Origin of the sequence: Shewanella chilikensis (assembly GCF_002836945.1) — a bacterium.
In the GTDB taxonomy this organism is placed as follows: Bacteria; Pseudomonadota; Gammaproteobacteria; order Enterobacterales; family Shewanellaceae; genus Shewanella; species Shewanella chilikensis.
Genome location: NZ_NIJM01000010.1, coordinates 1 through 99,174, shown reverse-complemented (window position 1 = coordinate 99,174; position 99,174 = coordinate 1). Strand labels below are relative to the sequence as shown.

General features: G+C 50.3%; 117 protein-coding genes. 70 read left to right on the top strand and 47 right to left on the bottom strand.

Features of this window, described 5'->3' with window-relative positions; translation table 11 throughout:
• Positions 1-136: helix-turn-helix domain-containing protein (locus CX651_RS05805; RefSeq protein WP_157822673.1), on the bottom strand; the 136-nt coding region annotated here is incomplete at its 3' end.
• Between the two features lie 965 nt (positions 137-1,101).
• Here CX651_RS05805 and CX651_RS05800 point away from each other — a divergent pair.
• The 5 genes from CX651_RS05800 (at position 1,102) to CX651_RS05780 (ending at position 3,374) form a co-directional block, all read left to right on the top strand.
• Positions 1,102-1,518, top strand: coding sequence for a GNAT family N-acetyltransferase (locus CX651_RS05800; protein WP_101054563.1), 417 nt, complete (start codon positions 1,102-1,104; stop codon positions 1,516-1,518).
• Between the two features lie 127 nt (positions 1,519-1,645).
• The gene (locus CX651_RS05795; protein ID WP_052248236.1) at positions 1,646-2,314 is read left to right on the top strand and encodes a hypothetical protein; all 669 of its coding nucleotides are present in this window, start codon (positions 1,646-1,648) and stop codon (positions 2,312-2,314) included.
• Positions 2,315-2,402: 88 nt separating this feature from the next.
• Positions 2,403-2,753, top strand: coding sequence for a VOC family protein (locus CX651_RS05790; protein ID WP_101054560.1), 351 nt, complete (start codon positions 2,403-2,405; stop codon positions 2,751-2,753).
• A 33-nt stretch (positions 2,754-2,786) separates the two neighbouring features.
• Entirely contained in the window at positions 2,787-3,131 is a 345-nt protein-coding gene (locus CX651_RS05785; RefSeq protein ID WP_101054556.1) for a 5-carboxymethyl-2-hydroxymuconate Delta-isomerase, read from the top strand.
• A 9-nt stretch (positions 3,132-3,140) separates the two neighbouring features.
• The gene (locus CX651_RS05780; RefSeq protein ID WP_101054553.1) at positions 3,141-3,374 is read left to right on the top strand and encodes a DUF1289 domain-containing protein; all 234 of its coding nucleotides are present in this window, start codon (positions 3,141-3,143) and stop codon (positions 3,372-3,374) included.
• Between the two features lie 97 nt (positions 3,375-3,471).
• Here the strand turns inward: CX651_RS05780 and asnB are convergent, their stop codons facing one another.
• The 5 genes from asnB to purM form a co-directional block, all read right to left on the bottom strand.
• Complete coding sequence (asnB, locus tag CX651_RS05775; RefSeq protein WP_101054549.1) at positions 3,472-5,136, bottom strand: asparagine synthase B; 1,665 nt, start codon at positions 5,134-5,136, stop codon at positions 3,472-3,474.
• Between the two features lie 321 nt (positions 5,137-5,457).
• Entirely contained in the window at positions 5,458-7,104 is a 1,647-nt protein-coding gene (locus CX651_RS05770; RefSeq protein ID WP_101054546.1) for a M28 family metallopeptidase, read from the bottom strand.
• A gap of 131 nt (positions 7,105-7,235) precedes the next feature.
• Entirely contained in the window at positions 7,236-7,982 is a 747-nt protein-coding gene (locus CX651_RS05765) for an HAD-IIA family hydrolase (protein WP_101054542.1), read from the bottom strand.
• Positions 7,983-8,199: 217 nt separating this feature from the next.
• On the bottom strand, positions 8,200-8,844 hold the full coding sequence (gene purN / locus CX651_RS05760) for a phosphoribosylglycinamide formyltransferase (RefSeq protein WP_039035483.1): 645 nt from the start codon (positions 8,842-8,844) through the stop codon (positions 8,200-8,202).
• A complete protein-coding gene (gene purM, locus CX651_RS05755; RefSeq protein WP_044734661.1) occupies positions 8,844-9,881 on the bottom strand; it encodes a phosphoribosylformylglycinamidine cyclo-ligase in 1,038 nt (345 codons plus the stop codon). Before purM ends, purN begins: the two co-directional genes overlap by 1 nt.
• A gap of 260 nt (positions 9,882-10,141) precedes the next feature.
• Between purM and upp the strand changes: the two genes are divergently transcribed.
• On the top strand, positions 10,142-10,768 hold the full coding sequence (gene upp, locus CX651_RS05750; protein ID WP_101054539.1) for a uracil phosphoribosyltransferase: 627 nt from the start codon (positions 10,142-10,144) through the stop codon (positions 10,766-10,768).
• Positions 10,769-10,860: 92 nt separating this feature from the next.
• Here upp and CX651_RS05745 read toward each other — a convergent pair whose 3' ends face one another.
• From CX651_RS05745 to CX651_RS05730, 4 genes are all read right to left on the bottom strand, one after another.
• Positions 10,861-11,190: a multidrug/spermidine efflux SMR transporter subunit MdtI gene (locus tag CX651_RS05745; protein ID WP_039035480.1), complete on the bottom strand. Its 330-nt coding sequence runs from the start codon at positions 11,188-11,190 to the stop codon at positions 10,861-10,863.
• A gap of 11 nt (positions 11,191-11,201) precedes the next feature.
• Positions 11,202-11,591 (bottom strand): SMR family transporter, encoded by a 390-nt coding sequence (locus tag CX651_RS05740; RefSeq protein ID WP_025011949.1) that lies wholly within the window; start codon positions 11,589-11,591, stop codon positions 11,202-11,204.
• A gap of 200 nt (positions 11,592-11,791) precedes the next feature.
• Positions 11,792-12,721 (bottom strand): LysR family transcriptional regulator, encoded by a 930-nt coding sequence (locus tag CX651_RS05735; RefSeq protein WP_101054535.1) that lies wholly within the window; start codon positions 12,719-12,721, stop codon positions 11,792-11,794.
• Between the two features lie 313 nt (positions 12,722-13,034).
• The gene (locus CX651_RS05730) at positions 13,035-14,384 is read right to left on the bottom strand and encodes a dihydroorotase (RefSeq protein WP_101054532.1); all 1,350 of its coding nucleotides are present in this window, start codon (positions 14,382-14,384) and stop codon (positions 13,035-13,037) included.
• A 212-nt stretch (positions 14,385-14,596) separates the two neighbouring features.
• Between CX651_RS05730 and CX651_RS05725 the strand changes: the two genes are divergently transcribed.
• From CX651_RS05725 to CX651_RS05710, 4 genes are all read left to right on the top strand, one after another.
• Positions 14,597-15,481 carry a 6-carboxytetrahydropterin synthase gene (locus CX651_RS05725; protein WP_025889416.1) on the top strand — a complete coding sequence of 295 codons (885 nt, stop codon included), beginning with the start codon at positions 14,597-14,599 and terminating at the stop codon, positions 15,479-15,481.
• A gap of 202 nt (positions 15,482-15,683) precedes the next feature.
• Positions 15,684-16,526, top strand: a complete 843-nt coding sequence (locus CX651_RS05720) for a M23 family metallopeptidase (protein ID WP_101054584.1) — start codon at positions 15,684-15,686, stop codon at positions 16,524-16,526.
• Positions 16,527-16,678: 152 nt separating this feature from the next.
• Positions 16,679-17,677, top strand: coding sequence for an MASE1 domain-containing protein (locus CX651_RS05715; RefSeq protein WP_101054529.1), 999 nt, complete (start codon positions 16,679-16,681; stop codon positions 17,675-17,677).
• On the top strand, positions 17,625-18,077 hold the full coding sequence (locus CX651_RS05710; RefSeq protein WP_157822672.1) for a GGDEF domain-containing protein: 453 nt from the start codon (positions 17,625-17,627) through the stop codon (positions 18,075-18,077). The genes CX651_RS05715 and CX651_RS05710 overlap by 53 nt, the downstream gene beginning before the upstream one ends.
• 17 nt (positions 18,078-18,094) lie before the next feature.
• Here the strand turns inward: CX651_RS05710 and CX651_RS05705 are convergent, their stop codons facing one another.
• Both CX651_RS05705 and CX651_RS05700 read right to left on the bottom strand, forming a co-directional pair.
• Positions 18,095-18,661 carry a VOC family protein gene (locus CX651_RS05705; protein ID WP_101054523.1) on the bottom strand — a complete coding sequence of 189 codons (567 nt, stop codon included), beginning with the start codon at positions 18,659-18,661 and terminating at the stop codon, positions 18,095-18,097.
• Between the two features lie 14 nt (positions 18,662-18,675).
• Complete coding sequence (locus tag CX651_RS05700) at positions 18,676-19,179, bottom strand: L,D-transpeptidase family protein (RefSeq protein ID WP_039035474.1); 504 nt, start codon at positions 19,177-19,179, stop codon at positions 18,676-18,678.
• 242 nt (positions 19,180-19,421) lie between these two features.
• On the opposite strand from CX651_RS05700, the gene CX651_RS05695 reads away from it, so the two are divergent.
• From CX651_RS05695 to CX651_RS20245, 3 genes are all read left to right on the top strand, one after another.
• Positions 19,422-20,282, top strand: coding sequence for an ion transporter (locus tag CX651_RS05695; RefSeq protein ID WP_101054519.1), 861 nt, complete (start codon positions 19,422-19,424; stop codon positions 20,280-20,282).
• A 94-nt stretch (positions 20,283-20,376) separates the two neighbouring features.
• Positions 20,377-21,813 (top strand): MATE family efflux transporter, encoded by a 1,437-nt coding sequence (locus tag CX651_RS05690; protein ID WP_229839768.1) that lies wholly within the window; start codon positions 20,377-20,379, stop codon positions 21,811-21,813.
• Positions 21,813-21,944, top strand: coding sequence for a hypothetical protein (locus CX651_RS20245; RefSeq protein WP_268249211.1), 132 nt, complete (start codon positions 21,813-21,815; stop codon positions 21,942-21,944). Before CX651_RS05690 ends, CX651_RS20245 begins: the two co-directional genes overlap by 1 nt.
• 19 nt (positions 21,945-21,963) lie before the next feature.
• On the opposite strand, the gene CX651_RS05685 is transcribed toward CX651_RS20245, so the two are convergent.
• From CX651_RS05685 to CX651_RS05675, 3 genes are all read right to left on the bottom strand, one after another.
• Positions 21,964-22,191 (bottom strand): DUF2986 domain-containing protein, encoded by a 228-nt coding sequence (locus tag CX651_RS05685; protein ID WP_101054512.1) that lies wholly within the window; start codon positions 22,189-22,191, stop codon positions 21,964-21,966.
• Between the two features lie 125 nt (positions 22,192-22,316).
• Complete coding sequence (locus tag CX651_RS05680; protein ID WP_101054509.1) at positions 22,317-22,673, bottom strand: hypothetical protein; 357 nt, start codon at positions 22,671-22,673, stop codon at positions 22,317-22,319.
• 67 nt (positions 22,674-22,740) lie between these two features.
• Complete coding sequence (locus CX651_RS05675) at positions 22,741-23,175, bottom strand: hypothetical protein (protein WP_224866334.1); 435 nt, start codon at positions 23,173-23,175, stop codon at positions 22,741-22,743.
• A gap of 144 nt (positions 23,176-23,319) precedes the next feature.
• On the opposite strand from CX651_RS05675, the gene CX651_RS05670 reads away from it, so the two are divergent.
• Positions 23,320-24,012 carry an energy-coupling factor ABC transporter permease gene (locus CX651_RS05670; protein WP_101054503.1) on the top strand — a complete coding sequence of 231 codons (693 nt, stop codon included), beginning with the start codon at positions 23,320-23,322 and terminating at the stop codon, positions 24,010-24,012.
• 27 nt (positions 24,013-24,039) lie between these two features.
• On the opposite strand, the gene CX651_RS05665 is transcribed toward CX651_RS05670, so the two are convergent.
• The 4 genes from CX651_RS05665 to sbcB form a co-directional block, all read right to left on the bottom strand.
• Positions 24,040-24,570 carry an RDD family protein gene (locus CX651_RS05665; protein WP_101054499.1) on the bottom strand — a complete coding sequence of 177 codons (531 nt, stop codon included), beginning with the start codon at positions 24,568-24,570 and terminating at the stop codon, positions 24,040-24,042.
• 102 nt (positions 24,571-24,672) lie between these two features.
• Positions 24,673-25,029, bottom strand: a complete 357-nt coding sequence (locus tag CX651_RS05660) for a glutaredoxin family protein (RefSeq protein ID WP_101054496.1) — start codon at positions 25,027-25,029, stop codon at positions 24,673-24,675.
• Positions 25,030-25,284: 255 nt separating this feature from the next.
• Positions 25,285-26,181, bottom strand: coding sequence for a cytidine deaminase (gene cdd / locus CX651_RS05655; protein WP_045283753.1), 897 nt, complete (start codon positions 26,179-26,181; stop codon positions 25,285-25,287).
• An 89-nt stretch (positions 26,182-26,270) separates the two neighbouring features.
• On the bottom strand, positions 26,271-27,689 hold the full coding sequence (sbcB, locus tag CX651_RS05650; RefSeq protein ID WP_101054493.1) for an exodeoxyribonuclease I: 1,419 nt from the start codon (positions 27,687-27,689) through the stop codon (positions 26,271-26,273).
• Positions 27,690-27,867: 178 nt separating this feature from the next.
• Between sbcB and CX651_RS05645 the strand changes: the two genes are divergently transcribed.
• The 3 genes from CX651_RS05645 to CX651_RS05635 all read left to right on the top strand — a co-directional run bounded on the left by CX651_RS05645 (position 27,868) and on the right by CX651_RS05635 (position 30,427).
• Positions 27,868-29,040 (top strand): tyrosine-type recombinase/integrase, encoded by a 1,173-nt coding sequence (locus CX651_RS05645; protein WP_101054490.1) that lies wholly within the window; start codon positions 27,868-27,870, stop codon positions 29,038-29,040.
• 219 nt (positions 29,041-29,259) lie between these two features.
• Positions 29,260-30,039 (top strand): hypothetical protein, encoded by a 780-nt coding sequence (locus CX651_RS05640; protein WP_101054487.1) that lies wholly within the window; start codon positions 29,260-29,262, stop codon positions 30,037-30,039.
• Positions 30,023-30,427 carry a hypothetical protein gene (locus CX651_RS05635; RefSeq protein WP_101054484.1) on the top strand — a complete coding sequence of 135 codons (405 nt, stop codon included), beginning with the start codon at positions 30,023-30,025 and terminating at the stop codon, positions 30,425-30,427. The genes CX651_RS05640 and CX651_RS05635 overlap by 17 nt, the downstream gene beginning before the upstream one ends.
• Positions 30,428-30,542: 115 nt before the next feature.
• On the opposite strand, the gene CX651_RS05630 is transcribed toward CX651_RS05635, so the two are convergent.
• The 7 genes from CX651_RS05630 to CX651_RS05600 are packed head-to-tail and all read right to left on the bottom strand — an operon-like array spanning position 30,543 to position 33,312.
• Positions 30,543-30,764, bottom strand: coding sequence for a helix-turn-helix transcriptional regulator (locus CX651_RS05630; RefSeq protein ID WP_025009557.1), 222 nt, complete (start codon positions 30,762-30,764; stop codon positions 30,543-30,545).
• Positions 30,761-31,018: a helix-turn-helix domain-containing protein gene (locus CX651_RS05625; RefSeq protein WP_101054481.1), complete on the bottom strand. Its 258-nt coding sequence runs from the start codon at positions 31,016-31,018 to the stop codon at positions 30,761-30,763. The genes CX651_RS05630 and CX651_RS05625 overlap by 4 nt, the downstream gene beginning before the upstream one ends.
• Before the next feature lie 9 nt (positions 31,019-31,027).
• A complete protein-coding gene (locus CX651_RS05620; protein WP_101054477.1) occupies positions 31,028-31,675 on the bottom strand; it encodes an MT-A70 family methyltransferase in 648 nt (215 codons plus the stop codon).
• On the bottom strand, positions 31,672-31,968 hold the full coding sequence (locus CX651_RS05615) for a PapB/FocB family fimbrial expression transcriptional regulator (protein WP_157822671.1): 297 nt from the start codon (positions 31,966-31,968) through the stop codon (positions 31,672-31,674). Before CX651_RS05615 ends, CX651_RS05620 begins: the two co-directional genes overlap by 4 nt.
• Positions 31,965-32,609, bottom strand: a complete 645-nt coding sequence (locus CX651_RS05610) for an ASCH domain-containing protein (protein WP_101054471.1) — start codon at positions 32,607-32,609, stop codon at positions 31,965-31,967. The genes CX651_RS05615 and CX651_RS05610 overlap by 4 nt, the downstream gene beginning before the upstream one ends.
• Positions 32,606-33,112, bottom strand: coding sequence for a hypothetical protein (locus tag CX651_RS20305; RefSeq protein ID WP_308427925.1), 507 nt, complete (start codon positions 33,110-33,112; stop codon positions 32,606-32,608). The genes CX651_RS05610 and CX651_RS20305 overlap by 4 nt, the downstream gene beginning before the upstream one ends.
• Positions 33,109-33,312: a hypothetical protein gene (locus CX651_RS05600; protein WP_101054468.1), complete on the bottom strand. Its 204-nt coding sequence runs from the start codon at positions 33,310-33,312 to the stop codon at positions 33,109-33,111. Before CX651_RS05600 ends, CX651_RS20305 begins: the two co-directional genes overlap by 4 nt.
• A gap of 85 nt (positions 33,313-33,397) precedes the next feature.
• Between CX651_RS05600 and CX651_RS19825 the strand changes: the two genes are divergently transcribed.
• Entirely contained in the window at positions 33,398-33,742 is a 345-nt protein-coding gene (locus CX651_RS19825; protein ID WP_146225968.1) for a MerC domain-containing protein, read from the top strand.
• Positions 33,743-33,774: 32 nt separating this feature from the next.
• On the opposite strand, the gene CX651_RS05590 is transcribed toward CX651_RS19825, so the two are convergent.
• Complete coding sequence (locus CX651_RS05590; RefSeq protein ID WP_101054461.1) at positions 33,775-34,146, bottom strand: hypothetical protein; 372 nt, start codon at positions 34,144-34,146, stop codon at positions 33,775-33,777.
• 9 nt (positions 34,147-34,155) lie between these two features.
• Positions 34,156-34,482, bottom strand: a complete 327-nt coding sequence (locus tag CX651_RS05585; protein ID WP_025009563.1) for a hypothetical protein — start codon at positions 34,480-34,482, stop codon at positions 34,156-34,158.
• Between the two features lie 160 nt (positions 34,483-34,642).
• On the opposite strand from CX651_RS05585, the gene CX651_RS05580 reads away from it, so the two are divergent.
• Entirely contained in the window at positions 34,643-36,520 is a 1,878-nt protein-coding gene (locus CX651_RS05580; RefSeq protein WP_101054458.1) for a hypothetical protein, read from the top strand.
• 5 nt (positions 36,521-36,525) lie between these two features.
• Here CX651_RS05580 and CX651_RS05575 read toward each other — a convergent pair whose 3' ends face one another.
• Positions 36,526-37,218: a S24 family peptidase gene (locus CX651_RS05575; protein WP_101054455.1), complete on the bottom strand. Its 693-nt coding sequence runs from the start codon at positions 37,216-37,218 to the stop codon at positions 36,526-36,528.
• A 108-nt stretch (positions 37,219-37,326) separates the two neighbouring features.
• Here CX651_RS05575 and CX651_RS05570 point away from each other — a divergent pair, with 108 nt between their 5' ends.
• From CX651_RS05570 to CX651_RS05515, 13 genes are all read left to right on the top strand, one after another.
• Entirely contained in the window at positions 37,327-37,521 is a 195-nt protein-coding gene (locus CX651_RS05570) for a Cro/CI family transcriptional regulator (protein ID WP_101054452.1), read from the top strand.
• A 31-nt stretch (positions 37,522-37,552) separates the two neighbouring features.
• Positions 37,553-38,146 carry a hypothetical protein gene (locus CX651_RS05565; protein ID WP_101054449.1) on the top strand — a complete coding sequence of 198 codons (594 nt, stop codon included), beginning with the start codon at positions 37,553-37,555 and terminating at the stop codon, positions 38,144-38,146.
• A gap of 188 nt (positions 38,147-38,334) precedes the next feature.
• Positions 38,335-38,679 carry a hypothetical protein gene (locus tag CX651_RS05560; protein ID WP_101054447.1) on the top strand — a complete coding sequence of 115 codons (345 nt, stop codon included), beginning with the start codon at positions 38,335-38,337 and terminating at the stop codon, positions 38,677-38,679.
• Positions 38,676-38,903: a hypothetical protein gene (locus CX651_RS05555; protein WP_101054443.1), complete on the top strand. Its 228-nt coding sequence runs from the start codon at positions 38,676-38,678 to the stop codon at positions 38,901-38,903. The genes CX651_RS05560 and CX651_RS05555 overlap by 4 nt, the downstream gene beginning before the upstream one ends.
• Positions 38,900-39,028, top strand: coding sequence for a hypothetical protein (locus CX651_RS20240; protein ID WP_258181119.1), 129 nt, complete (start codon positions 38,900-38,902; stop codon positions 39,026-39,028). Before CX651_RS05555 ends, CX651_RS20240 begins: the two co-directional genes overlap by 4 nt.
• Positions 39,025-39,840, top strand: coding sequence for a helix-turn-helix domain-containing protein (locus CX651_RS05550; RefSeq protein WP_198552043.1), 816 nt, complete (start codon positions 39,025-39,027; stop codon positions 39,838-39,840). The genes CX651_RS20240 and CX651_RS05550 overlap by 4 nt, the downstream gene beginning before the upstream one ends.
• Positions 39,833-40,564 carry an ATP-binding protein gene (locus CX651_RS05545; protein ID WP_157822670.1) on the top strand — a complete coding sequence of 244 codons (732 nt, stop codon included), beginning with the start codon at positions 39,833-39,835 and terminating at the stop codon, positions 40,562-40,564. The genes CX651_RS05550 and CX651_RS05545 overlap by 8 nt, the downstream gene beginning before the upstream one ends.
• Positions 40,551-40,892 (top strand): hypothetical protein, encoded by a 342-nt coding sequence (locus tag CX651_RS05540; RefSeq protein ID WP_101054436.1) that lies wholly within the window; start codon positions 40,551-40,553, stop codon positions 40,890-40,892. Before CX651_RS05545 ends, CX651_RS05540 begins: the two co-directional genes overlap by 14 nt.
• On the top strand, positions 40,889-41,116 hold the full coding sequence (locus CX651_RS05535) for a hypothetical protein (RefSeq protein ID WP_101054433.1): 228 nt from the start codon (positions 40,889-40,891) through the stop codon (positions 41,114-41,116). Before CX651_RS05540 ends, CX651_RS05535 begins: the two co-directional genes overlap by 4 nt.
• Positions 41,116-42,366, top strand: a complete 1,251-nt coding sequence (locus CX651_RS05530; RefSeq protein WP_186296691.1) for a tyrosine-type recombinase/integrase — start codon at positions 41,116-41,118, stop codon at positions 42,364-42,366. Before CX651_RS05535 ends, CX651_RS05530 begins: the two co-directional genes overlap by 1 nt.
• Positions 42,367-42,393: 27 nt before the next feature.
• Positions 42,394-42,651 carry a helix-turn-helix domain-containing protein gene (locus CX651_RS05525; protein ID WP_308427924.1) on the top strand — a complete coding sequence of 86 codons (258 nt, stop codon included), beginning with the start codon at positions 42,394-42,396 and terminating at the stop codon, positions 42,649-42,651.
• Positions 42,641-43,006, top strand: a complete 366-nt coding sequence (locus CX651_RS05520; RefSeq protein ID WP_101054427.1) for a hypothetical protein — start codon at positions 42,641-42,643, stop codon at positions 43,004-43,006. Before CX651_RS05525 ends, CX651_RS05520 begins: the two co-directional genes overlap by 11 nt.
• 19 nt (positions 43,007-43,025) lie before the next feature.
• Positions 43,026-44,054 carry a ParA family protein gene (locus tag CX651_RS05515; protein ID WP_101054574.1) on the top strand — a complete coding sequence of 343 codons (1,029 nt, stop codon included), beginning with the start codon at positions 43,026-43,028 and terminating at the stop codon, positions 44,052-44,054.
• Positions 44,055-44,608: 554 nt separating this feature from the next.
• On the opposite strand, the gene CX651_RS05510 is transcribed toward CX651_RS05515, so the two are convergent.
• A complete protein-coding gene (locus CX651_RS05510) occupies positions 44,609-44,821 on the bottom strand; it encodes a DUF3892 domain-containing protein (protein ID WP_101054424.1) in 213 nt (70 codons plus the stop codon).
• A gap of 94 nt (positions 44,822-44,915) precedes the next feature.
• Here CX651_RS05510 and CX651_RS05505 point away from each other — a divergent pair, with 94 nt between their 5' ends.
• The 24 genes from CX651_RS05505 to CX651_RS05390 all read left to right on the top strand — a co-directional run bounded on the left by CX651_RS05505 (position 44,916) and on the right by CX651_RS05390 (position 67,730).
• Entirely contained in the window at positions 44,916-45,500 is a 585-nt protein-coding gene (locus CX651_RS05505; protein WP_101054421.1) for a lysozyme, read from the top strand.
• A gap of 188 nt (positions 45,501-45,688) precedes the next feature.
• Complete coding sequence (gene lysC / locus CX651_RS20420) at positions 45,689-46,027, top strand: Rz1-like lysis system protein LysC (protein ID WP_425272431.1); 339 nt, start codon at positions 45,689-45,691, stop codon at positions 46,025-46,027.
• Positions 46,008-46,262 carry an HP1 family phage holin gene (locus CX651_RS05495; protein ID WP_101054416.1) on the top strand — a complete coding sequence of 85 codons (255 nt, stop codon included), beginning with the start codon at positions 46,008-46,010 and terminating at the stop codon, positions 46,260-46,262. Before lysC ends, CX651_RS05495 begins: the two co-directional genes overlap by 20 nt.
• The gene (locus CX651_RS05490) at positions 46,262-46,795 is read left to right on the top strand and encodes a terminase small subunit (protein WP_101054413.1); all 534 of its coding nucleotides are present in this window, start codon (positions 46,262-46,264) and stop codon (positions 46,793-46,795) included. Before CX651_RS05495 ends, CX651_RS05490 begins: the two co-directional genes overlap by 1 nt.
• Positions 46,770-48,749 (top strand): phage terminase large subunit family protein, encoded by a 1,980-nt coding sequence (locus CX651_RS05485; RefSeq protein ID WP_101054409.1) that lies wholly within the window; start codon positions 46,770-46,772, stop codon positions 48,747-48,749. Before CX651_RS05490 ends, CX651_RS05485 begins: the two co-directional genes overlap by 26 nt.
• Positions 48,746-48,952, top strand: coding sequence for a hypothetical protein (locus CX651_RS05480; protein ID WP_025009588.1), 207 nt, complete (start codon positions 48,746-48,748; stop codon positions 48,950-48,952). The genes CX651_RS05485 and CX651_RS05480 overlap by 4 nt, the downstream gene beginning before the upstream one ends.
• Before the next feature lie 24 nt (positions 48,953-48,976).
• A complete protein-coding gene (locus CX651_RS05475; protein WP_101054406.1) occupies positions 48,977-50,548 on the top strand; it encodes a phage portal protein in 1,572 nt (523 codons plus the stop codon).
• Entirely contained in the window at positions 50,457-52,529 is a 2,073-nt protein-coding gene (locus tag CX651_RS05470; RefSeq protein ID WP_167398123.1) for a ClpP-like prohead protease/major capsid protein fusion protein, read from the top strand. The genes CX651_RS05475 and CX651_RS05470 overlap by 92 nt, the downstream gene beginning before the upstream one ends.
• 67 nt (positions 52,530-52,596) lie before the next feature.
• Positions 52,597-52,920: a DUF2190 family protein gene (locus CX651_RS05465; RefSeq protein WP_101054403.1), complete on the top strand. Its 324-nt coding sequence runs from the start codon at positions 52,597-52,599 to the stop codon at positions 52,918-52,920.
• Positions 52,913-53,287: a hypothetical protein gene (locus CX651_RS05460; RefSeq protein ID WP_101054400.1), complete on the top strand. Its 375-nt coding sequence runs from the start codon at positions 52,913-52,915 to the stop codon at positions 53,285-53,287. The genes CX651_RS05465 and CX651_RS05460 overlap by 8 nt, the downstream gene beginning before the upstream one ends.
• Positions 53,287-53,850, top strand: a complete 564-nt coding sequence (locus tag CX651_RS05455) for a hypothetical protein (RefSeq protein WP_101054397.1) — start codon at positions 53,287-53,289, stop codon at positions 53,848-53,850. The genes CX651_RS05460 and CX651_RS05455 overlap by 1 nt, the downstream gene beginning before the upstream one ends.
• Before the next feature lie 8 nt (positions 53,851-53,858).
• Entirely contained in the window at positions 53,859-54,284 is a 426-nt protein-coding gene (locus CX651_RS05450; protein WP_101054394.1) for a hypothetical protein, read from the top strand.
• Positions 54,281-55,000 carry a phage tail tube protein gene (locus CX651_RS05445; protein ID WP_025009593.1) on the top strand — a complete coding sequence of 240 codons (720 nt, stop codon included), beginning with the start codon at positions 54,281-54,283 and terminating at the stop codon, positions 54,998-55,000. Before CX651_RS05450 ends, CX651_RS05445 begins: the two co-directional genes overlap by 4 nt.
• A gap of 78 nt (positions 55,001-55,078) precedes the next feature.
• Entirely contained in the window at positions 55,079-58,489 is a 3,411-nt protein-coding gene (locus CX651_RS05440) for a tape measure protein (protein WP_101054391.1), read from the top strand.
• Complete coding sequence (locus tag CX651_RS05435) at positions 58,489-58,869, top strand: hypothetical protein (RefSeq protein ID WP_101054388.1); 381 nt, start codon at positions 58,489-58,491, stop codon at positions 58,867-58,869. The genes CX651_RS05440 and CX651_RS05435 overlap by 1 nt, the downstream gene beginning before the upstream one ends.
• Before the next feature lies 1 nt (position 58,870).
• Complete coding sequence (locus CX651_RS05430; RefSeq protein WP_101054385.1) at positions 58,871-61,327, top strand: hypothetical protein; 2,457 nt, start codon at positions 58,871-58,873, stop codon at positions 61,325-61,327.
• Positions 61,328-61,337: 10 nt separating this feature from the next.
• Positions 61,338-62,303: a hypothetical protein gene (locus CX651_RS05425; protein ID WP_146225966.1), complete on the top strand. Its 966-nt coding sequence runs from the start codon at positions 61,338-61,340 to the stop codon at positions 62,301-62,303.
• Positions 62,296-62,583 (top strand): hypothetical protein, encoded by a 288-nt coding sequence (locus tag CX651_RS05420; RefSeq protein ID WP_101054380.1) that lies wholly within the window; start codon positions 62,296-62,298, stop codon positions 62,581-62,583. The genes CX651_RS05425 and CX651_RS05420 overlap by 8 nt, the downstream gene beginning before the upstream one ends.
• A gap of 386 nt (positions 62,584-62,969) precedes the next feature.
• Positions 62,970-63,167 (top strand): hypothetical protein, encoded by a 198-nt coding sequence (locus tag CX651_RS19810; RefSeq protein ID WP_157822668.1) that lies wholly within the window; start codon positions 62,970-62,972, stop codon positions 63,165-63,167.
• Between the two features lie 118 nt (positions 63,168-63,285).
• Positions 63,286-64,446: a hypothetical protein gene (locus CX651_RS05415; protein ID WP_157822667.1), complete on the top strand. Its 1,161-nt coding sequence runs from the start codon at positions 63,286-63,288 to the stop codon at positions 64,444-64,446.
• 241 nt (positions 64,447-64,687) lie between these two features.
• Entirely contained in the window at positions 64,688-65,158 is a 471-nt protein-coding gene (locus tag CX651_RS05405) for a hypothetical protein (RefSeq protein ID WP_101054375.1), read from the top strand.
• A 461-nt stretch (positions 65,159-65,619) separates the two neighbouring features.
• Positions 65,620-66,420, top strand: coding sequence for a hypothetical protein (locus CX651_RS05400; protein WP_146225964.1), 801 nt, complete (start codon positions 65,620-65,622; stop codon positions 66,418-66,420).
• A gap of 42 nt (positions 66,421-66,462) precedes the next feature.
• Positions 66,463-67,266, top strand: coding sequence for a 23S rRNA (guanine(745)-N(1))-methyltransferase (gene rlmA / locus CX651_RS05395; protein ID WP_101054367.1), 804 nt, complete (start codon positions 66,463-66,465; stop codon positions 67,264-67,266).
• Between the two features lie 254 nt (positions 67,267-67,520).
• A complete protein-coding gene (locus CX651_RS05390; protein ID WP_025009607.1) occupies positions 67,521-67,730 on the top strand; it encodes a cold-shock protein in 210 nt (69 codons plus the stop codon).
• A 398-nt stretch (positions 67,731-68,128) separates the two neighbouring features.
• Here the strand turns inward: CX651_RS05390 and CX651_RS05385 are convergent, their stop codons facing one another.
• Positions 68,129-68,809 (bottom strand): hypothetical protein, encoded by a 681-nt coding sequence (locus tag CX651_RS05385; RefSeq protein WP_146225963.1) that lies wholly within the window; start codon positions 68,807-68,809, stop codon positions 68,129-68,131.
• 129 nt (positions 68,810-68,938) lie between these two features.
• Positions 68,939-69,541: a YybH family protein gene (locus tag CX651_RS05380; protein ID WP_101054361.1), complete on the bottom strand. Its 603-nt coding sequence runs from the start codon at positions 69,539-69,541 to the stop codon at positions 68,939-68,941.
• A gap of 115 nt (positions 69,542-69,656) precedes the next feature.
• Between CX651_RS05380 and smrA the strand changes: the two genes are divergently transcribed.
• From smrA to CX651_RS05365, 3 genes are all read left to right on the top strand, one after another.
• A complete protein-coding gene (smrA, locus tag CX651_RS05375; protein ID WP_101054358.1) occupies positions 69,657-70,247 on the top strand; it encodes a DNA endonuclease SmrA in 591 nt (196 codons plus the stop codon).
• Positions 70,248-70,358: 111 nt separating this feature from the next.
• Complete coding sequence (locus CX651_RS05370; protein ID WP_101054355.1) at positions 70,359-71,006, top strand: TetR/AcrR family transcriptional regulator; 648 nt, start codon at positions 70,359-70,361, stop codon at positions 71,004-71,006.
• A 10-nt stretch (positions 71,007-71,016) separates the two neighbouring features.
• Positions 71,017-73,293 (top strand): acyl-CoA dehydrogenase, encoded by a 2,277-nt coding sequence (locus tag CX651_RS05365; protein ID WP_101054352.1) that lies wholly within the window; start codon positions 71,017-71,019, stop codon positions 73,291-73,293.
• A 174-nt stretch (positions 73,294-73,467) separates the two neighbouring features.
• Here the strand turns inward: CX651_RS05365 and pyk are convergent, their stop codons facing one another.
• Positions 73,468-74,907 carry a pyruvate kinase gene (gene pyk / locus CX651_RS05360; RefSeq protein WP_101054350.1) on the bottom strand — a complete coding sequence of 480 codons (1,440 nt, stop codon included), beginning with the start codon at positions 74,905-74,907 and terminating at the stop codon, positions 73,468-73,470.
• A 186-nt stretch (positions 74,908-75,093) separates the two neighbouring features.
• Entirely contained in the window at positions 75,094-75,948 is an 855-nt protein-coding gene (locus CX651_RS05355) for a MurR/RpiR family transcriptional regulator (protein WP_028781506.1), read from the bottom strand.
• Positions 75,949-76,263: 315 nt separating this feature from the next.
• Here CX651_RS05355 and zwf point away from each other — a divergent pair, with 315 nt between their 5' ends.
• The 5 genes from zwf (at position 76,264) to CX651_RS05330 (ending at position 81,861) form a co-directional block, all read left to right on the top strand.
• A complete protein-coding gene (gene zwf, locus CX651_RS05350) occupies positions 76,264-77,736 on the top strand; it encodes a glucose-6-phosphate dehydrogenase (RefSeq protein WP_025010246.1) in 1,473 nt (490 codons plus the stop codon).
• A 9-nt stretch (positions 77,737-77,745) separates the two neighbouring features.
• Positions 77,746-78,450 carry a 6-phosphogluconolactonase gene (gene pgl / locus CX651_RS05345; RefSeq protein WP_101054347.1) on the top strand — a complete coding sequence of 235 codons (705 nt, stop codon included), beginning with the start codon at positions 77,746-77,748 and terminating at the stop codon, positions 78,448-78,450.
• A gap of 9 nt (positions 78,451-78,459) precedes the next feature.
• Positions 78,460-80,286 carry a phosphogluconate dehydratase gene (edd, locus tag CX651_RS05340; protein ID WP_101054344.1) on the top strand — a complete coding sequence of 609 codons (1,827 nt, stop codon included), beginning with the start codon at positions 78,460-78,462 and terminating at the stop codon, positions 80,284-80,286.
• Positions 80,287-80,305: 19 nt separating this feature from the next.
• Entirely contained in the window at positions 80,306-80,947 is a 642-nt protein-coding gene (locus CX651_RS05335; RefSeq protein ID WP_101054341.1) for a bifunctional 4-hydroxy-2-oxoglutarate aldolase/2-dehydro-3-deoxy-phosphogluconate aldolase, read from the top strand.
• A gap of 497 nt (positions 80,948-81,444) precedes the next feature.
• Positions 81,445-81,861, top strand: a complete 417-nt coding sequence (locus tag CX651_RS05330) for a hypothetical protein (RefSeq protein ID WP_224866330.1) — start codon at positions 81,445-81,447, stop codon at positions 81,859-81,861.
• 73 nt (positions 81,862-81,934) lie between these two features.
• Here CX651_RS05330 and CX651_RS05325 read toward each other — a convergent pair whose 3' ends face one another.
• The 9 genes from CX651_RS05325 to CX651_RS05285 form a co-directional block, all read right to left on the bottom strand.
• A complete protein-coding gene (locus CX651_RS05325; RefSeq protein WP_101054568.1) occupies positions 81,935-82,153 on the bottom strand; it encodes a DUF2897 family protein in 219 nt (72 codons plus the stop codon).
• A gap of 21 nt (positions 82,154-82,174) precedes the next feature.
• The gene (gene kdsB / locus CX651_RS05320) at positions 82,175-82,912 is read right to left on the bottom strand and encodes an 8-amino-3,8-dideoxy-manno-octulosonate cytidylyltransferase KdsB (RefSeq protein ID WP_039035453.1); all 738 of its coding nucleotides are present in this window, start codon (positions 82,910-82,912) and stop codon (positions 82,175-82,177) included.
• 68 nt (positions 82,913-82,980) lie between these two features.
• Positions 82,981-84,051 carry a 3-deoxy-alpha-D-manno-octulosonate 8-oxidase KdnB gene (gene kdnB / locus CX651_RS05315; RefSeq protein ID WP_101054334.1) on the bottom strand — a complete coding sequence of 357 codons (1,071 nt, stop codon included), beginning with the start codon at positions 84,049-84,051 and terminating at the stop codon, positions 82,981-82,983.
• Positions 84,052-84,071: 20 nt separating this feature from the next.
• On the bottom strand, positions 84,072-85,259 hold the full coding sequence (kdnA, locus tag CX651_RS05310; protein ID WP_025890027.1) for an 8-amino-3,8-dideoxy-alpha-D-manno-octulosonate transaminase KdnA: 1,188 nt from the start codon (positions 85,257-85,259) through the stop codon (positions 84,072-84,074).
• Positions 85,260-85,496: 237 nt separating this feature from the next.
• Positions 85,497-86,108 (bottom strand): carbonate dehydratase, encoded by a 612-nt coding sequence (gene can, locus CX651_RS05305; RefSeq protein ID WP_101054332.1) that lies wholly within the window; start codon positions 86,106-86,108, stop codon positions 85,497-85,499.
• Positions 86,109-86,209: 101 nt separating this feature from the next.
• Complete coding sequence (locus CX651_RS05300; RefSeq protein ID WP_101054329.1) at positions 86,210-87,043, bottom strand: alpha/beta fold hydrolase; 834 nt, start codon at positions 87,041-87,043, stop codon at positions 86,210-86,212.
• 127 nt (positions 87,044-87,170) lie between these two features.
• Positions 87,171-87,896 (bottom strand): M15 family metallopeptidase, encoded by a 726-nt coding sequence (locus CX651_RS05295; protein WP_101054327.1) that lies wholly within the window; start codon positions 87,894-87,896, stop codon positions 87,171-87,173.
• 3 nt (positions 87,897-87,899) lie between these two features.
• On the bottom strand, positions 87,900-89,033 hold the full coding sequence (dapE, locus tag CX651_RS05290) for a succinyl-diaminopimelate desuccinylase (RefSeq protein ID WP_101054324.1): 1,134 nt from the start codon (positions 89,031-89,033) through the stop codon (positions 87,900-87,902).
• On the bottom strand, positions 89,030-89,380 hold the full coding sequence (locus tag CX651_RS05285; RefSeq protein ID WP_101054321.1) for an ArsC family reductase: 351 nt from the start codon (positions 89,378-89,380) through the stop codon (positions 89,030-89,032). The genes dapE and CX651_RS05285 overlap by 4 nt, the downstream gene beginning before the upstream one ends.
• Positions 89,381-89,772: 392 nt before the next feature.
• On the opposite strand from CX651_RS05285, the gene CX651_RS19805 reads away from it, so the two are divergent.
• Genes CX651_RS19805 through CX651_RS05260 form a run of 6 tightly spaced genes read left to right on the top strand, consistent with a single transcriptional unit; the run spans position 89,773 to position 95,799 of the window.
• Positions 89,773-90,417, top strand: coding sequence for a hypothetical protein (locus CX651_RS19805; protein ID WP_146225962.1), 645 nt, complete (start codon positions 89,773-89,775; stop codon positions 90,415-90,417).
• Between the two features lie 60 nt (positions 90,418-90,477).
• Entirely contained in the window at positions 90,478-91,395 is a 918-nt protein-coding gene (locus CX651_RS05280) for a tripartite tricarboxylate transporter substrate binding protein (RefSeq protein ID WP_229839767.1), read from the top strand.
• Between the two features lie 13 nt (positions 91,396-91,408).
• Positions 91,409-91,882: a tripartite tricarboxylate transporter TctB family protein gene (locus CX651_RS05275; RefSeq protein ID WP_101054314.1), complete on the top strand. Its 474-nt coding sequence runs from the start codon at positions 91,409-91,411 to the stop codon at positions 91,880-91,882.
• Between the two features lie 3 nt (positions 91,883-91,885).
• Positions 91,886-93,403: a tripartite tricarboxylate transporter permease gene (locus CX651_RS05270; RefSeq protein WP_101054312.1), complete on the top strand. Its 1,518-nt coding sequence runs from the start codon at positions 91,886-91,888 to the stop codon at positions 93,401-93,403.
• Positions 93,404-93,413: 10 nt separating this feature from the next.
• A complete protein-coding gene (locus tag CX651_RS05265) occupies positions 93,414-95,099 on the top strand; it encodes an ATP-binding protein (RefSeq protein WP_101054565.1) in 1,686 nt (561 codons plus the stop codon).
• Positions 95,074-95,799, top strand: a complete 726-nt coding sequence (locus tag CX651_RS05260) for a response regulator (RefSeq protein ID WP_101054309.1) — start codon at positions 95,074-95,076, stop codon at positions 95,797-95,799. The genes CX651_RS05265 and CX651_RS05260 overlap by 26 nt, the downstream gene beginning before the upstream one ends.
• Positions 95,800-95,939: 140 nt before the next feature.
• Here CX651_RS05260 and crr read toward each other — a convergent pair whose 3' ends face one another.
• The 4 genes from crr to CX651_RS05240 form a co-directional block, all read right to left on the bottom strand.
• Positions 95,940-96,449: a PTS glucose transporter subunit IIA gene (crr, locus tag CX651_RS05255; RefSeq protein ID WP_101054306.1), complete on the bottom strand. Its 510-nt coding sequence runs from the start codon at positions 96,447-96,449 to the stop codon at positions 95,940-95,942.
• Between the two features lie 103 nt (positions 96,450-96,552).
• Positions 96,553-98,256: a phosphoenolpyruvate--protein phosphotransferase gene (gene ptsP / locus CX651_RS05250; RefSeq protein ID WP_101054303.1), complete on the bottom strand. Its 1,704-nt coding sequence runs from the start codon at positions 98,254-98,256 to the stop codon at positions 96,553-96,555.
• Between the two features lie 11 nt (positions 98,257-98,267).
• The gene (locus CX651_RS05245; protein ID WP_028779985.1) at positions 98,268-98,525 is read right to left on the bottom strand and encodes an HPr family phosphocarrier protein; all 258 of its coding nucleotides are present in this window, start codon (positions 98,523-98,525) and stop codon (positions 98,268-98,270) included.
• A 79-nt stretch (positions 98,526-98,604) separates the two neighbouring features.
• Positions 98,605-98,994 carry an ACT domain-containing protein gene (locus tag CX651_RS05240; protein WP_025010258.1) on the bottom strand — a complete coding sequence of 130 codons (390 nt, stop codon included), beginning with the start codon at positions 98,992-98,994 and terminating at the stop codon, positions 98,605-98,607.
• Positions 98,995-99,174: the final 180 nt, after the last annotated feature.

Sequence of the window (99,174 nt, the reverse complement as noted above, 5' to 3'; positions counted from 1 at the left end):
GATTGCGATTTACTTCCCGGCTGATTGTGCTGTGACTGACTTTCAGACGTTTTCCTATCTCCCGATAACTGAAACCCTCGCGTAAATAGGCCTCAATCTGGTATCGTTGTCCCTCGATCAACTGCTTGTAATTCATGGTAACTACTCATGTTTGTTTGGCGACTACAGAGTATCACCAACAGGCAGTTGATCTCTCCTCACCGTTTAACCATGAGTGGTGCACTTATTATCTGAATTCGGGCCATTTAGTCCAAATATCCCTTGCAGCTAAACGCGCATGCGCGGTTTCCAAACCTATTATCTACCCGCTGTATTTTTTAACTATATGAATTTAATGCTATTTTTTAAAAGTTACGGAAATAACGCGCAAGCTTAGCTGCAAATTCCCGGCATTTTGTTGAGAATGTCAATAATACTGTATAAAAAATCAGTTCTTAGGCACTTACCATGAGCGCTTCAAGCCCTGCAACCAAGGGCCTTAAAAACAAGCACCTTAAAACTAAGCGCCTTAAAACCAAGGACCCTAAAACCAAGGACCCTAAAACTCAAGCCCGACAAAAAGCGTTAAGTAAAGCCATAGCTACCGCACGGGCGCGACATGCTGTTCGTCCCTGAATACCGTTACAAACTGAAAAGTATCCTTGTCGCAGAGCTTTCGCTTAAGAAAAAGCTAACTGGTTGAATTGGTTATACAATACCCAGTACCTATTAGTAAAACAATTAGCTTAAGGTCAAGTTTTTTAACAAAGGCAATAAAACCCTGATTTTGTGGGGGGTGGCAACATAATTCGCTATTAAAACAACTGTGCCCGGCAAATCATATGAGTAATATTCCAATTGTTAAATTGCCTGTTTCAGTGCTTGATGGCTGGGGCTATTTCAGTTGTTATTGCCGACCAATACGACTAAGTCCGCTTGGGTTTGTGTGCTCGTTGAAAACGGCTGCCAGGATGGGCATGAACGGGAACTGGCTTGGGGGAGGGCAGCTTAAAGCTGCTGCCAGAGAAGCTTTTCTATGTTAGCCTTGCCTTGTTTAAGAAGTTTATTGTCGTTTTGCCTTTGGCAAATAGTAAGATTTCAACTTGTATTCAGGGATGAAAAATGCAAATACGTTTGGCTACTGAAATGGATTTGGAACAACTGATCCTGCTGTTTGACGAGTATCGGCAGGAGATGGGGCAAGAGTCGGATCTCGTTTGCTGCCGTGAATTTTTACGGGCCCGCTTGCAGGAAAATGATTCGATGATCTTTATCGCCACCGAAGGCGATTTCCCATTGGCCTTCGCTCAGCTTTTTCCTTCGTTCTCTTCTTTATTACTCCAACCCTTGTGGTATCTCGATGATCTCTTTGTATTGCCCGATTACCGAGGTCAGGGAATTGCCAAAGAACTCACTCATAGAGCCCGCACTCTGGCTCAGGATGCCGAGGTGCTGGTGGTGAAACGCCAATTTGGTGAGCCCTCCATGCCGGCAACCGGGGATGACACAGAGCAAGGTCTGTATCACGCACTACTTTAATCTGCTGCCCCCTGTTTGCTACCATTAGCGGGTTTTAATTTCAGGGGATTTCAGATTGAAAACAGCAGTACAACAGACACCTGTGCTCGACAAGAGCGCCGTTACCAACCTATTGGCGCTGGCCATTATGCTTACCGGCTATGGCATGCACTCAGATGTGTTATTCAACATAGGCCTATTCGCCGTATCCGGCGCCATTACCAATTGGTTGGCGGTGCATATGTTGTTTGAAAAAGTACCGGGTCTCTATGGCTCAGGGGTGATCCCGGCTCGTTTCGAGCAGTTCAAGCAAGCGATCAGCGAGTTGATGATGGAGCAGTTTTTCTCCGAAGCGAATATCGACCGTTTTCTGTCGACTCGCTCGGACAAGCAGAGCCTGGATCTCTCCGGAGTTATCACCAAGGTAGACTTGGCTCCGGCCTTTGATGCTCTGGTGGCCACTGTGGCCCAGTCATCATTGGGGGGCATGTTATCCATGTTTGGCGGCGAGGAAGCTCTCACGCCGCTCAAGCAACCTTTTATTGAAAAGATGCAGCAGTCGCTGGCGGATATTGCCAAGAGTGATGATTTTTACGAGCTGCTCAAGGGCGAGCTGGAGCAGCCAGGAGTGATGGCCGATATGCGCAGCCAAATTCAGGATATCGTCGAGCAGCGGTTGGCCGAGTTAACGCCGCAGTTGGTCAAAGAGATGGTGCAGCAGATGATTAAAACTCACCTGGGCTGGCTGGTTGTCTGGGGCGGTGTCTTTGGCGGTTTGATAGGGCTGGTCAGCGTATACCTGCAGCGCTTGCTATAACTATAGATAGGTGAATTGTGGGCTGAACCTAACCTGCAGCTCAGCTAAATAATTGCTATTAAGTCGCCCAAGCGGCGGGAGGAAAGCCATGGCGTTACATCATACGATTAACTATCTTGAACTTCCCGCCCGGGAGCTGGAAGCCACCAAGGCGTTTTTTCAGGCGGTGTTTGGTTGGGGCTTTGTTGACTATGGCCCGGACTACAGCTGTTTTACCCAGGCCGGGATCGATGGCGGTTTTTTCCGTTCATCGGTGAACTTCGATACCCTCAATGGCTGCCCGCTGTTGGTGCTCTACTCAAATGATTTGAATGCCAGCCTAGAGGCCGTGAAGGGCCATGGCGGCGAGATCAGTAAAGATATTTTCAGTTTTCCCGGTGGTCGGCGCTTTCATTTTCGCTGCCCGAGCCAAAACGAGTATGCCGTCTGGTCTGAATAGACCCGGACGCTTCTGCCTTTACAAGGAAGGATTATGCCTCACTGTATTATTGAGTATTCGGCGCCCTTGGCGCAGCAGTTGTCGATTACCAAGCTGGTTCAGGCGGTGCACCAAGGTGCCATAGACTCAGGCTTGTTCACACCATCTGCCATCAAGAGTAGGGCGCATGCCTGTGAGCATTTCCTGGTTGGGGAGGACAGCGCGCAAAGCTTTATCCATGTGCGTTTGGCCATTATGCCGGGACGCACCGATGAGCAAAAGCAAGCCCTGACCCAAAGCGTGTTTGCCGCACTGGAGCCGATTGCGGCCAAAGCTGACAGTGTATCGCTGGAGGTTACTGAGCTGCATCAGCCAAGCTACCTTAAGCGCGGTAGCTAAGAAGCCAATATGTCCAGGCAGCCAAAGCGCAGTAACAGGGTGGACTCTCCCTGTATTCGCCACTGCTGCCTGGACTTGCAGGATGTTTGCTTGGGGTGTTTCAGGACGCTGGCAGAGATCCTGGCCTGGCATCAGGCAACGGACAGCGAGCGGCAGACTATTCTCGAGCGCTGCCGGCAGCGACAAGTTGAGCGTGACCAAGCCGCTGCCGGGTTTAGAGTGATGAGAACAAGGCGCAAGTGAACAAGCTCAAAGCAAATAAAGCGGCACAGAAGAGAAGCTCCTATTTCCGCTAATGAATAAAGGCGCCATTCGGCGCCTTTATGGTTTTTACTTAAGTTCAATAAGATGCGCTATGCACAGAGCGCACCGCTCGGCCGGAAGGATCTATGATGCCGGACAGGCTCTCATCCCAGGCCAGCGCTTCCGGGGTAGAGCAGGCAACCGATTTACCACCCGGTACAGTCAGTGCCGCCGACTCCAGCGGGAAGTGCTCTTCAAAGAAACAGCGATAGAAGTAGGCCTCCTTGGTTTCCGGCGTGTTGTGCGGGAAGCGGAAACGGGCGTTGGCCAGCTCTTTATCTTCCACCTGGGCGGCGGCATGTTCTTTCAGACCGTCAATCCAGGAGTAACCCACCCCGTCACTGAACTGCTCTTTCTGGCGCCAGGCGACTTCGGCCGGGAGCTTATGCTCGAAGGCTTCACGCAGAATATGCTTTTCAATCCGGCCATCGCGCGACATCTTGGCTTCTGGGTTCAGGCGCATTGCCACGTCCATAAACTCCTTGTCGAGGAAAGGTACTCGGGCTTCCAGGCCCCAGGCTGCCATGGCCTTGTTGGCCCGTAGGCAGTCGTACAGGTGTAGCTTGTCGAGTTTACGCACCAGTTCTTCGTGGAAGGCGCGGGCGTTTGGTGCCTTGTGAAAATAGAGGTAACCGCCGAATAGTTCATCGGCCCCTTCGCCTGAGAGCACCATCTTGATCCCCATAGCCTTGATCTTGCGCGCCATCAAATACATGGGGGTTGCAGCGCGTATGGTGGTGACATCATAGGTTTCCAGGTGATAAATCACTTCCTTGATGGCATCCAGGCCTTCCTGGAAGGTGAAGTGCAGTTCATGGTGTATGGTGCCTATGGCATCGGCGACCTTTTGTGCCGCCGCCAAATCCGGCGCCCCTTTCAGGCCTACGGCAAAGGAGTGCAGCTGTGGCCACCAGGCATCGGAGGCATCGTTGTCTTCAATACGGCGCTTGGCAAAAGTTTGGGTTATGGCGGAAATCACCGAGGAGTCCAGCCCGCCCGACAGCAAAACGCCATAGGGCACATCTGACATCAACTGGCGCTTTACCGCGGCTTCCAACGCTTCGCGCAGCTCTTCGCTGGAGGCGCTGTTTTGGGCTACCGCTTCATAGTCGCGCCAGTCACGCTGATAGTATTGCACCGGCGCGTCATCTGCACTGTAGAGGTAATGCCCGGGGCTGAATACTTCCACAGTTTTACATACGGGGACCAGCGCCTTCATCTCGGAGGCGACATAGAAGTTGCCACTGGTATCGCGGCCGGTGTAAAGCGGGATGATCCCCATGTGATCCCGGCCTACGAGGTAGCAGTCCTTGGCCTTGTCATAGAGTACGAAGGCAAAAATACCGTTGAGCTTATCGAGAAAGTCGCAGCCATATTCCTGATACAGCGCCAGGATCACTTCGCAATCCGAGTTGGTCTGGTAGCTGTACTTGTCGCCGAGCTCGGCCTTGAGTTCTTTGTGGTTGTAGATTTCACCGTTGACTGCCAATACCAACTGGCCATCTTCAGATAACAGCGGCTGGGCGCCGTGTTCGATATCGACAATGGCCAGCCGCTCATGGGCGAGAATCGCTCTTGGAGTGGTATGAATACCCGACCAGTCCGGGCCGCGGTGGCGCATCAGTTTGGACATCTCCAGCGCAGTGCTTCTCAGAGCGGCGGCATCAGACTGGATATCGAGAATGGCAAAAATTGAACACATGGTAAGACTCCAAACTTGGTGTTTCTTCAGCAATGGCTTCACTTTGCCTGTAGAATTCTCAAAAGCCAAGCTTTATTTTTGAATATAAATCATGAAAATGGCTAGATCTGTAAATTATAATGTGTTTTTCGACCTATTTTTTTAAGGGTTAAACAATTTAATCGCTTAATTGGTGAAAGATCTGCATTTTAGCTCGCTGTAACAGCGTGCAAATTGGCACTTTCCTAAAGCCGCTGCTTTTATCGGCGATTGATTTATCTGCCCGGAAAACAACGCAAAAAGGCGCCGGAGGCGCCTTGGGGGATGGGGAAATGTGTCTGGTTAAATCGCCGGAGCAACGCCGGTTTCCGGCCGCAGGTTATAAAACTCTGTGCCCTTAAAATAACCCGGGCGGTCGGCAGAATCCGCCAAGCCTTTGGCGGCCTTGTAGTACACGGCCAGATCTTCCAGCGCGCCGGAGAGATCCCAGTTGGCATGATACTCATCGCAGAGGTTGTGATAGCAGCCTTTCATCTGCTGCTTCATCGCCGCTTTGTAGTCAGCGGTGGCCTGATCCACAGGTTCGCTGCCGCCACCGGCAAATACCGCAGGTACGCCATACTGGGCAAAACTGAAGTGATCCGAGCGGAAGAAACCGCCGGACTCGGGGTGTTTCTCTGCTGTGGCATAGCGGCCCTGGGTCTTGAGCGCGGCTTCCAGATAACGCTCCAGCTCAGACTTGCCTTTGCCCACTATGGTGAAGTCTTTGGTGCGGCCATAGATATTGGTGCTGTCGAGATTAATCACCCCTATGGTGTTTTCCAACGGGTAGGCCGGTTGAGCGGCATAGAAACGTGATCCCAGCAGACCTTGCTCTTCGCCTGTGGTGGCGATAAAAGTCAGCGAGCGCTTGAGGCGCTTGCCAGCCTTGGCGTCGGCGGCAAACTCACGGGCGATGGCCAGCATGCCGGCGATGCCGGAGGCGTTGTCCATGGCGCCATTGAATACCCTGTCGCCTTCGGCCGAACTGCTCATGCCCAAATGATCCCAGTGGCCGGTAAACAGAATATGCTCATTGGCGCGGCTGCTGCCCGGCAGAGTGGCAACCACATTGTAGCTGTCGCCATACTCGGCCTTGTTGTCGAAAGCTATGCTGGCGGTTTGCCCCAGCGTCAGTTGCAGTGGACCGTGGGCAGCGCGGCTGATGGCGCTGTCCAGTTCAAGCCCGGCCTTGGAAAACACCTTTTTGGCGGCATCCAGGGTTATCCAGCCTTCCACCGCCACTCGCTCGTTGCCGGAATCCGAGGCCAGATCCTGCTGTGGGCCGGTCCAGCTGTTTTCCACTACAGACCAGGGATAAGCGGCAGGAGCCGTGTCGTGAATGATAATGGCGCCCAATGCGCCCTGACGGCTGGCTTCTTCATACTTATAGGTCCAACGGCCGTAGTAGGTCATCGCCTTGCCGTTGAATTTACCGAGATCCGGGCGGGCAAAGCCGGGGTCATTCACCAGAATAAGGGCGATTTTGCCCTTCATGTCCAGGCCCTGGTAGTCGTTCCAGTCGTACTCGGGGGCGTTGATACCGTAACCGACAAACACCAGTGGCGCGTTGGTGATATCGACGCGTTCGACATCATGGCGACTGCCGAGCACCAGATCTTGGGGATATTGAAAATCGATACCGGCTAACTGTATTTCCTGGGTTTCACTGGCGGTATAGCTCACCATGGGCACTTTTTGCAAAAAGCTGCCGTTGGAACCGGGCTCAAGCCCCATATCGGCAAAGGCCTGGCTGAGATAGTCCAGAGTCAGCTGCTCGCCGCGGGTTGTCGGCGCCCGGCCTTCAAATTCATCCGAGGCCAGGGTTTGGATGTCATGGCGAAACTCTTGTTCATTGAAGCTGACAACGCGGATGGGGTCGTCGGCAGTATTGTTTTGGCTGCAGGCACTCAAGAGTGCCAGGGTACACAGGGGGATCATCAAGCGCATAACGGATCCTGTTGTTGCTTTTATTGTCAGGTATGGAGTGGCAACGGCTTTGCCCTTGCCTGTGCGCTATCATGGACGAAAAAACGCCCCCGGCACAAGCGGAGGCGGTAAAAGGAATGTTACCAATGGTTTCAGATCACGTCGATGTCGGCGGCGCAGGCAAACACATGGTTGGGACGGAAGGGCTCTTTCTCTATATCCTCCAGCTTGCTGACCCCACTGGTGACCAATATGGTTTCCAGCCCAGCCTGAAAACCGGCCAGAATATCGGTACGCATGTTATCGCCGATAATCACGGTATTTTCGGAATGACTATCTATATGGTTCAGCGCCGAGCGGATGATCCAACTGCTGGGTTTTCCCACGTAGAAGGGTCTGCGACCGCTTATTCTCTCTATAGGCGCGCAGAGAGCGCCACAGGCGGGGCTGTAAGCCGGGCCATGGGTATCCGGGTTGGTGGCAATAAAACGGGCGCCATCGGCAACAAAGCGGGCGGCCTTGTGGATCATGTCCCAGTTGTAGGAGCGAGTTTCGCCGACGATAACAAAGTCGGGGTTGATATCGGTAATGGTAAAGCCGGCCTTGTAAAGTTCGTGGGTGAGGGCACCTTCACCTATGACAAACGCCTTGCTGCCTTCCTGGTGCCTGAGAAAGTCGGCGGTCGCCATGGCCGAGGTATAGAAGCACTCTTCGGGAATATGCAGCCCGGCGGCGCCGAGGCGGTTTTGCAGATCTTTGCCCGTCTGTACCGGATAGTTGGTCAAGATAACCAAGGGGTTTCCCTGTTCCAGCACCCGGGCGATAAACTTGTCACTGCCGGGGATTAATTTGTTGTCGTGCATCAGCACGCCGTCTATGTCGCAGATAATACTCTTCATGCGCGTCTCGTTCTGTCCTGAAAACTGCCTCTATCTAACGCCATTGGTCATAAAATTACAATTGGCCGCTGAAAAAAGCCGGTAACGGAGCGTCATATTCGGGTAAATTAAGCGGATAGGTAAGCTTGCGCCACAGCCGTAATAGCCATTGTTGTAATAAAAAAGGAGCCGCACGGCTCCTTTTTGATGAATTAATCAACCTAAGTTTACTCAGAGATCAGTCCGGGGCGTAGCCGTTGGGGCCGATGGCTTCATCGTCGAGCCAGGCCTTACCGTCAACCATCTTCAGTCGGCCCTGGCAGAACCAGCGCACCACTATCGGGTAGATGGCGTGTTCCTGCTCGTGCACCCTGGCCGCCAGAGTTGCCACTGTGTCATCGGCAAACACAGGTACCTTGGCCTGCAAAATCACCGGGCCACTGTCCAGTGCCGGGATAACGAAATGAACACTGGCGCCATGTTCGCTGTCACCGGCTTCGATGGCGCGCTTGTGGGTATCCAATCCAGGATACTTGGGCAGCAGTGATGGGTGGATATTGAGCATCTTGCCCTGGTAACGGCTGACCAGCTCATCACTGAGAATACGCATAAAACCGGCCAATACGATGAGGTCGGGCTGATATCTGTCGATAGCCGCCTGCAGTCTGGCATCGTATTGGGCGCGGGACTCCTCTTTGCGGGCGATGACGCAGCTGGTGTCTATTTCGGCATGATGGGCCCGGATCAGACCATAGGCATCGGCCTTGTTGCTGATCACTCCGACCACGCGCCCTGGCATCTTGCTATCACAACTGTCGATAACAGCCTGCAAATTACTGCCATTGCCCGAAATCATTACCAATATGCGACAACTCTCCTGCATTAAAGGATCTCCACTTGCTCTTCTTGTTGATTACGATTGGCGATAGTGCCTATCTGCCAGGCGTTTTCACCTTTGGCCTTGAGTAGCTCAATGGCGGCGGCGGCTTCGGCCTGAGGCAGGGCAACTATCATACCGACACCACAGTTAAAGGTGCGGTACATTTCATGTTCTGTGATATTACCGGCTTGCTTGAGCCAGTTGAATACGCTGGGCCACTGCCAGGATTCGCCCTGGATAACGGCCTTGGCACCTTCTGGCAGAACCCTTGGAATGTTTTCCCAGAAACCGCCGCCTGTGATGTGTACCATGGCGTGAACCGGGTGTTTGTCCAGCAGTTCCAGCAAAGGTTTGACATAGATGCGGGTTGGTTCCAGCAGGTGATCGATAAGCGGCTTGCCGTCCAGATCTTGCTGTGGGTCAGCCTGGCTGACTTCCAGGACTTTACGGATCAGTGAGTAACCGTTGGAATGAGGACCACTGGAGCCCAGGGCTATCAGTGCATCACCGGCCTGTACCTTGCTGCCGTCGATGATGGCTTCTTTCTCCACCACTCCGACACAAAAACCGGCCAGATCATAGTCAGCGCCTTCGTACATGCCGGGCATTTCGGCGGTTTCACCACCGATCAGGGCACAACCGGATTGGAAGCAGCCTTCGCCGATACCTGTAACCACGTCGGTCGCCACATTGACGTCCAGCTTGCCGGTAGCATAGTAGTCGAGGAAAAACAGCGGCTCGGCGCCTTGAACCAGCAGGTCGTTGACACACATGGCCACCAGGTCGATACCGACAGTGTCATGCTTTTTGAAGTCAATGGCCAGGCGCAGCTTGGTGCCCACACCATCGGTACCGGAAACCAGCACAGGGTGCTTGTATTTGGTTGGCAGTTCACACAGGGCGCCAAAACCACCCAGGTTGCCCATGACTTCAGGACGGTGAGTGCGTTTGACTACGGACTTGATGTTATTGACGAGTGCGTTGCCTGCATCGATATCGACACCGGCGTCTTTATAGCTCAGTGGGGTAGGGGTACTCACTTGATCCTCTCGGGTACATCGTTATGGATTTTATGCGGCGATATTCTAGCAGTTTGCCGGGGGGCTCGAAAGCCAAGATTGCACTTTATTCATAGGGATATAAGTCACGATTTACCAGATTTATAAAACTTTCTGTTTTACCGCTGGAACAAATCAACTAAAATCTCACAAATTTGCCCAAATCCGGCTGGTTTGTGCTCTGCACGCCGGGAGCTGCCAGTCTGATTGCTCGTCCCGCCCGCAAGATCAGGAGAAAAAGAATGAAAGTTGTCGAGGTTAAACACCCGCTGGTACGCCACAAAATTGGTTTGATGCGTGAAGCTGAGATCAGCACCAAACGTTTTCGTGAGCTCGCCGCCGAGGTTGGCAGCCTGTTAACCTACGAGGCAACCGCAGGTTTGGAAACCGAAACTGTGACCATTGAGGGCTGGAATGGTCCGGTTGAAGTGGAACAGATCAAAGGCAAGAAAGTAACAGTAGTGCCTATCCTGCGTGCCGGTCTTGGTATGATGGATGGCGTGCTGGAGAATATTCCCAGTGCCCGTATCTCTGTTGTCGGTGTTTACCGTGACGAAGAAACTCTGGAGCCAGTGCCTTACTTCGAGAAGCTCGCCAGCGATATGGAAGAGCGTTTGGCACTGGTTGTTGACCCCATGCTGGCTACTGGCGGCTCCATGATTTGCACCATAGACTTGCTGAAAAAGCGTGGCTGTAAGCATATCAAGGCGTTGGTGTTGGTTGCGGCGCCTGAAGGCGTTAAGGCACTGGAAGAGGCGCATCCCGATATCGAACTCTACACGGCTTCCGTCGATCAGTGCCTGAACGACAAGGGCTATATACTGCCTGGTCTGGGTGATGCCGGTGACAAGATCTTCGGTACTAAATAAGTCTCTTTAGTGAACATAATAAAAGGCGCCCTCGAGCGCCTTTTTGCTTATTTCAGCCTTACTTGCTTAACCCTTACTTGTTGCTACTGACCTTAGGCGGTTTTCATCACGATAACAGCGGCGATAACCACGGCTATGCCGACCCAACCTATGGGCTTGAGTCTTTGTTTGAACAGCAAGGCGCCGCCGATAGCCGTTCCCAAAATACCTATGGCGCCCCAGGAGGCATAGGCGATGGCCAAGTCTATCTCTTTCACTGCCTGTGCCAGCAGAGTAAAGGCGCTCAGCACCAGCAAGATTGCCAGCACGCCCCATAATTTACGTTTGAATCCGTTGGAGCGGGTGAGCGCCATATTGGCGGCAATATCAATCAAGGCGGCCAGCACCACATAGCCAAAGGAGAGCGTCAGAAACTGGTTCATGTTCGCCTCCGTTACAGGTTACCGGCGGTGCTGTTTGCTCCCAAGCCGGTATCCTGAACTTTGGTTTTATCACCTTCATGACTCTCGCCTAGAGTCACCAACACTATACCCAGGATGGCCAAGGCCAGTCCGGCAAGCTCCTGCGGGTTGAGCCTGGAATCAAACAGCAGCATGGATACCAGGGTGATCAGGGCTATGCCTAAACCTTCCCAAACCGCATAAGCAACACCTATGGCAATCTTCTTCGCCGCCAGTGATAAAAAGAAGTATGACACACCAATCAAGAGGTACATCAACAGGTAGCCCCAGATAGAACCCTCAGGTCCCAGTAGGTTCATGGTACTGGTACCCGCCACTTCAGCGGAAATTGCAAACAATAGAAACACCCGTGCAAGGATCATAATTCACCTTCTACATGAAATGAAAAATATGCATAACGGAGAATCGCACATTACACCTGAATCTATCTGGCCAGATAAGTCATAAAAAACGGAGTAACAACAAATTAAGCGGCAATTCCAAACTTACACTGCTAGGTTAACTGTTCGGGTTTTAACTTGATAGGTAATTGAGATATTCAAATATGAATATCTATGACGTTCTAAACAGATATTGGAGTTGGTTGAAATGTGTTTTGTATAACTCTGTGCAAGTGTTGATGTAACGGATGATTACGGTAGGTCTGCAAAAAGCCGCCGGACACCACGAAGTGGCTGAACTCCCGATTGACCTGGGGCATGGGGAAGGAGGCCAGTTCCGGCATCAACCTGGCAGTACCTTGACTGGCGTACATGATGGCGTCGGTTTCCAGCAACATCTGGCAGGCGACCCTAAGATTGTAGGACTTGAGTAATACATGAGGCTGATAACCCATACGCTGATACTCAGATTCCACAGTACACTGAGGATTGTAGGAGGCCGGTGCAGGCAGGGAAACTATCGGCAGCGTGGACACTGTCTGCCAATCATTTTCATCGCCGAGCAGCGGATGATTTTTGCGTGCCAGGATTACCCGTTTTTCGGTGAACAGCGGCCGCATATAGATATCCTTGGACAGCTCGGTTTCCTGATCCAAAATGCAATAGTCATGTATGCCTTCGAGCATCTCATCATGGCTGTAACCATTCCAGCTGGAAAAGGTGAAGCTGGCTTTGGGAAAGGCCTGGTGACAGCTTTGCAGCAATCTTTGTCCCTGTTCATCCATCAAGTAGGGATCTGTCACTATGGCTATTTGACCTGTGTAGCTGTCGGCGCTGAAGTCTTCGAATTCCAGCAGCACTTTTTCGATAGGGGCCAGAATATTGTCAAACTCTTCTGCCAGGCGCAGCGCCATGGGTGAGGGTTCTACACCATGGGGTTTACGAACAAACAGGGGATCCTGGAAGGTTTGCTTAAGGCGCATTACACCCCGGCTGGCACTGGGCTGAGAGATCCCAAGTTGCATGGCGGCCAGCTTGATACTGCGATTGTCGACAACCGCCTTAAGCAGCCGCATCAGATTGAGATCCAGGGTGTCCAGTTCGTGAGCCATTTATCTATTAACCATAGTGTTATCAGGTGCCGCCTTGATTTGAGCGAACGGCAGAAGATAAAACATCCAAACCTGCAGTGGCAATGACGACAGAGAGCTTCAGAATAACACAACCCGTTTTAAAAGCGTGAAGCCAGGATGGTTTCATGCCGGACTTCACATCTATCACTAAGGAAGGTGATGACACAGTTGGCATGGGATTCAAATGGCTCCAGAGGCGTCGCTTAATCTTGATTGTTTTTGTAAAGGGAAAGGGGACATTCCCATAATAAGTTTAAGGGCTCCTTTCGCGGAGCCCTTGGTTTATCAGCGATTAAGTGCGATTAAATGTGAGGCGTTGGCCCAGGGTATTGTCGATAAAGCGACTGCCGTCAAACAGTTGCTTACCATTGACCCAGGTACCACTGATAGAGGCGGCAAACTTGTGGCCGGTGAAGGGTGACCATCCGCAGTGATAACGGGTGTTTTCCAGCGTGGCCTCGAAGGGCTTGTTGAGATCCACCAGTACCAGATCCGCCAGATAACCTTCGCGCAGATAGCCCCTGTCTTTGAGTTCAAAGCGCTCGGCCACCGCATGGCTGGTCTTTTGGACAATTTTTTCCAAACTGAAGTGCCCCTTGGCATGCAGATCCAGCAGGCCGAGCAGTGCATGTTGCACCAGCGGCAAACCGGACGGCGCCTTGAAGTAGCTGTCGGCTTGCTTTTCTTCCCAGGTGTGCGGCGCGTGATCTGTGGCGATAATGTCAATGATGTCGCGATTGACGGCATCTATCAGTGCCTGTTGATCGGCAAGGGTCTTGATGGCCGGGTTACACTTTATCTGGCTGCCGAGGCGGGCGTAGTCACTGTCGTTGAACGAAAGATGGTGTACACAGACTTCGGCGGTAATGTTGGCACCCTTGAGTTGTGCCAGTTGCTTGGCCGGCTCAAACAGATAGAGTTCGTCGGCGGTGGTTAAATGCAGTACATGCAGGCGCGCCTTGTGACGAATGGCCAGTTCGGTTGCCAGTTGAGATGACTTGAGGCAGGCTTCGCGGGAGCGGATTTCGCCGTGCAGCTCCATAGGTATGGCATCACCGTATTTTTCACGCATGGCGGCTTCATTGGCGGCTATGGTGGGGCTGTCTTCACAGTGAGTGGCAATGACCACAGGAGAGTTGGCGAAGATGCCGTCCAGAGTGGCACTGTTATCCACCAACATATTGCCGGTAGAGGCGCCCATAAAGATTTTCACCCCGCAGGCCTGGTTGGGATCGAGACGTTTAATCTCTTCCAGGTTATCGTTGGTGGCGCCGAGATAGAAAGCAAAGTTGGCCAATGAACTTTGAGACGCGCGGGTATACTTGTCTTCCAGCGCCTGCAGATTGGTGGTTTGCGGGTTAACATTGGGCATTTCCATAAAGCTTGTGATACCCCCGGCCACGGCGGCGCGGGATTCACTGGCGATGGTGCCCTTATTGGGGAAACCCGGCTCGCGGAAATGCACCTGATCGTCGATCATCCCCGGCAGCAGGTGTTTACCCTGAGCATCTATGACCTGAGCCCCTGCCGGAGCCGTGATCTGGGAGGCAATCTGGCTGATGCGGCCGTTGTCGATCAGCAGATCCTGAGTACGGATTGTTCCTTCATTAACCAATTGGGCGTTGCAGATGAGGGTTTTCATAGGATACCTGATTAGCGTTATTAATATTGGCAGTGACTTGCGTATAATACCGGAAACTCAAGCAAAAAGCTGTGGAGCTTTTGGACAAGATCACAGACTTTTTGCGAAAGATACGTCAAGTGCCGATACCCTGGCCGGTATCGGTTCAATCGGTGCCAATATCGGCCGGCCGATAACACATGGGTGGACTGTTTATCTGCCTGGGAGCGAGAATGCAATTATTTGTCAAAGATTTAACTGTGGTTGATTTTTCTTACCTGTGCCCGTTTCGCGGCATGGTAGGCGAAAGTTGGATAGTCGATGTGCTGCTCGACGGTGGCCTGGATGAGCAAAACATGTTGCTCGACTTTTCCAAGGTCAAGCGCACTATAAAGCAAACCATAGATGAGGTGGCCGATCACCGTTTATTGGTGCCCACCGCCTGTAGCCAGGTGCGTTGGCAACAGCAGGGCGACAAGGTGTGGATGGACTTCCATAGTCTGCGCGGCAGCATTCACCTGGCTTGCCCGGCGCAGGCTTTCGCCCTTATCCCCAGCGAGATTATCGACTTTGACAGCGTGAACCAGTTTTTGCACAAGGCGCTGACAGATGCCTTGCCGGACAATGTTCAGGGTATCAGCCTGACACTTCGCAACGAGGTGCTGGAAACGCCCTATTATCATTACAGTCACGGCTTGCGTAAGCACGACGGTAACTGCCAGCGTATCGCTCACGGCCACCGCAGTCCTGTCAATGTGTTTGCCGATGGTATCGCCGCGCCCAAATGGGATGAATACTGGGCCAAACGTTGGAAAGATATCTACCTTGGCAGTGAAGAAGATGTGGTTGGTGTCAGCGAGCTTGAGCTGTCACCCCAAACCAAAATAGATGACAAGAGTCATATTGGCTTCAGATACCAGGCGCCGCAGGGTGATTTCCAGTTGGCGATGCCAAGAGACTGCTGTGATTTGATCCCCCACGACACCACGGTCGAACTGCTGGCTCATTTTATGGCCGACAGCATGGCGGGCTTTGAGCCGGGCAAACATTTTAAAGTGGTAGCCTTCGAGGGCATAGGCAAGGGCGCCATCGCATCGGCGCAGCATCAGGGTGACTGATAGATACTGCCTGGCCTGAGAAGGGCCAAGAATAAAGCCAACCTAAAGGTATCTAAAGGCATCCGCAAATAGGCCGCACCTTGGGGTCTATGGGGCGTAAAGATAAAGAGGAGCAAGAGTGAAGTTCAATAACAGCAAGATGCCAATCCCATCTTTTAAGGCGCTGCCGCTGATGCTGCTGGGCACTTTGGTTGTGAGTCCTATGCTGCAGGCCGAATCCAAGTCTGAGCCTCAGCCCAACATCAAACCCGAGTCATCACGGGTGCAGTTTCAGGGCAAGTTTGAGCAGGGGGCTCTGATCAGAGCAAGAACAGAGCCGGGTACTGAGGTACAGCTCAATGGCAAGAGCATCACCCTGACGCCGGATGGCCGGTTTGCCTTTGGTTTTGAGCGTGAGGCCGCGCTCGAGCAAACGCTGACACTCAGTTACCCGGATGGCAGCAGTGAGAGCCGTAACCTCAAACTCGACAAGCGGGATTATCGCATTCAGTATGTTGAAGGGATCAGCAAGAAAATCATGAAGCCGGACCCCAAGGCCCAGGAGCGCGCCGCCAAAGACAGCGCCCAGGTCAAGGCGGCCCGCAGCCATTTCAGTACCCAGCAGGCGTTTGCCGACGACTTTATTTGGCCGCTGACCGGGCGAATTTCAGGGGTTTATGGCAGCCAAAGGGTATACAACGGCAAGCCAGGCACACCACACTATGGTGTGGACGTGGCTGCGAAAACCGGTACTGTGGTGGTTGCGCCGGCCGATGGCGTTATCAGCCTGTCGGTACCGGATATGTTCTATTCCGGCGGCACCATGATTATCGATCACGGCTATGGCGTCAGTTCCAGTTTTTTGCACTTAAGCAAGCTCTATGTCAAAGAGGGCGATAAGGTGAAACAGGGCCAGGCGGTGGCCGAAGTGGGGGCGACCGGACGAGCCACAGGGCCACATCTGGATTGGCGGGTCAATTGGTATCAGATGCGTCTGGATCCAACCACTTTAGTGCCTCCAATGAGTCAGGTATTGCAGCAAGCCAAGAGTGACGCGAAAAAGTAGCGCTTTACTTTGACTGACTCATTGGACTGACTCACCCTCGATGTCATACGCCGCCGGACTTAACCTCTGGCGGCATTGTTTTTTTCTTTGGCTGCTACAGGGGTAGAACGGCTTGGCTATACTCATTTTTATGAATATTGCCGGAAGAATAAGTGACTGATTTGAAACGTTGGGGGCGAGCCGATTGGCTACTGCTTTTGCTTGGAGGGCTGCTCTGCTATCTCAGCGGCCGACTGGGCATGGCCACTCTGGTATTGCAGCCGAGCAATATTACCCTTCTATGGTTGCCTTCGGGGATAGGGCTTATTCTGTGCTTGCGTTTTGGGGCCGTGGCTATTATCCCTTTGGTTATCGCCTCCTTCCTGGCCAATTTCCCCGGACTCAATAACAGCAATCTGCAGCAGGCACAGTTACACACCTGGATATCCGCTGCAATTGATGCCCTGATGCCGCTATTGGCCGCCCGAATGTTACGTTGGACCCTGCCCATGGGGCTGCAAAGAGCCAGGGAGTTATTGCTCTTTGGTTTCTATGTTTGTGTTATCCCTGTGGCGCTGTCCAGTATTTTGCTGGCACTAAATCTTGTTTGGGGCGGTTATATCGACAAGAGTTACTGGCCTACGATGGCTGTGATGCTATTTTTGGCCGATTCTCTGGGGATTGTCTTGGTTTATCAGGTGTATCTGGGCTGGTCGGAGCGGTTTTTTATCAATCAACGGCAGATCCGGGCATCTCTTCTGTCAATTCTGGCTTTAGTCGTTATTTTTACTTTGGCATTTGGCAATCAACCCTGGGTCTTGTATTTACTGCTGCCTGTGTTGGTGATGCAGGCATTTGAGGGCAGTTTCCTGCTCACCTGCAGTCTCAGCAGTGGGAGCTTTGCTGTGGTTATTTATGTAAGTGCCAAGGGGCTGGGGCCTTTCGATGCCGGATTGTATTCGGCAGAAACGGCGGAGCTGGCTGCGTTTTGTTTTGCCAATGCTTTGGTTTTACTGGGGATTGCCCTGCAAAACCGCCAGTTGCGCCTATCTGAGCAGCACAGGGATGCCTGGCAGCAGGTAGCCTTTCGCGATCCGCTGACAGGGTTACTCAATCGCCGTGGATTCGAGCCGCAATTGGAGCTGGTGGATAAGGGCCAGGCTCAATCGTGAAGACTACAGCCTGGCGCTTTTGGACCTGGATCATTTCAAGTTAATCAACGACAGCTTTGGTCATGCCACCGGCGACAAAGTATTGAAGCAACTGGCCGGTTTGATGCAGGCCCAGTGTCGCCAATCGGATGCCATTGCGCGAATTGGTGGTGAGGAGTTTGCTATCTTGCTGCCAAATTGCGCGCCGGCTCAGGCTGTTAATCTGATGGATCGGCTGCGGGCCAGAGTGGCCGATGAAGATTTCCATGATGACAGCGGCCAACCTATCCGCCTCAGTATCAGCGTCGGCCTGGTGTCCGGTCCTGCAGGTTGCCGCTCGGGTAAAGATCTGCAGGATAAAGCCGATCATTTTCTTTATGTTGCCAAGGCAGAAGGGCGCAACCGGGTCGTTCAAGGGTAAAGCGGCATCAGAGCCGCTTACTGCTCGCTGGCGATGATGGCCTGAATGCTGTGAGGGTGCACCTTGACGCAGACACCGCCAGCCTTGAACGCCAACGTCGGGTTGGCCAAGCGTTCGGCTTCGCCTTTGGGGCTGCTGGCCTTGAGTTTAATATCCGTGTCGCCATCGAGTGTGGCTTGGGTCCGGGGGCAGAGAGTACGCAGTTGCTCAGCCAGTTCATCACAGCTTTGGGCGCCACGGGGCAAAACCAGCTCCAGATGTTCCCATCCCTCTTCGGGATAGTGTTTATCGCCGGGGAATGGCAGCTCGACACAGGGAATTTGCCATTGACCCAATAGCAGAGGCTGCTGTAATCGTATGATCAGGATAGGGCGGCCGTTGATGATATTTTCTGAGATAATTTCACCACATTGAGCAAACTCGGCCTTGAGCTTTTCTGCCGCGGCAACAGAGTTGACCCTAAGCGCGGCGTGATCGCACTCGCCTAAACGCTCGAGTCCCAGGCGCTCAATCAGGGGCATGATTTTGTCGGCAAAGGCTTGCCAGTCTGCCAGCAATTGCGACAGAGATTGAAGGTTTTGCATATTTGATTCCTGTTTCAGGGCCAAATTTCTATTGGCGTGCCCGGCTCAATCAACTGCCAGAGTTCATCCATTTCTTTATTGGTGAGGGCGATACAGCCGTTGGTCCAGTTAAACTGCTGCGCCTCTTCCGGAGTTAATCCAGAGCGGGGATTTTGGCCGTGGATCATGATTTGGCCGCCAGGGCTAACCCCAAGCGCCTTGGCCCTGAGTCTGTCCTCGTCATTGGGGTAGGAGATGTGAATTGAGCGGTAAAAGGCGCTGTCGGCCTTTTTGTAGTCCAGCAGATAGCGCCCCTCGGGAGTGCGTTGATCGCCTTCCTGATATTTGTGGCCCTTGGGCATATCCCCCAAGGCGATGCGATATTCCTTGATGACTTTACCGGCCTTAATCAGGCTCAGACGTGAATCTGACTTGTTGACCAGCACCAAATCCACCTGTGCCGAGGCAAAGGGGCTGTATAACTGGGCAAACGCCAGCAGAAATATTGCATAAACTATATGACGAAACGATGGGCCCATGACCACTTGGCTCTGATTATGGTTATTTTGACGGGATAATAACTGATAAAGGGGGCGCTCTTGAAGCCCTTGAACAAGATTGTTGCCGAGAGTCGCAGAGAGAATATTTGGCACACTCGCCAATGCGTGGCAGACTTACGCCCCTGCCTTTTGGGCGCGGCGTCAAGAGACTCGAATGCATAATACCCGAAAGGGTAAAGATTGAGGTGCCGTTTGGTTGGAAAGTAAGGGAAGCTTAGCGCATGAATCAACATAAGGTGACAGATACGCCGCCGGAGCCGGAGCTCAAGCGTAAGCTCAGGATCATCATCTTTGGTACAGAAACACCCGCTGGCCGCTGGTTTGATATCGGCTTGATCATCTGCATTATTCTCAGTGTTGCTTTGGTTTTTCTCGATACAGTGGCCGATATCCATGCCCGTTTCGGACATATCATCCTGGCACTGGAATGGACCTTTACCTTGGTATTCACTTTGGAATATCTGCTGCGGCTCTATTGTTCCAGCAATCGTTTGAGTTATGCCCGCAGTTTTTACGGTGTAGTGGATCTGCTCAGTATCCTGCCCAGTTATCTGGCGCTGTTCTTCCCCGGGGCCAATTTTACCCTGGTGATCCGTATTCTGCGGCTGTTCAGAGTTTTTCGGGTACTCAAGTTGCTCAGATACTTGAGTGAGGGGAATCTGCTGCTCAAGGCGATGCTGCAGTCGAGTCGCAAGGTGTTCATCTTCTTTTTCTCTGTGAGTCTTATCATTATGGTGCTCAGCGCCATCATGTATGTGGTCGAAGGCCCGGACAACGGCTTCAGCTCGATCCCCAAGTCTGTCTATTGGACCATAGTGACCATTACCACAGTAGGGTACGGTGATATCACTCCCAAGACAGAACTCGGCCAGGCGATAGCGGCGTTTACCATGCTCTTGGGTTACTCGATAATCGCCATCCCCACAGGGATCCTCACCGCCGAAATCTCCCAGGAGATGGGCCGTAACCGCGATCTGCGCCGCTGCGCCAACTGCTTGAAAACCGGGCATGATCACCATGCTCTCTACTGTAACCGTTGTGGCAGTGAACTGGAGCCACCTCCGGAAGAAAACAAGGACTAGGGTGTCAAACAACCAATCATCTGCTAAGGCAGCCACTCAAGCCGTCACTCAGGCTAAGTTTGTTGAAGGCAATATACTGCGCCACATTTTGGTGATGAGCTCTACTGCGGCCGTTGGGATCTCGGCACTGTTTGTGGTGGATCTGCTGGATATTTTCTTCCTCAGCATGCTGGGAGAGCTGGAATTGGCGGCGGCCGTGGGCTATGCCGGTACTATCTCTTTCTTTACCACTTCCATAGGTATCGGCCTGTCGATTGCGCTGGGGGCACTGGTGTCCCGCGCCGTAGGTGCCAGAGACACAGAAGGGGCCAAGCGCTTGCTGCTGAATGCCGCCATGGTAACTCTGCTGGTATCCAGTCTGATGGCGATAGTGGTGACCGCCTTGATCCCTGAACTTCTGGCGCTGGTGGGCGCCAGGGGACATACCGCCGAGCTGGCCGCCGATTATCTGTATATTCTGGTGCCTTCGCTGCCGGTCATCTGTTTGGCGATGGCACTTGGCAGTGCCCTGCGCGCCGTGGGTGATGCCAGGCTCTCCATGCTATCGACCCTGGCAGGCGGCGCGGTCAATGCCGTATTTGACCCCATTTTTATTTTCTTGTTTGCCATGGGCATAGAAGGCGCGGCTACCGCCTCGGTATTGGCGCGCCTCAGTGTGCTGCTGATCGCGGCAAGAGGGGTGTTTATCAAACACGGCCTTTGGAGCCGTTTCGAACTTGCGAGCTTTCGCGGCGATCTACGCGCCATTTTTGCCATCGCCGGGCCGGCCATGCTGACCAATGTGGCCACCCCTATAGGCAATGCGGTAGTGACCCGGGCGATTGCCGACTTTGGTGACAGCTTTGTGGCAGGTTGGGCCGTCGTTGGGCGTTTGACCCCTGTGGCCTTTGGAATGATCTTTGCGCTTTCCGGCGCCATAGGGCCCATCATAGGGCAGAATTATGGCGCCAGGGCCTATGACAGGCTCAGCGAATGCCTGACAAGGGCGCTGCAATTCTGTATCGCCTATGTGCTTGGGATGTCATTGTTGCTGTGGCTGCTGCGCGAACCTTTGGTATTGGCATTCGACATGCGCGGGGATTCTGCCGAGCTGGTACGTTTCTTCTGCCAGTATATGGCGCTGTTTTTCCTGTTCAACGGCGCGCTGTTTGTAGCCAACGCCTCATTCAACAATCTGGGTAAAGCCAAGTATTCAACCGCCTTCAATGTGGGCAAGGCCACTATCGGGACGCTGCCATTTGTTTATCTGGGAGCCGATCTAGGTGGGGTATATGGGGTCTTGATTGGTCAGGCACTGGGTTCAGTGCTCTTTGGTGTATTGGCGGTGATCACCGCCTATCGCTTGGTAGCCAGAGTGGCCGCCAATGGCCGCCAGCAAGGTCTTGAGGCCGACAGGCTTGATGAGGAGGAACTCTCCATGGCCTCCAGCAGTCCATTGTCGTCTTCCTGTACCCAGATGGGGCAGATGACTGAAGAACTGGAGCCGATAGCCAGTGCCCAGGCTACCTCGCCCCAGCGGGAGAGGCCTTAATGGCGGGAACCGCTCAGGTACTACTAAGGGGCGAACAAGTCTTATCTGTGGTCGGCGTCGACTTACAGGCCTGGGTGCAAGGTGTGGTTCGTAGTGATTGGCCCAAGCCCTTTGCAAGAAGTATTTCCTGAGGAGGGACTTGGCTACGCTTTATTGGGCGTCAGATTGGCAAGTCGCGGCAGTAGCGTTTTCAGCTGCGCCGTTACCTGGCTGCTCAACTGTATTGTTTTCTGCCTGCTCGGCGGCAGCGATTTTGGCGCGCTCAGCCTTGGATATGTAACCCTGTTTGGCGGGACCTGAATTGGGGATCTCTTTCTTGTTTTCCCGGGCTTTGGCACGCTTGGCCAGTTTTTTGGTCAGTTTTTGTCGCTTATTCATGCAAAATTTCCTGGTACTTCCCACTTGGGATAGGCAAAGGGCTGGCATTTTAGCCTGCCCGCGGCCGGGCAACAAGCTCAACCTGCTTCGTCGCAGGTTTTGATACTGTGGCGAAAGGGATTTTCTTAGAGGAACAGGGTCATAAAGACACCGATATAGCTCATGGAAACCGCGACTCCTATACTGAGTAGCGCCATATCCAACATCAGTGGCCTATCCGGCGTTTTGGCGGCCTTGATAAGCTCTATCACACTAGTGGGGATTACTATTAACCCCGAGACTATCAATAATAAAAAACCAGGGCGAAACAGACTGAGTTGCAGTGCACTTTGATCCTGCCAAAGGTGAGCATATTGATCGCCAAACAGCAATAACGCCATAGCAACCAGTGCCGATAGGCTGGTGGCCAACAACAACTGACGATTTACCCTGCTGCGGCTAATCGGCTCTTCTATCTCCTGAATAATTCCTGTGGGTTCCATCTCAAATACACCTAAAGCAGTAAACTGCGGCAAAACTAGCAAATTTGAAGCTCATATTCAAAAAAAATTACTTGTTGTTGAAGCGGATCCTGTCCATTTCACTGGCGCCATCGTGGCATTCACCGCGGATTTCTCCCCAACTGGAATGAAGCACGCGGCTGAGTTCGTAGAAGCCCTCTTGACAGTACTGATTCATCTTGAGGGTATTGTTGAGTCCAAGAACCAGCTGTTGTTCAAAGACGGCAAGCCGGGCTTCTCTGATAGCCAGTTGTTGGCGCATCTCCTTTGCCGTACGGGGAGCGGGGACACCGTCCTTGTCATTGCGGTCTATTCCTGGCGCAACCAAGCGCGCCTTATAGGTGAAGAGTTTCAAGCCATCAGTTTTGATATCTGTCTGGAAACTGTCTTTGATGGCACCGGCAAAATCGGCCGGATCTATGTTGGGTTTTGAGCTGCAGCTACAAAGCAGTAGGGGCAGTAATGACAGAAAAAGCGTGCGCATAAGCAGGGGCAGTTATCCTTATTATTTTTTGAGATACAAACTACCGTTAACTTACTGCAGAATAAGCATAATTGCATTAACTGCGTGATAAGTTAGCATAACGTCGTCGTTTACCGCCTTTAGTTGATAACTGGATGGTCAATTATGTTCGAGTATCTTCAACCTCTTTGGGATCAAATCCAGTGGCAGCCGGATCTGGCTGATATCTTCTATTTGCTTGTGCTCATAGGTTGGTTTGCCTGGATTTGGCCTCAATGGGACTGGCAGCAACTGCTGGCTGACAAGAGCTTGCAATGGCGAGCGTTGTTTTGCACCTTGGCTGTTAATGGCCTTTGGCTGCTCAATGCCAGTGTAACCGAAGGTATTTATGTACATTTTCTGGCCTTAGTGACCCTGATGCTGATATTTGGCTGGCGTTTGGCGTCCGTATTGATGCTGCTGCCGGTGAGTTTCTTTTGCCTGTTTGTCTGTCACCAGCCTTGGATGTTGGGGCCCATGATGTTGTTTGGTGTTTGTCTGCCACTACTGTTGGCATTGACAGTACACAGTTTGAGCTATCATAAATTACCCAAGCATTTATTCGTTTTTATTTTCGTAGCAGGTTTTTTTAATGCAGGTCTTTCTGTGGTGAGTCATATCCTGGCATGGGCCGTTTATCTATGGTTTGATATGGATTACGGCGCAGCTTATCTGGTGGATAATTATCTGCTGCTTATTCCGCTGCTGGGGTTCCCTGAAGCCTTGCTTAACGGCATGGCAGTGACGCTGTTGGTGGTTTATCGGCCCGAGTGGCTCTACGATTACTCGGACCGGGTCTATCTCTGGCGCCAAAGATAGCCTGCATTCTTCCCTTATTGAGCGTTTCTAATCCTTGGGGGCGCGGATCACTAGGGTACCCGCCAGTTTGTCATGCCAGCTTTGTTTACGGGGATCGAAGGCCACCCAGATATAACCCAGGCCAAATAGCAGAGTTGAGGGAATATAACCCAGGTAACGTATTATCAGGCTGGCGCTTGATGGTTTTTGTAAAGTGTCGGCATCGACTATGATGGCTCTTAAGGCCATTTTCCCCGGAGTCGCCGACTTATAACGCCAAAATAAGATGACCAGAACTACAGGCAATAGGTAATTGATCAGCAGATCAAGTGGTCCTTTAATCAAGGTATTGCCCGTCATGATAGGGTCGATACCATAGACATATAGGGTCAGTGGCACTGTGATGCACATCAGCATGAGAGAGTCCAGCAGGGTTGCTGCAAGCCGCTCCCAAAACCCGACGTAAATGGGATAGCTGGATTCTGGAATTGATGTCTGTGCCGGCGCTTTGGCGTCAGGGGATTGTTCGTGATGAGCCAAATCTGGCTCGATACTCCGTGGGGTGGGTTCAGCTGTCATTCTCTCAGTCCCTGATTAGCAGTTATCTACTTGAGGACAATACACAGGAATAACAGCTGCAACAAGCATGACCTACCTTTGGTACCGGTAGGTCGAGGTTTGTTAACCGAAACGCTGATTAAGATAAGCTATGATGTCGTTGGACTCATACATCCATGTGACTTCGCCGGCTTGCTCAATTTTCAAACAAGGAACTTTCATGGTACCGCCTCGGTTTTGCAGTTCACTTCTGTGTGGCTCTTGTTTGGCATCCAGAGTCGTAATATTCAAGCCGTGTCGCTTCATGGCGCGCCTTACCTTGACACAAAAAGGGCAGGCCGGATATTGATACAGGCTTAGGGTACGACATTGTTCATCGATATCCGCCTGCTGTTCGGGTTGACGTTTAATACTCTTGGGGGAGAAAACAAAATTGAGCAGCAAAATGATCCGTCCCAGGATCCAACGAATAACAAACATAAGTATCCTCTATATAAGCTTGAAACGGCAGGCAGTTTAACTCAGTGGCAGCGAAACTCAAGCTCGGACTCAGCATGTCGGGATGATGAGGATTTAAAGCTTATCTTGGGGGAAGATAAAAACTGAGATCATAAGGCGTAGCGATAAAAATAGTTATCAGTTCCTTGATTCAGTGCCTGTTGAATCTCGGTTTCTTTTTCAGCCCCGCCAAAAGAACAGTCAACACTGCTCTTTTGGGGGATTGTGAGTCAAGTATCAGTTGGGCTCGGGGCTAACCACTATATGTTCCAACTCTACAGGCGCCACTGCGTGCAGGGCGTCCATGCTGGCTCCCACCAGTGAGATTTTGCCATCGGCCGATTCCAGCAGCAATGCCCGTTTTATTTCGCTGAAGCTGCGGTTATGGCGCAGCAGAGTCGACAGTGCCATCTGCATCGGCATCATGGATGGGTTAAAGGCAGCGTTTTCGGCGTAACGGCCACAGAAGGTGGCGCCATCAGCCGTTTCCAGTACTACTGCACAATGACTCTTGCTGTACGGGGCATAGCTGAGGCTGGCGTGATCCAGCGCCTCAATCACCATGGGATCGGAGCTCTCAAGCGCCAGGTTTACCTGTTGTTTACTTAGCAAAGGCGTAGTGACATTGAGATCTTTGGGGCCAAAGGCGTAGGGCAGGTAATGACTCAAAGGCGCTGTAGGCTGTTTGGGCAGGTGAATACGGATCTCTTGCCCGGCCACTAACTCATTCATAAACTGACGGCAGTGGCCGCAGGGACTCTCGTTGACTATGATATCGACTACCTGGCTTTCACCGCTCAGCCAGGCATGACTGATGGCGCTTTGCTCGGCGTGAACCGAGTGGCACAAGGCTTCACCCGGCAGTTCGATATTGGCACCCATATAGATATCACCGCTCTTGCCTTTGGCGATGGCGCCGACATAGAACTCACTGATTGGCGGATTGGCCAGTGCCGCAGCAATAGGCAAGAGCGCCAGCAGTAACTCATCATCACCAAGGCCGCTGGCCTTGGCCAACTCACTCAGCTGCTGTGCATCCAGATGACCGGCGAACTCATCGTTGAGCAGTGGCACCAATTGCTCGGCAAGTGCTTTGGGCAACTGGTTCAGGCTGTTTACAAATCTGTCTTGCATTGGCCATTCCTTGTTAAATGTTAAGCTAATGGTTATCCAGTTTAGTCAGGAAGTTACAGTGGAAACGGGACTGGCTTCGCAAAATTCCGTTAAAGCGCCTGTAAGTATTGCACCAGAGCCTTGAGAAGTCGCTGGTGACTTTCATTTTCGGCAGTTTCTTCCAACAGATTTTCCAAGCGAATGACATAATCCGGATCGTTGAGCCTTTGCTGGCAGAATTCATGCCAGCGCAGTGTTTCTTTGTCTGTAAGTGTCGAAGGATAGTTGCGGGCACGATAACGAAACAGCATCTCCTTGAGTCTGGGGTCGTCAAAGCTGAGATCCAGCGCCGCCAGGTTATCGGGGGCGGTATGGCGGATCATCTCCATCTTGGCCTTATCCGCGGGAGAGAAGAATCCTCCGCTGTAGAGCATAAGATCCGGATCTGTACTTTGGTTGTCCCTTGGGGTATCAAACAGGCTTGCCAGCTTGGAGCGGATCTGCGGATGCTGGCGCAGGCGCTTGTATTGCTCGCGGGCAAAGGCCTTGTCAAATCCAATCCGCTTGGCGGCTTCATCGGTCAGTGTCTTGGCGGTGGCAATAAAGGGGCACTTATTGATATGCACCTGTTTGACAGGTATGGGTAATTCATCTTCTGCCAATTCGCTTCTTGGCGTATAGAGCCGCTCGCGAATGCTGTCTACATCCAATTCAATCAGCGGACTGATATCCATATGCAGGTTAACGCAGACAATGGCATTCTTGTTCTCCGGATGATGGGCCACAGGGGCTATGAGAGTGGCACAGCCCTGAGTCGCCGGGATTTTGGAGCTGATATGCACCAAAGGTTGCATATTGAGTACATCGATTTGCTCTGAGACTGCCTGCTTGCGTCTGAGTTTGAAATAGTAGTCAAACAGTCTTGGTTGTTTCTCTTTGATCAGTTTGGCCAAGGCTATGGTGGCATATACATCTGACATGGCATCGTGAGCCTTTTCATGGCCGAGTCCGTTGGCCTGGGTCAGATGTTCGAGCTTAAAACTGGGAGAGCCATCCTCTTTGGTTGGCCAGTTGATCCCGTCCGGGCGCAGGGCATAGCAGGCCCGAACCAGATCGATAATATCCCAGCGGGAATTGCCTTGCTGCCATTCTCTGGCATAGGGATCGATAAAGTTTCGGTAAAAACCATACCGGCTGACCTCATCATCAAATCGCAGCGAGTTGTAGCCGGCGACGCAGGTATTGGCTTGGCTGAACAGGGCATTGATCCGCCCCATAAATTCGGTTTCCGGCAGCCCTTTGCCATTGGCCAGTTGTGGGGTGATCCCTGTGATGAGAATCGCCTCGGGTGAGGGCAGGTAATCGCTGGCTATCTGGCAGTAAAAGGTCTCGGGCTCACCAATGATGTTCAGCTCCAGGTCGGTACGTATCCCGGCAAACTGCGCCGGCCTGTCTTTCGCCGGATTGGCGCCGAATGTTTCATAATCATGCCAGAATATTGTTGGCATTGTATCGTTGTTTCTTGTCATTTATAACTCTTCAAATATTCTGCTCAACTATCTGATAAATATCGCCAACGCTGACCATGCTTGTTTATTTGTTTTCACCAGATTTTAAGACCGTTTGAACCCATGTGTGTACATACCTGTGTACATGTTGCTCAAGCTAACTTATGCTTAATCTAAAATATGTACACAGGTTAGTGAAATGTCTTTGTCTGATGCTAAGTTACGCGCGATTCTTGGCAAACCATATCAGGGTAAACCCGAGCTTTCAGACCGTGATGGCCTTGGGGTACGCATCACTCCTCAGGGCACTATAACATGGCAGTGGCGTTTTCGCTGGCAAGGAAAGCCTTGTCGGTTATCTGTTGGCCGATATCCCGACTTAAAGGTTGCAGAAGCGAGGCAGCTGATTCCTGAAATCCGCAATGTATTGAGTAATGGTACAGACCCACGCCTTTACTGGAAACACCGAACTACCCAAGAAGGTATGCCCACACTGAAAGATATCTGTGAGGCATTCTTAGAGCTACGGGCCCCAGGGTTAAAGCCGGGCACAGTTGCTATCTATCGTTCTGCGTTCAATGCTTATCTGTTCAACGCATTCCCCGGTAAGCCAGTTGAAAGAATCACCATGAGTGAGTGGATCGATTTCTTCGACAGTATCGCCAAAACCAGCCGGGTAACTGCAGGCGCCATGCTCAAGCATGTAAAAGCAATATGCAATTGGGCTATTCGCCGGCAGATGATCTCTAATCTTGATGTACTTCAACTGCGTGTATCTGATGTTGGTTCACCATCCAAGGTAGGTGACAGGGTACTGACCTTTCCCGAGTGCCATAAAATACTCGCTGAGTTAGATAAAAGCCGGGCAACTACTACAGTTATCAATTCGATAAAGGCTTGCTTGTACTCAGGGGCAAGGATCTCTGAGCTGTTGAAATCAAAGCGTGCCGATTTTGATTTGGAATCCATGGTCTGGACAGTACCTGCTCAAAACAGTAAAACTAATTTGCCTGTTCGCAGGCCAATCACGGAAGACTTACTGGCCATTCTGCAACAACAGTGGTCACTGTATCAGTCAGAGTGGAGTTTTCCGGCCCCGAATGAACACAGAAAGCCCCTGGGGGTAGCATCAGTCAATAAGCTAGTGCGTGAGATACGTGCCAGAATGGATATCCCACACTGGCGCTTGCATGATTTTCGTCGCACTCTGTCTACCAGGCTCAGTGAAGTAGGGGTATTGCCCCATGTTACCGAGAAAATGCTTGGCCATGTGCTCGGCGGGGTAATGGCAGTATATAACAAGCATGATTGGCTTGATGAACAGCGAACTGCTTATGACCGGTGGACCTTGTTGTTAACCCCTGCATGTTAGTAATGACATGAGTGCATTAGTCTTATCCTTATGATTTTAAAGTAACTTCAAGAGAACATCTTCTGTTGTTTTTCCTTTAAAACTCTGTTAAGTTTTTGAGCGAAAACAATATGGATTTTTGTAGTGCGTACTGATTTGGGGTTTGCATGATTTTGGTGTAAAATTCAGCGCTCAGTTGGGCGAGTGGTTTGTTGCTCACTATATGTAAAGGAAGATTATATGACGGTTCAGCCGGCATCAAAAGTTGCGAATATTGTCGATTCATTCGTTCCGTTCTATGACAGAACCCGGGCGATGACATTGTTTGAATATAAGAAATACCAAAAAGAAATTGCTGCTATTGATGATTTTGCTGATCGGTATATGTTACTCGGAATGTTAGAGTGTCATTATGGTAATGCTGACGCATGCCGAGATAACTTTTCCAAGGCTTTAAATTTATGCCAAGAGGATACTTACTGCCACAATTATATTGTGGCATTACAATGGTTAGGTGATTTTAGAGGTACATATCAAGCCTGTGAAGAATATCTTGGTAAAATATTTGCTAAGTCTTCTCTAGAAAATATTTTGTCTTTTGCTCATTCATATTTTATCGTTGATCTGGTTGATAAGTGTTTACGCCGTGCGGAGACTTTATCTTTGGGTGAGTTTGAGAATGCTTATGAACGTATGCTGTATTCTTTCAATGCATTTAAAGCCACAGAATACTACTGCAAAGATGATGAATTAGGCTACTCAGAATTATTAATGGATTTTGCTACAGAATTCTCACTGTTTGAAGTTACTGGTATTCATGTTAATTATGATGAAGAAGATAAGGTCTTACACCTTCTCATTATGATTAACGATGGATATGATGATAATGGTGAGACATTTGTTAAGTCGCAAGAATATTTTATAGACAATGTATTTGAAAGGGAATTAAACCAGAGAATTGTTGTTTCATATTTAACTGGTGCTAGTGTCGGAGGAGAAAAGGATGTCCGTAAATTCTGATTCGTTTATGCTGGTTGCTCAGCATGATCTAGCACTAGGACAAGAGATTGGATACAGGATGGCTGTTGGACGCAGCTACTATGCTGTATTTCATAAACTCCTTGAATCTTTTAATCAGTATCAGTTTGATCATAGTTCTTCTGGGACGCATTCAGATGTCTATGATTATTTGCTGAATGGTGCTGGTGCAACTTATGAGAATAAAGATCCTAAGCAATTTAAAATTATTGCCTATCAATTTATGCAAGCCAAGCAGAAGCGAGTTCATGCGGATTATAATTTAGCCTTGGATTATAAGAAAGAGACTGCAGAAATGGAGTTAAGGCAGGCTGAAAAACTCATAAGGAAAATTGAAGAGGTTTTTGCTGAAAAGAAAATGTCAGCATAACAACAAATGCTAGAGCTGAGTTTGTTGCTGATGTTTATTATTGTATTCGTTTTATATATATAGCTTGAAAGCGAAAGAGCAAACAAATAATCACTCTTTCGCTTTTTTGATTTTATCAAGCCGCCTCTTGCTCTCTGTCCCAAGCTTCCAGCTGCTTTCTCGAGTAAAACCTCCCGTTGTGAATAGGAGCGGGGAAACCAATTTTACGGCGCCAGTTCCACAGTGTTGTGGGGCTGGAAAGCCGGTAACGTTCCATTACCTCTTTGGTGGTTAAAAACAGTTTCTCTTCTGTGTGCTGTATTACCAGTTGGGTTGTTTGCTGTTGCTCATTACTCATGCTGCCTTCCTCCTCAATTGATCCATTTGATGCAGGAAGCGGGCATAAGGGGCCGCCTCCTTTCGTTCTGCAATATCCAAGTAACTCAGCCGTTGCTCTTGCTGCTTGTTTGCCATGGCCACCGCCTCGATACGTGAGCGGGTGATCCCCAAGCTTTGCAGGTGGCGTTTTACTCTATGAACAGGCAACTGCAGTTCAGCGGCTACTCGTTCAAAGCTCAGGCCTTGTTTGTAGAGTTCTGCTATCTGGTCCATATAGTCTCCTTAAGCGGCTTTGTTGCCGGCAGTGAGTAATGGGATTGAGTGCTCAACTTCGTTACCCCATGCATGCCACCCTGGGTGATTTTGACGGGCGAACAACTCGACCCGCGGCAGATCACCCATGAGTTCAACAATGCGGTCTCTGGTGCAATCCGGTTTCCGTGAGTGCTCGCGTATCGGTTCGATAATGAGTTGCCGCACACCTTTGCCCTGGCGCTTGGGTTTACCCTTAACAGCAATCAGGCAATCCTCAGTGTTGCCACGGGTCCAGTGCCCGAGGCCTATCTTGGTGGCGGCCATCAGCAACTGCAGCAGTTGTTCTTCCGGCATGGTTTGCAGGTCAATCTGGTTGACTCTAAATTCACGTTGCAGGTTGTTGAAAAAGCGTTTGTTCAGCTTTACCCAGGTGAATGCCTTCATGGTCTTAAGGGTGAACCCCCAAGCCTTTACCACTTCCAGTGCTTCCAATGGCATGGCGGGAACGTGCCACATGAACAGGGTGCAATCAGCCGCTGCCATATCAGCAACCGGCATGGCCTTCATATGCTCAAGGCTCATAACGTCATACTTACAGCTGGCGCCTCGGTTGCCGTTCTGGTTCTTGTCGTTGAACTTCCAGGCAGGGTCGGCATAGATAATTTGGTAACTCATCGAGCCGCCTCCTTGTTGGTTAACCCACAACTATTCGTTGCTTTGTAGCCAAAGCGCTGCCAGTCGATCTCCTTCACGCGCTCGATGCGGGCGGCAACTTGTTCCATTGATTTCTGGTTAGTGCTTAAGTTGCCGGGGTCTATGCCGTTAATTTTGGCGGCCACGCTGGCCGGGTGCCCCTTCACATAGTGATCCTGCAAGGCGCTGATCATTGGCTCTGATGTGATATCGGTGAAGCTAATTAGCAGATCAAAGCGCTCTTGGCTTTCCATACCGGGGATGAGGTGCTTCATGCTGCCTCCCCAATGACACCGTTGGTTGTCAACACCTTGAACTCGATTACCCATACCCAAGGATTAGCATCTAGTGATTCTTGTCCGTAGATTTTTTTCCATAAAAATTTAAAGTTGAACGATGGTTTAAATTTCCATCCCATACCCTCTACTTCTGGATAATCACAGCCCTCTGCACAAGCATCTTGTTCACTGATATCCTGCAACCGTTCAACGCGAACATTTGTGATTTCAAGGATGATTCGGCAGGCACTGCGCGGCATGTGAATGGATGGCTTCCATCTGATTCCACCTTCAGACCTGCACCAATCAGCCTTATAAATAGATGCTTTGTCTTTATCTATTGGGCTTTTTATTTGAGTCACACCATCGCTGTGTGCGTATGCTGTTCTCGGAACTACCGCAAAAGTCTCACGCACCCAAAGCTGGTCGCCGACTTGGCCAAGCGGGCAAAACTGGCGGTAGTACCCCATGCTTTTAATATTTATTTCACCATCAAGATTGTGACATTCTCCGATAGATGCCGCGCATTCAAACAGACCCAACTGCTTAGCGGTAAGCGTTCTGCGCGTCTGGGTCTTTCTACCCTCTAGGATGGCTCGCACCATTTCAGTGTTGAAGATAATCGGGCGTTGTCTCATGCTGCCTCCTTGGCTTTGACTAGGGCGTCGATACGCGCTTGCGATTCAGCCATAACCTCGGTGGCAACTTCGGCTTCTTCTGCATTTGAAGCGTTTGATAGCTTGGAACTGGCGGCTACTAAATCAGAAGCGGCTTTTGCCAGCTCATTAAACTTACTATCGAGCTCAGCGATAGCATCAAGTTCAGCTTGAGATGGAGTCGGCACAAAGAACATGGCAATTGGGCCATCTTCGGTGTCGTGAATGCTCAGCAAGAAGTTGCCGGCTTTGGAGCAGTGCGGATACCAATAACTGCAATCAGCTTCGCCAACTTCAAAGTAACGGTCAGCCACTTCTTCTGGGGCGTCACCATCCATCCACTCAACAACGATTGTGCCGTTGTTCTCTTTAGCCCAAGCGTCAATTTGTTCTCTCGTGGTGCCTTCATCCCACACAGGTAAATCGGGATGTGTCCAATAGCCGTAGTCATCGCGAACAACTGGTGTTGGTTTGATGGTATTCATGCTGCCTCTCCTTTTGCAATTAGCTGGGTGCGTATGCATTCCCACTTGTTGATCTCGTTTTGCCAGAATGGCGCATTGCCGTAGTTACGCATCATCCACTTGGCTGTTTCAATTTTTTGTTCGACGAAACCAGACCAAAGCACTAACGTCGTTGGCCGTTGCCCGTGTGCATTACACTTGTGTTGTTGCTCTGTATTCATCGATATATGCCCTCAAACCGAACTGTTATACCGCGCCAGTATCGTGTTACATTCCGTTCAATCAGCCTACAAATTGAGCAACAGGATGCTGCGCAAACTTAAAAATGCTTACCGTCATTTCAAACGGCGATATCCTTTTACAATTCTTGCTGTCGGGCCATTGCTCTTTGGAATTGCCCTTTGGCAAAAGGTACTAAGCGGCGACTATGAAACAGCCGTTGTACTTATCGTCTTAATCTTTATTTTGGTGTTTACAGGCATCCTGATTCTTTCCATGCGTAAGGATCATGCGCAGTACATACAGTGCATAGAAGAAGCACAAGAACGCCGCCGCAATCGCAACAAGATCAGAAGCCTTCAAGTTGAATATGAGCGAGCTATTAAAGCGCTGAGCGATAAGATCCGCGATAATCCAAATGCCATTGATTAGTGCGACCCACCACACTGAAATCCATGATTCCTTCATGCCGCTGCCTCCTTGGTTAACTCAATGCAGAGTAGGGTGGCTAACTGCTGTGGCGGCACTTGGATGGCCTCGGCCATTTCCAAAACAAAGGCCTCGCCTTGGAAGTCGCAGGTAATGCGGTTATCAAACCATTGAACTAATCCACCAAAGTAGGGATAGTCATCACATTCACTTGCTGTTAAATTCACATAACGTGATGTTTGTGCGAGTATTTCCCAACAGTTGTGGCATGTTTTAAAACTGGCGGGTTCGCCGTTCCATACACCTGAGGTAAAGGCATATTGCTCGCCCTGGTTGATGGTGCTGTGGCACTCACAACATTGGTGCGGTTTACGGGCAGTGCGGGTGCGAGTTGATTGGCAGTCCATGTCGGCCTCCTACGCAATAGCGTTGCTAAACAGCGGTGTGATAGCGGCAGCATGATGATGGCTGCGCCAGATAGTGGCTTGGTAGTTTTGGCTGTGTACCCGAAGGGCAAAGCTTTCACCAAGCTCGCCAGCGCAATCGACATATACCTGGTCGAACCGTTGGCTTGGATGGTGTTGGTAGAGGTAACGCTCCAACTCTGCCACACGTTGCTTTACCCGTGGGCAGTCCATTGGATTGCTGTGCTTGGTCATCAAGCAGGCGAAGCGCAGTGACACTAACAAGCGGTGTTCGGCGCGTTCCTTTGCGGTGCTTGGGTTGGTGGTCAGAATTGGCATTTTTTTTACTTGAGTTAAGTTTTGTTTACTTAAGTTAAGACAACTTGACTTCTCGTGCAAGTGAAATTTTGGGTAATTACTAATAGAGTTTGATTTACTATGATTTTTCAATGGGTAAGCTATTGGAAAGTTGATTTTTGATTTGGAAAAGGGTTGAGGGATGGAACTAACCACAGCAGATACGAAATTGTTATCATCAGCGGCGGTATTTAGAGGTCTTTACGATGATAAAAAAGACATTTATGTCACTCTGAAAGAATTTATAACTTATATTATTAAAACTAAAGCACTTAGAAGTTTTTCAGCAATTGAATGTGTTAGTTACTTTGAACAAGAGTTCAACTTCGGTATCCCAGAGGCCATAATTAAAAGTTGCTTAAGAAATAGGTTTGTTAAAACTGGTGAATTAACTTTAGAACGTGGTGTATATATTGTCACTCCTAAAATAGGAATCGATAACGATAAGAAAAAACAATTCGACGAGTCAAAAGAAAAATACTTGAAGCTGATAGAAAACTTGTATCAGTTTTGTTCTGGAAGTGGAAGTTATTCTGTTGACAGGGATGAACTTATCCGAGATTTTGAAGATTATTTACTTAGACCTGAAAAAGCTAGTAAAAATAAAAAAATGATCGCAGGGTATATAGTAAATCACGCGGATAAGGATATGCTGGATGTAATACATCAAATAGAAGAAGGATTAGTTTTATACACAGGGATTAGATATTCTCCAGATATTAGCACTTTAGGTGTCTGGCGTAATGATACTGCTATTTACCTTGACACTGAAATTATGCTAAGTGCAGTAGGGCTTAACGGTGAATTGTATAAAAGGCTTTTTAACGATTTCCATAGTCTGATAAGAGAAGCAAATAGAAAGAGGAAAGGCGGAAAGATAACTTTAAAATATTTTGAAGAAACAGAACAAGAAATTATCAGCTTTTTCTACGCTGCACAAAAGATAGTTGAAGGTCACGTGAGACCAGATCCATCAAAAACTGCAATGTTGAAAATTATTCACGGTTGTAGGTATGCTAGTGATGTTAAACAAAAAAAAGCAATTTTCATGAGTGAGATCAAAGGTCTAGGCATTGTCAAAGATGATGCTCGTGATTATTACGAATCTCATGAATATAACATAGAAAATCAAGAGCTTATATCTAAATTGGGGAATGATTATGGAGACAGTAAAAAAGATGGCTCCGATATAGAAAATGAGATTTCAGAGATATTGAAAATATTTACAAAGATCAATGTTCTCAGAAAGGGGAATAATATTGGTATAGACAAGGTGTCAGCAATATTCCTTACTGGTAGTAGTTTGTCTCTTTCATTGGCGTTCGCAGATGGTGTATTTGAGGGGAACGGAAATATACCATTTGCAACTGATTTGGATTTTCTTACTGAAAGATTATGGTTCAAGTTAAATAAAGGGTTTGGTGGGGATGTTGTCAAACCAGCCTCATTCGATCCATATATTAAAGCCAAGATAGTATTGTCATCCATACTCAGCAAATCTGTATCTAAAGTATACTCCGATATGTCTGAACAGTATAAGGATGGAAAGCTTAATAGCGAAAATTTAGCTTATTTATATGCTGAGATAAGAAACGTACCGACAAATCCAGATGATGTTTCAAACGACACTTCATATTTATCTTCAGATTTCTTATCTGATAAATACATAAATGATGTAATTAGGAGTAGACAAGAATTAGAAGCTAAAGCTATTCAAGGAGAGGAGTTTAAGAAAAAATATTTTCGTGAAACTTACGAGAAAAAGCAACTGCTTTTAAAACCTCATAAAAAAAATGCATTTATGACTCATTTTTCTATTATTTTGCTAATGGTAATTTTATTATTGGTGGTGATATTTTTACCACTTTTATTTCAGTCTGAATCTGATTCGCTATTCACGAAACTTGCGTATGCTTGGAGTGCGATACTAACAATTATATCATTAGTTAATGCAAAAAAAATGAATATGTATGCAAGAAAGGTTGCAGTTAGTAGATATAAGAAAAGAAAGATAAAATAATGAAATTACAATAATACGGAATACCAAAATACTCGACCAATAACGGTGATCACTTTTGCTTGATCACCGTTATAACTTTCATCTGGGTATTCATCTTGGTTATAGCTGCGCAGGCGTAAGCCGTTACCGGGTAGGGTATAGAGCAGTTTTACTCGTAACATGCCATCGTGATTAATGGCATACATTTTTCCATCGACAATGGCTTTGTTGGCAGTATCAATACCCACGGTACTACCGTTAGGTAACACTGGTTCCATGCTATTACCGGAAACTTTCACACATGCAACTGAACTATGTTCAACCCCTTGACTGCGTAGGGTAGATTTAGAGAAGCGTAGTTTAGGACCGTGGTTCTCAATATCTGCAATGATGCCGTTACCCGCAGAGAGGTTAACCTCAGTGTAGAAGGGCACTTCAACTTCATCTTTATCTAGCGGTGTGCTGTTATCCCAAGTGGAAATTTCGCCTTGGAATGAACCATCAGAAGAGAGTTTCTTCTTTTCTTCTACACCGTATAGAAGGAATGATGATGATGCGTTCAACGCTTTACACAGCTTATGCATGTTCTCGCCTGCAGGTGAAGTAATGCCGTTCTCCCATTGGGATACAGTGGCTTTAGTGACACCTACACGCTTTCCTAAAGCTTCTTGAGAAAGCTTTAGTTCTTTTCGTTTGGTTTTGATTCGTTCATTCATCATAGTTTAGCAATCTTAACTTTCATCTTGTCAATTGTCCTTTACTTTTATATTGACTAAAAAGTAAAGAGGTCTTAACCTTGGTTTTACTTATGGTAAAGGAGGCTTCTGATGAAAACGTCGATGGCTATTGATCATTTTGAAACTGCTACAGCGTTAGCCAAGGCGTTGGGCATTACCAAATCTTCTGTATCTCAATGGGGCGAACACGTCCCACAACTTAGAGCGTATCAGCTCGAACGCATCACCAATGGCAAGCTAATAGCTGATGATTCGCAAAATGATAGTGAGCAGCAAGCAGCTTGATTACACGGTAAACCTAAAAGGGAGTTTAGCCATGAAACACAAATCACGCCTTGACCTGCTAATGGTTGCCATTCACCGCTGGTTGGAGTTGCCGAAGGTGAGCCGTGCGTCACTGGCGGCCAGTGTTGTGGAGGTTGTTGATCGCCTGGGCCTGAAACAGCCACTGGCCAGAGAGGGGATAAGCTTTGCGCGAACCGATGACCCTTACAACGATGCCAGGATCAATGCCCAGAAGATCTTCCGCTGGCTGGGCCAGTATCAAGAGTGCCATCCAAACCCGGAACGCCTGTTTCATGTTGAGCAAGCTTTGCTTGCCGCTATGCCTACCCATTTGCGTATGGCTTACCTCAATGATGTGTATGGCCCGATAGGGGTAACGGTAGTGGAAGACTCAGGCCTTGTTGGCGGGCAGTTGGAGCCGGGCAGGGTGGCGGCAATTCTCACCAAGGAAAACAGTGAAGCCCAGATTGCGGTTATTACCCTGGGCTCGCAGCCGACCCGCGAGCAGGTTGTTCAGTGCCACCGTGAGCTGAGGGAATCGCGGGCGACGACTGAGGCCAGTATTCAATTGCTGGAAGCCGAGTTTTCTTTCCTTCGCGCTGGCAGAGCCACCGCCAATGAGTAACGAAGCAGACGAAGCCCAGCGGGTATCTGAGCTGTTTGACAGCCTGGCAATAGCCCAAGCAAGGAAGCCAGCGCAGACAGCCGCAAGCACCGGCCGCTGTTTGTATTGCAGTGCTCCGGTTGCCGCTGAGGCCCGTTTTTGTGATGTGGATTGCCGTGATGATTTTGAATGGATTAACAGGAGGAAGCATGGACGAGCTTGATCTGATTGAACTCGATATTTACCCGCAAATGCAGGCTGAGAACGTTAACGCTTGGCGTGAGGCGAACCGCTGCGGGTTTTCGCGCGGCGCCTTGGCGGTGATTGGTAAGGCGTATGCCGCGACTGTGGTGGCCTATCAAGTGGCGGCCCCGCTGCCGGCAAACTCAATTGAGAGAGGGCTGGCGATAGACGCATTCAGGGCTGCATCACTTGAACTTGACCGGGTGATTGACGAAATGGAACAGCGTGAAGCGTTGGCGTTGGCCTGGCATGAGTTTGTTGCAGTGTTGCGCTCTACGTTGCGCAAGACGTTGGGATTGGAGGCGATATGAGCGAAGGCAATGTTATCAGCATTGAAACGGCAGAGGAACGCGAGGCGTTTGAGTTTATGGCCAACCGCCAAAAGCTTAGGCAGCAAGACAGTGAGCGCCAGCAGCAGATAGCCAAAATGGCGGCTATTGCGGCGCGTTCTCACTCAACCAGCTTTACCGGCATTTGCGCCCGTTTGTATGACGCAGGCTGCCGTTTGCCTGACGATGGACCGGAGGCAGCATGAGCCACAAAAACAGAAGCGCCCGCGTTAGTTTAGTGACAGCTGCGGGCGCTTACCTGAGTTCAGGCTTGGTCATCATAGCCAAGCCATTGATGTGCGTCAATTTGGCGCAAGGCGGTGACGTATGAGCATGGAGCTTATGGTTAAGGCCATGCGGGCCAAGGTTGGTAACCCTTTGCGCAAGCTGGTGCTGTTGAAGCTTGCCGACAATGCCAATGACCACGGCGAGTGCTGGCCGAGTTACCAGCATGTTGCCGACCAATGCGAGATCTCGCACAGCTCAGTGCGAAACCATATTGCTGCATTGGATAAGGCGGGTTACCTGTCGATTACCCCTCGCAAGAATGAACTGGGTCACCAGTCGAATCTTTATCGTCTGCAATTTCCCCCAAAACCCAAGGTTGAACACGCCGAGCATGGCATGCAACAACCTGTGCCAGCAGATGACATACCTATGCCAGCAGATAGCACAGGGGTATGTCAGCAGATGGCAGAGGGTATGCCAGCAGATGACACACCCCCTATGCCAGCAGATGACACTAGAACCAGTCACTCTTTTGAACCAGTCAATGAACCTATAAAGAATAAACGCGCGAAGCGCTCAAAAAGTGCTGTTACTCAGTTCGATTTTTCGAAGTGGCCTGGGGTGCCTTCGCAGCAGGTGTTTGATGACTGGATTGTTGTCAGGCAGAGCAAGCGGGCCAAGTTGACCCAAACAGCGGTTAATCGGCTTGGCAAGGAGCTGCACGAGGCTGCCAAGCATGGCTTTAGTGTTGACGATTGCCTGGGTTATTGCGTTGTGCGCGGGTGGGTTGGTTTTGAGTTCCGCTGGCTGCAAAACAGCGGGTTGGTTGGTGGCGGAGGTGTCGCAAACGTACCTGAGCATAGCGGCGTTCCTGCCATGGATGATTTTGATCATTGGGGAGGTAACGGTGAATAAATCGCAATCATTGCAGCAGATGCTGCAACGCTTGAATGCCCCGGCCCATATTGAACCCTGCTCGCGTGATGTGATTGAGCGGATGAGGCTGGAGGATGAGCAGCGGATATCCAGCGAGCACAAGGCGCGCAGAGCGGCGGCACTGGTGGGGCAGTCCGGCCTGAATCAGCGTTTTCTAGACTGCACTCTGGATAACTACCGCTGCAGCTGCAAGGGCCAGTATCAGGCGGTTGACGCTGCCAAGGGGTTTTTAACGCGCTTTGCTGAGTTTTCGTCTACCGGGCGTGGCTTTTTGTTTTATGGCAACCCGGGTACCGGTAAGAACCATGTTGCCAGCGCCATTGCCAATGCTTTGATGAAACGCAGCCACACGGTGGTGATGATGAGCGTAATGGACTTGATGGACAGGGCTCGCAGTTGCTACCGAGGGCAGACCAGCGAAGAACAGCTGCTGCGAGACTTTTGCAGGCCTGAGCTGTTGATTATTGACGAGATTGGCTTGCAGCGTAGTAGCGACGATGAGCGGCTGTGGTTAACCCGCATCATAGATCGCCGCTTGTACGGCAACAGGGCTACCTCGTTTATCACCAATCTTGACGGCCAAGGCCTGCGCGATGTGCTTGGCGTGAGGGGCTATGAACGCCTGAAAGAGGCCGTTGGCATGGCGGTTAAGTTTGATTGGGAGAGTTATCGAGGGCGGGGAGGCAACCATGAGGCGGCATGATTTGGGGGCCGATGCCCCGGATTTTTACAGCGGCATTGTGGCCAGCCCGGCCGCGAATGATTGCGCGGTGATCCGTGAACCTGCCCTTGGCAGCCCGGCCAATCCGTATTTGACGTTCCCAAGGCTTTACCACTATCGCGGCGGCACTTCTGACCGCTCATTCATTGCCGAGCGACTGCGGGTGATACCTGAGGCTGATCTGCATTGGGTTTGTGGTGAGTATGAACGCCGTTACATGGCCGGGCGCGGTAACCGTGATTCACGCCGTGACGCCAACACTTGGTTGCACGAGTACGCAACTCAATATCGAAACAGGAGGGCAGCATGAGTACCCAGAAGCCAACAACCCAGCGCCAGCGGCTGGAGGATATCTTGAGCGGTGGTAGATGGTGGACCCTGTTTGAGGTTCAGGACGAGTGCCGCCGCCGTTTCGGCAGCTTTGACAGTGAAACAGCTCTGAGTGCCCGTTGGCGGGAGTTACCCGCCGAAAAGCGGATGAAGCGCATTCGCCAGGGTACGAACAAAACCTATGAATACAGGATGGTGGCTTGATGGCGAGCGGTGTTGAAGTTGGCAAGCTGAAGCGGGCGCCGCTGCGCCGTTGGTTGAGCGGCGGTGTTACCCGGGATTATCGGGATCCTCAGTATCCGACAGTGAGGCTGCGGGCCAATGGTGAGCGCACCAAGGCGAGTATTTTTCTGGTGTTCAATGAGCAGAACGTGACCCGCTGGCGCAAGGTAGGCACTTGGCCGGATCTGTGTATCGATACGTTTTTGGAGCAGTTGCCGGCAACTCTTGCCGAGCGAGCTGCCGGGGGTGAGGTTATGTTTGGGCAGTTTGTGACTGTGGCTGATGTGGTTACCTGGTATGCCGGGCATGTGGCGGATAACACGACTATGAGCGTGAGTTGGCGCAGGAATGTGCGTTCGATAGTTACCAGACACTTGATCCCAAGGGCTGGGCAGTTGCCTTTGGCATCACTGAGTTGGAGTGATTTGGATAGTGCGCTGGTTAAGTCGATGCTGGCTGATGGGTATTCGCCCCGCTATGTGGTGGAGGTGGTCAGTAAGCTAAAGACGGCGTTCAGTTCGGCCGCTGGGCTGCGCTTGCTCGATAGCAACCCTTTGGCCGGATTCAAGCCCAGTGTGAGGCTGCCCAAGGCTTTGGATGCGAGGCTGTATGACTCTGACCTTGGCGAGCTGTTCAAGCTGTTATCAGAGACTGTGATGGTTCAGGCCATGCTGTTTGTGTTGATGATGATGTTTGGGACCCGTATCAATGAAACCCGCCAGGCTCGGTGGGACCAGTTCACCGGCGATGTTTGGGTGATACCGCCGTCAAACACCAAGAACGGTAATGAGTTGCGGTTGCCGTTGACCAAATCTGCCCGGGCTTTGATTGATCATTACCGCCGCTGGCAGTTGGCCAATGTTGGCAAGCGTGCCTGGCTGTTCCCCGGCCGTGGTCAGGCGCCTATTGCTGTGCGTACTGCTCAGGATTGGTCTGTTGGCCTTCGCTTTAAATACTTCACTTCACACGATATCAGGCGGCTTTTTCGCACCATTATTGCTGAGATTGGTATTGATACCGTTATCGGTGAGTTGTTGCTTAATCACTCTCTGCCAGTGCTTTTGCGTACCTATGTTCAGTCATCCCTTAATGCAGGGGTGAGCCAGGCACTTGAGCAGTATCACCAGTATTTGATTGAGCGCGGATTTAATCAGATCGCGCCCGAGATAATCCCTAGATCGCATTCAGATCTTGGTAACGGGCAAAGTCAGATGGCAAGCGGGTGGCTGTGATGATCACTGCATCATTGTCAAAAGAGGATGCAATTGCACGAAAAGGGGCGTTTTAGGATGGCAAAAGCGGCGGCAGCATCAGGGGCAAAACTGCTGGCAATGGGTCGGAGATTGCGCCAAATGACCCAGGAGGAAGTGGCAAGCGCCTACGGGGTGAATGTCAAAACCTATCGGCGCTGGGAGAAGGGACAAAGCCCGGTACCGTATGACGACCTTTGCGCCATCTGTGCTGATATTTTTGCCCTGGACTTGTTCAACCTAAGAGGGATGGCCGATGCAGCATAATCACGATGCGCAGCATGAAGCGCTGATGAACATGAAGCAGCTCCGCCTTGAGTTGCGCGCGTGGGCTAACTGGTGGCTCAGGCATGAGTATGGCAAAGGGTACGCCCATTGTAGCACTTGCGCAAAGTTAAAAGAGTTGCGGATTCATATGGTTAGTGTGATCGAAATGCATATTAAACCACCACCGAACGTGATACGTTATGACCGTAAGGTTGAAAAACTGAGCACGGATTGCCGCCGGGCTATTCGGGCACAGTATTTCTGCAGAGGGAATTGGGCGCTTGTGGGATTTGATAATTGCAAGACGTTCCTGTTTTGGTTGAGACGTGCTGAATTGCAATTAATATGCAATTAATATGCAATTAAGGGAAATCATGAAAATTATTTCTTTATTTAACCATAAAGGTGGGGTAAGTAAAACTACGACGACTTTTAATCTTGGCTGGACATTAGCAGAACAGGGTTACAAGACACTTGTTGTGGATGCGGACCCACAATGTAATTTGACGGCGCTAGTATTGGGATATCAATCGATAGACGATATCTCCAACTTATATGAAAAAGGGAATGATCATGATATTTTTTCATGTATTGAGCCTGTAATTGATGGCTCCATGGGGCCTATACGGATTTGTAAGCCACTAGATACTCCAAATGATAACCTCAAATTGATGTGTGGTAGTTTAAAGCTATCTGAAGCTGAAACACAGATGAGTGTTGCTTTATCAACCAGTCAGGCTTTACCAGCTATTCGAAATATACCTGGATGTATTTCTGCAATGCTGAGAATGACTGGCGATGAATATAAATTTGACTATATTCTGGTTGATATGAGTCCAAGTGTTGGTACATTGAATCAGTGTATTTTAATGGGGAGTGATTATTTTATTGTACCTTCTGCGCCAGATTTCTTCTGTGCTCAAGCAATCAAATCACTAAGTAATGTTCTTCCTAAATGGAATTCAGATATTATTCAGTTTCGTAACTCAGAGTTGAAATATGGATTTCCTGAGATGCCACCTGTTTTTATAGGAAATATTTCTCAAAAATATCGCCCAAGAAATGGATCGCCAGCTAAATCCTTTCAACTCTGGATCGACGTGATTAATGCAGATATCATTAAATCATTAGTTCCAGCTCTACAGGCTTGTAATATGACCCTTTCTTTGGAAGAGTTTGAAAGTCGTGTAGGAATTGTCACTGAGCCTTTCAATCTTGCAAACATATCAGACTTCAACTCCCTTATCGCCAAATCACAAGAGCATAATGTCCCTGTCTTTGCATTAACAGAAGAGCAAATTGATCAGGTAGGCAAAGTTCTTGAAACTATGATCCAGAGTCGAAACGATTTTAAGAAAGCATTCGTTAAATTAGCAACTGCAGTTGTTAATGTTGCTCAGTGAGTCGGGTCCTTCCAGTCGCTGCTCATGCGGGGGCGGGGACTCGCAATCCTTCACTACATATGAAAAATTTTGGCGGTTGGTTGTTGTTTTATAACCATTGATTATAGGCATCTAGAAAAGGTGCCTTCTCTGTATCACAATCTGTTGATTGTAAATGTAAAAATGCTGATGGGTTTTCGCCTGGTTCATGGTTCGCTGATACACCAACTTTGCAGATCCTTTTTTGATCACGCCGATCTTTTGCATACGTTTGGTTTTGTATTAGGCTTTCAGTGACAGATTTAGACTCCTGTCATTAGTAAACCGAAGCCCGCGCCCTTTCCTGCGGGCTTTTTATTTGTGTGTTAACACACAACTTTCAAACCGCTTTTATCAAATGGGGCAGATCTAGGACTAAAACGGACAGAAAAGGGTTTTTTTTGCCCCCCGAAAATCGCTATGTTTATGGCATGCTCGCCAGAAGTCAAAACCGCAATTGTCAACTGGGAAGGTTTTGTAGAAGAAACATGTAAAAGTGATTTGAGTAACTGCTGAATACTCAAATCTAATGACTCTTAGTCCTTGTTTATATTGTTACTTTCAGTAGAGTCAGGGTTTGAACGTACGTATTCTTGACCGTTCACATTTACGACGTGGTGGTTTGGGTGTTGACCATTGTTGACTTCATTCACCAGGGTGTCTCTGTCAACAACTCCACGTCCATGGATTGTGTAAGAGTCATTCTCACCGTGTTCACCATCATTATTGCCGCGAATATTTGTCGCCATTTGTTTTTACTCATAGTACGTGACCAATTGTCACACAGTGGATATTGGGGCTTCTGAACAAAAAACAAGCGTCTTGGGGCATGTGGATCAAAAAATGCGTCTTCGGAAATATTTAATTGCTGCAGGTTTATCTGGCGCCACCCTAACCGGTGGCGTTTTTATTGCTGAGCATGAGGGCCGCGTTCTTGAAACCTATGTGGATCCCGTTGGCATTCTAACTAGCTGCTATGGGCACACAGGTGCTGAACTCGAGTTGGGCCAGTTCTTTACTGAGCAGCAATGCCTGGCGCAGCTCGCTGATGATTTAGATGTTGCTGCCCGGCAACTGCATCACTACACGGTTCCAGTTCAATTAACTGACAGTGAGAAAGCCGCCTATCTGTCGTTCATCTATAACGTTGGTGCCGAAGCGTTCAGAACGTCAACACTACGAAAGAAGCTGCTTGCAGGTGATCACACTGGTGCCTGCAATGAACTTAGCCGCTGGGTCTATGCAAAAGGCGAGATCCTACCCGGGCTTGTAAAGCGCCGCTCCGCTGAGCGCGAACTTTGTCTACAGGAGTTAACCAATGTTGAAATTACTGAAAGGCGGAGTTGGCAGCGCGCAACTCTACGTGATTGGCGTTTTGATCCTAGCCTGCGTTGGGCTTGGCGTGGCGTTGTCCTTCTCGAAAGCTGAAGTCGCCACACTCAATGGCAACATCGAGAAAGCCGAATCAAAGCAAATCATATTGCAGACTGATCTGGATTCGGTCACGGCCAGCCTGTTACTGGCTGAGAAAGATAAAGCAGATCTCAGGCGCAATGCCAACCAACTGGCGCGGTTGCTTGGTGAACGGGAGCGAAGTCGCTTAGCGTCTGCGGCTGATGCTGAAGCAGTTGAACAGGCGACAAAAGAACTACTCGAGGATCCAGAAGATGAAGAAGCGCTTTCTTGGGCTGTCACTGCTGTTCCTGCTCAGCTTAACCGGCTGCTCTGGCACACCTCCTATTGTGCGAACGGTAACGGTCACAGAGACAGTGTATGTACTGCCACCGGAATCCCTGATGAGCAGCTGCGAAATCCCGGTTTATCAGGGGCGAATCAACCCCGATCTCTATAACTACTCCAACAAGCTTATCGCTTCCCTGATTCGCTGCAATGTGGATTGGCAGGCATTACATAACTGGCGACAGGAGAAAGCCAATGAGTCTGATAAACAGTGATGCTGCTACACAAAAGGGATTCAGCATTGCCAGCTATCTGTCATCGCTACTCAGTGCAATTGGTGGCGCATTAACGCTGAACGATATTGCCGTGTTGCTGGGTATAGTGCTGGCACTTTTTACCTGGGCTGTGAATTGGCTCTATCAATTCAGGCGTGATCGCCGGGATGCGGAGCGCCACTCTTTGGAAACAAAGCTGCTCAATGCACAACTGGAAAAACTGGATGGCAGTTAATGGCCAGAATAAAACCTCAGGAGGACGCTGCCGTTCTTCTGAACAAAACCGATCTGTGCAAGAGTCTGGGCATAAGTACCACGGCATTCGATAAGTGGGGAGTTCCTGTTACCAAAAAGCACGGCCGTCAGAGTTTATATTCCGTGGCCGATGTAGTGGCCAACAGAGTAGGCCATGCCGAGCGAAAGTTTGCTGCATCAGTACCAGAGGATGATCCCGAAAAGCCAAACCTCGACTTTGAGCGCTGGCGTCTGACCAAGGCCCAGGCAGACGGGCAAGAACTTAAAAACGAAAAGGACCGAAAGTTAGTGGTAGAGGTTGGTTTCGCCACTTTCCTTCTTAACAAAATAGCGGTGCAAATTGGTCCAATCCTCGACCAGGCACCGCTCACTGTCAAAAGGCAACACCCCGACACCGACGAACACCAACTGGAAACCATGCGCGCCGAAATCATCAAGGCGGGCAATATCGCGTCAGGCATCGGGGAACGTATAGAGGATTATCTGGATGAATATCTCCGCAGCACAGATTAACAATCTGAAAGCTGCGGTTACTGCTGGACTCAAAGCCATGTGGCGCCCGCCAAGGATGACATGCGCTGAGTACGCCGATGAGCATTTTTATATGTCGTCTGAGTCCAGTTACTCAGAGGGTAAGTGGAAGAGTCTGCCGTTCCAGGTTGGCATTCTCAATGCCATGGGTAACGACCTGATCACCACTCTGAATGTGATGAAGTCGGCGCGGGTTGGTTACACCAAAATGCTGATGGCCAATGCCAGCTATAAGATAGAGCACAAAAAGCGCAATGTGCTTATCTATCAGCCCCGCGATAAGCAAGCCGTCAGCTTTATGAAGAAGCACGTTGAAACGGCTATCCGGGACATTCCAGTATGGCGCGCTCTTGCGCCATGGCTGGGGAAGAAGCATAAAGACAGCACGTTGGAAGATAAGATGTTTTCCAACGGCAAAACCTTGATGGTTCGAGGTGGCACGGCTGCTGCCAACTATCGTGAAATATCAACCGATGATGTGATTTACGATGAGTTGGCCGGCTTCGATGAATCCATTGAGCATGAAGGCAACGCTACCGGGCTTGGTGATACTCGAGTTGAGTTGTCGGTGTTTCCAAAGTCTATCCGTGGTTCAACGCCAAAGATACTTGGCCGCTGTCAAATGGAGAAGGCCTGCAGCGAAAGCCCTCACCATTTTCATTTCTATTTGCCGTGTCCTCATTGCGGTGAGTTACAGCGGCTTAAGTGGGGTGGCAAAGACGAGCCCTTTGGTATCAAGTGGCATGGGGACGACCCCAAAACCGCCTATTACCTGTGTGAACACTGCGCCTGCGTAATCGAAAACAAATGCCTCACGGCCATGCAGGAACACCCTGATGCCAAGTGGATTTGCGAAAAAACAGGCATCTGGACTAGAGATTTTCTGGCGTTCTTCGACAGCGAAGGCCGCGAGATAGCCACCCCTGAAAACATAGCTATCTACATTTGGTCGGCCTACAACCCCCTTTCAAGTTGGCGAAAGTTGGTGACCGACTTCTACAAGGCCAAGGACGACAAAGAAAAGCTGCAAACATTCGTCAATACCAAGCTAGGCCAACCCTGGGATGATGACACCGGCGAAAAGCTGGAATGGGAAGATCTTCTTCGCCGCCGGGAAATGTATCCGGATGGCAAGATGCCGCAGCGTGTCGTTTATCTCACAGCAGGTGTTGATACTCAAGACAATCGCTATGAAGGCAGAATTTGGGGCTGGGGAGCCAACAAAGAAAAGTGGTTGATTGATCGATTCATTCTTCACGGCCGTCCTGATGACAATGAACTACTGGGCAGGGTTGAAGATAGGTTAAATAGAACTTATACCCGTGCCGATGGAATCATTTTGAACATCGGGATTATTTGTTGGGATACCGGTGGTCACTACCACGATACAGTTGTCTCAATGTCAAAGCGTATGGGTATCCAAAGGGTTATCCCTATCTTTGGTGCAAAAACCTATGGCAAGCCTATTGCCAATTTCCCTCGCAAGCGAAATCGCAAAGGAGTTTACCTAACTGAAATTGGTACCGATGGTGCCAAAGAACAGCTGATGTCTCACTTGTTAATCCAGCCTGATCCATCTGTTCCGAAGGCAAATGCCATCCACCTACCAATGGATGACAGTATCTGCGATGAAACCGAGCTGCAGCAACTGACATCAGAACGCAAGATCCCTCAGCGTAGGGACGGCAAGATAGTTTATCGCTGGGACAACGGGAATCGCCGTAATGAAGCGCTGGACTGCTTTGTGTATGCCCTGGCCGCGCTCTATATCGCCATTGAGCGTTTCGGCATAGATCTCGAAAAGCTAAGCCTGCAGGCCGTAAGTCAGGAAAGTGAACCTGAGCCTGAGCATACCCAACCAAAACCCAAACCCCAAAAAACAAAATCCAGCGAGAGCAATGGCTGGCTGAAAACGTCCGGTGGAGGCTGGCTGTGAACAAAGAGCAAATCGAGAAAATGATTGCCGTTTATCTGCAGGCTGAAATTGATGTGTTGGATGGCAAGTCCACCACTATCAACGGCAAGCAGATGGCAATGGAAGATCTGGAGTCCATTCGCAAAGGCCGTCAGGAATGGGAACGGCGGTTGGCATCCATAGGGCGCCAACGTGGTGGTGCCAGCCTGGCCACTTTCAATTAAATCAACACAAACCCGAGGGCATTCATGAGTTGGCTCAATGACATCATTGTCACAGTCTCGCCCGCGTGGGCGCTAAAACGTGCTGTTTCCACACTGCAATACCAGAATATCAGGGCGTATGAAGCCGCTAGCCCAAGCCGCACTCATAAGGGCAAGCGTGAAGGCCGAGGTGCAAACCAGGCTGTATTCGCCGCCGGCAAAAACTTGCGAGAGCAAGCACGCTGGCTGGATGAAAACCACGATCTCAGTATCGGCATTCTCGACCGGCTGGAAGAGAGGGTGGTCGGCGCCAATGGCATTGTGGTGGAGCCGCAGCCAAAAGACATGGCGGGCAATATACTCGGCGACTTTGCCGAAGAACTGGCGCGCCGCTTTGCTGCCTGGAGTCTTAAGCCTGATGTAACAGGGCGCTACACCCGTCCAGAGCTTGAGCGTTTGGTGCTTCGCACTGCGCTGCGTGATGGTGAATGTTTCGGCCAGCATGTGGTTGGCAAAATCCCTAGCCTTATTCACCCCAATCCACAGGGCACCCCTTACTCTATCGAAGCTCTTGAGCCTGACTTTGTTCCCTATGAGCTCAACGATACGGCAAAGAAGATCCGCCAAGGGCTAACCGTGAACGACTGGGGCCAGGTCACTGCATACAACGTACTCAAGCAGCACCCCGCTGATGTAATGGGGTTCAAGCACGTTACCAAACAGATCCCTGCCAAGGCCATGATGCACTTGGCCCAGCTCAAGCGCCTGCATCAGTTGCGCGGTGTGAGTGTGTTTCACGGCATTCTCACCCGTCTGGCCGATATCAAGGACTACGAAGAATCCGAACGGGTAGCGGCGCGGATTGCTGCGGCGCTGGCGTTTTACATCAAGCGCGGCAACCCCGATATGTACACCGGCTCTGGTAATAACGGAGGCAGCCGGGAAATCCCGATTGCCCCCGGCATGACCTTTGACGACCTCGCACCCGGCGAGGATGTCGGCATGATTGAGAGCAATCGCCCCAATGTCCACATGGTGGACTTCAGAAATGGCCAGTTGCGTGCAGCTGCGGCCGGAACACGTACCAGCTACTCAAGCATCGCCCGCGAATATGCCGGTAGTTACTCAAGCCAGCGCCAAGAATTGGTTGAGCAGGATGAATCAAACCGCATCTTGCAACAGTGGTTTTGCGCCGGCTGGTCACGGCCTGTTTATCGCCAATGGCTTGTCGCCGAGCAACTTAACAAAGTTGATCCGTTAAAGCTGCCTAGGGAGCTGGATATTCGCACGTTATTTGATGCCCAGTACTACGGCCCCACAATGCCGTGGATTGACCCGCGCAAAGAGGCCGAGGGCTGGGAAATGATGATCGCGGGCAATGCTGCGACAGAGGCCGAGTGGGCTAGGGCGCGAGGCCGCAACCCTGCAGAAGTGAAGCGTCAGCGCCGCCGAGAAGTTGAATACAACCGCGATAACGGCATGTTGACCGCCAACGATCCAGACCCAGAAACCAACGGAGCTAAAAATGAAACGAACTCATCTAGCGGCAGCGTGCGCGACCGCGCTAACCAGCGCCGCGCTGATCGCGCCGCAAGGCGCACTGACACCGACCAATAAGCCTGATAAAAGCTGGTATAGCCTCAAAGCCGCCGCCAACGGTGAAGCCGAGTTGATGATTTACGATGAAATCGGCGGTTGGGGCATAACCGCCAAACAGTTTGCCCGAGATCTTAAAGACCTTGGGAAAATTACTCAGCTTAATGCACGCATCCACAGCCCTGGCGGTGATGTGTTCGAAGGGATGGCTATTTACAACATCCTCAAAAATTACCCTGCGCATAAAGTAGCCCACATCGATGGGCTGGCAGCTTCCATGGCTTCGGTTATCGCCATGGCGTTTGATGAGGTAGTCATGCCAGAGAATGCCATGATGATGGTTCACAAGCCATGGGGTGGCACCATGGGGGACGCCGATGATATGCGCAAATATGCCGATCTGCTCGACAAGGTAGAAGGCAATCTGGTTGGTGCCTACCGAGACAAGACCGGCATGACCGATGAACAACTGCACGCCCTGCTGGCAGAAGAAACCTGGCTCACCGGCCGCGAGGCGGTTGAAAAGGGTTTTGCTGACACGCTTACCGAGCCGCTCGCAATGGCGGCATCACTCCAATCCAATCGAATGAAGGATTACGCCAATATGCCTAAAGCTCTTCAAATCCTGCTGGCACCGCAGGCCAATAGTGCTAACCCGCAGAATGTTCCAACTCCTGCACCTGTTAACCAGCCGGCTCCATCGCCAGCGCCATCGGCACAGCCAACGCAAGAGCAGATCAATGCTGCCGCTGCTGAGCTGAACCGCACCCGGGTTGATGGGCTGAACACCTTGTTTGCCAGTTGGCCTCAGTTTGCCGAGCTGAAAAACGAGTGTATTGCTGACGTTGAAATGACCGCTGAAAAAGCTAAGGACAAGATCCTGGCTAAACTCGGTGAGAATACTACCCCTGCAGCAGCCCAGCCACGCAGTGTGATCATCCATGCTGGCAACGGCAATATTGTGGGTGATTCCATTCGCGCCAAGTTGATGGCAAGCGCCGGTCACGAAGCTCGGGAGAAAGACAACCCTTATACCAGCTATGACCTGTTGGATCTGGCTCGCGCCTCTTTGACTGACCGTGGCATCAGCGTGGCTGGATTAGACAAAATGACCATGGTGGGTTTGTCCTTTACTCACTCATCCAGTGACTTTGGCAACATTTTGCTGGATGTTGCCAATAAGTCGGTGCTGCTTGGTTGGGATCAAGCCGAAGAAGCCTTTGAGCGTATCGCCTACAAGGGGCAGCTTGGCGATTTTAAAGTGGCGCGCCGCATTGGTCTCAATGAATTTGGCAGCCTACGCCAGGTGCGCGAAGGTGCCGAGTACAAACACATCACCACCAGTGACCATGGTCAGAGCATCGCGCTGGCCACCTATGGTGAGATTTTTTCCATCACCCGCCAGGCCATCGTTAACGATGACATGGACATGCTGACCCACATCCCGATGATGATGGGGGCTGCGGCCAAAGGCACCATCGGCGACCTGTTCTGGGCCGTGCTGACCAGCAACGCCAAGATGGGCGATGGCAAGGCGCTTTTCCACGCCGACCACGGCAACCTGGGCAGTGGCGCGCCCTCGGTCGAAGCCCTGGCGGCAGGCCGCAAAGCCATGCGCCTGCAAAAATCTGGTGGTCGCAACCTTAATATCCGCCCTGAGTTTGTGCTCTGTCCGGTGGCGCTTGAGGACACATTCAACCAGATCATCAAGTCAACCTCAGTTAAGGGCTCCGATGCCAACTCCGGCGTGGCCAACCCTGTGAAGGATATGGCCGAGGTGATTGGTGAGCCGCGTCTGGACGACCACAGTGCTGCCCAGTGGTACATGGCCGCAGGTCAGGGGCGTGACACTATCGAGGTTGCCTACCTGGATGGTATCGACAAACCTTATATTGAGCAGCAGCAGGGCTTTAACATTGATGGTATCGCCACCAAAGTGCGTATCGATGCTGGTGTTGCAGCCCGTGACCATCGCGGCCTGTACAAGTCTTCAGGCCAGTAACATTCACTTCTGGTTTAAGCCGCCTTCGGGCGGCTTCTTTATATCCGAAATCTAAAAGGACAGCCCAATGAAAAACCTTATTCAAGATGGCACCACCATTACTCTCGCTCCAACCGTGGCGGTTGTGAGTGGTACTCCTGTGCTGATTGGCGCAATGCTTGCCGTTGCCTTGGCAAACGTTCCGGCAAATACACCTGGCACTTTTATCCCAGAAGGCGTGTTTGAACTCGCCAAAGCCCAGGCTGACGATATCGGCCAAGGTGATCAAGTGTATTGGGATGCAGCTGCCAAGGTGATCACTACCACAGCCACCGATAACACCCCGGCAGGTAAAGCCTGGGCTGCTGCCGGTAACGGCGCGCTTTCTGTTGAAGTGAAGATCAATGTCTGACATTGATCAGCTCTTTTCCATGAGTAGAGCAGACAGACAGGCGGCGAAGTTTCGCCGTCTGTTTGAGCGCATGGGGCAATGGTGCCGGGTTGTGCCTTTCGACGGCGCTGAACCCGTTGTCAGGCTGGTGAATCTTGCTGGCTCAAAAGGCGAGATTGCCGCATCAGCAGGCAATGAATACATGCCTGAAAAAATTATGCAGGCCGAGTTTCTGGTGCAAGATGGCAAAGTTTTCTCCGGCGACACTGTTGAGCTTGGAGACATTGATGCACTTGGGGATTTTGTTGCCGATGGCACCAAGCTGCAACTGACGCTGCTTTCGGCAATAGACGCAGTGTCTGTCACTTATGTTTATTTGGAACTGTAATGGCCAGCATTCGAGCTGAGGGGTTCAACGCTGTCGCCAGAGAGTTGCAGCGAATACGAAATGCCCAGGCACCGGCTATCGCTGCGGCTGTGAAAGAGGCCACCCGTTTTGGCGAAGAGCTTGCAGTTACCGAAGTATTTAAGCGTTACGGCTTTCGCGAGCGTAGTTACGTTGCCCGCCACTTGTCAGTTTCATTTAACGAACGAACTCTGCAGGGGCGAGTGTCAGGGCGCTATCGCCCCAGCACTTTAAACCGATTCATTGTCCGCCGTAATACCCGAACCAGCAAAGGAGGCGGCAGCGCCGTTCCTGATGGCATAACGATAGCCACTATTCGCAACAAACCAACATGGTTCAGAGGTGCGTTTACCTTTATTGGCCGCAATGGCAATGAGCTGATGGTGTCGCGCCAAAAAGGTGATAACCGCTGGCGCAGCCTTAAAGGCCGCAAAACCCTATACGGGCCCAGCGTTGCCGGTTCATTCGGTGTTATCAGGGATGACATAGAGCCACCCATTATCCGCCATTTGCGTGAGCGGTATCGGCATCACGCCAAGCGTTAGGACATTCCATGATCAACGACATTATTGAACGGCTGCAGTTGGTGCCGGGTGCCACTGTGCGCGAAGGCTTTTATGCCCAGTCATTGGTGCGTGAATCTAAATTCATATTCCTGCAACCGTACACAAGCAAAGCATCTGTTCCGGGAATGCAAACTGGATACAAAGAAGACCTCACTTTGCAAATTGTCGCCGGCATCAAGATACCTGGTTTTACCCAACCTACCAGCGAGCTGATCAACCTAACCAGAGAGATCCGCTCATCCCTGTTTTCTAACCAACGGGACCCCGCTCGGCCCAACTGGCTTAAAGGCGCCTTTGGCCTTGCAGAGTCCGAAGAATGCAAATTCATCATGCCGGAAGCTCATGAACACCACGGCTTGGCAGTGATCACCATCTCCATTTCAAACAGCCCAACCTTCGAGGATAGATTATGAGTGTAATAGTTAAAGAGTCGTACATCGGCGCCGGCATCGTGTACGTTGCCGGCCGGGATGTTGGCAACGCATCCGGCGTTGAAGTTTCAATCGAACAGGAAGAAAAGTCTCTGCCCAACTACCGGGGTGGTGGCGGTAACTATGACTCAGTTACAAAAGTGTCGTCTGTAAAACTCAAGATGACACTCAACGCATTCAGCAATGAAAACCTGGCTCTCGCGCTGCGCGGCAAAGTTTCAGTGCTGACAGCTGATCCTGTTGATAATGAGATTGTTGTTGCAAAACTGGATGGACTGGCCCCAACCGAGAAGTTGATAGACATATCTAAGCCGGTAACAGTCACCAATAGTGACGGCACCACTGCATACGATGTGGACGTTGATTACTACGTTAGCGCTGCCGGTATCCGCGCCATAGGCACAGGGGAAATTGTTGATGGGGCCCAGTTGAAGGTGTCATATACCTCTGCTGCAGGCAATGCCCTCGAAGCATTGACCGAGGCCGGTGTTACCGTCCCTGTGGTGATCGACGGTATGAACGATGCAAACGGCAAACCTTGTGTGCTGAGGTTCTATCTGTGGAAGCCTTCGCCAACGTCCAGCCTGTCATTGATTACCGATGACTATGGTTCATTCGACATTGAAGGCGAAGTGCTCGCCAACGATGCGATAGTTGCCGCCGGCAAGTCGAAATTCTTCAAGCGCCTGGCTGCTTAATAGTAGCCGTTTCAGCCGTACTGCTGCCTTTGGGCGGTAGTGCGGCTTTTTCTTTGTTGAGCCAATTCGGAAATCTCTATGAGCTTTAAAGACCAAGTGATCAACCTGATCATTCAGGGGCGGGATCTCTTTAGCAGTGAAGCCAAAAATTCTGAAAAGACGTTGGCCGAGTTGGCTGAACAAAGTGAAAAACTCAACCAACGGCTGGAAGAATTACAAGACCAGAAACAGGCCGTTGATACCATTGAGGATTTAACCGCTGCGGTAAGCAAGGGCACTCGTTCATATTCAGAAGCTGCCGCGGCACTTGCAAAGCTGCAGCAGGAACAACGCGACGCAGCCGGATCTGCCAAAAAACTACAGCAAGAACAGGCTCAGGCTGCCACTCAAACAGCAAAGCTTGAGCAGGATTATCAGCAGCTGAGTGATGAGCTGCAACAATACAACTCTCAGATAGATGCTACGCGGGCCAGGCTTGAACAACTGACAGCAGAGCAGCAATCCGGGGCCGTGGCCAGCGGCAAACATGCAACTGCCATTGCGGCTGCCAAAGCTGATCTGCAGGCGCTGGAGCAGGCTCAGTCATCAACCAGAACCGCAGCCGACCAGCTTAACACTGAGTTGGAACAACAGCGCCAGGTACTGGATAGGCTCAATACTGAATCAGATGAAGCGGCACTGGCCAGTGCCGACTATGCGGCTAAAGTAAAACTCGCCAGGGGCGAACTCAACACACTGGGATCAAGCCTCAATAAAAACCAGCGCACGCTCAATCAGCAAAAGGCTGTTCTCGATAAAGCCGGGATCAGCATGGATAAGCTGGCCGAAGCCAGCGAAGATCTGAAACAGCAGCAAGCGGCGGCTGAAAATGCGCTTGAGGGCGTTAATAAAAACCTGGCGCGTCAGAACAGGCTGCTCGATGAAAGCAGCAAAGGCGCCGAGGATTTTGGCGGTTCAATAAAACAAGCCACGGCATCACTGCTTGCCATGGCTTCGGCTTATATCGGTGTTGATCGCCTCTGGGCTAGTTTGACAGGCATCTTATCGGCAGGTGATAAGGCCAAGGCATTCACTGCCCAAATGACTGCTATGATGGGCAGCTTGTCTGCCGGCGAACAGGCCACCGCTTGGATTAAAGAGTTTGCCAACAATACCGGCTCAAAACTCGATACCATCAAGCAGGCCTTTGCCAGCCTGAAGGCGTTTGGCATCGACCCCATGAATGGCAGCTTACAAGCCATGGTGGACTACAACGCCAAGCTAGGCGGTAGCCAGGAGAAGCTTGAAGGCATCATCCTTGCCGTCGGCCAGGCGTGGGCTAAACAAAAGCTGCAAGGGGAAGAGATCCTGCAGCTTGTTGAGCGTGGCGTGCCCGTGTGGGAGCTGCTGGAGAAAGTCACAGGCAAGAACACGGTGCAGCTTTCAAAGCTTTCCGAACAAGGCAAGCTCGGGCGTGAAACTATCCAAGCCCTGTTTGAGGAAATGGGCAAGGGCGCCAACGGCCAAGCCGCCAAATCACTCGAGCGCCTTTCCGGTCAGGTCAATGTACTGTCAAACAATTGGGAATTGTTTCAGCAAAAAATTGCCGATTCAGGTCTGTATGAGGTTGGCCTGCAGTTTCTGGATGATCTCAACAACAAATTTGATGAGCTCAACGGCAATGGCAAGCTGCAACAGGCTGCTGCTGATATCAGTAACTTCTTCTCCACTATCATCAAAGATGGCGGCGAAAGTCTCACTGCAACCCTTGATAATATCCGCGCCTTCACTCAGGGGTTAACTGTTGTTGGCGCCAGTATTCAACTGGTTTGGAATGGTATCACAGCAGGCCTGTCCACACTGGCAATGACCGCCACGGCTGCCTATGCAACCATTCTCAGTGGTTGGGCAAAACTGCTTGATGCTGTTGGGGTTGATGCTCTGGCTGCCAAAATCCGCGAGGCGACCGGGGCCATCTATGCGATCTCCAAAGGTTTCAAGGATCAGGTCGAGCAGGACGGCGCCGATATTCAGCAGGCATGGGCAACCATCACCAAAGCGATGGCCAAGAGCAGCAAGGACTCTTACAAAGCCAGCGCAACTGCCGCCAAAGAATCTGCCGCTGAACAGAAAGCAGCGGCAAACGAAACATCCAGCGCACTCGACAAACAAGCCGCAAAAGCCAAGGCCTATGAATTAGCTATGGCCAAGGCTGGGATCACAACCGTTCGAGCTCTGCGCGAGCAGGCTGATATTGCCAAGTCAACGTTTGCTCAAGTTTCCGCGGCCCTGAAAGACGGTACCGCATCAGCCTATGATCAAAAGCAAGCGTTTTTGGAGTGGGCTGAGGCTGAGGTAAAAGTGGCTGCAGCTGGAAAGCAGCAGGTTTCGGTAATGGTACAGCAAGCCGCCGCGGCCCTAGGCTTAAACGCTGAATTGCAGCGACTCATTGCTACTCAGCAAAACTTGAGTAACTCGCAACAGAATGTTGAGCAGGGAGCTGACAACACCGCAGACTCAGTGGAGCAATCCGGCGAGCGAATGAATCAGGCCATGCAGGATGTCGGCGACACTACTGAGAATGTTGGCAAACAGGTATCCGGGGTAGCGGCTGTTATCAGTCAAGCCGGTTATGCAGCTTATGCAGCGGTAAAAGAACTCAGCGAGGGAACGGTTGCGCTGTTCAAATCGCTGACATCAGGTGTCGCTGCATATAACCGTGAGTTGTCTGATATTGAGCAAACGCAAGAGAAAATCGAAAACCTGCGGCATGCCATTAACGAGCTTTATCTTGAGCAATCAAAAACACTCGATTTTACCCGTCTGCGCCGCTGGCAGTATGAGCAGGACATAGCCAGCAAATCCGCTCAAATGGCCTACTACGAGCAGCGTGTAGAGTTGCTGAAGTTAGTTGAAGCATTAGACGATACTGACAGTGCCAACATGCAATTGCTGCGTAGTGCCGAACATGCAAGCAAGACCCTGGGGCTATTGAACGAACAGGATCTTGATCTGCTCACTGCAGCAATAGATAAGGCGCGTTCGAGAATGGACGCTCTGAAAGACTCGGCGTCAGACACGCTCAGCTCATTGCTTGATGAGCTGGACGAGTACGAAGGGCGCCAAGCCGATATTGAGAAGCGCCGTTATCAACAGGAGTTGGCAGATATCAAAAGCCAGCTGGCCGAGGCTGAAAAGACAGGCGACAGGGAGTTGCTTGATCAACTGCGCCGCGCCGAGCAGACGCTGAACAAAGTTTACAAGTATCGCACTGAGGAAGTTAAAGCCCAGCAACAGCAGAACCAGCGCGACACCCAATCAAACAGCACTTCTACCCAGCAGCCAGCCCAACCCAAACAAACAACCAGCCAGGCCAGTTTCGGCAATAGCTATAACGCTACGCTGACTCTGATTGTTGAAGGGCGCCGTACCCAACTGGATACCAATAAAGATCAGCTGGACGAGCTGCTGCGTTCTATCGAGAAAGCAAAACTGACCCAGGGGGGCTAATGCAGCGCATTGACACCATCATCCCAGAGCATCAGCAGTTGCTCTGGTTGAACCAAAACGAACAGCAGCGAGTTCAGGCTGTAGCTGAGCGCGGCGGGAATGGGGCCCTGATATACGAGCAATTTGTTTTGCCTGGCGGGTTCCCCTTGGTTATCGGCACCTCAAACTCGGGAATGACCCGCGCAGATTTTGAAGCGCTGCAACAGCACAACTATTCGACCCTCACCTCGTTTGAACTGGAGCTCGATGGCAACAGCTGGAATGTGATCTGGGATAACCGCGATGGCCCGGCCGTAACCGGTGAGGATCTATTCCCAACAGTCGGCGGCGACTCGCTGCTGAGCAATGTCGTTCTTAAATTCCTGACCGCAGAGGCATAGCATGGCAATCACTCGCGATAATCTGAAAATATTCAAACCTGAGTTACTTGGTGATTCGCCAAGCGCCGGGGGCCAGCGTACTAAGAACGTGGTGCAATCCGGCGAACTAAACGAGCTGTTTAAAGCGATCTCCGATATTGATCATGCCGTTTCAGCGGTTGAGATTGTCAAATGCTTCCCCGGGCTGGACACTCTCGGAACAGAAACGCTGCTGGATGGCCACATATTCATTAGCCAGCCACCGGCCGATCCCTTGGTTAGTTGGTTGATTGCTGAATCATCATCATTGAATGATGAATCTCGGATGACTGATATGGTCGATATCCTCGAATCCAGCGTCAGGGCTGGCCAGTTGATCCGCGATAGCCTCATTGGGCTGCTGGCCGGTCAAGACTCTTTCCCTCGGCCTTACTTGCAGTCGCGTTACCGCTTTAATGACGTTGACTACTGGAACAATGTCACCCTGGGCCAGGGGCAGATCATCTGCATCAGCGTTGAATACGATGGCAATGAAGATGCCAGATACCCCCGCTTTGAGCATTTCTGCGAAGTGCAGCAAACAGTTACCGGCGGCGTCAACGGTCAAGTTAACTTCAAGCCGCCAATCCCATACGACACGCCGAACAGTGATGTGTTTATTAACGGTCAAAGCGGTTGCACTAAGCTGCGCTACACATCAACTAACCCTGATATCAAATATCACGGTGTTAGCAAACTGACAGCAGAGTCCAGCGGTTCGATATTATCTGTTGCAGCAACTCAGTCTGAACTACTGCCAAAAGTGAAAACGACTCGCTCACATACCGGCAATAGCATTGGCTCACTGGGTTCCTCAGACACGCCAACCCAGGTTATCAAGAAGGTGCTGCAGCAGCCTGAAATAGACGGCCAGAACACCTACATTTTTGATGTGCCTGATATTATCGACACAGATTTTGTCAATAATGTGCTTGGGCTGGCCCCGAAAGCTATCGGCATCAGAAGCACGTATCGCTGGACAGTTGATGTTACCGGCAGCAGCGCATCAGTAACCCGAAATGTTTTTGCTTTTGGGTCAACAGGTGCTGCCATCGATGGCGTATCTCTTGAGTATGTTTCTGCCCTCAGATACAGCCACTTCGATTCAGCTTCAGGCGCACTGCCATCATCACGCAAGCTGGCTGTGGGTACTGTCGTGATGCAAATCACCTTTGCCGATGCATCCGGCACACTATTGCTGCGAGAAACAGCAGATGGCAACTTTACGGATAACAATGGCCGTACCTTTGTAAACTTGGATTACACCACAGGCACAGCAACAAAATTCCCAGATGACCGCGGCGATTTCAGCATTGCCTACCAGGCGCTGAGTGAACCAGGTTTGCCGGACGATAACGCCGCAGGCTTTACGCTCAGCGTCACCACGCCAGTGTTGGACAGCTTCTATTTCACAGTATCCAGTGCCGATGGCAATACCCTAATTAGCGGCAGCAGTGATGCAAACGGCGTAATTACCGGCGCAGGAGTCTCTGGGAACATAAGCGGCCTGTCAGTGGAGATCAACTTTACCCAGGACATAGATCTAACCACGCTGCGCTATGACATTGATGAAACCGTTACCCTAAACCCGCCACCTGAGCTGTATGGGCTTAACCCACTAAGGATGCAAAATGGCGGCGTAGTGCCCATGTTCAATGCATGGACACCAATCACTGTTGAACACACACAAGTGCAAGCTGTAACCGCCAGTGTTGGACAAACATACAACGTGCGTGATACGGCACGTTTTGTTGATATAACCGATGCTAACGGCGCCAGCCTGTGGACAGTGGATAATGCTCACTACAGCCACAACAGCACCACCGGCGTAGTGACTATCAACAGCACCTTTGACGGCTTCACGGCACCTTTCTTCCTCAGCGACTCGATCGGTGAAGAAGCACTGGTCACAGAAGTTAACGAGGGCAAACTGCAGTTGGCATCACCTCTTGCGATCACATACCCGGTTGGCGCCACAGTTTCCAGCGTTCAAAACCTCGGCAACATGCAAGCATATGTAGGCCCAGTGAGAGACATGACCGCCTGGGATGGCAACTGGGAACAAGATGGAGCCTCGGCAACTGGCTCTCTTAACGTGGTGGATCATCCCATCGAGATGAACAACCAGAATGCTGTTAACGAGGATTGGGTGTTGATCTTCACAAGCCCAACCGCATTTCGTTGTGTCGGGCGGCGTATGGGGCAAATTGCGGTTGGTGACACATTCAACGACTTCTCCCCGATTAACCCGCGCACACTAGAGCCTTATTTTGTAATACGCACTGCAGCATTTGGGGCGGGATGGAATACAGGGGAGGCCATTCGATTTCAAACATTTGCTGCAGCTAAACCTGCCATGTTGATCCGTTCAGTCGCCAGCGGACACAGCCAGATAACCACGGATAGAGCCGTGATTGCTTTTCGTGGTAACGAGTCTTAATAGGAGAATAATGATGGCCTTACCAGTTACTGTATACCGTTGGGATGATGCTGGCGCACCTAGTATTGTCGGCGGTAATCGCAGTTCAGTATTAAATGTATTGAAAAAATGCTTGGTTGATGGGTATGGTGATAAATTGCCGCTCGGTTGGACAATAGAAGCTGAAACAATAGGGGAGAGTATCGCGTTTGTCCCATCAATCCCTGAGTCAAACGGTGGTGTTGCTAGGATCTACTCATCCAGCAGCGGCAATAATGCAGCAATGTATGTTTATTGTGGTAATGTAAATCTAGGCGGCGGCTCCTTTTCAAACGCAGGGTGGATTAGAACGTTTCAGACAGCAACAAATGAAACTGGTTGGATATTAATAGGCACAGCTAGGGGGTTTTATTTCCAGTATCATAAGCCGAATACCAACAATAATGATGTTGAAGTTGCCGGTGGTATGAGCGTTTGCATATTTGTCGGCGAAATTGACTCATTCTTTGAACCAGATCCTAGCGCTATGACATGTATCAGCGCAAATAGTTCCGCTCACGATTATAGTGTTAGCAACTTAGATTCAATCGGCATGATTGACGATGGCTGGTCGGCTAATCGATTTTACGATTTAGATAATAACGGTGGTTTTGCTGATTACAATATAGCAATCGGCTTAGACAGAGCTGACGGCACTGATTGGCAAAAAAACACAGGGACATATGAATCTACAGGTGTACCAATTATTATCCAAGATGTAATCATCAAAGGTTCGGGAAATCCTCACGCAGATGACAACTACGGGGTTAGTCAAGCCAATAGTTTAACGCGACCATATATTCGCGGTAAATTACCGGGCCTATACCGAATGAACTGTGCGTTGTATAGCGATCAACCGTGGCCGACCATATTGAATATCGCTGGTGTAAATTATTATGCTGTGCCTAGCAAATTTGGCGTAACCACTTTGATTAAATTGGACACATGGTATGACTAAAATACTAAATACTGTGGTGCTTACAGAGCCTGTTAGATACGTCGGGCTATTGGTGGTGGATACAGACCAATACGCCAACAGAATTGTAGCGTATGAACATGACGACCCTACAATCATTATTATTAATAGTCCGTTATTAAGCAATCCGTATAAAACAGTATTACCAGTTAAATATGCGACAACAGCTAAAATGTTTGTTGGTATTCTGGATGATGATGGGGAGTATGATTGCAAATTTACAGATGGTGTATTGGCACAACTTGTAAATCCGGCACTATAAGCGATGATGCAGTTAATATTCGACACACCGTGGTCTGATTCGACATCACCTATAAGCCTATTCTTTGAAGGGAATGAGCCTGTAGAGCCGGGGCTGCAGTTAATATTCGACACACCGTGGTCTGATTCGACATCACCTATAAGCCTATTCTTTGAAGGGAATGAGCCTGTAGAGCCACCAGTGGAGCCAACGCCGCAAGTGTTAGGGATTAGCGTTGGGGTCGGGTGGTCTACTATCCTAGCGGTTGAGCAGCAGATTACCCTCAACTCACACAGTAGCAAAATTGGCCAATGCGTAAACGTAACAACCCACGGTTCCAGCCATAGGGACGACACGCATATTGCCTGGCATGCAGAGCCCACTGTGCAACAGCGCCTAAGCCAGGCATGGGCGGTAAAAAAGGCGGTTATGCGGCGTTTGTCGGTTCGCTGGCCAATGCCAGTGGCGCACAGGTCAAATACCGCGCCAGGTTGGTTTACCGGCGCCACTCGCCGGGAGCAAACAGCGTTGCGCTGGCGCAACAACAAAGCGCTTCGCTGCAGCCCCATGCAGCGTTCAACCACAGGCCACCCTCAGCAGCGTAAATACCAGCTCTCATGGCAGGGCGAGGCCACCAGAACCAGCCACTACATTAAATGGGGCTTTCCTGGCCCTAAGTATATCTGCACCAACAAATGGGCAGATATGGCGCCAAAGAGCCCTGTGACACTGGAATTTGATGAACCACTAACAGAGCAGCAATCAATCATTGAGTTGAGTTTTGACGAGCTGCCAATGGTATGCCATTGGGACTACGGCGGCGGCTTTATACCCGGTAACCCTGTATTGCCCCCACTTGATCTCAAAGTGCCGATAGAGCCACAGATCCGGAGACTGTATTTAATGCAACCAACCCTGACTTGTCACCGACTCTCTGATAACCGCGAGCTGGTGATCACCGAAGTGAGCATAACCTACAGCCGTAGCCAGTTTGTGACCTCTGGCAGCATCAAGTTCTCAAGCAAAGGTGATGCGCTACTGGCAGTTGATGAGGTGCTGCGTATCGGCATCAATGGCTATGAGTTTTACCTGCTGGCCGAGGCGCCAAGCAGTAGTGAAGCCTGGGCATCTAACAGCTACACCTCAGCAGCCAGGGGCCGGGCTTCTCAGCTGGCATGGCCCTGGAAGCGCGAGATCAGTTACCACAATCAAGCGGCGCGGTCATTCGCCGGTTGCCTTGGCGATATTGTGGCCAACAGCGGCTGGAGCATTGAACTGGTTCAGGTACCGGACTTTGTGATCCCCGCCGGAGTTTGCTCAGTTAGCGGCAAAACGCCGCTGGATGCCGTGGCCGAGTTGGCAGGGCTGGTTGGCTGTATGGTGGACCCGGACGAAGATAACAGCACACTTCGGATCCTGCCGCGCTGGACCTATACCCCTTGGAGCATGGCGGCAGCAACTGCTGATGTTAACCTGCATGATGCGGTGATCTTCAATCACAGCGAGCAAACAGAACGGGGCCAGCAATGCAATGCCGCCTGGGTGCGCGGGGAACAGCAAGGCGTTTCGGTAGAAGTTCGGCTCAATGGTACCGCCGGTGATGAACCCACGGACGATATCAGCAACATGCTGATTGTCGATACCCAAGCTGCCAGGCTGGCCGGTACCAATGCCATTGCCGATTCAGGTACCAAGCGCAGAGTCAGTATCAACACCACAGTGATGGCCGACCTGCCGCCGCTGCGCCCCGGCCAGCTGATTGGCATTACCTGGCGCGGTGAAGTCTATAAGGCGCTGTGTGATACCGTGACCATCAACGCGAGCATGAGCAGTAGCGGCCTTACCGTGCGCCAGAACGCTGGTTTAATCAGACAGGGGACATAATGCTTAAACAACTGAAACGTGAGCTGCTGCCAGCGCGTGAGATAGCGAAGGTAAACGCAGAGAACGCCGATGGCACAGTGACTGCCACAACGCGAAGCGGTAAAACATTCCGGGCAACCGGCAGCGGCAATGTCGGCTCATACGTTTATATCCAAGATGGCCGGGTACTAGGCCCGGCGCCAGACTTGCCGCACTCGCAAATCCTTGTGTAGACTGAAACAGATCAAGGAGGAACAGCAGCATGAGAACGATATTGCTAATATTGGCCCTGGGTTCTTCGGCAGCATTTGCAGAGGTGTACGAGTGCGAGCCTGGGGTTTTTCAAGCAGAGCCATGTAGCATTGACAGCAAGCCGTTAGAGCTTCGACAAGGATCCAACGTTGAATACCGGGTCCCTCCTAAAGTGGAATATGAACCTGCGGTGGAAGAAAAACCTTCCACAGACATGACCAATAATCACCCTTGTTATGGGAAAAAAATACCACGTGATGCAATACGTTGGCGGCATTTGGCTATTTGTATGACCGAGAGCCAAATGCTGAGTATTGCTGGGCCTCAGCAGTACAACGTTTATGAGTATTATAAAGACGGTAAGCATTACAAAGAGTATCGGTTCACCGAACCCCGTTATGGATTTCCGTCTTATGCGATAGTGGAAGGGGGATATGTGGTCGATCCTGGTGGCAGCAAGAGTTTTTCTAACTCCCAATAGCAACTAACAGCGTCAGTTACTAACCCCGCAATACACTACCAATTGGCATCACTTACCAATGATCAGCTGTAAGTGAAGGTTAAGGAAGATCGGGGGGAGGCGGGCTGAATCCCATGACACAAATGGTCTATATAAGTGGTAAATGAGTGCTGTGTACATTGGTGAGTACATTTTAGAAAGGATTGTCTTTAAAAATCTGATTTTAATCAATGCTTTGTAGTTTTATGTTTCATAATCATGCCAAAATATGGAAGGCTGAGGTTGGGCTTGACTCATACTGATGACTTTTGCTCTTCAGACAAAAGCTTATCTTAACATTTTTTTCCGGGAATGGGATTTTGCCGGCATTATCGCTGGTATTTCGGTTAAAAGCCGCCCTTGGTGAATCGATGGCCTCTGGGTACAATATGTGCCTGCCGACAGGGACGACAAAGAGGTTCGGATGACCCTAAGGGATGCAGATGCATAGTCAGTTTTTCAGTTCGCCCACCATAGTCAATCTTTCTATGCCGACCAGGTTGTGCCTCAGCTTGCCGGAGAGTGTCAGTGATTTTGTGTTGTCGGAGGCTTTGCGTTCGCCACTGCTTGAGTGGGTAATGCTTGAAGGAGAAGACAAAGCTTCGCTGGGGCAGTTTATTTTGAGGCTGCAACCTTTTCTGACCAAACAATTGCTGCCTTTGGAATCCGTCAGGAAGGGTGGAGTGTCGCGCACCGCAGGTCAGGGCTTTAGACTCTACTGTGAAGTTGGGACCAGTACTTCAAGTTGTATTGCTGCTCTGAGGCAAGGAATATGTGTCGATTTTTGGCCAGGACAGACATTTCTCTGTTTGTTGCAAACCAGTAGATTCGAACTACTGCCTTTGGAACAAGATTTACGTTTGTCCCAGGAGGCAAGAGAGATCATTCTCGCCAAGGCCGCTTTAGCTGAACCTCAAGATTATCAGGCCAGCAGTGAAAAACTGGCGCTACAGCTCAATGAAGTCACCAGGGCAAGGATCCGGCTGGAAGCTTACCAGCAAGCGCTGAGAACTGAGTTACCCGAAGGCCTGCTCAATGAAGTATGGCATCTGCTTACCGGTCTGGCGCAGAAACGCCAATGGCTGCTGCGATGTTATAATCAGTCACTTGAACGTCCAAGTTACCGTTTGAGTGCCAACCAAGATATTGCTGAAGAAAAGCTCAGGCGTATGCTGGAGTGTTATGAGCAGTTGTCATCACCTGAGCTCAATGTCATGGTCAGGCAGTTGACCGACGAAGAGTAAAATCACCTGGGCACTTAGACCCAATTCTGATGGAAGTAATACATGTCTTATATTTGTCCCCTGTGCCGCAGCGAGTTGGTACAGGATGGAAAACAATGGCGTTGTAGCCAAAACCACAGCTTTGATAAAGCCAAAGAAGGTTATGTCAACTTGTTGCCTGTACAGAAGAAAAACTCTCGTGATCCCGGTGACAACAAGCAGATGATGCAGGCCAGGCGCAGTTTTTTAAATGCCGGCTATTATCAGGCTCTCAGCAACAGGGTTAACGAACTGGCGTTGGAATATGGTAAGACACAACCCGATATTTTGGATTTGGGTTGCGGTGAGGGCTACTACAGCCAACGTTTGCAACAAGCCATTGGTGGCGAACTCTATGGTTTGGATATTTCCAGAACTGCGATTCGCTACGCCGCCAAGGCACATCCACAGATGCGCTTTTGTGTAGCCAGCGCCTACGACATGCCTTTTGCCGATGCAACCTTTGATCTTATGTTGCGTATTTATGCACCATCAAAAGATCAGGAATTGGCACGGGTGTGTAAGCCCGGCGGCATTTTCATTTGTGTATCCCCAGGCCCAAGACATCACTTTCAGTTAAAAGAGATCATCTATAGTGAGCCAAGAGAGCATGAGCTGACCAAGGCAGAGCTACCAGGTTTTAGCTTGCTGCATGATGAGAGACTGCAGTGGCCGCTGGTTCTGCCGGCCGGACAGGTTTGCAATGATTTTCTGGAAATGACTCCCTACGCCTGGAAGCTCAGCGCTGAACAAAAGCACAGATTGCAGGCAGAAGGTTTGAGTTGTGAACTGGATTTCCACATTCAAATTTACCAACGTAATACATAAGAGCTAGAACTATAAGATAGGTTTCAACTTGTTACGGCAAATCCTAGAAATTTAAGTAAAAAAAACCTCAAGAGGGTCAATTAAGTTTGTTGACTTATCTACAGAATGATTTATAGTCTTCTTAGCTTGAAAGTTGGGCTTATTTTTATGTCTTCAATACGACCAGTTCGTCCTGTAAACATAAGTAATACCGGCATTTTCAGCTCCACCGCCGTTAAGGCTTAAAAGATAGTTTTATTTACAGGATTTATATCATGTCACAAGTAACTGGTGTAGTTAAGTGGTTCAACTCTGACAAAGGTTTCGGTTTCATCGAGCAAGAGTCTGGTCCAGACGTGTTTGTACACTTCCGCGCCATCAACTCTGACGGCTTCAAGACTCTGGACGAAGGTCAGAAAGTATCCTTCACTGTTACTCAGGGCCAAAAAGGTCCTCAAGCTGAAAACGTTTCTGTTATCGGCTAATCGCTTTTCGGGGTAACCCGAGCGATATAGTAATCAACCGCGCGAGCCTACACTACAAAAAGAAGTGTAAGGAAAGCGCGGTTTTTTTATATCCGCAGGCAATCGCTTCAACTTTACATTTTCCGTTATATCTTTCACTGAATTGTCAACCGCATGAATTTTGTGGGACACTCTCTCTTTCGCTATTCTTATATTGCTGTAAACCTTTGATACTCAGTTCTTAGGTGACTCTTTTCTCAAGAGCAACGCAGACGCTGGATTCGTTGTCGACACAGACGATAATTTGTTGCTGCTCCAATCGCTGATGATTTTGATAAAGCCTGGCATCAGATCTGCTTTGAGTACGTTATGGGCGTCATTGCTTTAAAAAGGCGTTGGTTAACTGTACCGGATTTCACTCAACTGATGACAAAAAGCATGACAACATTAAGTGTGAGCACACTGATTGCGAGTAAGGTGGCAAAACGGATAAGGCCTTCTGCTTTAGGGGAAGCTTGGAGCAGTGTTACTGGGTAGCCAAAGAAGATAGCAAGGTAAAGCAGGCTTCTTAAAGGATATGCCATACCCGAGAGATGGTACTCACGGCCGTTTTTCTGCTTAACTGTCGCGGCGTGAGCTCGTTTTCGCTCAAGCTGATGACTGTCATGATAGTCCACCCAGTGGAACACCAGACTTGCGATATCCTCTTTGGCAATAGCGATTGTTGTTCCTGTGAGATATTGAGGCAGGAAAATATGGGTTTGGTTTATCCTTATCTGCCGCTCGTCTTTGGCACTGCTTTTCACGCCTAACTGAGTCAGTATCCGGCTTTTACGTACCTGGATATATATTAAAAACCAGATGGCGCTGCAGGCAGGGAGCAGCAAATGACCCTTTCCCATAAATGATGCCAGCAGTGTGGCCAGCATTATAACGGGAACTAGGCTCAAAAGTAGCGGCAGCTCTTTTCTCCAGGGCAGAGCGAAAAAGCTCAAAGAGATGGGCAATGTGATTTCGCTCCCTAAATCCAGATTAGCGTATTTGCCGGTAAAGGTGCGATCGAACCATTTGTAATCGTTCAATAATTTGGATGGTGTCATCTGACTCATAATTCCTTTTACTTGTCGTGAACTTTAGCAAGAGAAGTGAACAAGGCAACTCGTCTTTGTTATTGCAACCAAAACGATAGCGCCCTTGTATCTACAGGGCACACGCTCAAGTACTGCCAATTACTTGGCATGAACTATTTCAATTTCAACATTGGATGGGAGATCGCTGGCAGGGGGCACAGGGGCAAATTGCTCGCCATAATACAGGTTAGGTTGGGGTTTAGCGTTGAAATAATGCTCAGGCTCGGCGCGGTTGCTGGTATCAACATCCACCAACCAGTTACCTTTTTTATCTTTGTGGCTGACTATAACGATTTTACCGGCAAACTCGCTCATGGGTTCTTCTGTGTCTTTCGGCGGGTGAAAACGCACCAGGTAATAGCCTATGTCGGTGGCGCTCTTGCCGTGCGTCTGACGTTGAACGACCCGAAAATCTACATCTATTCTGGCTTGTTTATGGCGGATGCGGTCAAAGAACTTTTGATACAGTTTGAGTACGTTTTCACGTCCCTGAACTATGGCAAGGCTTTGCTGTTCAGGAATATAAGTGGCATCCTCGGCGTATATGTTTTCCAGAGGGGCGGAGTTAAGTTCTTTAAATGCCCGGTTGAACATGACATAGACACGATTAAGGGCTGCTTGGTCTTTATCCTGTAATTCGGTAGCCTTGAGGGGCTGAAGCACAGAAATCAGGCAAACGAGCAATAGGGTTAAGAATTTCATTAAAATCATCTAAGCAGGCTCATCTGACCTCACTATAATAGAAGCCCTTTGGTAACAGAAGATTGATTTCTTTACAAAGTGTGTAAACCACGTCATAAGTTGGAGGAGTCGCATCATGAAAGCAGATGATCTGACACTTTTTATGCAAGAAATGGCCGATGTGGTGCCGCTCAAACAGCAACCTCAGGCAGTGACCAGAGCGAAACCTCTTTCCAGTGAGTCAAAACAGGCACGCAAAGCCGCCGCCGAAGCCCATGAGTATCTGCAGCGTCTGACCTTGGATTTAGCGCTGATCCCCAGAGTGAAACCCGATGATATGCTCAGTTACAAGCAGCAGGGGATCCAGGAGGCGGTATTCAAGAATTTACGTCTCGGCAAATACAAGATAGCCGCCGAGCTGGATATTCATGCCATGTCGGTGCGACAGGCCAGAGATTATCTGCTCGGTTTCATTCAGGCTCAAGTGGCTTTGGGCCACCGCTGCGTGCTGGTGATACATGGCAAAGGGCAGAATCGTAAGCCGTTTCCTGGGCTTATCAAGTCCTGTGTCAACTTCTGGTTGTCGCAGATAGATGAAGTGCAAGCGTTTCACAGCGCTCAGCGCGAACATGGCGGCTATGGCGCCCTCTATGTGATGTTGCCTAAATCAGCAGCGAAACGGCTTGAATCCCGCGAGACCAACCACAAAGGAGCGGGCTTTCGCTGAGCTGTCTGTGGCGGCAGATTATCTGCCTTGACCGTAGCCGAGATTTCGTTTGACATAAGTGTAACCAATGTTTAATTTAAACGAGTGTTTTAAATTAACTAAGGTCACGGAATGGCAAGTCGATCTGATACCAAGACAAGAATTCTCGATGCCGCGGAGAAGCTGTTTGCCGAGCGGGGGTTTTCAGAAACCTCCCTCAGGCTTATTACCAGCAAAGCAGAAGTGAATCTTGCATCTGTAAACTACCATTTTGGTTCAAAAAAAGAGCTCATCCGGGCGGTTTTGGCACGTTACCTGGATGTTTTTATGCCGTCGGCGTCAAACGCCATTAATGAGCTTATCGGCCGGGATAAACAGGCCTCTTTGGATGCTATTTTCTCCTCTTTGGTGGGGCCGTTGCTGGAACTTAACAAAGTTCGCAACGAAGGAACCAGTATTTTTCTGCAACTGCTTGGTCGTGGCTATATCGAAAGTCAGGGGCACTTGCGCTGGTTTATTACCACTCATTATGGCAAGCATCTGGATCAGTTTGTTCAGGCTGTGTCTGGCAGTGCACCTCACATTCCACCGGCAGAAATGTTCTGGCGCTTGCACTTTACCCTGGGAACCATAGTTTTCACCATGGCCTCGGCCGATGCGCTCAACGAGATAGCCGAAGCCGACTTTGGTGAACATAATGATATAGAGGCAGTGATCCGCAAGGTGATCCCTTACATGGCTGCCGGTGTGGCTGTGCCGTTGGTTTCTCAAGCAGAATAAAGGTCTGGTTATGAGCATTATCCTCTTAATAATAGTTGCCCTGATAGCGCTGTTCTTTGTGCGCAATATACGCCTGCAGTTTGTGACCCGGCCGGTATTGGCCTTCTTTCGCAAGGTGCTACCACCGCTTTCGGATACAGAGCGCGAAGCGATGGAGGCCGGTGATGTGTGGTGGGAAGCCGAGCTGTTTCGTGGGAAACCCAACTGGGAAAGCCTGCATGCCTATGGTAAACCGGCGCTGAGTGCCGATGAGAAAGATTTTATCGACCATCAGGTGATGACGGCGCTAAAAATGATTGATGACTATGACATAGTCAACAACCGCAAGGACTTACCGCCCGAGCTGTGGGAGTACTTCAAGAAAGAAGGCTTCTTCGCGCTGATCATCCCGAAAAAATACGGTGGCCGTGAGTTTTCTGCCTATGCCAACTCCACCATAGTCAGTAAGTTGGCGAGCCGCAGTGTCAGCGCCGCTGTGACTGTGATGGTACCCAACTCACTCGGTCCGGGTGAGCTGCTGACTCATTATGGTACCAAGGAGCAGAAAGAGCATTGGTTGCCGGCCTTGGCCAAAGGTGAAGAGATCCCTTGTTTTGCCCTGACCGGCCCCGAAGCCGGCTCGGATGCCGGTGCCATTCCCGATGAAGGGATAGTCTGCCGCGGTGAGTTCGAAGGCGAGGAAACTCTGGGGCTGAAGCTGAGCTGGAACAAGCGTTACATCACTCTGGCTCCAGTGGCCACTGTGCTGGGGCTGGCATTTCAGATGCGTGACCCAGACGGGCTGTTGGGTGACAAGGTTAACTTGGGGATCACCTGCGCCCTGATCCCAACCGATCATCCCGGCGTGAAAATTGGTCGTCGTCACAACCCGCTCAATATGGCCTTTATGAATGGTACCACTCAAGGGGAAGAGGTGTTTATTCCGCTGGATTGGATCATAGGTGGCCCACAATACGCCGGCCGCGGCTGGCGTATGCTGGTGGAGTGCCTCTCTGCCGGGCGTGGTATTTCACTGCCTGCGCTGGCGACGGCATCAGGGCATATGGCGACCAAGACTACAACCGCTTACAGCTATGTGCGTAAGCAGTTCGGCATGGCCATAGGTCAGTTTGAAGGGGTTCAGGAAGCGCTGGCAAGGATCATTGCCAACACCTATCAGCTGGAAGCGGCTCGTCGTCTGACAACCACAGGCATAGATCTCAAGGTTAAGCCATCTGTGGTGACCGCGATTGCCAAATATCACATGACAGAGCTTGGCCGTCAGGTGATGAACGATGCCATGGATATTCAGTCCGGCAAGGGGATTCAGATGGGGCCAAAAAATTATCTGGCTCATGGCTATATGGCCAACCCAATCTCCATCACAGTGGAAGGGGCCAACATCCTGACCCGTAGTTTGATGATCTTCGGTCAGGGCGCGACCCGCTGTCATCCTTATGTACTGGCCGAGATGGAAGCTGCCGGCATGGAAGACAACAGTGAAGCGCTGGAGCGTTTCGACTCCTTGCTGATGGGCCACATTGGTTATGCGCTGCGTAACGCCTTCGGCTCTTTGGGTAACGCCCTCAGCCGTAGCTATTTTGAGCGCTCACCCGTGAGTGGCGATACCCGCGACTATTACAAGCAGATGGCCCGTCTGTCCAAGGCGCTGGCGCTGGTGACCGACTTATCGATGCTTATCTTGGGCGGCGATCTCAAGCGCAAGGAGATGATTTCAGCCAGACTCGGTGACGTTCTCAGTCAGCTGTATCTGGGCTCGGCCACATTGAAACTGTTTGAAGACAATGGCCGCCAGTTTGACGACCTGCCGATAGTCAAACATGTGATGGATACCCGATTGCAACTGGCTGCCAAGGCGCTTGAGCAGGCGATAGCCAACTTCCCCAACCGTCCGGTTGCCTGGGTCATGCGTGTGCTGGTATTCCCACTGGGGAACCACTTCAACGGCCCGAAAGACAGTCAGTCCATTGAGCTGGTCAAGAGCATGCTTAAACCGGGTCCGGCCCGTGACAGGCTGACCTTCCTCTGTCCTGAGTTTGACGGCGACACCAGTGGTATTGCCGAGGTGGAAGCGGCATTCAAGGCTCAATATCAGTGCCGTGAACTGCACGGCAAACTGAGAAAGGCGCAAAAGGATGGTCGTTTGTCTGCCAAGCTGGCACCGCTATCTCTGTATCAGGCGGCATTGGACGCTGAGGTTATCAGTAAAGCCGAGTATGAGCAGTTGCTTGAGGCCGATAAACTGCGGTTGGCGGCAATCAATGTCGATGATTTTGAAACGCTGTAATTGAGATTGATTGGTATCTGAATTTCAGTTTGGTAAGCCTGTCCCAGGTGGGCTTAGCTCTGATGTAAACAAAATCACCAAGCCTGAAACAGAACCAAAGCAGCAGAAATAAAAAAGGTACGCCTCGGCGTACCTTTTCTGTTTTGTTATCAGCTTAGCGCTATTGGCAAGCCATTAGGCGACGATCAACACCTTGCAGGTATTGGTGCCACCTACGGTTTCCATGGCATCACCCTTGGTCATGAGCACCATGTCACCACTCTCCAGGTATCCCTTGGCCTTGAGGCTTTCAAGGGCTTTTTTCGCCAGTTCATCGGCGGCATAAACGGTGGAGTCAAACTCAACCGGATAGACACCTCGATACAGTGCCATCTTGGCCAAAGTGGGTTGATGACGGGCAAGGGCGAAGATAGGCAGCGCCGAGCTTATCCGTGACATCAACTTGGGCGTCGCCCCGGATTCTGTCAGGGCGATAATCGCCTTGACACCCTGCAAATGGTTGGCAGCATACATGGTAGACAGCGCTATGGTTTCTTCTATGGAGCTGAAGCTTTCATCCAGACGGTGCTTGGATACCCGCACACTGGGATGTGCTTCGGCGCCAAGACAAACCCTGGCCATGGCCTGAACCGTTTCTTCAGGATAATCCCCGGCGGCGGTCTCGGCCGAAAGCATTACGGCGTCTGTACCGTCGAGTACGGCGTTGGCCACGTCCATGACTTCGGCGCGGGTCGGCATAGGGCTGCTGATCATAGACTCCATCATCTGGGTTGCGGTGATCACCACCTTATTGAGCTGACGCGAGCGGCTGATCAGTTTTTTCTGCACGGCCACCAGAGCCGGATCGCCGATTTCTACCCCCAGGTCGCCGCGGGCAACCATGACGGCATCGGAGGCGAGGATTACATCGTCCATCGCTTCATCGGAAGCTACGGCTTCGGCGCGCTCTACCTTGGATACTATCAGGGCGTTGCTGCCGGCCTTTTGCGCCAGTTCGCGGGCATAGTTAAGATCGGCACCGCTGCGGGGGAAGGAAACGGCCAGGTAGTCCACCTGAATTTGTGCCGCAGTGATGATGTCCTGCTTGTCTTTATCTGTCAGTGCAGCAGCAGACAGACCACCGCCTTTCTTGTTGATCCCCTTGTTGTTGGACAGGGGACCGGCAACAGTCACGCTGGTATGTACCTTACGGCCTTCTACCTTTTCGACTTTCAGTTGTACCCGGCCATCGTCCAGCATCAGGATATCACCGACAACCACATCGTCCGGCAGTTCCTTGTAATCGATACCCACCTGGGTTTCGTCGCCTTCGCCTTTACCCAGCTCGGCATCCAGAATGAATGGCTGGCCAAGCTTGAGTTGGACTTTCTTATTGTCCTTGAAGGTGGAAACACGGATTTTCGGACCCTGGAGATCGCCGAGGATGGCAACGTGTACACCAAGCTCTTTCGCAATGCTGCGGGCTTGGCTGGCGCGTTTTAGGTGATCTTCTGGGGAACCGTGGGAGAAGTTGAGGCGAACAACGTTGGCACCTGCTGCTATGATACGACGCAGGTTATCATCACGATCTGTGGCTGGGCCCAGCGTGGTAACGATCTTGGTTCTGCGGAACATAATATACTCCGTTTAAGTTTTAAAAAATCTTACGCTATATTAACAGACATCGGCTCAATATGTAGGAAACTTACAGACAAAATGATCTAACTCAAAGTTTTATTTTTGTGAGTTACGGCTAATTTTAGGCGTGGCTTGGGCAGTTGCCAATTTTGGTAACTGCCCAGGTGCTTACGGGAAAGGGGATTACAGTGGTTCGCTCTTATCTATGCGGGATTCCTTCAAAACTTCCTTGACCCGCTTGAGACTTTCCCTGAAGCGTGGGCCCCGGCGCAGGGTAAACCCGGTCGCCAGCACATCAATAATCACCAACTGAGCCAAACGAGAGGCCATAGGCAGGTACATATCTGTGTCCTCCGGCACTTCCATGGTAACCGGCAGGGTACATTCCTGCGACAGCGGCGAGTGACGCGCGGTAATACCTATCACGGCAGCGCCGTTTTCTCTGGCCAATCTTGCTATATCGATCAAAGACTTGGTGCGGCCTGTGTGGGAAATCAGCACCACTACATCGCCTTCATCACTATTGATACAGCTCATGCGTTGCATCAACACATCATCGAAACATAAAACCGGTACATTAAAGCGGAAGAACTTGTTCTGGGCATCGTGTGCCACTGAGGCAGAGGCGCCAAGACCGAAGAAAGAGATCTTTTTCGCTTGAGTCAGTATGTCTACCGCCTTGTTGATGGCCGTGGTATCTATGCTCTGGCGTGCAGTATCCAGAGAAGCCATGGAAGATTCGAAGATCTTGGTGGTGTAAGACTCGGGTGTATCATCTTCCTCAACGTGACGACTGACGTAAGGGGTACCATTTGCGAGACTTTGGGCCAGATGTAATTTAAAATCCGGGAAACCTTTGGTATCCAAACGACGACAGAAGCGGTTGACTGTAGGCTCGCTGACATCCGCCATCTTGGCCAGAGTTGCTATGCTTGAATGAATAGCTGTCTGGGGTGATGCCAGGATAACTTCGGCTACTTTGCGTTCTGACTTGCTGAAATGGGGGAGGTTTTTTTGAACCTTTTCTAGGGTATTCATACGCGTACGTCCGCTGGGTTGAAATTATGTAATTTTATTATTTCTTTGAGGCCTGAGCACTACAAAGTAGGGTGCAAACCAATCTTGACGTAAGTCCTGTATATACCGGAATGAAAACAGGCTAACTTCCGAGATAAGAAGGTTTTAAGCAGGAAAAGCATACCAGATTATTGCCAAACCTGCCTAGACTGGCCTCAAGGCTTTATTTGCAAATTATAGATGCATTTAATAAATACTGTTGTTATATTACAACAAAAGTGTGGAATTCTTCATCGCATAGTGGAACCACCACCGACAAAAGGAGAGCATTAAGCAATGGGCAAAACAACATCAGAGGCCAAAGCTTGTGATTTTGTACTCTTTGGTACCAAGGGCGACTTGGCAAGGCGCAAATTGTTGCCTTCGCTCTACCAGCTGGATAAGGCCGGTCTGCTCAATCGGGACACCAAGGTCATAGGTGTTGCCAAAGATGAATTCTCTGCCGAAGATTTTCGCGAACTGGTTAAAACGGCTCTGAGCACCTTTGTTAAAGAACCCCTGTGCGACACCACGCTTTCCCGCTTCCTCGAACGTTGTCATTATGTCGGTACCAACTTTACCGAATCTGAAGGATACAAAGCCTTCCACCAACTGCTCGAACCTGCCAAGCGGGTGATGGTCAACTATTTTGCTACGCCTCCGGCTATTTTCGGTGATATCTGCCGTTGCCTGCATGAACAACAACTGATCCATCCCGATACCCGGGTGGTGCTGGAAAAGCCCATAGGCTCAGATCTGCAGTCATCCAGAGTGATCAATGACCAGGTTTCTGCCTACTTCAGTGAGAGTCAGGTCTATCGTATCGACCACTATCTGGGTAAAGAAACAGTACAGAACTTGATTGCTTTGCGTTTTGCCAACTCACTGTTTGCCTCCAAGTGGGATAACCGCACCATAGATCATGTACAGATCACTGTGGCCGAAGAGGTGGGTATTGAAGGACGCTGGGGTTATTTCGACAAAGCCGGCCAGATGCGCGACATGATCCAGAACCACTTATTGCAGGTGCTGACCTTGATTGCCATGGATCCTCCGGTGAATCTGGATGCCGATAGCATTCGTGATGAGAAGGTGAAGGTGCTCAAGTCGCTGCGTCCCATCAATCAGGACAATGTATTTGAAAACACTGTGCGCGGCCAGTATTCGGCCGGGTTCCTCAAAGGATCGCCGGTTCCCGGTTATCTGGAGGAAGAGGGCGCCAACGTGGATTCCAACACAGAAACCTTTGTCGCCTTGCGTGTCGATATCGACAATTGGCGCTGGGCCGGGGTGCCTTTCTATCTGCGCAGCGGTAAACGTATGCCGTTCAAGAGTTCTGAAATTGTCATCTATTTCAAGAATCCACCCCATAACCTGTATCGTTCAAGCCATCGCAATCTGCCGCCCAATAAGTTGACCATACGTTTGCAACCGCATGAAGGGGTGGAGATCCAGATGATGAATAAGGTGCCCGGGCTTGAGCAGAAACAGCGACTGCAAACCACCAAGCTGGATTTGAGCTTCTCCGACACCTTCAAGAACGAACGTATCGCCGATGCTTATGAACGTTTGTTGCTTGAAGCTATGCTGGGTAATCAGGCATTGTTTGTACGCCGCGACGAAGTGGAGCAGGCTTGGACTTGGGTCGATGGCATTATTCAGTCCTGGGAGATGAGCAACGAAAAACCCAAGCCTTATCCTGCCGGTACCTGGGGGCCTGTGGCCTCAGTGGCCTTGATCACCAAAGACGGTCGCTCCTGGGATGAATAAGGAGACAGCATGATTAAAGAAACTGTATTCAAGTCTTTCGACAACCCCACTGCGCTGGAGGCCCAGTTGGCCGAACGTATTGCCGGCGCGTTGCAAAACGCGATAGATAACCGCGGCAAGGCCAGTCTGGTGGTTTCCGGTGGCTCGACGCCGCTGAAACTGTTTGCTGAGCTCAGCCATAAAATGATCGACTGGAGCGATGTTTACATAACGCTCGCCGACGAGCGCTGGGTGGATGCCGAAGACAAGGACTCCAACGAGCGCCTGGTGCGCGAGCATCTACTGCAAAATCGCGCCGCCAGCGCCAAGTTCCGCGGCCTGAAGAATATGTTTGCCACTCCTGAAGCGGGCTTGAGTATGGCCACAGAGCAGTTGGCCAACTTCCCGAGGCCTTTCGATGTGGTGGTGTTGGGAATGGGTAATGATGGCCATACCTGCTCTTGGTTTCCCTGCGCCCCTGAAGAACAACTGACCGAGGCGCTGGAAACCGATGCACTGCTGTGCGCTGTGCATCCGGGCAATGCGCCTCACGCCAGGATCAGCCTGAGCCGTAAAGCCGTGCTCGGCAGCCGCCAGATTTATCTGCATCTGGTCGGCGAAACCAAACTTTCCGTATATCACCAAGCTCTCGAGAGTGACGATCCCAGGGAAATGCCGATCCGCGCCGTGTTGGCGCAGCATAAGACCCCGGTCGATGTGTTCTGGAGCGCTTAAGGAGGCAAGATGCACCCAAGAGTTCAAGCCGTAACAGACAGGATTATTGCCCGCAGCCAAGATCACAGGGGTAAGTACCTGGCGGCATTGGCCGAAGCCAGAGCCAAGGGCGTGCACCGCAGCAGCTTGAGCTGCGGCAATCTGGCCCATGGGTTTGCTGCATGTCAGCCGGCCGATAAAGACAGCCTGCGCCAGCTGACCAAGGCTAATATAGGCATAGTGACAGCATTCAATGACATGCTTTCGGCGCACCAACCTTACGAACACTATCCTGAATTATTGAAACAGGCCTGCAATGAAGTGGGCAGCGTTGCCCAGGTGGCAGGCGGTGTACCGGCCATGTGTGACGGTGTCACCCAAGGCCAACCTGGGATGGAGCTCAGCTTGCTGAGCCGTGAAGTGATTGCCATGGCTACCGCTGTTGGTCTGTCCCACAATATGTTTGATGGTGCCCTGCTGCTGGGTATTTGTGACAAGATAGTCCCTGGGCTACTGATTGGCGCCCTGAGCTTTGGTCATCTGCCCATGTTGTTTGTGCCGGCGGGACCGATGAAATCCGGGATCCCCAATAAGGAAAAAGCCCGTATTCGCCAGCAGTTTGCTGAAGGAAAGGTCGATAGAACCGCCTTGCTCGAAGCCGAATCTAAGTCCTATCACAGCGCGGGTACCTGTACCTTCTACGGTACGGCCAACAGCAACCAGTTGATGCTGGAAGTCATGGGGCTGCAGTTACCCGGCTCCTCATTTGTCAATCCGGACGACCCTTTGCGTGAGGCGCTCAATAAGGCGGCCGCCAAACAGGTGTGCCGTCTGACTGAACTTGGCAACCAATACAGCCCGATAGGTGAACTGGTTTGTGAAAAGTCGATAGTCAACGGCATAGTGGCTCTGCTCGCCACCGGTGGCTCGACCAATCTCACCATGCACATAGTGGCGGCGGCCCGGGCGGCAGGCATCATAGTCAACTGGGACGATTTCTCTGAACTGTCGGATGTGGTGCCGCTGCTGGCCAGGGTATATCCCAACGGTCATGCCGACATCAACCATTTTCATGCTGCCGGGGGGATGGCTTATCTGGTGCGGCAGTTGCTGGATGCTGGTTTACTACATCAAGACGTCAACACAGTGGCTGGCTTTGGTCTTGAGCGTTACACCAAGGAGCCCAAGTTACTTAATGGCGAGCTCAGTTGGGTGGATGGCCCGACCGAGAGTCTGGACAGCGAAGTGCTGACCTCAGTGGCCAAGCCGTTTCAGAGCAACGGCGGTCTTAAACTGCTAAAGGGCAATCTGGGCCGGGCGGTTATTAAGGTTTCTGCGGTTCAGGAGCAACATAGAGTGGTGGAAGCTCCGGCTGTGGTTATCGACGATCAGAACCAGCTCAATGAGCTTTTTACCAGTGGTCAACTGGATAAGGACTGCGTGGTGGTGGTCAAGGGGCAAGGTCCCAAGGCCAACGGTATGCCTGAGCTGCATAAGCTGACGCCTATTCTCGGGACCTTGCAGGACAGGGGCTTTAAAGTTGCCCTGGTGACCGATGGCCGTATGTCAGGAGCCTCAGGCAAGGTGCCTGCGGCCATCCATCTGACGCCGGAAGCGCTCGATGGCGGTATGATAGCCAAGGTGCACAGCGGTGATTTGGTGCGGGTCGATGCCGAAAAGGGCGAACTCAGGCTGCTGGTCGATGAGCAGCAACTGGTCGCAAGAAGTGCCGATAAAGTGGAATTGAGAAGTGTGCGTTACGGCATGGGTCGTGAGCTGTTCAGTGCGCTGCGGGCCAATCTCAGCAGTCCTGAAACCGGTGCTCGCAGTACCAGTGCCATAGATGACTATTACTAATCATTAAGGAATAAAGTACATGCTTGAGAATAACTGGTCCTTGCAACCTCAGGACATATTTAAACTGAGCCCGATCATTCCGGTAATGGTTATCAACAAGATTGAACATGCGGTGCCCCTGGCCAAGGCCCTGGTTGCCGGTGGCATTCGGGTACTGGAAGTGACCCTGCGCACCGATTGTGCCCTTGAGGCCATAGCACGGATTGCAACCGAGGTGCCGGACGCCTTGGTCGGCGCCGGCACCATACTGAATGAAGCGCAATTGGCGCAGGCTGCAGAGGCCGGCGCTCAGTTTGCCATCACCCCAGGGGCGACAGTGGAACTGCTCAAGGCGGGTAAAGCCGGTAAGATCCCACTTATTCCGGGGGTGGCCAGTATCTCCGAAGTCATGGTGGGGCTGGGTCTGGGCTATACCCACTTCAAGTTCTTCCCGGCCGAGGCTTCTGGCGGGGTCAATGCGCTCAAAGCCTTCAGCGGCCCGCTGGCCGATGTCCGTTTCTGCCCAACTGGCGGGATCACTCCGAGCAGCTATAAAGACTACCTGGCGCTGGGGAATGTCGATTGTATCGGTGGCAGTTGGATAGCTCCGGTAGAAGCGATGGAGCAGGGCGACTGGGCCAGGATCACCAGACTATGCCAGGAAGCCATCGCGGCGCTGTGAGCATTTAACCAGAATGAATAAGGCTACCCGAGGTAGCCTTTTCTTTGCTCCGGTGTTTTTATTGGCAACAAAATCAACAATTTTAGTCCTTTAGGCTGGCTTGCACTGTTATTGGCTTTAGGGTAGCTTGGTTTGAAAAGAGTAAGTTATTGGTTTTTATTGGGCTGTTCTATTGCTGCTGTAATAGTTGTCGATGAATAAGCTGTATGATTCAGGGAGGAGCCTTTTATGAGATTCGAGCGCATCATTAAGCATTACAATGCCTGTCAATGTCCGACATGTTCATATCAGAGCGCAAATGGTCGTATCGCTGAGGCCTGCATCGATTTCGGTTTTATTGCCAACTGGCTAACAGTGCCGCTCGGGTTTGGCACCATGATTTTGCTTGGATTACAGCCCCTGCCTATTAGAATGTCTTGCCCTGTCTGTGGAAATACCTTTTTCGCCAGCGGTTTTCGTCACTAATCTATTCCGGATCTGATAAAAGGAGTCTTGTCATGTATGGCTCAGCGGTAATTCCGTACTCTGTTAGCCTGTCAAAAGTCAGTAATTTAAGAGAGTTATCTTCCAGGCTCAGATATTTGCTGGTGTTGGCTTTTGCTTGGCTCCTTGGCGGCTGCGGTCAGCCCTTGCCACTGGACAAGGCAGAATATGCCGGTGAGTGGCAGAGTGCTGACATGTATCTGCTTATTCAGCACGACGGCTCTGTAGAGTATCAGCGCTATGATGGCAACAGCAGCACCTCGATAAGTGGTGGTATCCAAAAGTTTGACGGTAACGACTTTGAAGTGGGGATAGGTTTTCTCTCCAGTCGTTTTGAAGTATCAGAGCCGCCACACAGGGTCGGAAGCGACTGGCAGATGGTGGTTGATGGTGTCCGGTTGACCCGGGTTTCCGATGTACAGTTTTATTGAACCTAAGTCTTGCTCAAGCTTAGGTTTAAGTAGAGATGGATATGGAAAAGGCGCCAATGGCGCCTTTTTTGTGTCAGTCTTTGTTTTTATCCTGATGTTTTCCATCAGTCTGGGAGCTCAGGGTTTTATCCGTGTTGCCAGCGGCTTCACCCTTACGCTTTATTTGCTTGTCTTTACTGTGCTGGCCAAATTGCGGCATTTTAAACTTGGCACTGTACTTGAGCACCGCCAGGTTACTGGCAATAACGCCTATCACTAAAATGATGATCAACCAGACTTCCAAAGATGACATTTCCATCTCCCGCTACCTGCTTCAGTCTACGGCCAGACGCTGTTCACAGCGGCGGATATCTTCAGGTGTATCTACCTCAGGCGAGTCAAATGCGCTGATGGCGACCTTGATCTTGTGACCATATTCCAGGGCCCGCAGTTGCTCCAGTTTTTCCAGATCTTCCAGTCTGCCCAAAGGCAGCTTGGCAAAGGTTTCGACAAAACGGCGGGTGTAGGCATACACCCCAAGATGCTTATAGACGGGGTAGTCGTTGATATCACGCCCAAATGGGATCCGGGCGCGGGAGAAATAAAGCGCATAGAATTCGTTGTCAAAGACCATCTTCACATGCTTGGGATCGTCCAATTCATCCTCTTCGGTGATTTGGTAGCCGAGGGTGGCCATTTCAAACTCACCGGGATGACGCTGGAACAGACTGATGATCTGCTCTATGGAGATGGGATCGATCAGGGGTTGATCCCCTTGCAGGTTGACTACCAGATCGTCATCCGCCAACCCCAATTGGGTGATGGCATCGTTAATCCTGTCGGTGCCGGAGGCCGCTTCGGCGCCGGTCATCACAACATTGCCGCCAAAGGCCTCTACAGCGTCCTTGATGCGTACATCATCGGTTGCCACATAGATATTATCCAACCCTTTGGCCAGTCCGGCGCGCTCATAAACGTGCTGGATCATAGGTTTACCGTTAATCGGTGCCAGAGGTTTGCCGGGAAAGCGGCTGGAACCATAGCGTGCAGGGATCAACAGGGTGACTTTCATTCAATTTTCCTAGTATTCAAGAAGAAAGGGCTCATAAAGAGCCCTAATCATAGCAGTCATTTACCGGCTTAGATACGACGGAACAGCTTGGTCAGCATCTCATCGGTGACTTTTTCCTGCCAGCTGTCACCATAGACGTTGGCCCACAAAGGACCCATGCTCTTGGTGACTTTAACCATGGCGGCAATGGTTTCGTCCGGCAAGTCTTTACAGATATTTTTAGGCAACTGGATGTTGTGCTTCTTCATCATGGCACGGAATTCTTCAACCCCTTCAGGGTAGAATTCTTCCAGTACGTCGAAGGCGATACAGTTACCAATACCGTGGTGATAACCCAAGATATAAGACAGACCGTAAGAAACCGCATGGCAGGCACCTACCTGGCTATAGGCGATACTCATACCGCCCATGAAGGAGGCCATCATCAGCTTGTCGTCTTTCTCAGGGTGATCACCCAGGAAAACTTCACGGCACATATCCATGGACTTCTCGGCGTAGGCGCGGGAGAACTCGTTCAGGAAGGTACCTTGCAGAGATTCAACACAGTGGATGTAGCAGTCCATACCTGTGTAGAACCATTGGTCAGTGGGTACGCCGGCAATCAGCTCGGAGTCCATGATGATCTGATCGAATACTGTGTAGTCAGAGTTCAGACCCAGTTTACGCTCAGGGCCGCACAGTACCGCGGTACGTGAGGCTTCGGCACCTGTACCGGAAATGGTAGGGATACCTATGTGGTGAATTGCAGGGTTCTTGATCAGATCCCAGCCTTGGTACTTGGCAGAACCACCTGGGTTGGTCAGCATCAAAGATACGGCTTTGGCCAGATCCATGGTGGCGCCGCCGCCCAGACCGACTACGCTCACAGGCAGTTTGCTGTTGAATGCCTGAACCTGCTCGGTAAGGCTGTCAACCTGCTCTGTGGTTGGTTCTTCATCGACATTGACCCATAGCACCAGATCTTGTTCTTTCTGTGGCAGACGACCTTCCAGTGGCTTGCCTTTGTGAACGTCATCCACGACGAAAACCACGAAGTCGTTGGCTTCTTTGCGCTCGGCGGCCAGCACTTCATCCAGTTGGACAAAAGAACCGCGACCAAAGATCATTTTGGGGACGACTTTAAAATTCTTGAAACTCATAGCAACCAGCTCCCTTTAGGTTATTGGGCAAATGCTTTCTTGATGTTGGCAATGCGCTCGGCAATCTGTTCTTCAGTCCAGGACAGCTTGATCAGCATGGAAATGGTCCGGCTCATGATAGCGTCAGATTTGGGCACAGAAACTTTAGTATAATCCGGACGATCTTCGATTAATGTGATCGGCAGGGCAGCAGGGCTCTTGAGCTGCTGAATGTGGTGCCAGTTCTTCAGGTAGTGCCAGTTGTTGACATACCAGTAGAAGCAACCATCGACACCGTTGGCAGAGAGCGCCTTGCTGACTTCCTGAGTGCGCTGCTCGGTTGGCAGCATAAAGCTGAGGAAACCGGCGCTGTCGCCTTCAGGATCGGGAATTTCGCGGAAAGTAACTTCTTCAATATCGGCCATGGCGTCTTTGATAAGCTTTTTGTTGCGACGCTGGATCTCCACTATGGTGTCCAGTTTGCGCAGCTGAGCCAGACCCAGAGCGGCGTTCATTTCGCTGATACGGAAGTTGAGGCCCATAATAGGGTGAGACTCGGCGCCGCGGTCATTACCTATATGATCATGGCCGTGGTCAGAGAACATGTGGGCGTGGTTGTAGATGGTTTCATCATTGGTGATCACAGCGCCACCTTCACCACAGGTGATGGTTTTAACCGAGTCGAAAGAGAAACAACCCACAGCGCCTATGGTGCCCAGAGCCTGACCTTTGTAGCTGCCGCCGATGGCCTGACAGGCATCTTCCAGCAGTACCAGATTGTGTTTTTCACAGATGGCTTTGATTTCGTCCATCTTGGCCATGGAACCGCACATGTGTACCAGGTTTACCGCCTTGGTGCGTGGGGTAATGGCGGCTTCAATTCCTTCTGGTGACAGACACAGAGTCTCATCGATTTCGGCAAATACCGGAATGGCGCCGGCCATGAATACTGCTTCAACAGAAGCGACAAAGGTGAAAGGAGGAACAATCACTTCATCCCCGGCGCCGATACCGGCGGCGGCCAGCGCGGTTTGCAGGGCGGCAGTACCGCTGGAGAGCAGGTGAGCATGCTTGACATTCATCTTGTCACATAAGAGCTGCTCCATATCGCGGGTTTTCCAGCGATCATTACGCATGGCATCAAAGTTGTAACGGAAGGTGAATCCGTTCTCCATGACGTCTGCTACTTCCTGTTTTTCTTCAGGACCAAACAATTCAAAACCGGGCATGGAAGGTGTCTCCTTAGATAGTGTTGTGCTCTGGGAGGGTCACGCCAGAAAAGGCCTTATGCCATAAGGCTGTCACGCGAAATGCGCCGGGTGACCGGATGACTGAGCACCCGTGTTAACTGCAGAATTATAACGGGGTGGCCAACATACTGCGATGCTTTCTTTCGGAAAAAATCCAACTGCGTAAAATTTCACCGATAAAGCAAGGGGCGCTGCTGCGCCCCTTGTCTGTTTGGATTACTCCACCCTTTGATGTCCGCCATCCACTGTGACGTCAAGATCGGTCAAAAGCCCATTGTCTATTCCGTAGATCCAGCCGTGCACTGAGAGATTTTGTCCCTTGGCCCAGGCTTCCTGGACTATGTTGCTGCTGGTGACATTGGCGACCTGCTCAATCACATTGAGCTCACAAAGGCGATCAAACCGTTGTTTTTCATTGAGGGTTTCCAGCTCCTGATGGTGCAGGCGGTAGATATCCCTGAGATGTCCCAGCCAGTTGTCGATAAGCCCGAGTCTGTCGGTACCCATGGCGGCCTTGACGCCGCCGCAGCCGTAGTGGCCCACCACCATGATATGCTTCACCTTGAGCACATCAACCGCGTATTGCAAAACTGACAAACAGTTGAGATCTGTGTGGATCACCATGTTGGCGATATTGCGATGTACAAATACTTCTCCCGGCATCAGATCTATGATCTGGTTGGAGGGAACCCGGCTGTCGGAACAACCTATCCAGAGATATTCGGGGTTTTGCTGTTTGGCCAACTGCTCAAAAAACTCTGGGTTTTCAGTGCTTATTCTGGCTGCCCAGCGGCGGTTGTTTTCAAAAAGCGGTTTCAGTATTTTCATTCAGGCTCACAAAATAGCTTATGGGAACACAGTGGTCCGATTTATTTTCGGCAGTGTATCAGAAAATAAAGCCGCGCTGGTCTATCCATCGCGGCCGGATTTCAGTGATGTTTTTCAAGAAACGTCAGCAGGGCTTGGTTGATAAAATCGCCCTGTTCCAACACAGAAATATGGCCGGCTGCCGGTATCTGCATCATCTCGGCGCCATCTATGGCATCGACCATCAAAAAGGATTCCAGCACAGTGCGTGCCGTGTCTTCTACTCCTGACATGATTAAACAGGGTAGAGTCAAGTTATCGGCATCTTCCATGGCGTCGCGGCGATTGAAAATCAGTTTGCCCATGGCGACGGTATCAGGGATACGCTCTGGTGAAATACTTTGCAGGGCGCTGGCGAAATCACTCAGCAGTTGTGGCCGTAAACTTGCAGTGGTTACGGCAAAAAACATAGGTGCTATCTGCTCTGCCATGGGCGCAGGAATTTGCCCCAATTGGCTGATGCCATCCAACATGGCCATATATTTGTTGCGGGTAACTTCGGGCTCAAAGCCGAGGAAGCTGCCCATCATCACCAACGCCTTGACTCTTGAAGGCGCCTTCAGAACCAGCTCGGCGCCCCACATGGCACCGACCGACAAGCCGATGACAGTGAATTCATCGACATTGAGTTTATCCATCAAGGTCAACATATCGGCGGCGATATCCGCCAGGCTCTCGGTATGCGCTGGAATCGCGCCTGACTGACCATGTCCCCAAAGATCCGGCACTATGCAGCGGTAGTGTTTCGCCAGTACAGGCAGTTGCTGTTGCCACATGGTGGCGTCCCAAAGGTAGCTGTGGCCGAGCAGCAGCACAGGGCCCTGGCCCAGATCCAGATAGCTGAGGGTTTCGCCCCTGAGTTCGATTTGCTGCCGATATTGATTGAAGTCAGTCATTGTTGAAAGGTATCCCGGATTTATTGTTTGGAGCAAAGGATACCTCAAGTTTGCCGACTTAGGATCCGGGTGCGAAATCGCATGATGTTTATTTAAACTCGCTCATTCAAACGTACTTCAAAGGTACTTATGTGAAGCTTTCCGGATAGGGGGCAACGCGCCTGACATAAGTCTCGACCAGTTCCGGCAAACGCCTAAGCAAACTTTGCTTGAGTGCTAAGTCACTGTGGTCGAGTATTTGCCGCAGACGATCGCTATCAAACTTTTCGAGAAACCCTTTGGCCTTTGGCAGGAAACTCAAGTGCCAGCGCTCCGGGCTGACGCCACTGAGGCCTGGCTGAAAAGGGCGATAGAAGCCAAAATCCAGGGCGCGCTCGTCCAGCCACAGGTTCAACTTATAGCAAGGGCCCTGGGGTTCATACTCGGCATTAACCAATTTGAGTTCATGCTTGCTGATTTGGCCGCTGTCGAATAGATCCATGTCGGTCCCCCAGTGGTGGCGAGAGGCGCCAGGCAGCGCCGACCAAAGCAAAATAAGCGCCACTAACTCATCATCACTGAGCGCGCCGACGTCACCTACCGGGAGTGAGTTTTTATCCAGTAGAGGGCGCTTCCCTGAGGCTTTGGCATTCCAAATCGCGAGTTGACGCTCAAAGCTGCGATAACCCGAACAGATGGCCAGGGCGATGCCATCTTGCTCGGCGGCGGCCTGCATCTTGAGAAAGGCCTTTGCCGTCTCGGCTTCCAGCCAAACTTCAGCGCCTGAGCCGCTTTCACTGCCGCTTAGATTAACCAGTGTCCTTCGCGGCGCTTCTTCGGTCTCCAGCCCATAGAGAAAATCGCTCTTTGCCATCACTTACTCCAACAAGAGTTTTTCCAGGATACGCTGATAACACTGGGCCAACAGCTCGAGATCCGCGACTTTCACGCACTCATTAACCTTGTGAATAGTGGCATTCACCGGACCCAGCTCTATTACCTGAGCACCGGTAGGCGCAATAAAGCGCCCATCTGAAGTGCCGCCCGAGGTTTGCGGGTCGGTCTCTGAGCCTGTTACCTCTTTAATCGCTTGGCGGGTCGCTTCAAGCAGCGGGCCATCGCCGGTCAAAAATGGCAGGCCGTTGAAGATCCAGCCAAGCTCATAATTCAGTCCATGGGCATCGAGGATATTCTCGACCCGCTTAATCAGCTCTTCGGCGGTGACTTCGGTGGAGTAACGGAAGTTGAACATTACCTTGAGCTCACCCGGGATCACGTTGGATGCCCCTGTGCCGCCGTTGATATTGGCTATCTGAAAACTGGTCGGCGGGAAAAACTCATTGCCTTTGTCCCACTGCATGGCGGCAAGTTCGGCCAACGCCGGCGCAGCCTTGTGCACTGGGTTATCCGCCAGGTGAGGGTAGGCCACATGTCCTTGAATACCCTTGACGACGAGATTGCCGGTGAGGCTGCCGCGGCGACCATTTTTGACTACATCGCCTAGTTTGAGAGTACTGGATGGCTCACCGACCAAGGCCCAGGTGATCTTTTCATTGCGCTCTTCCAGAGTGTCTATCACCCGGGTAGTGCCGTTGATAAAGGGGCCTTCTTCATCGCTTGTGATCAGAAAAGCGATAGAGCCTTGATGGTTCGGATGGGCGGTCACAAAACGCTCGGTGGCCACCACCATGGCCGCCAACGAGCCTTTCATATCCGCGGCGCCGCGGCCGTGAAGATAGTCGTCGATAACCACTGGCTCGAAGGGCGGAGTATGCCAATTGGTCAAGTCCCCCGGCGGTACCACATCTGTATGGCCGGCAAAACAAAATACCGGTCCTTCAGTACCGCGGCGAGACCAGAGATTGGTGGTATCTTCAAATACCATGGACTCGTTGGCAAAGCCCAGTTTGGCAAGGCGCTCGGCCATCAATGCCTGACAGCCTTCATCCAGAGGGGTAACAGATGCCCTGGAGATTAACTCCTTGGCAAGTTCAAGCACCTGCTGACTCATAGGCCGAACCACGCTTGGTAGTCGGCTTCTTTAAAACCGGTCATCACATCTTGGCCCCGGGTCAATACAGGGCGTTTGATAAGGGTTGGATTGGCCAGCATCAGGGATATCGCCTTGGCACTATCAATATCCTGCTTATCGGCGTCATCCAGCGCACGGAAACTGGTGGAGCGTTTGTTCAGCACCGCCTCCCAGCCGATGCGCTCGACCCAGGCCTTGAGAGTGTCTTGTGATAGTTCCTGCTCACGAAAATCCACAAAAGTCACTTGCTGGCCCTTGGCCTCCAACCATTTTCGTGCCTTCTTAACCGTGTCGCAGTTTTTAATCCCATAGATTCTATCTGTCATGACGAGTCCGTTTCTCTGTATTGCTTATAGTTCGTAATTGTCAGCGAGTATAACAAAGGCTAAACCGATGAAAAGGGCTATTTTGATGGGGGAATTTACAGTAACCGGCTCTCTGGGTTATCCAACTTCGACAGGCCCAGGTATGCCTTCAGTCAGATGCCTTGAACGCCAATTGTTGTGCAAGCCACTCTTTACATCAAGAGAGTGCCACGATGACTTAGTCGCACCTTCCTTAGTTTTGTTCATTTTGAGCATGCGCTTAATGGATAAAATTTCGTCAAAGGTTTTTATGGAAATTAATTTCGCAATCTTATATTAACCTTGATTTAACACTAGGCTGTCCTGTACGTCAGCAACCTTATTGAATGCGGACGCAGAATAGGAATTAGCCAATGAATAATACGGTTATTTTTATCAATGCCCTGAGTTGTCGGGGGGCAACCGGGACGATAACTAAGTCAGAATCCCATGCTCTTTCTTGTAAAGCGCAAACAGATATTTTGCCAATTAGCTTTGTTGGTGGATTAGGGGCCGTTACCCCGGTCGCCAGCTTACTCAGTTTAGCCATTCGACAGCTAAAACGTGATATAGAACGCAGGTTTCTCTTTTTAACGAGTTGGCGAGCGGAGCCTGGTTGCACACAAAGACATTTTAAACATTTTCCCATTTTCTATCAGGAGCATGATTGCAATTCTTCTGAGCAGTTCAGATTGCAGAGCGCGTATCTATTCAAGGGATTTAGTTGCGATAAATGGCAAGGCTATAGGCAAAAGTCTTGTAAGTTCCCTGGCGGTGGTTGTTTATCTGAATATCGAATCACGAATGATTGCTTTCTTGTATGGGGGCAGAAAAATGTGTCAAAGGCACAACGACATAAAACCAAGGTGAGAACATTTTTCGTTCGGAAAACCTTATCAAGTCGATTAAGCAGTCCCGTTCAACATCCCTCAGATGGAATTAAAGATTACGCCCGGGAAATGGCGTTCATGGTTTCCCCTTGTGTCGGGTGCGACGCACCTGTGCCGAATCCAGGTTAAAGGAGAAGGACAATGATCAAGATAACTTATCGGTTGATCGCCTTAGTGGCATACGCCCTGATGCTTTGTAGTGTTCAAAGTCGCGCAGAAACGCACTTTCTTATTCCTGGAGGGCCAGGCGGGGGCTGGGATACGACAGCAAGAGCTGTAGGCGAAGCCATGGTGAAGTCAGGACTGCATGACAACACCTCATTCCAGAATATTTCTGGTGGTGGAGGTGGCCGCGCTATTGCTTATTTGATTGAGTCGGGAACGAAAAAAGGCGATATGTTGATGGTTAATTCTACGCCGATAGTGCTGCGAGCACTTTCGGGGCAGTTGCCTTACAGCTATCGCGATTTGACACCAGTTGCCAGCGTTATTGCCGACTACGGGGCGTTTGCAGTGCGTGCAGATTCTCCCTATCAAAGCTGGCACGATGTTATTGAAGCCTTACGCGGAGATCCAAAAACGATCAAAGTCGCCGGTGGCTCAGCCCGCGGGTCTATGGACCATTTAGTTGCCGCACAGGCAGTTCAAGCGGCAGGTATCGATGGCAGACTGCTCAGGTATATTCCTTATGATGCTGGTGGAAAAGCCAAGGCGGGCTTGTTGTCCGGCGAAGTAAATCTCTTATCGACGGGGTTAAGCGAAGCACTCGATATGATGCGTGCGGGACAGGTAAGGATCTTGGCGATCACTGCTGATGAACCTTTGGTGGAATATCCACAGCTCCCCACTATGAAAACACTGGGTTATGACATGGAATTTGTGAATTGGCGTGGCTTTTTTGCTGCTCCAGATGTCTCACAGGCAAAAGTGCAGGAATACAGTGACAGGTTTCAACGTTTAATGGCAACACCTGAATGGGAGAGCGTACGTCAACGTAATGGCTGGCGCACGTTATTTACCAGCCAGGATGCGTTTGTTGATGTACTTGAAGCACAAGAACAGCAGCTTCGTGATGCAATGGAAGCGTTGGGCTTTATCCATCGTTAAAGGAGAGATGACTATGATGAATCGAGAGCTCATAGGGTCAACATTATTTTTGCTGCTATTTGTTTGTTATGGCATTTACGCTTGGCAGATCCCATTGATGCCATTTGAAGAGTACGAAAGTGTTAATTCAGCAAGCTTACCAAAGTTGTACACGGTATTAGGGATGGTGATTTGTTTACTGGCAATGATAGCTGAAATAGTGAAAGCGCCAGTGAATAAAAAACGGGAAATTAAAACTACCATAAGCTGGAAAAGTATCCGTCAAACATTGTTGTTAATAGTACTTATGTTGCTTTATAGCGGACTTTTAGAACCGCTGGGTTTTGTATTGGCAACAACAGTTTTTTTACTTGTCGGTTTTTGGTTAATGGGTGAAAGACGTAAAAAAATACTACTGTTGGCATCAATCCCTGTAGTGATTATTTTTTGGATCATCATGACCCAGTTATTAGGTGTTTATCTTGCCCCCGGTGAATTTTGGAGTTAAATCATGCTAGATGGAATCTTAACAGGCTTATCAACCGCCTTTGCTTGGCAAAACTTGATGTACGTGATCATAGGTTGTTTTGTGGGGACCTTCATTGGCATGTTACCCGGTTTAGGCCCCATGACTGCGATCGCGCTGATGATCCCTATTACCTACAGCATAGGCGCTGACTCCGGCATGATTTTGATGGCTGGTGTTTATTATGGCGCTATATTTGGAGGCTCAACGTCATCTATTTTAATCAATGCGCCCGGGGTGGCCGGTACAGTGGCCTCGTCCTTTGATGGTTATCCTATGGCAAAGCAAGGACATGCAGGCAAAGCTTTGGCGATTGCGGCTTATGCGTCTTTCACTGGTGGAACCATTGGCGCGTTAATGTTGATGGTCGCCGCCCCCTTATTGGCAGAAGTGAGTTTAAGTTTTCATTCTGCGGATTATATGATGTTGATGTTCCTGGGGTTAACAGCGATTGCAGCCTTTTCTAATAAAGGTCAATTTTTAAAAGCCATGATGATGACAGTCTTTGGATTAATGTTAGCCACTATAGGTATAGATCCATCTTCAGGCACTGAACGTTTTACCTTTGGCCAAGCAGATTTGCTTGATGGTGTGAGCTTTCTATTAGTTGCCATGGCGACTTTCGCATTATCGGAAGCTTTGATTAATGTCATTCGCCCGGAACAAAAAAATCCCGGGGAACTGGACATGGGCACACCTAAAATCGGTTCAACCAAGCTGAGTAAAGCGGAAGTAAAGGAGCTTGCGCCTACTGTAGGGCGTTCATCCTTATTGGGTTTTCTAATCGGCGTATTACCGGGGGCTGGCGCAACTATTGCAAGTTTTATGGCGTACGCCTGTGAGCGTAATTTAGCCCCGAAAGCATTACAGGAACGCTTTGGACAAGGTTCAATGCGAGGTTTGGCTGCACCGGAATCTGCAAATAATGCAGCTTGTACCGGCTCCTTTGTCCCTCTATTGACACTTGGGATACCTGGTTCAGGAACCACAGCGATTATGCTTGGTGCGCTAATAGCTTATGGTATTCAGCCTGGTCCTACACTAATGCAAGAAAACCCTGCGGTGTTTTGGTCTGTTATTATCAGTATGTATTTTGGTAATATTGTTTTACTTATTTTGAACTTACCCTTGATTCCTTATTTTGCTAAAGCATTAACCTTACCGCGGGCAGTGTTAACGGTAATGATTTTATTTTTTAGCTTAATTGGAGTTTATTTAGTGACGTTCAACACCTTCGATTTATTTATGATGGTGGGTGTTGCTGCTATAGCTCTTATTCTACGGTTGTTGAGTTTTCCTATGGCGCCTTTATTACTCGGGTTTATTTTAGGGGATATGATTGAGCGAAATTATCGACGTGCCGTGATGATTTCTGATGGTTCAATAAGCTTTTTATGGGAACGACCTCTTACATTAGCTATAGGTGTTGTTGCGATATTAGTATTGCTTATTCCATTAAAAAGTTTCTTGAGTAACTATCTTCGTCAGGATGCCAAGTTATAGGGTGGATATCATGCGAAATTCAGAACAAGAGGCAATCTCTGCGTCCGCATTCAAAGTGATTCGCCGTCCAAAAAAATTGGAAACCCGATTAATTATTTTGGTTGTTGGCGTCTGTGTGTTTCAAGCATTGTTCTTTTTTGCATTGGTTTATAATGTGATCACGCAAAACTTTCATCAAGAAGTGGGGGGGAAGGCGTTAGCATTGGCTCTGTCAATAGCGTCTCGGCCGGATGTGATTATGGCTTTAAAAGCTGACAAGGAAGCGAATGAACACCCTGAGCTCAATGCTAAAATGGAACAATTGCGTCAGCAAGTAAATGCTGATTTTATTGTCATTGGCAATACTGAAGAAATTCGTTTGGTGCATCCTGAACCAACGCGAATAGGTCAACGTATGGTTGGGGAAGACTCAGAAGCTGGATTACGTGGCGAGTATTATGTTTCTGAGGCCATTGGGAGTTTAGGTGAATCTATTCGTGGCAAGGTACCGGTTTATGATGATAGTGGTGAGATCTTAGGTTTGGTATCTGTAGGTTTTTTGGCCGGCTCAGTTGAATTATTGATTTTAGAGCGTAGTAGTATATTGTTCTGGGGCTGCATTTCGTTATTGTTACTCAGTATTTTTGCTGCCGTATTTATTGGTCGATGGGTGCGAAACGCCATTTTTGGGTTGCAACCAGATGAAATAGCAAGGCTATTTGCTGAGCAGGAAGCCATCTTGAATACAGTGCGTTCCGGCATTATTGCACTCGATCCAAAGGGGAATGTTCGGAAAATAAATCAACGGGCTTGTGAAATCCTGGAACAACCGTTGCGTATCCAGCATCAAAGTCTTCATTTAACTGATTTATTGCCGGAACATGCAGAGTTTTTATTGCGAAATCCAAGTCGCCGTATTCTAGGTTTCGAGTTGTTTGCTGCCGATAAACGTTTGGTTTTATCACGTTTTTTACTTCAAGCCCACGGCTACAATGATGGTGTGCTATTGAGTATGCGACCTGCTGATGAGTTAGAGTATTTATCGCAACAATTGGCCAAGGTACAGGCATTTGCTGAGTTATTGCGGGTACAAACTCATGATTATTCAAATAAGTTAAACACTATTGGTGCTTTAATCCAAATGGGAGAGTTGGATAAGGCGATTGAGCTTATTGGTCAAGAGAGCCAAGGTTCACAGGCTCAGATTGAAAGTTTATTGACCCATATTCAAGAACCTGTTATCGCTGGATTATTACTAGGGAAGTACCACAAAGCCCGGGAGGTGAATGTCAGTGTGGAACTGAATAATGATAGCTTGTTATGCAGTATTGAACGCAAGGAACTCCTGGAACGCATGGTGTCTATTTTGGGCAATCTTATTGATAATGCGATTGAAGCGGTGCAACAGGTACAACACCTGCGGCTGCCTCGTGTGTTAGTTACCATTGATGAAACGGCGCAAAATATTATATTCGATGTTGAGGACAGCGGTATAGGACTAGGTGCTGATAAAGCTGCCATTTTTACACCGCAATACAGTTCGAAAACGGGTGCACAACATGGGGTAGGGTTGTATTTGGTGAAAACGCATTTGGAATCTTGTGGTGGTACATTGGAATTGGGAGAATCTGATTTAGGCGGTGCAAGGATTACCGTTTACATTCCGAAAAAACATGTTAAAGGAACTTCTCATGGCGTATTCAGTAATCATTGTTGAAGATGAAGTTGCCGTCTCACAATTGTTGGCTCAGTATTTACTGTTTCCTCAAACGCAAGACACCGTACGCCAGGGACAGTATCAAGTTGTGGGTTGTGCCGGTAGCATAAAAGTTGCGACCGGTTTGTTAAAAGCATTACAACCTGATCTGCTTTTATTGGATATTTATCTGCCGGATGGTTCTGGACTTGAGTTGTTACAACAGGTTCGTAAGCAAGGACTCAAAAGTGATGTGATGTTGATTACAGCAGCCAAGGAAGTCACCATTTTAGAACAAGCCATGCAATTGGGAGTATGTGATTTTCTTGTTAAACCTTTAATGTTAAAGCGTTTAGATCAAGCACTTGCTCGCTTTGAAGCTCGTCAACACTGTCTTTCGGTAGCGGAAGAAGTAACCCAATCCATCGCTGACACTCTATTTGGGGGGGATAATAAGCAATCGAGTAATCAAGTACCGGTTCGTCTACCCAAAGGTGTGGATGCCTTGACTCTAGATAAAATTCGTTCCGTGTTTATTGAACATCCGAAACAAAGTTATACCGCACAACAAATGGGGGCTCTTGTCGGCATGAGTCGTTCAACTGCACGGCGTTATTTGGAATATATGCTGGCGATTGATGAGTTGATTGTTGATCAAAATTACGGGGCTATCGGCCGTCCGGAACGAAGTTATCGCTTTATCGGCTTTAACAAAAGCTGATGCGATATTGGTAAGTGAGAGAATTATCTGTTCCAGGAACCGCGATTTTTTAATGAACCGCAACCAGAAGGTAGGGGACGTTGACCGGCACTCAAATGCACTATGTCAAATAATGCATTTGAGTATTATTGGGGTTTAGTTCAGACCTGAACCGTGAATATCACATCTTTGCCGGCGTTGACGCTACCCTGGCGCTTTTCCAGATACTTAACATCTTCCATATTAGCCAGCACAACAGGAGTGAGCAGACTGTTGACCTGGTCTTTGAGAAAGTCGAGGTCAAACTCCAGTATAGGTTCGCCGGCTTTAACATCCTGACCTTCCTGGGCCAGGCGTTTGAAGCCTTTTCCTCTAAGTTCTATAGTACCAACGCCGAAGTGAACAAACAGCTCCAACCCTTGGGGCGACTCTATGCTGAAGGCATGGTTAGTTTCAAAAATTTTGCCTATAGTGCCGTCAATCGGCGCCAGCATAAATTTACCTTTGGGTTCTATCGCAATGCCATCACCGACAATCTTTTCGGCGAAGACCACATCCGGGACTTTTTCAATGGCAACAATATCGCCACTGATAGGGGCATAAACTTTAATACCGCCTTCTATGTTGGGCTGCCCCGATACCATGCGGCGGATCCGGCTTAAAAATCCCATGGGTTGTTTTGTCCTTTTTGTTTTTGGTTTCTGGTTAAACAGTCCCTCGACAACGTTCAGGTTGGGGAAGGGGATTTTTGCTTAGCATACTGAATTAATAGCTTTAATGACAGAGGGAGATCAAGGATGTCAATTCGGACAATCGAGTGCAGACGAGTGCTTTTTTGGCCTGCTTTGCAAATTGACTGAAGTTACCCTCACACAGCGCCGCTTTGATTTCCAGCACAGATCCCAGGTTGACTGACAACTCGTCCAGCCCCATGCCCATCAGTATTGGCGCAATACGCGGATCGCCTGCCAGCTCTCCACACAAAGAGACCCTGATGCCGGCGGCTTTGGCGTCTGCTATTGTCATGGCAATCAGCCTGAGGATCGCCGGAGAAAATGAGGGATAATCCCGGGTCAATTCAGGGTTGGTTCTGTCGGCCGCCATGGCATACTGAGTCAAGTCATTGGTACCTATGCTGATAAAGTCCAGCTTAGGCAGTAGTGTTGGCAGGTTCATAACCGCGGCCGGGGTTTCCACCACTATGCCAAGGCTGATGTCGCCATAGCCTTTCTCGGCCTCGCTGAGCTGCTGTTTACAGTGCTCCAGCATATCCAGTACGGCGTCCAACTCTTCAACCTGATTAACCATGGGCAGCATCAACCGAACCGGACCATGATTGGCGGCGCGCAATACGGCCCGTAGTTGTGTCTGCAGAATTTCAGGATGTTTAAGGGTGTAGCGCACGCCGCGCATGCCAAGCGCAGGATTGTCTTCTATTGCCTGATCCAGGCAAGGCAGTTCCTTGTCAGCACCTATATCCAGTGTACGTATGGTGAAGGGCTGGCCGTTGAGCAGCTGCAGAGCATCGCAATAGAGGTTGTACTGAGCCTTTTCATCTGGAATACAACTGGCATCCATCAGCATGAATTCGGTACGAAAAAGGCCTATGCCTTCTGCGCCGACCAGGGGCAAACGGGAGATCTCATTGAGGTTACCCACGTTGGCCATTAGGCTTATGCGTTTGCCGTCCTGGGTCTGGGTCTGCCTGTCCCGGTATTGCTCCAGTGCGCTGCGTCTTGCCTGCTCGCGCTCAAATCTCTGCTTAAGCTCTGTGACTTCAGTTTGCTCCGGGCGAACAAATAAAGCACCTTGGTTGGCATCCAGAATGAGCTGATCGCCGGCATTGATATTGCCTGTTTGATAGTTGCAGGAAAGCAGGGCGGGGATGCCGGCGGCACGGGCCAAGATAGCCGTGTGGCTGGTGAGGCCACCGGTCTTCAGTATGATGCCTTTGATATGTTCAAGGGGCAGCAGGGCAAATTCCGCCGGTGTCAGATCCTGAGCCAACAAGATGGAGTCATGTTTGAGTTTATCCAGGCCATCGGCATCGGCGCCGTTGATACTACTGATAAGTCGTCTGCCGAGGCAACGTACGTCCTGGGCCCGGTTTGCAAGATAAGGGTCTTCCAGTGCTTCAAGTTCACTGGCCTGGTGGGCAAAGACCCGCTCTACCGCTGCTGTGGCTGAAAACTGCAGCCCACTGATGGACTCGCGAATTTGTTGAATAAGTTCAGTATCTTCCAGTAGTAGCAGATCGGCTTCCACCAATTGGAAGTTGTCTGAATCTTCGGTCAGTTTATCCAGGCTGGTTTGTAACTGCTGGCACAAGCGCTGCAGTGCCTGGGTGAGCTTATTCAGCTCTTGAGGGATTTTGGCAAGTGGCAGCAGGCGGTAATCCATGCTGTTGTCAAAGGGGTTGTAGACTACCGCTTCTCCGAAGGCGATACCCGATGAGACTGCAATTCCGGCGAGGCGCATCTGTGTTCCTCTCAACTTAAGGTGATCAACAGTTCCGACACCCGTTCAACGGCTTCGCGAGCCTGTTCACCTTCGGCAAATACTCTGACAGACACGCCTTGATAGAGCCCCAGTGTCTGCAACTTGAACAGACTCTTGGCACTGGCTTGTTTGCCCTGGCACTCAACCATCACATCACAATCGTACTGTTTCGCCTCTTTTACCAGCAGTGCGGCAGGGCGGGTATGGATCCCGTGTTTGGCGGTAATAGTGACGGTTTTTTCGTACATAGACTTCTTTGACTCATGTAATTAACTGAATAATATCCGGTAACGGCTGACGTTTTGCAATACTCCGGCGACCAAGCCGTCAATTGCCATATTCAATAACCTGATATTGCTGCTTTCTGAGGGCGCGAATGGCGGTATCCAACTTATCTTTCTTCAGCAGTATATAGTCGGTATCGAAGGTTGAAACTGTAAAAATACTCACATGGGCATCGGCGAGAGTTGCCGAGACTCTGGCCATGATACCCGTCATGGAAAAGCCAAGTGGCCCTAAAAGTTCAAGACAACGCCAGTCTTCTTCCTGCTCCAGGCTATCGAGCTCCAGTTTACAATCGACGACTACCGAAAGCTCCTCACGGGTTTTGGCAATAAAAAACAGCGGCTGGCTGAGTACTTCGGCCGGAACCTGGGTATCTGAGCTGAAACTGTGGATAGTGAATAGCTGCGGATAGACCGCCAATGTCATGCGCAAAGCCAATACCTCTATTTTCGCCCGGGGCCACCAATGGGCGCCGCTGCGGTATCGCCTGCCGGGTACGGCAAACTCCGGGAAGGTGCGAACAAGTCCCATGTGTGCTCTGCGTCGGCTTACAGGCCTGGATGCAAGGCGTGGTTCGCCGCAAATGGCCCTAGTCCTTTGCAAGAAGCACAA

What these genes read in the sequence shown, in the direction of transcription:
- CX651_RS05790 (WP_101054560.1), top strand. Translation starts at nt 2,403, where the DNA reads ATGGCGTTACATCATACGATTAACTATCTTGAACTTCCCGCCCGGGAG.
- CX651_RS05785 (WP_101054556.1), top strand. Translation starts at nt 2,787, where the DNA reads ATGCCTCACTGTATTATTGAGTATTCGGCGCCCTTGGCGCAGCAGTTG.
- CX651_RS05325 (WP_101054568.1), bottom strand. Translation starts at nt 82,153, where the DNA reads ATGTCATCTTTGGAAGTCTGGTTGATCATCATTTTAGTGATAGGCGTT.
- CX651_RS05600 (WP_101054468.1), bottom strand. Translation starts at nt 33,312, where the DNA reads ATGAATACAGAGCAACAACACAAGTGTAATGCACACGGGCAACGGCCA.
- CX651_RS05765 (WP_101054542.1), bottom strand. Translation starts at nt 7,982, where the DNA reads ATGAAGAGTATTATCTGCGACATAGACGGCGTGCTGATGCACGACAAC.
- CX651_RS05435 (WP_101054388.1), top strand. Translation starts at nt 58,489, where the DNA reads ATGCAGCGCATTGACACCATCATCCCAGAGCATCAGCAGTTGCTCTGG.
- CX651_RS05405 (WP_101054375.1), top strand. Translation starts at nt 64,688, where the DNA reads ATGAGAACGATATTGCTAATATTGGCCCTGGGTTCTTCGGCAGCATTT.
- CX651_RS05580 (WP_101054458.1), top strand. Translation starts at nt 34,643, where the DNA reads ATGGAACTAACCACAGCAGATACGAAATTGTTATCATCAGCGGCGGTA.
- CX651_RS19810 (WP_157822668.1), top strand. Translation starts at nt 62,970, where the DNA reads ATGGGCGGTAAAAAAGGCGGTTATGCGGCGTTTGTCGGTTCGCTGGCC.
- CX651_RS05450 (WP_101054394.1), top strand. Translation starts at nt 53,859, where the DNA reads ATGATCAACGACATTATTGAACGGCTGCAGTTGGTGCCGGGTGCCACT.
- CX651_RS05420 (WP_101054380.1), top strand. Translation starts at nt 62,296, where the DNA reads ATGACTAAAATACTAAATACTGTGGTGCTTACAGAGCCTGTTAGATAC.
- crr (WP_101054306.1), bottom strand. Translation starts at nt 96,449, where the DNA reads ATGGGATTTTTAAGCCGGATCCGCCGCATGGTATCGGGGCAGCCCAAC.
- CX651_RS20240 (WP_258181119.1), top strand. Translation starts at nt 38,900, where the DNA reads ATGAGCCACAAAAACAGAAGCGCCCGCGTTAGTTTAGTGACAGCTGCG.
- CX651_RS05520 (WP_101054427.1), top strand. Translation starts at nt 42,641, where the DNA reads ATGCAGCATAATCACGATGCGCAGCATGAAGCGCTGATGAACATGAAG.
- CX651_RS05720 (WP_101054584.1), top strand. Translation starts at nt 15,684, where the DNA reads ATGCTGCAGGCCGAATCCAAGTCTGAGCCTCAGCCCAACATCAAACCC.
- kdsB (WP_039035453.1), bottom strand. Translation starts at nt 82,912, where the DNA reads ATGAAAGTCACCCTGTTGATCCCTGCACGCTATGGTTCCAGCCGCTTT.
- CX651_RS05695 (WP_101054519.1), top strand. Translation starts at nt 19,422, where the DNA reads ATGAATCAACATAAGGTGACAGATACGCCGCCGGAGCCGGAGCTCAAG.
- CX651_RS05440 (WP_101054391.1), top strand. Translation starts at nt 55,079, where the DNA reads ATGAGCTTTAAAGACCAAGTGATCAACCTGATCATTCAGGGGCGGGAT.
- CX651_RS05525 (WP_308427924.1), top strand. Translation starts at nt 42,394, where the DNA reads ATGCAATTGCACGAAAAGGGGCGTTTTAGGATGGCAAAAGCGGCGGCA.
- CX651_RS05425 (WP_146225966.1), top strand. Translation starts at nt 61,338, where the DNA reads ATGATGGCCTTACCAGTTACTGTATACCGTTGGGATGATGCTGGCGCA.
- CX651_RS05555 (WP_101054443.1), top strand. Translation starts at nt 38,676, where the DNA reads ATGAGCGAAGGCAATGTTATCAGCATTGAAACGGCAGAGGAACGCGAG.
- CX651_RS05570 (WP_101054452.1), top strand. Translation starts at nt 37,327, where the DNA reads ATGAAAACGTCGATGGCTATTGATCATTTTGAAACTGCTACAGCGTTA.
- CX651_RS05735 (WP_101054535.1), bottom strand. Translation starts at nt 12,721, where the DNA reads ATGGCTCACGAACTGGACACCCTGGATCTCAATCTGATGCGGCTGCTT.
- CX651_RS05745 (WP_039035480.1), bottom strand. Translation starts at nt 11,190, where the DNA reads ATGAACCAGTTTCTGACGCTCTCCTTTGGCTATGTGGTGCTGGCCGCC.
- CX651_RS05470 (WP_167398123.1), top strand. Translation starts at nt 50,457, where the DNA reads ATGAAACGAACTCATCTAGCGGCAGCGTGCGCGACCGCGCTAACCAGC.
- rlmA (WP_101054367.1), top strand. Translation starts at nt 66,463, where the DNA reads ATGTCTTATATTTGTCCCCTGTGCCGCAGCGAGTTGGTACAGGATGGA.
- CX651_RS05535 (WP_101054433.1), top strand. Translation starts at nt 40,889, where the DNA reads ATGAGTACCCAGAAGCCAACAACCCAGCGCCAGCGGCTGGAGGATATC.
- CX651_RS19825 (WP_146225968.1), top strand. Translation starts at nt 33,398, where the DNA reads ATGCTGCGCAAACTTAAAAATGCTTACCGTCATTTCAAACGGCGATAT.
- CX651_RS05505 (WP_101054421.1), top strand. Translation starts at nt 44,916, where the DNA reads ATGCGTCTTCGGAAATATTTAATTGCTGCAGGTTTATCTGGCGCCACC.
- CX651_RS05275 (WP_101054314.1), top strand. Translation starts at nt 91,409, where the DNA reads ATGATGAATCGAGAGCTCATAGGGTCAACATTATTTTTGCTGCTATTT.
- CX651_RS05485 (WP_101054409.1), top strand. Translation starts at nt 46,770, where the DNA reads ATGAATATCTCCGCAGCACAGATTAACAATCTGAAAGCTGCGGTTACT.
- CX651_RS05490 (WP_101054413.1), top strand. Translation starts at nt 46,262, where the DNA reads ATGGCCAGAATAAAACCTCAGGAGGACGCTGCCGTTCTTCTGAACAAA.
- upp (WP_101054539.1), top strand. Translation starts at nt 10,142, where the DNA reads ATGAAAGTTGTCGAGGTTAAACACCCGCTGGTACGCCACAAAATTGGT.
- dapE (WP_101054324.1), bottom strand. Translation starts at nt 89,033, where the DNA reads ATGAGTCAGCAGGTGCTTGAACTTGCCAAGGAGTTAATCTCCAGGGCA.
- CX651_RS05335 (WP_101054341.1), top strand. Translation starts at nt 80,306, where the DNA reads ATGCTTGAGAATAACTGGTCCTTGCAACCTCAGGACATATTTAAACTG.
- CX651_RS05370 (WP_101054355.1), top strand. Translation starts at nt 70,359, where the DNA reads ATGGCAAGTCGATCTGATACCAAGACAAGAATTCTCGATGCCGCGGAG.
- CX651_RS05680 (WP_101054509.1), bottom strand. Translation starts at nt 22,673, where the DNA reads ATGGAACCCACAGGAATTATTCAGGAGATAGAAGAGCCGATTAGCCGC.
- CX651_RS05330 (WP_224866330.1), top strand. Translation starts at nt 81,445, where the DNA reads ATGTATGGCTCAGCGGTAATTCCGTACTCTGTTAGCCTGTCAAAAGTC.
- CX651_RS20305 (WP_308427925.1), bottom strand. Translation starts at nt 33,112, where the DNA reads ATGAATACCATCAAACCAACACCAGTTGTTCGCGATGACTACGGCTAT.
- CX651_RS05515 (WP_101054574.1), top strand. Translation starts at nt 43,026, where the DNA reads ATGAAAATTATTTCTTTATTTAACCATAAAGGTGGGGTAAGTAAAACT.
- CX651_RS05780 (WP_101054553.1), top strand. Translation starts at nt 3,141, where the DNA reads ATGTCCAGGCAGCCAAAGCGCAGTAACAGGGTGGACTCTCCCTGTATT.
- CX651_RS05530 (WP_186296691.1), top strand. Translation starts at nt 41,116, where the DNA reads ATGGCGAGCGGTGTTGAAGTTGGCAAGCTGAAGCGGGCGCCGCTGCGC.
- CX651_RS05625 (WP_101054481.1), bottom strand. Translation starts at nt 31,018, where the DNA reads ATGGACCAGATAGCAGAACTCTACAAACAAGGCCTGAGCTTTGAACGA.
- CX651_RS05365 (WP_101054352.1), top strand. Translation starts at nt 71,017, where the DNA reads ATGAGCATTATCCTCTTAATAATAGTTGCCCTGATAGCGCTGTTCTTT.
- CX651_RS05725 (WP_025889416.1), top strand. Translation starts at nt 14,597, where the DNA reads ATGCAATTATTTGTCAAAGATTTAACTGTGGTTGATTTTTCTTACCTG.
- CX651_RS05540 (WP_101054436.1), top strand. Translation starts at nt 40,551, where the DNA reads ATGAGGCGGCATGATTTGGGGGCCGATGCCCCGGATTTTTACAGCGGC.
- CX651_RS05610 (WP_101054471.1), bottom strand. Translation starts at nt 32,609, where the DNA reads ATGAGACAACGCCCGATTATCTTCAACACTGAAATGGTGCGAGCCATC.
- CX651_RS05245 (WP_028779985.1), bottom strand. Translation starts at nt 98,525, where the DNA reads ATGTACGAAAAAACCGTCACTATTACCGCCAAACACGGGATCCATACC.
- CX651_RS05560 (WP_101054447.1), top strand. Translation starts at nt 38,335, where the DNA reads ATGGACGAGCTTGATCTGATTGAACTCGATATTTACCCGCAAATGCAG.
- CX651_RS05740 (WP_025011949.1), bottom strand. Translation starts at nt 11,591, where the DNA reads ATGATCCTTGCACGGGTGTTTCTATTGTTTGCAATTTCCGCTGAAGTG.
- CX651_RS05575 (WP_101054455.1), bottom strand. Translation starts at nt 37,218, where the DNA reads ATGATGAATGAACGAATCAAAACCAAACGAAAAGAACTAAAGCTTTCT.
- CX651_RS05795 (WP_052248236.1), top strand. Translation starts at nt 1,646, where the DNA reads ATGCTTACCGGCTATGGCATGCACTCAGATGTGTTATTCAACATAGGC.
- CX651_RS05620 (WP_101054477.1), bottom strand. Translation starts at nt 31,675, where the DNA reads ATGAGTTACCAAATTATCTATGCCGACCCTGCCTGGAAGTTCAACGAC.
- CX651_RS05270 (WP_101054312.1), top strand. Translation starts at nt 91,886, where the DNA reads ATGCTAGATGGAATCTTAACAGGCTTATCAACCGCCTTTGCTTGGCAA.
- CX651_RS05260 (WP_101054309.1), top strand. Translation starts at nt 95,074, where the DNA reads ATGGCGTATTCAGTAATCATTGTTGAAGATGAAGTTGCCGTCTCACAA.
- pgl (WP_101054347.1), top strand. Translation starts at nt 77,746, where the DNA reads ATGATTAAAGAAACTGTATTCAAGTCTTTCGACAACCCCACTGCGCTG.
- CX651_RS05300 (WP_101054329.1), bottom strand. Translation starts at nt 87,043, where the DNA reads ATGACTGACTTCAATCAATATCGGCAGCAAATCGAACTCAGGGGCGAA.
- CX651_RS05550 (WP_198552043.1), top strand. Translation starts at nt 39,025, where the DNA reads ATGAGCATGGAGCTTATGGTTAAGGCCATGCGGGCCAAGGTTGGTAAC.
- CX651_RS05380 (WP_101054361.1), bottom strand. Translation starts at nt 69,541, where the DNA reads ATGAAATTCTTAACCCTATTGCTCGTTTGCCTGATTTCTGTGCTTCAG.
- CX651_RS05385 (WP_146225963.1), bottom strand. Translation starts at nt 68,809, where the DNA reads ATGACACCATCCAAATTATTGAACGATTACAAATGGTTCGATCGCACC.
- CX651_RS05510 (WP_101054424.1), bottom strand. Translation starts at nt 44,821, where the DNA reads ATGGCGACAAATATTCGCGGCAATAATGATGGTGAACACGGTGAGAAT.
- CX651_RS05660 (WP_101054496.1), bottom strand. Translation starts at nt 25,029, where the DNA reads ATGTTTGTTATTCGTTGGATCCTGGGACGGATCATTTTGCTGCTCAAT.
- CX651_RS05460 (WP_101054400.1), top strand. Translation starts at nt 52,913, where the DNA reads ATGTCTGACATTGATCAGCTCTTTTCCATGAGTAGAGCAGACAGACAG.
- CX651_RS20245 (WP_268249211.1), top strand. Translation starts at nt 21,813, where the DNA reads ATGGCGGGAACCGCTCAGGTACTACTAAGGGGCGAACAAGTCTTATCT.
- CX651_RS05700 (WP_039035474.1), bottom strand. Translation starts at nt 19,179, where the DNA reads ATGGGCCCATCGTTTCGTCATATAGTTTATGCAATATTTCTGCTGGCG.
- CX651_RS05265 (WP_101054565.1), top strand. Translation starts at nt 93,414, where the DNA reads ATGCGAAATTCAGAACAAGAGGCAATCTCTGCGTCCGCATTCAAAGTG.
- CX651_RS05445 (WP_025009593.1), top strand. Translation starts at nt 54,281, where the DNA reads ATGAGTGTAATAGTTAAAGAGTCGTACATCGGCGCCGGCATCGTGTAC.
- can (WP_101054332.1), bottom strand. Translation starts at nt 86,108, where the DNA reads ATGAAAATACTGAAACCGCTTTTTGAAAACAACCGCCGCTGGGCAGCC.
- CX651_RS05355 (WP_028781506.1), bottom strand. Translation starts at nt 75,948, where the DNA reads ATGAATACCCTAGAAAAGGTTCAAAAAAACCTCCCCCATTTCAGCAAG.
- CX651_RS05565 (WP_101054449.1), top strand. Translation starts at nt 37,553, where the DNA reads ATGAAACACAAATCACGCCTTGACCTGCTAATGGTTGCCATTCACCGC.
- lysC (WP_425272431.1), top strand. Translation starts at nt 45,689, where the DNA reads ATGCTGAAGCAGTTGAACAGGCGACAAAAGAACTACTCGAGGATCCAG.
- cdd (WP_045283753.1), bottom strand. Translation starts at nt 26,181, where the DNA reads ATGCAAGACAGATTTGTAAACAGCCTGAACCAGTTGCCCAAAGCACTT.
- kdnB (WP_101054334.1), bottom strand. Translation starts at nt 84,051, where the DNA reads ATGAGTTTCAAGAATTTTAAAGTCGTCCCCAAAATGATCTTTGGTCGC.
- edd (WP_101054344.1), top strand. Translation starts at nt 78,460, where the DNA reads ATGCACCCAAGAGTTCAAGCCGTAACAGACAGGATTATTGCCCGCAGC.
- sbcB (WP_101054493.1), bottom strand. Translation starts at nt 27,689, where the DNA reads ATGACAAGAAACAACGATACAATGCCAACAATATTCTGGCATGATTAT.
- CX651_RS19805 (WP_146225962.1), top strand. Translation starts at nt 89,773, where the DNA reads ATGAATAATACGGTTATTTTTATCAATGCCCTGAGTTGTCGGGGGGCA.
- CX651_RS05390 (WP_025009607.1), top strand. Translation starts at nt 67,521, where the DNA reads ATGTCACAAGTAACTGGTGTAGTTAAGTGGTTCAACTCTGACAAAGGT.
- zwf (WP_025010246.1), top strand. Translation starts at nt 76,264, where the DNA reads ATGGGCAAAACAACATCAGAGGCCAAAGCTTGTGATTTTGTACTCTTT.
- CX651_RS05690 (WP_229839768.1), top strand. Translation starts at nt 20,377, where the DNA reads ATGAGCTCTACTGCGGCCGTTGGGATCTCGGCACTGTTTGTGGTGGAT.
- CX651_RS05455 (WP_101054397.1), top strand. Translation starts at nt 53,287, where the DNA reads ATGGCCAGCATTCGAGCTGAGGGGTTCAACGCTGTCGCCAGAGAGTTG.
- CX651_RS05635 (WP_101054484.1), top strand. Translation starts at nt 30,023, where the DNA reads ATGTCCGTAAATTCTGATTCGTTTATGCTGGTTGCTCAGCATGATCTA.
- CX651_RS05430 (WP_101054385.1), top strand. Translation starts at nt 58,871, where the DNA reads ATGGCAATCACTCGCGATAATCTGAAAATATTCAAACCTGAGTTACTT.
- CX651_RS05285 (WP_101054321.1), bottom strand. Translation starts at nt 89,380, where the DNA reads ATGACAGATAGAATCTATGGGATTAAAAACTGCGACACGGTTAAGAAG.
- pyk (WP_101054350.1), bottom strand. Translation starts at nt 74,907, where the DNA reads ATGTTCCGCAGAACCAAGATCGTTACCACGCTGGGCCCAGCCACAGAT.
- smrA (WP_101054358.1), top strand. Translation starts at nt 69,657, where the DNA reads ATGAAAGCAGATGATCTGACACTTTTTATGCAAGAAATGGCCGATGTG.
- CX651_RS05475 (WP_101054406.1), top strand. Translation starts at nt 48,977, where the DNA reads ATGAGTTGGCTCAATGACATCATTGTCACAGTCTCGCCCGCGTGGGCG.
- ptsP (WP_101054303.1), bottom strand. Translation starts at nt 98,256, where the DNA reads ATGCGCCTCGCCGGAATTGCAGTCTCATCGGGTATCGCCTTCGGAGAA.
- CX651_RS05495 (WP_101054416.1), top strand. Translation starts at nt 46,008, where the DNA reads ATGAGTCTGATAAACAGTGATGCTGCTACACAAAAGGGATTCAGCATT.
- kdnA (WP_025890027.1), bottom strand. Translation starts at nt 85,259, where the DNA reads ATGCCCGGTTTTGAATTGTTTGGTCCTGAAGAAAAACAGGAAGTAGCA.
- CX651_RS05615 (WP_157822671.1), bottom strand. Translation starts at nt 31,968, where the DNA reads ATGAAGCACCTCATCCCCGGTATGGAAAGCCAAGAGCGCTTTGATCTG.
- CX651_RS05665 (WP_101054499.1), bottom strand. Translation starts at nt 24,570, where the DNA reads ATGACAGCTGAACCCACCCCACGGAGTATCGAGCCAGATTTGGCTCAT.
- CX651_RS05675 (WP_224866334.1), bottom strand. Translation starts at nt 23,175, where the DNA reads ATGCGCACGCTTTTTCTGTCATTACTGCCCCTACTGCTTTGTAGCTGC.
- CX651_RS05705 (WP_101054523.1), bottom strand. Translation starts at nt 18,661, where the DNA reads ATGCAAAACCTTCAATCTCTGTCGCAATTGCTGGCAGACTGGCAAGCC.
- asnB (WP_101054549.1), bottom strand. Translation starts at nt 5,136, where the DNA reads ATGTGTTCAATTTTTGCCATTCTCGATATCCAGTCTGATGCCGCCGCT.
- CX651_RS05670 (WP_101054503.1), top strand. Translation starts at nt 23,320, where the DNA reads ATGTTCGAGTATCTTCAACCTCTTTGGGATCAAATCCAGTGGCAGCCG.
- CX651_RS05645 (WP_101054490.1), top strand. Translation starts at nt 27,868, where the DNA reads ATGTCTTTGTCTGATGCTAAGTTACGCGCGATTCTTGGCAAACCATAT.
- CX651_RS05585 (WP_025009563.1), bottom strand. Translation starts at nt 34,482, where the DNA reads ATGCCAATTCTGACCACCAACCCAAGCACCGCAAAGGAACGCGCCGAA.
- CX651_RS05685 (WP_101054512.1), bottom strand. Translation starts at nt 22,191, where the DNA reads ATGAATAAGCGACAAAAACTGACCAAAAAACTGGCCAAGCGTGCCAAA.
- CX651_RS05730 (WP_101054532.1), bottom strand. Translation starts at nt 14,384, where the DNA reads ATGAAAACCCTCATCTGCAACGCCCAATTGGTTAATGAAGGAACAATC.
- CX651_RS05465 (WP_101054403.1), top strand. Translation starts at nt 52,597, where the DNA reads ATGAAAAACCTTATTCAAGATGGCACCACCATTACTCTCGCTCCAACC.
- purN (WP_039035483.1), bottom strand. Translation starts at nt 8,844, where the DNA reads ATGCAGGAGAGTTGTCGCATATTGGTAATGATTTCGGGCAATGGCAGT.
- CX651_RS05630 (WP_025009557.1), bottom strand. Translation starts at nt 30,764, where the DNA reads ATGAGTAATGAGCAACAGCAAACAACCCAACTGGTAATACAGCACACA.
- CX651_RS05770 (WP_101054546.1), bottom strand. Translation starts at nt 7,104, where the DNA reads ATGCGCTTGATGATCCCCCTGTGTACCCTGGCACTCTTGAGTGCCTGC.
- CX651_RS05590 (WP_101054461.1), bottom strand. Translation starts at nt 34,146, where the DNA reads ATGGACTGCCAATCAACTCGCACCCGCACTGCCCGTAAACCGCACCAA.
- CX651_RS05400 (WP_146225964.1), top strand. Translation starts at nt 65,620, where the DNA reads ATGCATAGTCAGTTTTTCAGTTCGCCCACCATAGTCAATCTTTCTATG.
- CX651_RS05800 (WP_101054563.1), top strand. Translation starts at nt 1,102, where the DNA reads ATGCAAATACGTTTGGCTACTGAAATGGATTTGGAACAACTGATCCTG.
- CX651_RS05295 (WP_101054327.1), bottom strand. Translation starts at nt 87,896, where the DNA reads ATGGCAAAGAGCGATTTTCTCTATGGGCTGGAGACCGAAGAAGCGCCG.
- CX651_RS05640 (WP_101054487.1), top strand. Translation starts at nt 29,260, where the DNA reads ATGACGGTTCAGCCGGCATCAAAAGTTGCGAATATTGTCGATTCATTC.
- CX651_RS05280 (WP_229839767.1), top strand. Translation starts at nt 90,478, where the DNA reads ATGCTTTGTAGTGTTCAAAGTCGCGCAGAAACGCACTTTCTTATTCCT.